Origin of the sequence: Paenibacillus farraposensis, from assembly GCF_020736845.1 — a bacterium.
GTDB classification, from domain to species: domain Bacteria; phylum Bacillota; class Bacilli; order Paenibacillales; family Paenibacillaceae; genus Paenibacillus; species Paenibacillus farraposensis.
Genome location: NZ_JAFFQR010000112.1, coordinates 230,685 through 346,027 on the forward strand (window position 1 = coordinate 230,685; position 115,343 = coordinate 346,027).

112 protein-coding genes, 3 tRNA genes, 1 other RNA gene and 3 pseudogenes (2 of these 119 cut by a window edge) are annotated in these 115,343 nt (G+C 46.7%); 24 read left to right on the top strand and 95 right to left on the bottom strand.

From position 1 onward, the window contains the following. A protein-coding gene (locus JO375_RS19565) for a DNA polymerase IV (protein WP_229526033.1) crosses the window boundary here: on the bottom strand, positions 1 to 3 show its start. The gene continues 1,278 nt to the left of window position 1, outside the view; only the first 3 of its 1,281 coding nucleotides appear in the window; it begins with the start codon at positions 1 to 3; its stop codon lies beyond the left edge, outside the window. 288 nt (positions 4 to 291) lie between these two features. On the opposite strand from JO375_RS19565, the gene cimA reads away from it, so the two are divergent. Then, on the top strand, positions 292 to 1,908 hold the full coding sequence (gene cimA / locus JO375_RS19570) for a citramalate synthase (protein ID WP_229526034.1): 1,617 nt from the start codon (positions 292 to 294) through the stop codon (positions 1,906 to 1,908). A 31-nt stretch (positions 1,909 to 1,939) separates the two neighbouring features. On the opposite strand, the gene JO375_RS19575 is transcribed toward cimA, so the two are convergent. From JO375_RS19575 to JO375_RS19590, 4 genes are all read right to left on the bottom strand, one after another. Continuing rightward, a complete protein-coding gene (locus tag JO375_RS19575) occupies positions 1,940 to 2,596 on the bottom strand; it encodes a TlpA family protein disulfide reductase (protein WP_229526035.1) in 657 nt (218 codons plus the stop codon). Between the two features lie 175 nt (positions 2,597 to 2,771). Beyond that, a complete protein-coding gene (locus tag JO375_RS19580) occupies positions 2,772 to 3,509 on the bottom strand; it encodes an exonuclease domain-containing protein (RefSeq protein WP_229526036.1) in 738 nt (245 codons plus the stop codon). Continuing rightward, complete coding sequence (locus JO375_RS19585; RefSeq protein ID WP_229526037.1) at positions 3,506 to 4,588, bottom strand: DUF294 nucleotidyltransferase-like domain-containing protein; 1,083 nt, start codon at positions 4,586 to 4,588, stop codon at positions 3,506 to 3,508. The genes JO375_RS19580 and JO375_RS19585 overlap by 4 nt, the downstream gene beginning before the upstream one ends. Before the next feature lie 47 nt (positions 4,589 to 4,635). Beyond that, positions 4,636 to 6,039 carry an ammonium transporter gene (locus JO375_RS19590; RefSeq protein WP_229526038.1) on the bottom strand — a complete coding sequence of 468 codons (1,404 nt, stop codon included), beginning with the start codon at positions 6,037 to 6,039 and terminating at the stop codon, positions 4,636 to 4,638. A gap of 259 nt (positions 6,040 to 6,298) precedes the next feature. Between JO375_RS19590 and JO375_RS19595 the strand changes: the two genes are divergently transcribed. Continuing rightward, positions 6,299 to 6,766, top strand: a complete 468-nt coding sequence (locus tag JO375_RS19595; RefSeq protein WP_229526039.1) for a MerR family transcriptional regulator — start codon at positions 6,299 to 6,301, stop codon at positions 6,764 to 6,766. A 41-nt stretch (positions 6,767 to 6,807) separates the two neighbouring features. Next, the gene (locus tag JO375_RS19600) at positions 6,808 to 7,479 is read left to right on the top strand and encodes a zinc metallopeptidase (RefSeq protein WP_229526040.1); all 672 of its coding nucleotides are present in this window, start codon (positions 6,808 to 6,810) and stop codon (positions 7,477 to 7,479) included. A 96-nt stretch (positions 7,480 to 7,575) separates the two neighbouring features. Here the strand turns inward: JO375_RS19600 and JO375_RS19605 are convergent, their stop codons facing one another. Further along, positions 7,576 to 8,505, bottom strand: a complete 930-nt coding sequence (locus JO375_RS19605) for a LysR family transcriptional regulator (protein WP_229526041.1) — start codon at positions 8,503 to 8,505, stop codon at positions 7,576 to 7,578. 95 nt (positions 8,506 to 8,600) lie between these two features. Then, positions 8,601 to 9,224, bottom strand: a complete 624-nt coding sequence (locus JO375_RS19610; protein ID WP_229526042.1) for a rhomboid family intramembrane serine protease — start codon at positions 9,222 to 9,224, stop codon at positions 8,601 to 8,603. A gap of 119 nt (positions 9,225 to 9,343) precedes the next feature. Between JO375_RS19610 and tpx the strand changes: the two genes are divergently transcribed. Further along, complete coding sequence (tpx, locus tag JO375_RS19615; protein WP_229526043.1) at positions 9,344 to 9,862, top strand: thiol peroxidase; 519 nt, start codon at positions 9,344 to 9,346, stop codon at positions 9,860 to 9,862. 91 nt (positions 9,863 to 9,953) lie between these two features. Here the strand turns inward: tpx and JO375_RS19620 are convergent, their stop codons facing one another. From JO375_RS19620 to JO375_RS19635, 4 genes are all read right to left on the bottom strand, one after another. Then, complete coding sequence (locus tag JO375_RS19620) at positions 9,954 to 10,346, bottom strand: DUF1499 domain-containing protein (RefSeq protein ID WP_229526044.1); 393 nt, start codon at positions 10,344 to 10,346, stop codon at positions 9,954 to 9,956. A 214-nt stretch (positions 10,347 to 10,560) separates the two neighbouring features. Then, positions 10,561 to 10,753, bottom strand: a non-coding RNA gene (ssrS, locus tag JO375_RS19625) — 6S RNA. 58 nt (positions 10,754 to 10,811) lie between these two features. Then, on the bottom strand, positions 10,812 to 11,573 hold the full coding sequence (locus tag JO375_RS19630) for a YesL family protein (protein ID WP_229526045.1): 762 nt from the start codon (positions 11,571 to 11,573) through the stop codon (positions 10,812 to 10,814). 423 nt (positions 11,574 to 11,996) lie between these two features. Beyond that, positions 11,997 to 13,568 (bottom strand): DEAD/DEAH box helicase, encoded by a 1,572-nt coding sequence (locus tag JO375_RS19635; RefSeq protein WP_229526046.1) that lies wholly within the window; start codon positions 13,566 to 13,568, stop codon positions 11,997 to 11,999. A gap of 330 nt (positions 13,569 to 13,898) precedes the next feature. Here JO375_RS19635 and JO375_RS19640 point away from each other — a divergent pair, with 330 nt between their 5' ends. From JO375_RS19640 to JO375_RS19650, 3 genes are all read left to right on the top strand, one after another. Then, positions 13,899 to 14,720, top strand: coding sequence for a YitT family protein (locus JO375_RS19640; protein WP_229526047.1), 822 nt, complete (start codon positions 13,899 to 13,901; stop codon positions 14,718 to 14,720). A gap of 172 nt (positions 14,721 to 14,892) precedes the next feature. Further along, positions 14,893 to 15,081: a hypothetical protein gene (locus JO375_RS19645; RefSeq protein WP_229526048.1), complete on the top strand. Its 189-nt coding sequence runs from the start codon at positions 14,893 to 14,895 to the stop codon at positions 15,079 to 15,081. Positions 15,082 to 15,325: 244 nt separating this feature from the next. After that, positions 15,326 to 16,696, top strand: coding sequence for an MATE family efflux transporter (locus JO375_RS19650; protein WP_229526049.1), 1,371 nt, complete (start codon positions 15,326 to 15,328; stop codon positions 16,694 to 16,696). Here the strand turns inward: JO375_RS19650 and JO375_RS19655 are convergent. The 5 genes and pseudogenes from JO375_RS19655 to JO375_RS19675 form a co-directional block, all read right to left on the bottom strand. Next, positions 16,693 to 16,902, bottom strand: coding sequence for a DUF3906 family protein (locus tag JO375_RS19655; protein ID WP_229526050.1), 210 nt, complete (start codon positions 16,900 to 16,902; stop codon positions 16,693 to 16,695). The two genes, JO375_RS19650 and JO375_RS19655, sit on opposite strands and share 4 nt — an antisense overlap. Before the next feature lie 116 nt (positions 16,903 to 17,018). Next, positions 17,019 to 17,990: a 6-phosphofructokinase gene (gene pfkA, locus JO375_RS19660; RefSeq protein WP_229526051.1), complete on the bottom strand. Its 972-nt coding sequence runs from the start codon at positions 17,988 to 17,990 to the stop codon at positions 17,019 to 17,021. A gap of 23 nt (positions 17,991 to 18,013) precedes the next feature. Continuing rightward, positions 18,014 to 19,093 carry a tetraprenyl-beta-curcumene synthase family protein gene (locus JO375_RS19665; protein WP_229526052.1) on the bottom strand — a complete coding sequence of 360 codons (1,080 nt, stop codon included), beginning with the start codon at positions 19,091 to 19,093 and terminating at the stop codon, positions 18,014 to 18,016. 197 nt (positions 19,094 to 19,290) lie between these two features. After that, positions 19,291 to 19,687, bottom strand: a pseudogene (locus tag JO375_RS19670) (MATE family efflux transporter); the annotation flags it as partial. A 213-nt stretch (positions 19,688 to 19,900) separates the two neighbouring features. Continuing rightward, on the bottom strand, positions 19,901 to 20,098 hold the full coding sequence (locus JO375_RS19675; protein ID WP_229526053.1) for a cold shock domain-containing protein: 198 nt from the start codon (positions 20,096 to 20,098) through the stop codon (positions 19,901 to 19,903). Between the two features lie 172 nt (positions 20,099 to 20,270). On the opposite strand from JO375_RS19675, the gene JO375_RS19680 reads away from it, so the two are divergent. The 5 genes from JO375_RS19680 (at position 20,271) to JO375_RS19700 (ending at position 24,238) form a co-directional block, all read left to right on the top strand. Further along, positions 20,271 to 20,504, top strand: coding sequence for a hypothetical protein (locus tag JO375_RS19680; RefSeq protein ID WP_229526054.1), 234 nt, complete (start codon positions 20,271 to 20,273; stop codon positions 20,502 to 20,504). Between the two features lie 7 nt (positions 20,505 to 20,511). Then, the gene (locus tag JO375_RS19685) at positions 20,512 to 20,700 is read left to right on the top strand and encodes a hypothetical protein (protein WP_229526055.1); all 189 of its coding nucleotides are present in this window, start codon (positions 20,512 to 20,514) and stop codon (positions 20,698 to 20,700) included. Positions 20,701 to 20,898: 198 nt separating this feature from the next. Beyond that, entirely contained in the window at positions 20,899 to 22,695 is a 1,797-nt protein-coding gene (gene pepF, locus JO375_RS19690; protein ID WP_229526056.1) for an oligoendopeptidase F, read from the top strand. A 114-nt stretch (positions 22,696 to 22,809) separates the two neighbouring features. After that, complete coding sequence (locus JO375_RS19695) at positions 22,810 to 23,187, top strand: LapA family protein (RefSeq protein ID WP_229526057.1); 378 nt, start codon at positions 22,810 to 22,812, stop codon at positions 23,185 to 23,187. A 13-nt stretch (positions 23,188 to 23,200) separates the two neighbouring features. Further along, complete coding sequence (locus JO375_RS19700) at positions 23,201 to 24,238, top strand: M42 family metallopeptidase (protein ID WP_229526058.1); 1,038 nt, start codon at positions 23,201 to 23,203, stop codon at positions 24,236 to 24,238. A 142-nt stretch (positions 24,239 to 24,380) separates the two neighbouring features. On the opposite strand, the gene JO375_RS19705 is transcribed toward JO375_RS19700, so the two are convergent. The 8 genes from JO375_RS19705 to hemE form a co-directional block, all read right to left on the bottom strand. Beyond that, positions 24,381 to 26,333: an ABC-F family ATP-binding cassette domain-containing protein gene (locus JO375_RS19705; RefSeq protein WP_229526059.1), complete on the bottom strand. Its 1,953-nt coding sequence runs from the start codon at positions 26,331 to 26,333 to the stop codon at positions 24,381 to 24,383. 118 nt (positions 26,334 to 26,451) lie between these two features. Then, complete coding sequence (locus tag JO375_RS19710) at positions 26,452 to 27,252, bottom strand: DUF92 domain-containing protein (protein ID WP_229526060.1); 801 nt, start codon at positions 27,250 to 27,252, stop codon at positions 26,452 to 26,454. Between the two features lie 213 nt (positions 27,253 to 27,465). After that, complete coding sequence (locus JO375_RS19715) at positions 27,466 to 28,089, bottom strand: fumarylacetoacetate hydrolase family protein (RefSeq protein ID WP_229526061.1); 624 nt, start codon at positions 28,087 to 28,089, stop codon at positions 27,466 to 27,468. A 39-nt stretch (positions 28,090 to 28,128) separates the two neighbouring features. Continuing rightward, positions 28,129 to 28,905: a glycerophosphodiester phosphodiesterase gene (locus JO375_RS19720; RefSeq protein ID WP_229526062.1), complete on the bottom strand. Its 777-nt coding sequence runs from the start codon at positions 28,903 to 28,905 to the stop codon at positions 28,129 to 28,131. Between the two features lie 80 nt (positions 28,906 to 28,985). Continuing rightward, on the bottom strand, positions 28,986 to 30,473 hold the full coding sequence (locus tag JO375_RS19725; RefSeq protein ID WP_229526063.1) for a CapA family protein: 1,488 nt from the start codon (positions 30,471 to 30,473) through the stop codon (positions 28,986 to 28,988). Between the two features lie 134 nt (positions 30,474 to 30,607). After that, positions 30,608 to 32,053, bottom strand: a complete 1,446-nt coding sequence (hemY, locus tag JO375_RS19730; RefSeq protein ID WP_229526064.1) for a protoporphyrinogen oxidase — start codon at positions 32,051 to 32,053, stop codon at positions 30,608 to 30,610. A 7-nt stretch (positions 32,054 to 32,060) separates the two neighbouring features. Further along, complete coding sequence (gene hemH, locus JO375_RS19735; RefSeq protein ID WP_229526065.1) at positions 32,061 to 33,002, bottom strand: ferrochelatase; 942 nt, start codon at positions 33,000 to 33,002, stop codon at positions 32,061 to 32,063. A gap of 33 nt (positions 33,003 to 33,035) precedes the next feature. Then, entirely contained in the window at positions 33,036 to 34,082 is a 1,047-nt protein-coding gene (gene hemE / locus JO375_RS19740; protein ID WP_229526066.1) for a uroporphyrinogen decarboxylase, read from the bottom strand. A gap of 230 nt (positions 34,083 to 34,312) precedes the next feature. Between hemE and JO375_RS19745 the strand changes: the two genes are divergently transcribed. Further along, positions 34,313 to 35,536 (top strand): MFS transporter, encoded by a 1,224-nt coding sequence (locus tag JO375_RS19745; RefSeq protein WP_229526067.1) that lies wholly within the window; start codon positions 34,313 to 34,315, stop codon positions 35,534 to 35,536. 111 nt (positions 35,537 to 35,647) lie between these two features. On the opposite strand, the gene JO375_RS19750 is transcribed toward JO375_RS19745, so the two are convergent. Continuing rightward, a complete protein-coding gene (locus JO375_RS19750; protein WP_229526068.1) occupies positions 35,648 to 36,292 on the bottom strand; it encodes an O-methyltransferase in 645 nt (214 codons plus the stop codon). A gap of 147 nt (positions 36,293 to 36,439) precedes the next feature. On the opposite strand from JO375_RS19750, the gene JO375_RS19755 reads away from it, so the two are divergent. Both JO375_RS19755 and JO375_RS19760 read left to right on the top strand, forming a co-directional pair. Beyond that, positions 36,440 to 37,600 carry a THUMP domain-containing class I SAM-dependent RNA methyltransferase gene (locus JO375_RS19755; protein WP_229526069.1) on the top strand — a complete coding sequence of 387 codons (1,161 nt, stop codon included), beginning with the start codon at positions 36,440 to 36,442 and terminating at the stop codon, positions 37,598 to 37,600. Positions 37,601 to 37,835: 235 nt separating this feature from the next. Then, positions 37,836 to 39,815, top strand: coding sequence for an LTA synthase family protein (locus tag JO375_RS19760; protein ID WP_229526070.1), 1,980 nt, complete (start codon positions 37,836 to 37,838; stop codon positions 39,813 to 39,815). A gap of 101 nt (positions 39,816 to 39,916) precedes the next feature. Here JO375_RS19760 and JO375_RS19765 read toward each other — a convergent pair whose 3' ends face one another. From JO375_RS19765 to JO375_RS19820, 12 genes are all read right to left on the bottom strand, one after another. Next, positions 39,917 to 40,186, bottom strand: a complete 270-nt coding sequence (locus JO375_RS19765; RefSeq protein ID WP_229526071.1) for a hypothetical protein — start codon at positions 40,184 to 40,186, stop codon at positions 39,917 to 39,919. 96 nt (positions 40,187 to 40,282) lie between these two features. Next, the gene (locus JO375_RS19770) at positions 40,283 to 40,504 is read right to left on the bottom strand and encodes a DUF1450 domain-containing protein (protein WP_229526072.1); all 222 of its coding nucleotides are present in this window, start codon (positions 40,502 to 40,504) and stop codon (positions 40,283 to 40,285) included. Positions 40,505 to 40,527: 23 nt separating this feature from the next. Next, the gene (locus JO375_RS19775) at positions 40,528 to 40,830 is read right to left on the bottom strand and encodes an iron-sulfur cluster assembly accessory protein (RefSeq protein WP_229526073.1); all 303 of its coding nucleotides are present in this window, start codon (positions 40,828 to 40,830) and stop codon (positions 40,528 to 40,530) included. Between the two features lie 228 nt (positions 40,831 to 41,058). Further along, a complete protein-coding gene (locus JO375_RS19780; RefSeq protein ID WP_229526074.1) occupies positions 41,059 to 41,322 on the bottom strand; it encodes a hypothetical protein in 264 nt (87 codons plus the stop codon). A gap of 134 nt (positions 41,323 to 41,456) precedes the next feature. Continuing rightward, a complete protein-coding gene (locus JO375_RS19785; RefSeq protein WP_229526075.1) occupies positions 41,457 to 42,713 on the bottom strand; it encodes a M14 family metallopeptidase in 1,257 nt (418 codons plus the stop codon). Positions 42,714 to 42,831: 118 nt separating this feature from the next. Continuing rightward, positions 42,832 to 43,641, bottom strand: a complete 810-nt coding sequence (gene racE / locus JO375_RS19790) for a glutamate racemase (protein ID WP_322098759.1) — start codon at positions 43,639 to 43,641, stop codon at positions 42,832 to 42,834. A 206-nt stretch (positions 43,642 to 43,847) separates the two neighbouring features. Beyond that, the gene (locus tag JO375_RS19795; protein WP_229526077.1) at positions 43,848 to 44,171 is read right to left on the bottom strand and encodes a YtxH domain-containing protein; all 324 of its coding nucleotides are present in this window, start codon (positions 44,169 to 44,171) and stop codon (positions 43,848 to 43,850) included. 97 nt (positions 44,172 to 44,268) lie between these two features. Further along, the gene (locus tag JO375_RS19800; RefSeq protein WP_229526078.1) at positions 44,269 to 44,916 is read right to left on the bottom strand and encodes a helix-turn-helix transcriptional regulator; all 648 of its coding nucleotides are present in this window, start codon (positions 44,914 to 44,916) and stop codon (positions 44,269 to 44,271) included. 8 nt (positions 44,917 to 44,924) lie between these two features. Then, positions 44,925 to 45,365, bottom strand: a complete 441-nt coding sequence (locus JO375_RS19805; RefSeq protein WP_229526079.1) for a DUF86 domain-containing protein — start codon at positions 45,363 to 45,365, stop codon at positions 44,925 to 44,927. 24 nt (positions 45,366 to 45,389) lie between these two features. Continuing rightward, positions 45,390 to 45,677 (bottom strand): Dabb family protein, encoded by a 288-nt coding sequence (locus tag JO375_RS19810; protein ID WP_229526080.1) that lies wholly within the window; start codon positions 45,675 to 45,677, stop codon positions 45,390 to 45,392. A gap of 81 nt (positions 45,678 to 45,758) precedes the next feature. Beyond that, entirely contained in the window at positions 45,759 to 46,184 is a 426-nt protein-coding gene (locus JO375_RS19815) for a phage holin family protein (RefSeq protein ID WP_229526081.1), read from the bottom strand. A 181-nt stretch (positions 46,185 to 46,365) separates the two neighbouring features. Then, positions 46,366 to 47,484: a polysaccharide deacetylase gene (locus JO375_RS19820; protein ID WP_229526082.1), complete on the bottom strand. Its 1,119-nt coding sequence runs from the start codon at positions 47,482 to 47,484 to the stop codon at positions 46,366 to 46,368. A gap of 1,201 nt (positions 47,485 to 48,685) precedes the next feature. Between JO375_RS19820 and JO375_RS19825 the strand changes: the two genes are divergently transcribed. Further along, positions 48,686 to 49,270 carry a helix-turn-helix domain-containing protein gene (locus tag JO375_RS19825; protein WP_229526083.1) on the top strand — a complete coding sequence of 195 codons (585 nt, stop codon included), beginning with the start codon at positions 48,686 to 48,688 and terminating at the stop codon, positions 49,268 to 49,270. A 194-nt stretch (positions 49,271 to 49,464) separates the two neighbouring features. Here the strand turns inward: JO375_RS19825 and JO375_RS19830 are convergent, their stop codons facing one another. From JO375_RS19830 to JO375_RS19845, 4 genes are all read right to left on the bottom strand, one after another. After that, positions 49,465 to 51,162 carry a ribulokinase gene (locus JO375_RS19830; RefSeq protein WP_229526084.1) on the bottom strand — a complete coding sequence of 566 codons (1,698 nt, stop codon included), beginning with the start codon at positions 51,160 to 51,162 and terminating at the stop codon, positions 49,465 to 49,467. Then, complete coding sequence (gene araD / locus JO375_RS19835) at positions 51,159 to 51,869, bottom strand: L-ribulose-5-phosphate 4-epimerase (RefSeq protein ID WP_322098760.1); 711 nt, start codon at positions 51,867 to 51,869, stop codon at positions 51,159 to 51,161. Before araD ends, JO375_RS19830 begins: the two co-directional genes overlap by 4 nt. A 357-nt stretch (positions 51,870 to 52,226) precedes the next feature. Next, complete coding sequence (locus JO375_RS19840) at positions 52,227 to 53,324, bottom strand: GntR family transcriptional regulator (protein ID WP_229526085.1); 1,098 nt, start codon at positions 53,322 to 53,324, stop codon at positions 52,227 to 52,229. A 192-nt stretch (positions 53,325 to 53,516) separates the two neighbouring features. Then, the gene (locus JO375_RS19845) at positions 53,517 to 54,668 is read right to left on the bottom strand and encodes a sn-glycerol-1-phosphate dehydrogenase (protein WP_322098775.1); all 1,152 of its coding nucleotides are present in this window, start codon (positions 54,666 to 54,668) and stop codon (positions 53,517 to 53,519) included. 169 nt (positions 54,669 to 54,837) lie between these two features. On the opposite strand from JO375_RS19845, the gene JO375_RS19850 reads away from it, so the two are divergent. Further along, complete coding sequence (locus JO375_RS19850) at positions 54,838 to 55,041, top strand: hypothetical protein (RefSeq protein WP_229526087.1); 204 nt, start codon at positions 54,838 to 54,840, stop codon at positions 55,039 to 55,041. 273 nt (positions 55,042 to 55,314) lie between these two features. Here the strand turns inward: JO375_RS19850 and JO375_RS19855 are convergent, their stop codons facing one another. From JO375_RS19855 to serC, 8 genes are all read right to left on the bottom strand, one after another. Then, on the bottom strand, positions 55,315 to 56,520 hold the full coding sequence (locus tag JO375_RS19855; RefSeq protein ID WP_229526088.1) for a Ger(x)C family spore germination protein: 1,206 nt from the start codon (positions 56,518 to 56,520) through the stop codon (positions 55,315 to 55,317). After that, complete coding sequence (locus JO375_RS19860; protein WP_229526089.1) at positions 56,517 to 57,608, bottom strand: GerAB/ArcD/ProY family transporter; 1,092 nt, start codon at positions 57,606 to 57,608, stop codon at positions 56,517 to 56,519. Before JO375_RS19860 ends, JO375_RS19855 begins: the two co-directional genes overlap by 4 nt. 23 nt (positions 57,609 to 57,631) lie before the next feature. Continuing rightward, complete coding sequence (locus tag JO375_RS19865) at positions 57,632 to 59,329, bottom strand: spore germination protein (RefSeq protein ID WP_229526090.1); 1,698 nt, start codon at positions 59,327 to 59,329, stop codon at positions 57,632 to 57,634. A 321-nt stretch (positions 59,330 to 59,650) separates the two neighbouring features. Then, positions 59,651 to 60,829 carry an enoyl-ACP reductase FabV gene (fabV, locus tag JO375_RS19870; RefSeq protein WP_229526091.1) on the bottom strand — a complete coding sequence of 393 codons (1,179 nt, stop codon included), beginning with the start codon at positions 60,827 to 60,829 and terminating at the stop codon, positions 59,651 to 59,653. A gap of 452 nt (positions 60,830 to 61,281) precedes the next feature. Next, entirely contained in the window at positions 61,282 to 61,992 is a 711-nt protein-coding gene (locus tag JO375_RS19875; protein WP_229526092.1) for a YggS family pyridoxal phosphate-dependent enzyme, read from the bottom strand. Between the two features lie 15 nt (positions 61,993 to 62,007). Next, a complete protein-coding gene (locus JO375_RS19880) occupies positions 62,008 to 62,691 on the bottom strand; it encodes an MOSC domain-containing protein (protein WP_229526093.1) in 684 nt (227 codons plus the stop codon). A 49-nt stretch (positions 62,692 to 62,740) separates the two neighbouring features. Further along, positions 62,741 to 63,622 (bottom strand): pyridoxal 5'-phosphate synthase lyase subunit PdxS, encoded by an 882-nt coding sequence (pdxS, locus tag JO375_RS19885; protein WP_229526094.1) that lies wholly within the window; start codon positions 63,620 to 63,622, stop codon positions 62,741 to 62,743. A gap of 378 nt (positions 63,623 to 64,000) precedes the next feature. Continuing rightward, positions 64,001 to 65,086, bottom strand: coding sequence for a 3-phosphoserine/phosphohydroxythreonine transaminase (serC, locus tag JO375_RS19890; RefSeq protein ID WP_229526095.1), 1,086 nt, complete (start codon positions 65,084 to 65,086; stop codon positions 64,001 to 64,003). A 95-nt stretch (positions 65,087 to 65,181) separates the two neighbouring features. On the opposite strand from serC, the gene JO375_RS19895 reads away from it, so the two are divergent. Then, entirely contained in the window at positions 65,182 to 66,078 is an 897-nt protein-coding gene (locus JO375_RS19895; protein WP_229526096.1) for a LysR family transcriptional regulator, read from the top strand. Here JO375_RS19895 and JO375_RS19900 read toward each other — a convergent pair. The 6 genes and pseudogenes from JO375_RS19900 to JO375_RS19925 form a co-directional block, all read right to left on the bottom strand. Further along, positions 66,075 to 67,207: pseudogene (locus JO375_RS19900) on the bottom strand (acetylornithine/succinylornithine family transaminase). The gene JO375_RS19895 and the pseudogene JO375_RS19900 overlap by 4 nt on opposite strands. A gap of 6 nt (positions 67,208 to 67,213) precedes the next feature. After that, positions 67,214 to 68,431 (bottom strand): cysteine desulfurase, encoded by a 1,218-nt coding sequence (locus JO375_RS19905; protein WP_229526097.1) that lies wholly within the window; start codon positions 68,429 to 68,431, stop codon positions 67,214 to 67,216. Positions 68,432 to 68,433: 2 nt separating this feature from the next. After that, entirely contained in the window at positions 68,434 to 69,741 is a 1,308-nt protein-coding gene (gene hemL / locus JO375_RS19910; protein ID WP_229526098.1) for a glutamate-1-semialdehyde 2,1-aminomutase, read from the bottom strand. A gap of 12 nt (positions 69,742 to 69,753) precedes the next feature. Then, on the bottom strand, positions 69,754 to 71,007 hold the full coding sequence (locus tag JO375_RS19915) for a serine hydroxymethyltransferase (protein WP_229526099.1): 1,254 nt from the start codon (positions 71,005 to 71,007) through the stop codon (positions 69,754 to 69,756). A 134-nt stretch (positions 71,008 to 71,141) separates the two neighbouring features. Continuing rightward, entirely contained in the window at positions 71,142 to 71,288 is a 147-nt protein-coding gene (locus tag JO375_RS19920) for a hypothetical protein (RefSeq protein ID WP_229526927.1), read from the bottom strand. An 86-nt stretch (positions 71,289 to 71,374) separates the two neighbouring features. Then, positions 71,375 to 71,578 (bottom strand): hypothetical protein, encoded by a 204-nt coding sequence (locus JO375_RS19925; protein ID WP_229526100.1) that lies wholly within the window; start codon positions 71,576 to 71,578, stop codon positions 71,375 to 71,377. 7 nt (positions 71,579 to 71,585) lie between these two features. On the opposite strand from JO375_RS19925, the gene JO375_RS19930 reads away from it, so the two are divergent. Continuing rightward, positions 71,586 to 71,774 carry a GTP cyclohydrolase, FolE2/MptA family gene (locus JO375_RS19930; RefSeq protein ID WP_229526101.1) on the top strand — a complete coding sequence of 63 codons (189 nt, stop codon included), beginning with the start codon at positions 71,586 to 71,588 and terminating at the stop codon, positions 71,772 to 71,774. Positions 71,775 to 71,940: 166 nt separating this feature from the next. On the opposite strand, the gene JO375_RS19935 is transcribed toward JO375_RS19930, so the two are convergent. Further along, positions 71,941 to 72,025, bottom strand: a tRNA-Leu gene (locus tag JO375_RS19935). Between the two features lie 379 nt (positions 72,026 to 72,404). On the opposite strand from JO375_RS19935, the gene JO375_RS19940 reads away from it, so the two are divergent. After that, positions 72,405 to 72,839, top strand: a complete 435-nt coding sequence (locus JO375_RS19940) for an N-acetyltransferase (protein WP_229526102.1) — start codon at positions 72,405 to 72,407, stop codon at positions 72,837 to 72,839. Positions 72,840 to 72,943: 104 nt separating this feature from the next. On the opposite strand, the gene JO375_RS19945 is transcribed toward JO375_RS19940, so the two are convergent. From JO375_RS19945 to JO375_RS19970, 6 genes are all read right to left on the bottom strand, one after another. Then, a complete protein-coding gene (locus tag JO375_RS19945) occupies positions 72,944 to 73,453 on the bottom strand; it encodes a GNAT family N-acetyltransferase (protein WP_229526103.1) in 510 nt (169 codons plus the stop codon). A 77-nt stretch (positions 73,454 to 73,530) separates the two neighbouring features. Then, on the bottom strand, positions 73,531 to 74,046 hold the full coding sequence (locus tag JO375_RS19950; RefSeq protein ID WP_229526104.1) for a hypothetical protein: 516 nt from the start codon (positions 74,044 to 74,046) through the stop codon (positions 73,531 to 73,533). A 220-nt stretch (positions 74,047 to 74,266) separates the two neighbouring features. Continuing rightward, positions 74,267 to 75,406: a carboxynorspermidine decarboxylase gene (gene nspC, locus JO375_RS19955; RefSeq protein ID WP_229526105.1), complete on the bottom strand. Its 1,140-nt coding sequence runs from the start codon at positions 75,404 to 75,406 to the stop codon at positions 74,267 to 74,269. Positions 75,407 to 75,416: 10 nt separating this feature from the next. Next, positions 75,417 to 76,616, bottom strand: coding sequence for a saccharopine dehydrogenase family protein (locus JO375_RS19960; protein WP_229526106.1), 1,200 nt, complete (start codon positions 76,614 to 76,616; stop codon positions 75,417 to 75,419). Between the two features lie 257 nt (positions 76,617 to 76,873). Beyond that, positions 76,874 to 78,754: a molecular chaperone HtpG gene (gene htpG, locus JO375_RS19965; protein WP_229526107.1), complete on the bottom strand. Its 1,881-nt coding sequence runs from the start codon at positions 78,752 to 78,754 to the stop codon at positions 76,874 to 76,876. A gap of 181 nt (positions 78,755 to 78,935) precedes the next feature. Further along, positions 78,936 to 79,559, bottom strand: a complete 624-nt coding sequence (locus tag JO375_RS19970) for an SMI1/KNR4 family protein (protein ID WP_229526108.1) — start codon at positions 79,557 to 79,559, stop codon at positions 78,936 to 78,938. A gap of 337 nt (positions 79,560 to 79,896) precedes the next feature. Between JO375_RS19970 and JO375_RS19975 the strand changes: the two genes are divergently transcribed. Next, positions 79,897 to 81,027, top strand: a complete 1,131-nt coding sequence (locus JO375_RS19975; RefSeq protein ID WP_229526109.1) for a phosphodiester glycosidase family protein — start codon at positions 79,897 to 79,899, stop codon at positions 81,025 to 81,027. 518 nt (positions 81,028 to 81,545) lie between these two features. Here the strand turns inward: JO375_RS19975 and JO375_RS19980 are convergent. The 6 genes from JO375_RS19980 to JO375_RS20005 all read right to left on the bottom strand — a co-directional run bounded on the left by JO375_RS19980 (position 81,546) and on the right by JO375_RS20005 (position 88,197). Further along, positions 81,546 to 83,969 carry an S-layer homology domain-containing protein gene (locus tag JO375_RS19980; protein ID WP_229526110.1) on the bottom strand — a complete coding sequence of 808 codons (2,424 nt, stop codon included), beginning with the start codon at positions 83,967 to 83,969 and terminating at the stop codon, positions 81,546 to 81,548. 198 nt (positions 83,970 to 84,167) lie between these two features. Beyond that, positions 84,168 to 84,803, bottom strand: a complete 636-nt coding sequence (bluB, locus tag JO375_RS19985; RefSeq protein ID WP_229526111.1) for a 5,6-dimethylbenzimidazole synthase — start codon at positions 84,801 to 84,803, stop codon at positions 84,168 to 84,170. A 361-nt stretch (positions 84,804 to 85,164) separates the two neighbouring features. Next, positions 85,165 to 86,301, bottom strand: a complete 1,137-nt coding sequence (locus tag JO375_RS19990; protein ID WP_229526112.1) for a 5-methyltetrahydropteroyltriglutamate--homocysteine S-methyltransferase — start codon at positions 86,299 to 86,301, stop codon at positions 85,165 to 85,167. Between the two features lie 123 nt (positions 86,302 to 86,424). Continuing rightward, complete coding sequence (locus JO375_RS19995; protein ID WP_229526113.1) at positions 86,425 to 87,327, bottom strand: LysR family transcriptional regulator; 903 nt, start codon at positions 87,325 to 87,327, stop codon at positions 86,425 to 86,427. Between the two features lie 98 nt (positions 87,328 to 87,425). Beyond that, positions 87,426 to 87,761, bottom strand: coding sequence for a carboxymuconolactone decarboxylase family protein (locus tag JO375_RS20000; protein WP_229526114.1), 336 nt, complete (start codon positions 87,759 to 87,761; stop codon positions 87,426 to 87,428). A 49-nt stretch (positions 87,762 to 87,810) separates the two neighbouring features. Then, positions 87,811 to 88,197: a tautomerase family protein gene (locus JO375_RS20005; RefSeq protein ID WP_229526115.1), complete on the bottom strand. Its 387-nt coding sequence runs from the start codon at positions 88,195 to 88,197 to the stop codon at positions 87,811 to 87,813. A 111-nt stretch (positions 88,198 to 88,308) separates the two neighbouring features. On the opposite strand from JO375_RS20005, the gene JO375_RS20010 reads away from it, so the two are divergent. Then, the gene (locus JO375_RS20010; protein ID WP_229526116.1) at positions 88,309 to 89,202 is read left to right on the top strand and encodes a LysR family transcriptional regulator; all 894 of its coding nucleotides are present in this window, start codon (positions 88,309 to 88,311) and stop codon (positions 89,200 to 89,202) included. Between the two features lie 128 nt (positions 89,203 to 89,330). Here JO375_RS20010 and JO375_RS20015 read toward each other — a convergent pair whose 3' ends face one another. The 12 genes and pseudogenes from JO375_RS20015 to nrdR form a co-directional block, all read right to left on the bottom strand. Beyond that, a complete protein-coding gene (locus tag JO375_RS20015) occupies positions 89,331 to 91,259 on the bottom strand; it encodes a PTS fructose transporter subunit IIABC (protein ID WP_229526117.1) in 1,929 nt (642 codons plus the stop codon). A gap of 70 nt (positions 91,260 to 91,329) precedes the next feature. After that, a complete protein-coding gene (gene pfkB / locus JO375_RS20020) occupies positions 91,330 to 92,241 on the bottom strand; it encodes a 1-phosphofructokinase (RefSeq protein ID WP_229526118.1) in 912 nt (303 codons plus the stop codon). A 2-nt stretch (positions 92,242 to 92,243) separates the two neighbouring features. Further along, positions 92,244 to 92,990, bottom strand: a complete 747-nt coding sequence (locus tag JO375_RS20025) for a DeoR/GlpR family DNA-binding transcription regulator (protein WP_229526119.1) — start codon at positions 92,988 to 92,990, stop codon at positions 92,244 to 92,246. 526 nt (positions 92,991 to 93,516) lie between these two features. Beyond that, complete coding sequence (locus JO375_RS20030) at positions 93,517 to 93,762, bottom strand: family 1 glycosylhydrolase (protein ID WP_229526120.1); 246 nt, start codon at positions 93,760 to 93,762, stop codon at positions 93,517 to 93,519. 344 nt (positions 93,763 to 94,106) lie between these two features. Beyond that, positions 94,107 to 94,382 (bottom strand): hypothetical protein, encoded by a 276-nt coding sequence (locus JO375_RS20035; protein WP_229526121.1) that lies wholly within the window; start codon positions 94,380 to 94,382, stop codon positions 94,107 to 94,109. A 41-nt stretch (positions 94,383 to 94,423) separates the two neighbouring features. Next, positions 94,424 to 94,615, bottom strand: a complete 192-nt coding sequence (locus JO375_RS20040; protein ID WP_229526122.1) for a hypothetical protein — start codon at positions 94,613 to 94,615, stop codon at positions 94,424 to 94,426. Further along, a complete protein-coding gene (locus JO375_RS20045; protein ID WP_322098761.1) occupies positions 94,605 to 95,885 on the bottom strand; it encodes an SGNH/GDSL hydrolase family protein in 1,281 nt (426 codons plus the stop codon). Before JO375_RS20045 ends, JO375_RS20040 begins: the two co-directional genes overlap by 11 nt. Positions 95,886 to 96,409: 524 nt before the next feature. Further along, positions 96,410 to 97,288 carry a radical SAM/SPASM domain-containing protein gene (locus JO375_RS20050; RefSeq protein ID WP_229526123.1) on the bottom strand — a complete coding sequence of 293 codons (879 nt, stop codon included), beginning with the start codon at positions 97,286 to 97,288 and terminating at the stop codon, positions 96,410 to 96,412. Between the two features lie 291 nt (positions 97,289 to 97,579). Continuing rightward, positions 97,580 to 97,823, bottom strand: a pseudogene (gene rhaM / locus JO375_RS20055) (L-rhamnose mutarotase); the annotation flags it as partial. Between the two features lie 118 nt (positions 97,824 to 97,941). Continuing rightward, a tRNA-Lys gene (locus JO375_RS20060) sits at positions 97,942 to 98,014 on the bottom strand. A gap of 12 nt (positions 98,015 to 98,026) precedes the next feature. Next, a tRNA-Ala gene (locus JO375_RS20065) sits at positions 98,027 to 98,102 on the bottom strand. Between the two features lie 118 nt (positions 98,103 to 98,220). After that, positions 98,221 to 98,688 carry a transcriptional regulator NrdR gene (gene nrdR / locus JO375_RS20070; protein WP_229526124.1) on the bottom strand — a complete coding sequence of 156 codons (468 nt, stop codon included), beginning with the start codon at positions 98,686 to 98,688 and terminating at the stop codon, positions 98,221 to 98,223. Positions 98,689 to 98,793: 105 nt separating this feature from the next. Here nrdR and JO375_RS20075 point away from each other — a divergent pair, with 105 nt between their 5' ends. Then, complete coding sequence (locus JO375_RS20075) at positions 98,794 to 99,018, top strand: alpha/beta-type small acid-soluble spore protein (RefSeq protein ID WP_229526125.1); 225 nt, start codon at positions 98,794 to 98,796, stop codon at positions 99,016 to 99,018. Between the two features lie 118 nt (positions 99,019 to 99,136). Here JO375_RS20075 and JO375_RS20080 read toward each other — a convergent pair whose 3' ends face one another. From JO375_RS20080 to JO375_RS20130, 11 genes are all read right to left on the bottom strand, one after another. Beyond that, complete coding sequence (locus tag JO375_RS20080; RefSeq protein WP_229526126.1) at positions 99,137 to 99,700, bottom strand: lytic transglycosylase domain-containing protein; 564 nt, start codon at positions 99,698 to 99,700, stop codon at positions 99,137 to 99,139. Continuing rightward, complete coding sequence (gene coaE / locus JO375_RS20085) at positions 99,697 to 100,293, bottom strand: dephospho-CoA kinase (protein ID WP_229526127.1); 597 nt, start codon at positions 100,291 to 100,293, stop codon at positions 99,697 to 99,699. Before coaE ends, JO375_RS20080 begins: the two co-directional genes overlap by 4 nt. A gap of 11 nt (positions 100,294 to 100,304) precedes the next feature. After that, on the bottom strand, positions 100,305 to 101,075 hold the full coding sequence (locus JO375_RS20090; protein ID WP_229526128.1) for an MntP/YtaF family protein: 771 nt from the start codon (positions 101,073 to 101,075) through the stop codon (positions 100,305 to 100,307). A gap of 110 nt (positions 101,076 to 101,185) precedes the next feature. Then, positions 101,186 to 102,016: a DNA-formamidopyrimidine glycosylase gene (gene mutM, locus JO375_RS20095; RefSeq protein ID WP_229526129.1), complete on the bottom strand. Its 831-nt coding sequence runs from the start codon at positions 102,014 to 102,016 to the stop codon at positions 101,186 to 101,188. A gap of 70 nt (positions 102,017 to 102,086) precedes the next feature. Beyond that, positions 102,087 to 104,741, bottom strand: coding sequence for a DNA polymerase I (gene polA, locus JO375_RS20100; RefSeq protein ID WP_229526130.1), 2,655 nt, complete (start codon positions 104,739 to 104,741; stop codon positions 102,087 to 102,089). Positions 104,742 to 104,918: 177 nt separating this feature from the next. Then, entirely contained in the window at positions 104,919 to 105,578 is a 660-nt protein-coding gene (gene phoU, locus JO375_RS20105) for a phosphate signaling complex protein PhoU (protein WP_229526131.1), read from the bottom strand. A 30-nt stretch (positions 105,579 to 105,608) separates the two neighbouring features. Further along, positions 105,609 to 106,367: a phosphate ABC transporter ATP-binding protein PstB gene (gene pstB / locus JO375_RS20110; protein WP_229526132.1), complete on the bottom strand. Its 759-nt coding sequence runs from the start codon at positions 106,365 to 106,367 to the stop codon at positions 105,609 to 105,611. Positions 106,368 to 106,581: 214 nt separating this feature from the next. After that, positions 106,582 to 106,803, bottom strand: coding sequence for a hypothetical protein (locus tag JO375_RS20115; RefSeq protein WP_229526133.1), 222 nt, complete (start codon positions 106,801 to 106,803; stop codon positions 106,582 to 106,584). A gap of 159 nt (positions 106,804 to 106,962) precedes the next feature. Continuing rightward, complete coding sequence (locus JO375_RS20120) at positions 106,963 to 107,694, bottom strand: response regulator transcription factor (protein WP_229526134.1); 732 nt, start codon at positions 107,692 to 107,694, stop codon at positions 106,963 to 106,965. 129 nt (positions 107,695 to 107,823) lie between these two features. Continuing rightward, positions 107,824 to 109,626, bottom strand: a complete 1,803-nt coding sequence (gene pnpS / locus JO375_RS20125; protein WP_229526135.1) for a two-component system histidine kinase PnpS — start codon at positions 109,624 to 109,626, stop codon at positions 107,824 to 107,826. Positions 109,627 to 109,769: 143 nt separating this feature from the next. Beyond that, positions 109,770 to 110,639, bottom strand: a complete 870-nt coding sequence (locus JO375_RS20130; protein WP_229526136.1) for an SDR family oxidoreductase — start codon at positions 110,637 to 110,639, stop codon at positions 109,770 to 109,772. Positions 110,640 to 110,877: 238 nt separating this feature from the next. On the opposite strand from JO375_RS20130, the gene JO375_RS20135 reads away from it, so the two are divergent. Then, positions 110,878 to 111,966 carry a low temperature requirement protein A gene (locus JO375_RS20135; RefSeq protein ID WP_229526137.1) on the top strand — a complete coding sequence of 363 codons (1,089 nt, stop codon included), beginning with the start codon at positions 110,878 to 110,880 and terminating at the stop codon, positions 111,964 to 111,966. 117 nt (positions 111,967 to 112,083) lie between these two features. Here JO375_RS20135 and JO375_RS20140 read toward each other — a convergent pair whose 3' ends face one another. From JO375_RS20140 to citZ, 4 genes are all read right to left on the bottom strand, one after another. Continuing rightward, positions 112,084 to 112,500 carry a hypothetical protein gene (locus tag JO375_RS20140; RefSeq protein ID WP_229526138.1) on the bottom strand — a complete coding sequence of 139 codons (417 nt, stop codon included), beginning with the start codon at positions 112,498 to 112,500 and terminating at the stop codon, positions 112,084 to 112,086. A gap of 274 nt (positions 112,501 to 112,774) precedes the next feature. Then, positions 112,775 to 113,716 (bottom strand): malate dehydrogenase, encoded by a 942-nt coding sequence (mdh, locus tag JO375_RS20145; RefSeq protein WP_229526139.1) that lies wholly within the window; start codon positions 113,714 to 113,716, stop codon positions 112,775 to 112,777. Positions 113,717 to 113,731: 15 nt separating this feature from the next. Beyond that, positions 113,732 to 115,027, bottom strand: a complete 1,296-nt coding sequence (icd, locus tag JO375_RS20150; RefSeq protein ID WP_229526140.1) for an NADP-dependent isocitrate dehydrogenase — start codon at positions 115,025 to 115,027, stop codon at positions 113,732 to 113,734. 151 nt (positions 115,028 to 115,178) lie between these two features. Beyond that, positions 115,179 to 115,343: the final stretch of a citrate synthase gene (citZ, locus tag JO375_RS20155; RefSeq protein WP_229526141.1), read on the bottom strand. Its footprint extends 948 nt past the window's final position; the window shows 165 of its 1,113 coding nt (coding positions 949-1,113); its start codon lies beyond the right edge, outside the window; its stop codon occupies positions 115,179 to 115,181.

The window sequence follows — 115,343 nt, forward strand, 5'->3', positions numbered from 1 at the left end:
CACGCTCAACCCTTCTTTTAACTGTAAAATTCGCCCGCTCTCACGGGAATATGCCCCTTGGTTTTATTTTTGATTCTAGATACTATCCCTATTTTACATGAGATTAAAGACTTTGCGGCCACAAAATGATAATTATATATTACATTTAAAGTCATAAGTTGATATAATCGAGAATCATACGAGCAAGGCAAGCTGACGCTTTTCTGTTTTTAAGCGTTAATCAATTAAATAGATCTGCTTAAAAGAGCAAAGTTTCATTAATCTGAGCAATCCGCAAAGGAGGAGTCCCTCATGTCCACCTCTATTTCGATTTTTGATACAACGCTGCGAGACGGTACTCAAGGAGAAGGAATTAGCTTGTCTGCTGACGACAAATTGAAAATCGCCAAAAAACTCGATGATCTTGGTGTTCATTATATTGAAGGCGGGATTCCCGGGAGCAACAGCAAAGATATCGAATTTTTCAAACGGGTGCAAGAGCTTGGACTTAAGGCCAAAATTGTCGCCTTCGGCAGTACGCGCCGAAAAGACAGCATCGCAGCACAGGATGTCAATCTGCAGCGGATTCTGGAATCCGGTGCCCAGGCTGCTACACTGGTAGGTAAATCATGGGATTTCCATGTACACACTGCTTTGCAGACGACATTGGAGGAAAATTTGTCCATGATTTATGATTCCATCGCCTTTTTAAAACAAGGAGGCATGGAGGTTATTTTTGATGCCGAGCACTTTTTTGACGGGTATAAAAACAACCCCGATTATGCGCTCGCCGTCTTGAAAAAAGCGGAAGAAGCGGGTGCGGACTGGCTCGTGATGTGCGATACAAACGGCGGCACCATGCCGCATGAGGTACATGAGATTGTCTCTACACTCCATAGCCAACTGACTAGATCACAGCTGGGTATTCATACGCACAATGACTGTGAATTGGCTGTAGCCAACACGCTTAGTGCAGTTCAGGCAGGCGCAAGACAGGTGCAGGGTACCATCAACGGATATGGTGAACGATGTGGCAATGCCAATCTGTGCTCTGTCATTCCGAATTTGCAGCTCAAGCTCGGCTACGACTTCCTGGGTGATATCAAGCTAAAGCAGCTCTACAATACAGCCCGCTTTGTTAGCGAAATTGCGAACGTCAATATGCCTGTGAACCAGCCTTACATCGGCAATGCCGCTTTTGCCCATAAAGGCGGTATCCATGTATCAGCTATTATGCGGGACTCGCGAACTTATGAGCATATCGCTCCTGAACTCGTAGGGAACAAGCAGCGGGTACTGGTTTCCGAGCTGGCTGGACAAAGCAACGTTGTGTCCAAGGCCCAGGAACTGGGCATCTCCCTCGATCCTTCCAGTGAAGAAGCGCGTGGCGTTATTGGCCGCATCAAGGAACTGGAGCATCAGGGTTACCAGTTTGAAGGAGCCGATGCTTCGCTGGAATTGCTCATTCGTGAAGCCGGCGGTGAAATAAAGGAAATGTTCTCCTTTGAGTCCTTCAAGGTGCTGGTGGAAAAAGCCGCAGACCGCCCGGTTGTATCCGAAGCATTCTTGAAGCTGAATGTGGCAGGGACGAGTGTTTATACCGCTGCTGAAGGAAACGGCCCTGTCAATGCGCTCGATAATGCACTTCGCAAGGCACTTTCCCAATATTTCCCTGCTTTGCAGGATATGCATCTGGCAGACTACAAGGTACGTGTACTGGATGAAAAAGATGCCACTGCCGCCAAAGTGCGGGTACTTATAGAATCCAAAAATTTTGAAGATGTCTGGAGTAACGTAGGCGTATCCGAAAATGTTATTGAAGCTAGCTGGGAAGCTCTCTTGGATAGTTTCCGTTATGCGCTGCTCGAAGTGCCGGCTCCTAAAAATGAGCAGACAGAGCCTACTCACCAGGGATTAGTTAACCATTAATCAGGTGACGGCATGATTTTAGAAGGTGTCTTTATGGGTTCTTGGACCTCAAAGACACCTTCTTTTTTTGCAGCATCTGTAATTTACGTTCCAATTCCTGCTCATTTAACATACCGATGATGATTTCGTGTACCTGTCCATGAGGATCAACCAATACATGTGTCGGAAAAGCAGCTCCCCCAAACCGTTCAAACAACGCTCCTTGCTCATCAAGCAATATTGGAAATTGCAGCCCCAAAGAGCGGGAGAACTTCCGCACATCCTCCAATCGGTCATAGCGAGTTACATTGATCCCATACACATCCACATCATGTTTGTACTTGCGATACAGCTCATTCAGCATCGGCGCTTCCACACGGCACGGATCACACCATGAAGCCCAGAAGCTGATAACAAGTGCTTTATTGCGTGTCTCCCCTACATCATAGGACTTATCATCCAAACCTTTTAGAATCATGGCTGGAAGCCGTTGACCGGGTGTTATCCTTGGGGTCGCCTTTATCTCACCTGAATCAACCTCCTCTGCGAATACCTTCGCTTCAATCCCCTCCTCATGTGTATAGTCATCCTGTAACAGTACATTTTTATCGGGCACGCTTGATGCATAGGCCATGCTGGTAGTAATTCCCCATACTACTGCTCCCGCAAGCAGCAAAGTCACTTTTATAATCAAACCCAATTTTTTCACCCTTTAATCACCTGTCTTTCCTTCCGGTCCTCTTGAACCTCCCCATAGGATACCCAGCCTGCTCCCGACTCTAACCCTCCGTATCTGCGATGTGCACAAAAAAAACAGCAAACCCGCGCATGATCGCGAACCTGCTGTTTTGAGTGCAATCTGAAGCTTGATGCCTTGTACCCTGTCAGGCATGACTTAGATGTGCATAAATATCAGCCAAATTAGTTACGTTACGTTTAAGCATTTCCTGCACATATGCCACCCACAGCTTGGCTGTCATTTTAGCGTCCTCCAGCGCATGATGCCGCCCCTCAATCAGAATGCATTGATGGGTCAGCAATTCATCGAGGCTATACGTCTGGTGCTGCTGTGGCTCCAGCCACTTGGCAAGCATCATCGTATCCAGAACACGGTGCGTCAGCTGAACTTTGGACGTTTTCCATAAAGCGGCATTCAAAAAGGCCTTATCATGCGCGCTGGCATGCGCTACAAGCACACGACCACCTACAAAGGACATAAAATCGTGCAGTCCATTCATCAGCGGCGGAGCCTTGTCGGTCATTTCCCGGGTAATCCCGGTTAGCTCTGTAATATGCTCGGGAATCACTGTACGCGGATTGACGAGCGTATAAAACTGCTCTTTTTCCATAATCGTATCCCCAACTACCCGAATCGCTCCGAATGATAAAATCTCATCTCCATGCTGTGCAGAAAATCCCGTCGTCTCCAGATCAAAAACAACCGTCTCCAAACGCTCCAGCGGGGTCCGCAATACTTCAGAGCGCCGTTGCTCCCGGGTTAAGGAGCGAATAAACGCCATCTGCTGAGCCGTAGGAGCTCCCATTACAGAAGCGATGGCAGACGGCACTCCCCCTCTGCGAAGAGCGCCCCAAAAGCCGCCCCCCTGCGCCGGTTTTTTCATGATCTTCTCCCTTCCATGAATCGAAGCTGTCTTTGCAACGCACGATGGAGCCGCCGCACCGTTGAAAGAGCCTCGCGCAGCTCATGCCAGCCCTTGCCTTGCTTCAATGGCTTGACAGCCAGATAGCTGTTGCTGACCAGCAATCCGTCCCTCTCCTGCACTGGAGTAGCCATACGCAGCCGAAGCGCAGTCCGAAAAGCCCGCTCGCAGGCATCCAGCAAAGGAAGCGGTGCAGCCTCCAATAGCGCCAGGTGCCTGAGCCTTTTCAGCGTAGAGGTTTCCTCCACTCCGTGCTGCAACGCGAGAAACCGCACTACATTTACCAGCGGAATATACAACCCGTATTTCACATCAAAATCGCCCGCATGCTCTCCGAAGCGCTCGGTAACAATCTGACCTAAAATGTTAAGTGTCGCTTTATGCCTCACTGTGTTCCTGAGTACCGCTAAAGGCAAATCGGGGTGTTTTCGGAACAACTCATAAAAGCTGCATTTCCATTCAGAGGATAATTGTGCATCACCGGCAATATGCCGCATGTCAGACGAGATGATCAGATAACGGATCGGCTCCCAGGCAAAATCATCCGACCATTTCGTCAACTGATCCCGCCAATCAGACAATGTGCGGCGCCACAACAGCTCCGAACACATCACTTTCCCCTCGCATTTGGGATATCCCAGATACTCCAGCATCGCAGACAGTCTGCAACCAAGCTCTCTAAAATACAATTCCTTATCCGCAGATGCAACATCGCTGATGATCATACCGTTATCCTGGTCACTCCACAGAGTCGATTCCAAGCGCCCCATGCTTCCGAAGGCTATAAATGCATAAGGGACGGGAGGGAGGCCGAAGCCATCCTCAACCATCCCTTTTTCGCATATTTGTACAGCTTTGGCCGCGATGCGGTCATGCATTTCATTCGCCGTTTGCAACCAGTCTGATAACGGATCGGAGGCTCGGGAAGCCAACAGCCATTTTTGAGAATCGACCCTGGCCTGCCTTAGCGATTCAGGCGTGTCTGCATGATCAATCTCTCCGGCGGAACTCGCCCACGGGGCCACATTTTGCAGTTCCATATAACCATCTCCTCCGCTCTTCATACTGGCTCTCTATAATTTACATCTTAGTTTGCAATTCCAGAACGCTTTTCAGCCTCGGCAACCAGCTTCATTTGTTCCGGATAGCCGTACGTACCGTGTTCACTGATGTCCAGTCCCATCGTTTCTTCCTCTTCTGTAACGCGAATACCCATAATCGCTTTCATTCCACCCAGAATAATGAATGAAATGACGAACACAAAGGCAAATGTACCAACCAGACCGAGCAGTTGCACTCCCAGTTGCGTAAGTCCGCCACCATAGAATAGCCCTGCTTGACCTACACCTGTTACTTTTACAAGCTCAGGAGTAGCGAACAACCCTGTCGATACTGCACCCCACATCCCTGCAATACCATGTACAGAAAAAGCATACACCGGATCATCTACTCTTGCGCGCTCAAACCATTGTGCTGTAAAGAAAGTGACGATCCCTGCTACTGCACCGATAACCAGCGCTGCCCAAGGAGCTACAAAGGCACATGAACCTGTAATAGCCACCAAAGCTGCCAGCACGCCATTCAGCATCGCAGGAATATCTGCTTTTCCATATACCATCCAGGATACGAGCAAAGCGAAAACCCCGCCCGCCGCAGCTGCAATATTTGTAGTCAACGCCACATATCCGAAAAATCCGTCATTCATAGCCGATACCGCACTGCCCGGGTTAAATCCAAACCAGCCAAACCAGAGAATAATAACACCCAGAATAGAATACACCTGATTATGACCTGGAATGCTATTTGGCTTACCTTCCTTATTAAACTTGCCCAAACGCGGTTTGAGCAGCAATGTAGCGACGAGCGCTGCCGTGGCGCCTGTCAGATGGACTACCGTTGAACCGGCATAATCCTGCATACCCAGTTTACCAAGCCATCCTCCGCCCCATACCCAGTGAGCTACAACCGGATAGATCACGATAGAGAACAAAATCCCGAAAATAATGTATACACTTAATTTTGCACGCTCTGCCATTCCTCCACATGCGATCGAAAGAGATACCGAAGCAAAAGCAAAATGAAACAAAAACATAATGGTAACCGGTACATCCAGAGCTGAAAGAGAATCAAACGATGCTCCAGCATCGGTCCCGCTCATGAAGAAACCCGTCAATCCCATAAATCCGTTGCCGCCATCGTTGCCAAAGCCGAGTCCAAATCCTAGAGCCCAGAAGGACAAAGCCGCAACACCTGTGGTAAGGATCGTTTTACCAGCAACATGCCCCGCATTCTTCATTCGTGTCGAGCCGGCCTCCAGCAATGCAAACCCCGCTTGCATGAAGAACACAAGGATAAATGCCAAGAAGGTAAATACCGTGTTTAAGCCTGCTTGAAGCTGAATATTTGTCGGACCGTCAGCAGCGAATGCACCCACCGGAAAAGCCAGTACCGTCACCATGGCCAATAATGCAACTAACCACTTTTTTCTCATGAAGTCCACTCCCTCGGATGTTATATTTCTTTACATAATATGAAAATCTTATTGTCATTATAAGCAGAACACATAAATGTTGACAAGATTTTTTTTTATTATGTTAAAAAAAGTTGGCCACGAGCCTTTCATGTCATATTTACTTACCAAAAAGGTAGTATGTTTTGGCTCTAGAAAAAGCATGACGTTTGACTGTATGGTTAAAAATCATGTAAAATATACTTATTAAACACTCGGTCTGCAGACGATATATTGAAGGTTGAATGAAGAACGCGAGGTGAGGGCAGATGGGGATACGAAGCTGTATCGAATTGGCGAACTAGCCAAGGCCGCGGGTGTCAGCGAACGAACCATTGATTACTATACAAAGCTCGGTTTGATCACACCTGAAGAACGATCATTGAAAAATTATCGGCTTTATAATGATGAAACCTTAAAAAGACTTGAACGTATTAACCAAATGAAACAAGAGAAGTATAGCCTTGAGGAAATCAGACAGACATTGATTAAATGGAACTCGGTTGCAGGCGACGATCAAGTCACCGACAAGCTGACAAGTCTGGAGATGCATATGCAGCGCCTGGCGCGTGAACTCCATGAGCTGCAGCCTCTACTGAGGCAACTCAAGCCCGTTCAAGCGCGTAAATTGCTTACTGGCATACTCCCGCAAAGCGCCGCTTGTATCGAAGCTCTAAAGTATTTGCTGGAGCATAGTTCTATGATGTGATTCCCGGGCTGTATAATGAAACAATAATGGAGGGTTGCTATATGATGGGGTTGTATATATTAATCATTCTTGCGTTCGTTTTGTCCTTATGGGCGCAATTTCGTGTAAAAGGTACTTTTAACAGGTGGTCTGATGTGCCCAATGAAAATGGTATGACAGGTTATGACGCCGCCCGGCACATGCTGGATCGCAACGGTTTGCATGACGTTCCTATTGAACCGGTACCCGGTGCATTGTCGGATCATTATGATCCGATCCATCGAGTTGTACGCCTGTCCGAGCCGGTGTATTATGAAAAATCCATTTCCGCGGTCGCTGTAGCTTGTCACGAGGTCGGCCATGCGATTCAGCATAAAGAGCATTATCCTATGCTGACTTTGCGTCATCGCATTTTCCCGCTCGTCAACTTTGCATCAGGTATTGCACCGTTTCTGCTGATTATCGGTTTGTTGTTCAGCTTCACGAACCTGATCGGTCTAGGCATCATCTTTTTCTCGGCTACCGTTGCTTTTCAATTAATTACATTGCCGGTCGAATTTAATGCATCCAACCGTGCCCGTGATATTATGGTTTCCGAAGGCTTTATCCACAGGGATGAGGAACGAGGTGTTGCCAAAGTATTGAACGCCGCTGCATTGACCTATGTGGCCGCCGCTCTCGTTTCCTTGCTCGAACTGATCCGGTTGATTGGAATTTTTAACAGCCGCGACTAATCCATTTATTACAAAAAAAGGCTGTTCCCTCATCATTGTGGTGGTAGAGGAACAGCCTTTTTTCTATCTATGCCAATGCCATATATTAGCTCCCGTTCATTCTATCTTCATACTTCCTTTTGCAGCAACTGCACTGCTCTGAAGACCAAAATATTGCAGCAAAAAAGTACGAAACGATTTGGCTACCAACGGAAGCTTGTCATCTCTGCGGTGAATTAGGCCAATCGTTCTCGTTACCTCCGGATCAACGATTGACACCCTTGCCGGCTGAAGCGGATTGGTCTGAAATAAAGCCATTTCAGGCAAAAGACTGACCCCCATACCGGCTGCAACCAATCCGCGAATCGTATCCGTCTCTTCGCCTTCAAAGGCGATATCCGGTGTAAATCCGGCCTCTAGACAAGCCTGCCAAACAATCGGACGAAGTGAATATCCGTCTCTGAACAGGATAAACTTTTCCCCTTTAAGCTGATCCAACCTGATATGTTCAGCTGTAGCCAGAGAATGATTAGGCGGCAGGACCGCGAACAGCTCCTCGGTCAGTACCACATCCCCCTCAACATGATCATGACGCTCTGGAAAAGGAGATACAAAAGCCAAATCCACCTCACCCGCTGATACGTCACGAATCAAGCTTGGATACATCCCCTGTTTAAATCGGAATTTAACATTGGGATACTTCTTTCGAAACTCAGCTACCACCGTAGGAATAAGATGAATCCCCAAGCTGTGTGGAAAGCCAATACGAATTTCGCCTCTTTCCGGGTCCAAAAACTCATGCACTTCCAAAACAGCCTGTTCCAAATCCTTCATAATCGATTCAACCCGTTTGCAAAATAGCTGTCCCACCGGTGTAAGCTGCAAATTGCGGCCTTTTTGCATAAAAAGGTTAACCCCCAGCTCCTCTTCCAGCTGATGAATTTGCCGACTAACCGCTGATTGCGCCACATGCAGCTCCTCAGCTGCCTGAGTGACATGTTCTTTTTGCGCTACTTTCATAAAGTATTGCAACTGTCGTAATTCCACTCCGATATTCGCTCCAATCTGTTTTTCAACATCCGGAAGAAGATGTTCTTGGGCACCTTCTTCTTATTCCCCTGCTGACTTAGGTAAAGCTTTCTTTAGTGACGTTTGCGTTGACTTGTTAATCTAATCATCAATCCATACAGGAAAAATCCACTGAGCAAGCCGCCAAAGTGAGCGGTCCAGTTAATGTTCGCTACAGCGAAAGAAAACAGGATACCAAACCCGAGCAGTGTATACAGCGTTTTGCGCGAGGCGTCATCCATGAGTGCTCGTTGAAACAGGGCAACGTACAAAAACGCACCATAAATACCATATATCGCCCCTGAGGCTCCTACAGAGATGGTCGTTTCGGCTAGCATATTGTAATGTGCGATGGACATTACGTTTCCTACGACACCTGTGACCAGATACAGCAGCACATAGCGAAGAGATCCCAGCAAGCGCTCCAACGGTGGAGCAAAAACGAGAATCGCAAAGGAGTTAAACAAAAGATGATCGAAACCCGCGTGTAAAAAGATGGCTGACACATAACGCCATAACTGATCCGAGAAAGGCGTCTCATTGATCAGAGCACCGTACCGGATCAGCGTTAAGCTATTCTGCGATCCCCCCTGTACCGTGAGCACAATAAACATCGCAATATTGATGAGCAAAATCAGACAGGTTACCGGGTAAAAACGCAAATAACTTTTCCAGTTCTCATAACGTAAAAAAATCAAGGCAATCCTTCCTTCATTGGTGTCTCCACCTTATTCAAATTGGACAATGTCTTTTATAAAAGATTATAATAGATTTCGGCAACGATAACCAATGCTAAAAACCAAGGAGGCTATTACATATGGCACAAGAACGAACCGGAGCTGCTACTTTTAAAGGCAATTCTTTGACGCTCATCGGTCCTGAGCTGAAAATTGGAGATCAGGCGCCTGATTTCAAATTGCAGAAAAACTTGCTGGAATCAGCCACACTTCAAGACTTTGCAGGCAAAGTCAAACTAATCAGTGTAGTTCCTTCTTTGGATACAGGCGTGTGCGACGCGCAAACTCGCCGTTTCAACCAGGAGGCGGGTTCCTTTGGCGACCAAGTCGTAGTGCTGACGGTCAGCGTGGACCTTCCGTTCGCTCAAGCACGCTGGTGCGGAGCTGCGGGTATTGACCGCGTATTGACACTGTCCGACTACAAGGATCATTCCTTCGGCGAAGCTTATGGGGTATTTATCAAGGAATTCCACTTGGACCATCGGGCTATTTTTGTTATTGACCAAAATGACAAAATCACTTACGTAGAATACTTGAGCGAAATGTCCGAGCATCCTGACTATGATCAAGCGATTGCAGCAGTGAAAAAACTCGTCTAAATGAAGGACGAATAGTAAAAAAGCGAGTGAAGGGCGGCCTTCCTCGCTTTTTTTGAACATGACATGCTTCAACACTCTCACACTTCTACAATCACTGTATGACCTTATAAGCGGATAACTTTTTATCAATCATAGCGAACAGCTGCAAAATGATGCGATAGTTCGCACCCAGGTCCCCCAGCGATCCGCGTGACGCGGAATAAATATCCACAGCACTCCGAACTGGTGAAACAGACAGTACAGAAACTGTAATGTCCATAGTTCTGCCGAACGCCGTTCGCTTCTCTAACGTAATCTCACCTACGGATGCTACCTCATGAAGTACCTTGTAGCCAGGAATCTTTTTTAAGATGGATAAAACCTCTTCCCAAGCCTTGTCTTTCGATAAGTTATAATAGCGTGTCTTCATTTGGGGGTCCTTGGCCCGGTCGCTTGTACCTTCTTGGCTGCGGACAATCCCTACCAGAGTCCTTTTCAACGACAAGACATTTCCTCCTTCACGATCATCGTTGCCATCATATGGCACATCGGTTTGGCTTTTGCTGCAAGCGCTTTATAAAATACGATAAGCAACCAAAAGTGAGCCGATCATACCTGTGGTATGCGATTGAGTACCTTATGTCTTAGTTTAACATTGTTGTATGCAAAAACACCCTGTTTCTACATAAGGCAGAACCAGAGTGTGTTCATTCCATTATGGAATACCCGCCATGCCGTCCGACCATAGCGTCTTCTGAACCTGCTTTAGCAGGTGGGTGACCGCAGAACAAACTTTTGAAGTCCCCTTGTCAGGAATTGACAGGGCTTTTCAGCTATTTATCGTATAAGTCTCCCTAGACATTGTCATTGGTTCAAAACAACAAATGACCGTAACGCACATCGCAGGATGTGACTTTATTATAACGCCTCTCCCTCAAAAAGTAAATGCTAAGGGAAATCTGTTTTATTTTTAGGAGTTATCACTTTTTTTGTCTTCAGAGCCTTCCTTCTCCTCATTTTTCCGTTTCATCTTTTCCATCTGATCCTGCATTTTGAGGAATGTTCCGTAAAAATTAAAGAAAGCAAACCAGGCAATTACGCTGCCGATAAAAAATAGAAACAGCACGGGATATTTGACCCCAATAAATATAACAACCGCGCTGCCAAGCATGGTGGAAAATACACGGAATGGTCTGATTAGCGTCAGTAAAACCGCATTTTTAATCATTTGACCGATAGACATATGGTAATGAGCGATCATTGAAAAGAAGTTAAACATCGACACAAGCAAAATAATGATGAGAATAAGCATGATAACGCCTACGATCTGCAGATTGCTAAACTGTGCCATATATACGGTATAGTCCACATACATGATAACAAGCAGTAACGTATAAAAAATGCCCCCGATCAGGCTCTGCTTATAATTCTCCTTGTATCCTTTAAAAAAAGTCCGAAACACACCGGTATCCGTATCACCCATTACCCATTTGCGAACAACCGTGAACATAGCCGATGTGGCTGGAAACAGAGTAAGCGGTGTCAAAAAAGCCAATGCCCAGTTCATTTGCAAGGATTCATTAGCCAAATTCTGATTCATGACAAATAGCTTGAGTATGAGACAAAATATAAAAGGCGACGAACATAACACCCATAATAAATTGGTAGCCGCCAGTCGGGTAATCCATTCCGTCAGGCGATAAATACCACCCATAGCTCCTTTAAACTCCAATGCTAGTCTCTCCCTCCGTAACCCTTAGCCATTCCAAGACTCATGATGTTGCTATGCCTATAATACCGACTGTTGACTATATCATACCGTATATCCTCCCTGGTACGCCAGTGAAATCCCAGGCTGCTCGTCACAACAGGTTCTTTTGCCAAGAAGGGAGTTATTAAGCTAACTTCGTTCCGATTCCTTTGTTTCTCCACTTTTTTGATCTCTAATATCTTCAACAAGAGCATATTCATTCCAAACAATGAAACCCTCGCTCGGCTTGTTAAAATCATTTAGATTAGAGTGCGTCATTTTTTTAATCATCTCGATCTCCCTTTATTCCTGCAGATTAAGTAAGAAGAAACGCTGCTTGGCGAAGATAAAGCCAAATGAAAAGCCGAAGTGAGTACTCGCTTCGGCTTTTCATTATATAATTTTTTACTCGGAAGAGGAATCTTCACGTCTTGCAGGACGACGAATTTCTCCATTGTTGCTTGAACGTGGTTTGCGATCTCCATTGTAGCGGCTTCCGGAATCGCGGTTGTAGCCGCCTTCTTTGCCACGGTTATAACCGCCATATCCACCTTTACCGCCACTGCCGCCGGAACGATTGGAATTATATCCGTTGCTGCGACCATAGTTGGACGGCTTGCGGCCACCGGAACGAACGTCTGGCTTGCGGCGTTTTGCGCGGATTGGATCTTCCGGAGTCAGCTCAATGGAAGCTTCTCTCTTCTCGCCAGTCATCAACTTCAGAGCTGCGGACAGAAGTTGTACGGAATCATATTGCTCCAGCATTTGAATAGCCAGACCTTTATACTCGTTCAACTCGCCTTTTTCCACAACCTCCAGGAGACGTTCTGCAATGATACGTTGTTTGCCTTCAAGCGCTTCAGCCAATGTTGGAAGCGGCTTGCGTGGAATGCGGTGACGGGTTACACGTTCGATGAAATGCAAATGATCAATTTCACGAGGCGTTACGAAAGACCAAGCTTCCCCTTCTTTACCAGCACGTCCAGTACGTCCGATCCGGTGAACATAGCTTTCCGGGTCTTGCGGCAGGTCAAAGTTCACAACGTGAGTAACGCCGGAAACGTCCAAACCACGAGCAGCTACGTCCGTTGCTACCAGCACATCAATGCTTCCATCGCGGAATTTACGCATAACAGCATCACGTTGATTTTGAGACAAGTCACCATGCAGACCATCGGCAGAATATCCGCGTTTTTGCAGGGCTTCAGCCAGCTCATCTACCCGACGCTTGGTACGGCCGAATACGATGGCGAGTTCTGGGGATTCCATGTCGATCAGACGGCTCAATGCTTCGAATTTTTGCCGCTCAGGAACTTCGATATAGGCCTGTTCAATCAGTGGAGCGCTAACTTGCTTAGGAATAACCGAAACATGCTCAGGATCTTTGAGGAATTGTTCAGCCAATCTTTTAATATTAGGAGGCATTGTAGCTGAGAAAAGCATCGTTTGACGCTCGTCCGGAACTTGCTTCAGAATGGATTGGATATCCTCCATGAAGCCCATATCCAGCATTTCATCCGCTTCATCCAAAACAACCGTGTTTACATCTTCCAGCTTAATCGTTTTGCGGTTAATATGGTCGAGCAAGCGACCTGGTGTACCAATGATGATTTGAGGTTTCTTTTTCAAAGCGCGAATCTGGCGCACGATATCTTGACCGCCATAGATCGGCAAAGTGCGAAGGCCCTTAAAGCGGGACAGTTTTTCGATTTCTTCAGCCACCTGAATCGCAAGCTCACGGGTCGGAGCCATAATCAGCGCTCTAATTTTTTCGTCGTTTCTGGCAATTTTACTGATCAGCGGAATGCCAAAAGCGGCGGTTTTACCAGTACCTGTCTGGGCTTGACCAATCATGTCTTTACCTTGCAACGCGATTGGAATGGATTTGGCTTGTATTGGGGTAGCTTCTTCAAAACCAAGCTCCGTAATCGCCTGAATTACTTTAGGTTCAAGATCAAATTCTGCAAATGTCGTCAAATTTATTCATACTCCTTCATAATGGTGGATGTGGTGGACAATCCACAATGTTGTCTGTATTCTTAAGTAGCGATATTATTGTATAAGTTTTCCCCATACAGTGGCAGTTTATTTGGGCTTATAACTGCGACAGACTGTAATAAACCCGGGGAACCCTATCTGATACATCTTAAACGCATTTACCATTTTCATTTTAAAACAGTTTAAATTTTAAATGTTTCTCTAGACACAGGTCCCTACTCAAGAATATCCACATCGCATTATAGCATAGAACATTTCATGAATACCAGCAAGTTGCTTCCCCCAAAATTTAAATGAGGTGAAAAAAAGTTGTTAAAAATAGTGTTAAACTGCTTTACTGTCATTCTTGGAGCCGCTGCCATAGCTTGCGGTTTTAATCTGTTTCTCGTGCCGCATCACATGTTGAGCGGCGGGGTAGCCGGACTTTCCATGTTAATCGGCTATTTCACAACATTCAATATCAGCACCATGTATCTTGTCATCAATATCCCGATGCTTATTGCAGGCTGGTTTATCTTGGGCAAGCGTTTTATTAGCCTGAGCATTTTATCCGTTGTCGCTACAACATGGATTTTGACCTTGATTCCAGTGCAATCTGTCGTATCGGACACACTGCTGGCGTCCGTCTTTGGCGGGGTGCTGATCGGTGTTGGAGCTGGAATTTCCTTTCGGGTGGGAGGGTCTACCGGGGGTTTTGACATTATCGGCTCCATCGTTACCCGTTATCGTGATTTCCCTGTAGGAACTGTACTCGTCGGCTTGAATGGGCTGGTCATTCTCGCGGCAGGATATTTGAACAAGGATTGGAATATTGCGCTGGCATCGATGTTAACCATTTTCGTGACTGGCAAAGTACTGGATCAAATTTACGTAAGTCATACGAAAATTACGGTTTACATCGTTACAGAACACACCGATAAGCTGTTAAAACGGATGTTGGCTACACCACGTGGTGTCAGTAAAATCAAAATTGAAGGTGCATTCTCACATATGGAAAAGGATATGCTAATGACTGTGACGACACGCTACGAGCTAGTGGAGTTAAAACGAATCATTAAGCAAGTGGACCCGTCTGCTTTCGTTAACATTGTAGAAACAGTTGGAGTCATGGGCTCCTTCCGCCGAAGATAAGCGTGCATCCAAGTGTCAAAATACAGTTTCTGTGGTACACTATAGATGGCTGTTCCTTCAGTCTGTTTAAGACCAGCTTTACCTGCTATTTCACAGGCACTTTGCTTTTCCGATTCGTAATGAATGATTCTTTTGGAATGATTCCGAGCAGGAAAGGGTGATTTTTGTGGAAATGGAAACGGTAAAACTGTCCGATATTGTCTTAAGATGGTATCCGGAAATGCTCCCTTCTCTCAAACAGAATGAGCTGAACTCAATGATTGTCCTTCGGGATGGTATGTCCATACTTAAGCAGGCGGATGCGCTAGAAATTATTCAGTACAGTATTTGTGAGCATCAGAATAATCATTTTCTCCAATAAATTTCTTTACCCCGTGCCGCTTTTTCCGGTTGCCTTCACAGCCGCGAAGAAGCGGCATTATTTATGTGCAGAAACAGATTCATCGCGCGAACCTTGGGTTAATCATATAAGAGTTAGAATGACGGATACAGTCTTTTTTGTTGCTGTTCAAATACTACGGTATCCCTTACAATAATACTTGACATGTTATGATATATCCTGTGATATATCTTCATGATCATTTTTTAGTAAATGAGGAAACAAAATGCAATTAACACTTTCAATAGGCCAGAAGTGGAGACAGTTTTTTTACATTTTACTGCCCATTCTGATTACACAGCTCGCGTTATCCGCCATGACTTTCTTTGATACCAATATGTCCGGGCACTTTTCCCCTGCCGATCTGGCCGGTGTAGCCATCGGTGTAAGTCTGTGGATTCCCGTGCAAACAGGTCTCAATGGCATATTGATGGCAATCACGCCGATTGTGTCCCAGTTGGTCGGGGCACAGCACAAAGATAAAGTTTCCTACTATGTCATTCAAGCGCTTTGGCTCTCTCTCGTACTGTCCATCCTTGTTCTTATTGCAGGCATTTTTCTCATCAATCCAATTCTGAACAGCATGAAATTGGAGCCGAGAGTTCATAATGTGGCTTTTTACTATCTCTTTTCGATGGCATTTGGCATTATTCCATTATTCGCCTACACTGTACTGCGAAGCTTTATGGATGCCTTGGGACAAACCCGCTTTACCATGATGATCACGCTCATATCCCTCCCCATCAATATCCTGTTGAACTACTTGCTTATTTACGGGAATTGGGGTTTTCCCCGTCTGGGGGGTGTGGGTTCCGGGGCGGCAACCGCCACCACCTATTGGATCATTATGCTAATTGCTGGCATCACTGCGCATCGGGGAAAGAAATTTGCCGAATACCGAATTTTCAGCAAAATTTACGGAATCGCGGCCAGTGCCTGGAAAGAGCTTATCCATATTGGCGTGCCGATTGGATTTGCTATATTTTTCGAGACTGCCATTTTCTCTGCCGTCACTCTCTTGATGAGCAGTTATAATACGGTTACCATCGCCGCTCATCAGGCGGCCATGAACTTTGCGAGCACGCTGTATATGCTCCCGCTCAGCATTTGTATGGCACTAACGATTCTGGTCGGCTATGAAACAGGGGCCAAGCGTTCGCGTGATGCCAAAACCTATAGCGTCATGGGGATCGGCAGCGCAGTGGGGCTGTCATTGATTACAGCTATTGGCCTGCTCATCTGGGGAGAACAGGTGGCTCGCCTTTATTCCAACGATCCGCAAGTGATTCAGTTGACTCAGCATTTTCTAATCTATGCGATTTTCTTTCAAATCTCTGACGCCATTGCCACGCCTACTCAAGGAGCGCTACGCGGGTACAAAGATGTCAATCCGGCCTTTCTGCTCACATTCCTGTCCTATTGGGTCATCGGCCTTCCCGTAGGGTATGTGCTTGCACGTTGGACGTCCTGGGGACCCTACGGCTATTGGATCGGTTTGATTACAGGTTTGGCAGTAGGCGCTATTTTGTTTCTCTGGCGTCTGATGCTGGTACAACGCCATTTTACTGTAAAAAAACAACACACAGAGGCTGTCTAGCCTTTGCGTGTTTCAATTACATATGCTGTGCCTGCACTTATTCTTTTTTTCTCTACAATCGCTACCTCATTCAGCTTGGGGGGATACAGAAAATGCCTCTCCACATGCTGATCGATCTCTTTAAATGCCTGTTCTTCATTTTCAGCGGCAAGAATGACCGTCAAAGCTCCTTCCGAGCTGTCCACTTCGATTTTGAACAAATACATGTACCATTGCCTCCTCATAGCTTCAATGCTAAAAAAATAGCGGATGACTCGGGTCATCCGCATAATATTACGATGTTCCAATATTAGAACCGATCTTCGATACGTAAAGGCTACTATTATTGGGACAAACGCAATGCCAGCTCGTAGAGTTCCATATTGAATTCTTTTTTTGTACTTACAACTTTACCAATGTCTGTAGCTACCAATTTACCATCAATGATTCCGCAAGCTTTGTCAGTTACGCCCTCGATCAACTGGCGAACAGCAAAGTCACCCAAACGGCTCGCCAGGTTGCGGTCAAACGCGGTTGGTGTACCGCCACGCTGGATATGTCCAAGTACCGTAACTCGCGGCTCATAATCCGGGCATTTTTCCTGGATCACCCGTGCTACATTTTCACCTTTGCCTACGCCTTCTGCAACGATAACGATACTATGGCGTTTGCCATGCTTAAAGTTTTGTTTCATCCGTTCCGCTACTTCTTCCAGGTCAAATTCTACCTCAGGCAGCAAAATAGTTTCCGCACCGGAAGCCAGCCCTGCATGCAAAGCAATATCACCGCAATGGCGCCCCATAACTTCCACAATGGATGAACGTTCGTGGGATGACATGGTGTCACGCAGCTTGTTGACCGCGTCCACTACGATACTAACCGCTGTATCAAAACCGATGGTGTAGTCTGTAAAGGAAATGTCATTGTCAATCGTACCCGGAAGGCACATGGTTTTAATGCCTTGCTTGGTCAGCTTGTTAGCCCCTTGGTAGGAACCGTCCCCACCGATAACGACTACGCCGTCAATTCCACGTTTGCGCAAAATTTCCGCGCCTTTCTTTTGGCCTTCCTCGGTCGTAAACTCCAGGCAGCGGGCAGATTGTAGCACCGTTCCCCCACGTTGGATAATATCTCCGACGCTTCTCAGATCCATCGGAAAAATGTCATCGTTCAAAAGGCCTTGGTAGCCGCGTTGAATCCCGAATACTTCCAGTCCGAAATACAAACCGCTACGCACGACCGCACGAACTGCTGCATTCATCCCTTGTGAATCTCCACCACTTGTTAATATTGCAATTTTCTTAACTGATGTCATGAATGATGACCTCCTCAAAAATGTCATATAAGCCTTCTTATCCATCGACTGTTCAACAAGAAAAACAAACGCATGAGTGGACTGTTTTTCATTAAACGTCTCGAAACAGCGCGGACATCCTGCTGCTCGCTAACTTTGGGGTCGGATAAATATAAAGCCAGCAATCCCTCGATAATCATCCGGTGAAAAGAACTGGCAGGGACATCTGCAATATCAGCCCTCGCCTGATTCACAACGTAAGCGATCCGGTCCAGCATCATGTCGGCATCTTTATAATAATTGCAAAAGTTAAGATCTCCGCCCTTCCGGTCTTCGTCTTGATCGATTAGATAATCCAGCAAAATATGAAGACTGCACACATGTGGAAAATATGATGCATGTATTGAGGCAGCTCCCGCATCTGTGAGACGCCGGTCGCTTGCAGCAAGAAACAGCATAAAGACCCCCAGGGTTGAACCGGTAGCCGCAGCAAATTCGTTCCAGCGTAGCTCCGGCGTACGGTCTTTATGCAGCGACCACCAGTCCAAAAGCGCTTGTTCCCGCAGCTCGGGTTTAATATGCTTGTATACTTGCAAATCCGTGTATAATCCCGCTAAATCCTGAACGTAAGGCATTGCCGCCTCATAGCCGGGAAGCCTGCTTACACAAGACTGACAGGTTGTCACCAGCTTGGTTAAATAACCACCATCCTCCTGTTCACGACGCAACTGATAATAGTTCACCGGCTTAGCCGCAGGATTAACCGCATCCAGCATAGACTGATGCAGCAGCCTGAAATCATCCGGGTCCATGGACGTACTGCGATCACACAGGTTGTCCAGATAATCGCTAATGGTCTGGTACGCCACGATCAGCGGAATCAGCGTCTGCCGGGCAGACATATTGGCTGCGGCATAGACCGCGCCGCCTACGCAGTGAAACGTCTTTTCCGCTATACTCGCAAGTGCCTGCCCTCTTAATTCAGGGTCCGGGATCAGCTTCGCCTTGCTCTTCCAGTTGCTCAATTCTTGTTTCGTTTCAGGGAGAATATGCTTGTACATTCGGCTCATTAGACCTATGGGGCCTCTCGGTACTTGATAACGTCCTTGCTCAACATAACTCAAATGACGGTGCCTCCACATTGTTGTCTACGTAATTATACCTATCCAAACCATATTCATTATAATATGATCGTCCTTTTAGCACAAATGAACAACCTCACTTTTTTCATTAATATCCAAGAAAACTGGGCTATTTTCACAAAAGACTTTTCTCCTAATATGTTTAACTCGCCAAAATAGCATAAATGTCCTACTGATGCCTCATCCTTTGCTGGCATCATACTTTTGAGGCCATCTCCCATACTCATCAACTTCCATTTCAAGGAATAGTAGTAAAAGAACGACTGTCACCACAGAAATAACAAAACCAACCGGAAAGCTCCACCATAATGGCATCCAGACCATACTGATCAACAAACGCATAGGCCAGTGGGATTCGAATCCATCCCCCCGGTTAAACATATAAATAATTACTTCAGCTCCGCCAGTCAGTACAAAATTATACGCAATTCCAATCCAGGTTGTTCTGCGAACACGCTCCCAATGCCCGGCCCCGATATTTTGTGCAGCAAAGGAAGATACAGCCGCTCCTAGCACCATTGCCGGCACCTGCACATAGCTGGACAAATTATTAGCTGCCGTATAAGCCGCTGCTGCACTCATTTTATCAACTCTCCAATTTAAAATGATACCCGCTTGGTTTATTACGTAGGATACCCTGATCCAAATCAACCTTTCTCATAACATAAACGTTTTTTACGCAAAAAAGCGCAGTTCCTTAAATTTAAGGAACTGCGCTTTCAATTCATCGTTTAACCGTAATATATAAGACATCCGTAAAACGGAACAATTCTTACAATTCAGTTACACTTACAGTTTGATTACGTTAGCTGCTTGTGGTCCACGGTTACCTTCGGTAATTTCGAACTCAACCGCTTGACCTTCTTCCAAAGTTTTGAAGCCTTCGCCTTGGATTGCGGAGAAGTGTACAAATACGTCTTCGCCACCATCCACTTGGATGAAGCCATAACCTTTTTCTGCGTTAAACCATTTAACTGTACCTTTCAAGTGAACAACCTCCTAAAAATACCGCCATCTATGGCGAATATCCATATTATACTTCATGCTTTTTCACAATGCAATTGATGTTTTTAACGAATTTTTAAGCTGGAATGATTTGCTTTTGCGGCGGAAACTGCGGTATCATGAACCAAAACATCTATATATCGGAGATATGCATATGATGAAAAAACACGAAATATATAAAAAAGACAAATGGAACATGATGACTGTCGAGGTGCAGGGCCGTTACATTGTTTTAAGGGAAATATCCGACGATTGGGGCGAGGAAGCTCACACCTTTTTGAGCCGTCCGGCGCTGATGAAGTGGGCCCAAAACCGGTTTCCCAAGCAGTCCTTTCAAGATAATGAGGAAGAGTGGGAGCGGATCATAAACGCTTTCAAACAGGTATAACCGATTCATGGTATCCAACAGCTACCTGATCTTCATTATCTTGGCCTTCACGCTGGGCGGAGTGCTAATTATGAAACGTGGCACGATACCGGCTCCTCTCAAAAAGTGGATGGCCCTCACTGCTGTGATCATGGTTTGCCTTGCCTTTTATCTTATTGTATACAGCTTGCTAAATATAGGTTCCAACCCACAGTAGGAAATTTATACTTTCGGGGATGAGAGGTCATACTAAGGCATAACAAGCCATGGTATAAGGAGGACATGCTGTTCTATGCATTCCGTAAAACCTTTTGTCCTGCTGCTTGCAGTAAGCGTGACGGTTTCTTCGTTGTGGCATCCGTCTCTTACCGCCGCAGCTCTACCCCACATTATGTTCGATCAGAGGAGGTCCCCTATGAGTAAAATTGTAAAACGCGCTGATGTACCAGCGGAAAATACATGGAAACTGGAAGACCTGTTTCCCGACCTCAAGGCTTGGGATCAAGAATATGAGGAAGTCAGACAGTTAGCCAAAAAGGCTGCCCAATTTCAAGGGAAGCTTCATTCAGCCGAAGCTATAGGCAACTGCTTCAAACTGGAGGATGAACTGTCGCTCAAGGCTGAGCGGGTCTATGTATACGCCCATCTGCATCATGATGAGGATACGGCTGAACCTACATACCAAGGGCTTTCACAAAAAGCCAAAAAATTAGGCGTTGAGGTTAGCGAGTCGCTTTCTTTTGTGACCCCGGAAATTTTGGCGCTGCCGGACCAGCAGCTGGATGCCTTCATTGATGATCCCAAGCTGGCGGATTACCGGTTTACTCTTCAAGAAATGAAGCGGGAAAAAGCGCATGTTTTGGGCAAAACAGAAGAAGCCATCCTCGCTCAGGTCGGCAATCTAGCTCAGGCACCGCAAACGATTTTTGGTATGCTGAACAACGCTGATTTGAAATTCCCTAAAATCAAGGATGAAAACGGCAAAGAGGTTGAGCTGACCCATGGCAGCTATATTCAATTTCTCGAAAGTCCGTATCGTGAAGTCCGTGAGCGTGCTTTTAAAGCGGTCTATGACACGTATGCCAAAAATAAAAACACGATTGCCTCTACACTGAGCGCCAATGTGAATAAAAATATTTTTTATTCTCGTGTTCGCAAGTATCCTTCCGTATTGGAAATGTCACTATATGGCGACAATATTCCGAAGGAAGTGTATACGAATCTCATTGATACCATTCATGAAAGCTTGCCCCTGCTGCATCGCTATATCAAGCTGCGCAAAAAGCTGTTAGGTGTGGATGAGCTTCATATGTATGATTTGTTCGCTCCGCTTGTGGACGAATACAAAATGGACATTGCGTATGAAGATGCCAAAAAGCAAACGAAGGAAGGCCTTAAGCCGCTGGGCAAGGATTATCTGGCTTCACTGCAAAAAGGCTATGATGAGCGCTGGATTGACGTTTATGAAAATGAAAATAAACGCACAGGCGCTTATAGCTGGGGGGCCTATGGCACTCACCCTTATGTGCTCCTGAACCATAAAAACAACCTGAACAGCATGTTTACACTTGCTCACGAAATGGGGCATGCGCTGCATTCATACTATTCAGACAACGCTCTGAAATACCGGGATGCACAGTACACCATTTTCCTGGCTGAAGTGGCATCCACGACCAACGAAGCGCTACTGATGGATTATCTGCTGAACAAGTCTACCGATCCAAAAGAGAAAATGTACCTCCTCACCTACTATGCGGACCAATTCCGTACAACGGTATTCCGTCAGACCATGTTTGCGGAATTTGAGAAGATTGTACATGAACGCGCAGAACAGGGCGAATCCCTTACACCGCAGCTTTTATCAGAGATTTACTATGATCTGAATGTGAAATATCACGGGCCAGGCATGAAGGTAGACAAAGACATTGAAATGGAGTGGGCGCGTATTCCCCATTTTTATAACAGCTTTTATGTCTACAAATATGCTACCGGCTTCTCGGCAGCAACCAGCTTTTCAAAACAAATTCTCGAAGAAGGCCAGCCAGCTGTTGACCGGTACCTGGGCTTCTTGAAGAGCGGCGGCAGCGATTATTCCATTAATATTTTGAAGAAAGCTGGCGTTGATATGTCCTCTCCGCAGCCAATTCGTGAAGCGATGAGCGTATTCGAAGAGGTCATTACGGAAATGGAAAAGCTGACGAAAGGAAAATAGAACCGTATACGTCTACAAACCGGCATTGAAGCGATGCACGGATATATCCCTTGTCCATCACGGGCAAGGGATTTTATAATGTACCGTATGAAAGGAACGGGAGGAGGTGGCAATTTGAAAACACAATGGTCTTTGATCGCTGCTCTTGTTATCGCTTTGTTAACGGCTGTATTTGCTGTCATAAACGTGAATTCGGTCCAAGTAAACCTGCTGTTTAGCACGGTGAGTATCCCTTTGATTTTACTTATTCTCGGCTGCACTCTTTTAGGTGGGCTGATCGTCGGTTCAATCGGTATCTTTCGCCAATATAAGCTGCAGAGGGAGATTAAACGTCTGACTACCCAGCTTCAAAACCTTCAGGAAGAGCATACCTCCACGATGGAAGCCTATGGGCATATGACCTATGATACACCTGATTCATCAGGTACATTAACTACAGTCGACAACGTTACAGAGCAACCGTCCTCTTACCCTGATCGGTTGTCCAAATGAGGAGGAGCAACAAATGACGATTCAATTGAATGAAAATTACATGATGGACTTTCTGTATCAGCTGCTGAATACACCCAGCCCCAGCGGGTATACTCATCATGTCATGGAACTGATCCGCAAGGAAGCCGAAAGCCTCGGCGTTCCAATCGAATGGAATGCCAAGGGAGGCGCCATCTTAACTCTAGAAGGCCAGGAAAACGGCCATACGCTTGCACTGAGCGCGCATGTAGATACATTGGGTGCCATGGTACGCTCCATTACCAATCAGGGCACCTTGCGTCTGACATCCGTCGGCGGCTTCATGATGAACAGTATTGAGAACGAATACTGTCTTATTCATACCAGAAGCGGACAGACGTTTACTGGCACCATCCTGTCCAGCCATCCATCCGTGCATGTCTATGACGATGCACGAAGTTTTGAGCGCAAAGAAAGCCATATGGAAATACGGATTGACGAGCTTGTTGAATCAAAGGAAGAAGTGCTTCAGCTTGGCATTGCGGCAGGCGATTTTATTTCGTTTGATGCCCGTCCGGTCGTAACACCGAGCGGTTTCATCAAATCACGGCACCTGGATGATAAAGCCAGTGTGGCTGCGCTCATGGGTTTGCTGGAATCCGCCGTACATGAAGACTGGAAGCCGCGGCATACCGTTAAACTGCTCATTTCCAACTATGAGGAAGTAGGACATGGAGCGGCATACATACCTGAAGGAATCACCGAGATGATCGCTGTTGATATGGGCTGCATAGGTGAAGATTTGAACTGCAAGGAGACGGACGTGTCGATCTGCGCCAAGGATTCCTCCGGGCCCTATGATTATCATATAACGACCTGTCTGATTGAGCTGGCCAAAGAACTTCAGATTCCGTATGCGGTCGATATTTATCCGCACTATGGCTCGGACGCCTCGGCTGCGCTAAAAGCAGGCAACAACATCCGCGCTGCACTGATCGGCCCCGGTATACATGCCTCCCATGCCATGGAGCGTACACATAAGCAGGCTGTGGTGAACACCGCCCGTCTGCTTGCCGCTTATGTGACAGTTTAGATACAAGCCTGTTACGAACAGGGAACAGGGCTGTTCACGAAAAAGCAAGTCTCCCGGGTTTGACGGTGACTTGCTTTTATTAGTCTGAGCCGACCAGAAAAACAGATTTCTGCACAATGTGTACTGCATCCTTTATGAATGCTCAGGATTTGCTTTGTTCAATTTTTTCGGCCAGCTCGTTCAGATAGGTCCAGCGTTCCATTTGATACTCCAGGTGCTCTTCGGCCTTCGCCTGCTCCATCATGAGCTCCTGCAGACGAGCCGAATCACTGAAAGCCTCCTCCATCTGTCGCTGGATGTCGGCCAACCGTTCTTCGGCTTGTTCAATCAGATCATCAATCTGCTCAAATTCCCGCTGTTCCTTAAAAGAAAATTTAAGCTTGGTTTTGCCTGTTTCCTTGACCGGATTTGAAGCACCCGCTGATTTAGATGTGACAGAACGAACCGAAGAAGCTGTAGCTTGCGAAGCAGATGAACCCGCAGCGGTGGTCGGAGCATTTTTGCCGATCCATTCTGCATACTCACTGTAGTTGCCCACATGCACACGTACCTGACCTTCGCCTTCGAATGCGAGTATCTTATCCACCGTCCGGTCCAGAAAGTACCGGTCATGAGATACGATGAAAGATACACCTGGAAATTCATCCAGATAGTCTTCCAGTACGGAAAGGGTCTGGATATCCAGATCATTTGTAGGCTCATCCAGCAACAGCACGTTGGGTGCGGACATCAGGACACGCAGCAGATACAAGCGTCGTTTTTCCCCGCCGGACAATCGGGAAATTACCGTCCATTGCGCGTTTGGCGGAAACAGAAAACGCTCCAGCATTTGCGCAGCCGTAATCGTGCTTCCATCTGCTGTACGAATCACTTCAGCCTCTTCCTTGATGTACTCAATGACACGCAGGGATTCGTTCATTTCCTGATGCTCCTGAGTAAAATAACCGAGTTTTACGGTCGGTCCCAGCACAATACTGCCGGAATCCGGCTCTACACGCTGGGCAATCATTTGGAGCAGGGTAGATTTTCCGCTGCCGTTGGGGCCCAGTATACCGACACGATCCCCAGGAACCGCGATGTAGCTCAAATCCTGTATCAGCTTGCGGGAACCGATGGATTTGGACAGATGTTCCAGCTCCAAAATCTTTTTGCCGAGTCGGGCAGAGGCTACAGACATATCCACTGTTCCCGAGCGAGCTTCCGGCTGCTGATCCCTGAGCTGCTCATAACGCTCAATACGCGCTTTCTGCTTGGTCGAGCGAGCCTTTGCCCCCCGACGAATCCAGGCCAGCTCATTTCGCAGCAGGTTCTTTCTTTTTTGTTCTGATGACGCTTCCCGTTCCTCGCGTTCTGCCTTCAACTCCAAAAAACGGGTATAATTAGCCTCATACCGGAAAAGTCGGCCATGATCCAGCTCCAGCATCACATTCGCTACGCGATCCAGAAAATAACGGTCATGCGTGATCATTAATAACGCGCCACGTCTTTTTTGTAAATATTGCTCCAGCCATTCCACGGATTCATTATCAATATGGTTGGTAGGCTCATCGAGAATAAGCAGCTCGCAGGGTTGAATCAATGCCGCCGCCAAAGCCACCCGTTTGCGCTGACCGCCGGACAAAACGCCCATACGTTCCTCAAACTGGGTGATTCCCAGCCGGGTAAGTATATTTTTGGCTTCACTCTCCAACTGCCATGCCTGAAACGTATCCATTTGCTGGCTGGCCTTTAACAGACGGCTTTGAAGCTCCCCGCTGCCCGGGTTCATCTCCAACAGCTCCATGATTTCCATGTATTCGCGCACGGCCTTCATTTCCGGCTGATTGCCGTTAAAAATATGCTGAAGCACCTTCATCTCAGGATCAAACTCCGGATTTTGCGCCAAATACTGAATACGTACATCATTGTTCACAGCAATATTGCCGTCATCTGGTGGCTCCAGACCGGAAATTACTCGTAAAAACGTTGATTTACCGGTACCGTTTACCCCGACAACTCCGATTTTTTCACGTTCATCCATACCAAAGGAGGCATCTTTAAACAATATTTTTTCGCCATAGCTTTTCGTTATATGTTCAACGGTCATAATATTCATATGGATTCCCTACTCTTCCCCAATTTTGTGTTGTGTCCTGTACATTTTAACACAGACACAGCCAATGCTTAAAAAACCGTTACCGAACGAAATCAATACGGTTTTTGGCTGCAAGCTATTAAAAGAACAAACCTGCCAGGGCAACCAGTCCTCCGAGAATGGAACTAATGCTATTCACCCGATCATTACTCATCCAATGCCAGCCACGCACATAGACCGTCGCTTGTCCACAATGCGAGTCTACTTCAACTTCCCGTCCACAAACCGTACAGGAACGCATCCACTGTATCGTCGCACCCAGATAGGAATCAGCAAAAGCCCCTGCGCTGCCAGAAACCCCTCCAATGAATGCCCATAGCCATAGCGGCAAGCCTGGCGTTCCGATGGCATACCCAAATGCCCATGCGCCGATTCCGATCAATGCACCTCCAGCTAAGGCGGCTATTGTTCCCATTACAGATACGCCACCAGAGGTTCCGGGTGCCAGCACCTTCCCATTAAGCACTGAGCGTGGCGGCTTACGGCTCAGGCTGCCTAATTCTGTCGCCCACGTATCAGAGGTGACTGTTGCCATGACTCCAACAAATGCCAGCTGCCAGGAGACATGGGGCCATAGCGCATACCCTAAGCATAGCAGCATCCCTATTCCTCCATTGGCCCAGACCTGGCCTGCATCCCGATTGCCTGTTTTGGCATACGATTTTTCCAGCTCTGCCTTGCTCTCCTTTTTGAACCTCGACAGAAGAGTTGATGTGATAAAGAATAGAAGCAAGGTGCCAAACCAGAACAGATTCCCCGCCCCATAATACACGGTTCCCATCACTACAGCTGCAACAAAGCCGGATAAGGTTAAGGATTTTTTATAAAAAGCAGCCCCCGCCACCACAGCAGCGCAAAGCAACCCGATGATCCAATCCATGAAATCCCCCCGTTCGCGAATCAAATCCCCATATTTCAATTCTTTATATTATTGTACAACGCTCCACGCTGATATAAAAACCGCGCCCCATGCTTGACACAGGACACGGCTCTTGTGGCCTTACAATTCATACCTACAGGAATCGCCTTTTACTGCCCGGTTACAAAAAAAATCCGGTTTTAATCAATCTTCATTGATGTCATCACAGACGGTTTAGGCGATGGTACAGCTTCCCTGGCAATCATTTCCCCAAAACAGCTCGAAGCGATCCCCGCTCGTTATAGGACCGACACCTGCCGGAGTGCCTGTAAAAATGATATCTCCCTCACCTAGCCCATAATGGGCCGCTATGAATTCCACGATGTGCTGGATCGAAAAAATCATATCCCTGATATGACCGCGTTGCACTTCGTGTCCGTTTTTGAGCAAGGTAAAATCCTGCTGCTCCAGCATGTCCAAGCTCGTCAAGGGAAGAAAAGGCGTCACAGGAGCAGACGATTTGAAGCCCTTGGCTGCAGTCCAGGGATGGCCTTTTTTCTTAAGGGCACTTTGTACATCACGCAGGGTAAAATCAATGCCGAGTGCAAAAGCATTCAAACACGTATCCGCAGACATCCCCGGCTCGTAATTACGTCCAACAGATACAACCAGTTCAGTCTCAAAATGAATATCACCTTTGCCCTGAGGAAGCTCCAGCGTAGCACCATCGAGCGGCACCACCGCATGAGAAGGCTTCATAAAAATCATCGGTTCCGCAGGAACATCATTTCCCAATTCCTCTGCATGCAGCTTATAATTGCGTCCGACACAGTAAACATTACGAATTTCTACGCTCATTATCACCGCCATCCTCTCGGCATATGTAGTCCATATGATTTAACGAAAACGAATAAGTTTACGTATATAGTGCCACATGCGGCGCTTGGAAAGCAAAAAAGCCTGCTCCCAGCGATCCGGCCAGTTCGTACAAATCATTAAGTCAGGGTGCAGCGCAGACAATCTCCGCATAATACGACAATCGTCCACCGTCCATGCCATGACCGTAATTCCGCGTCCAGTCAGGTCCCTCAATAGGTAACGATCCAAATGAGGATAGCCGATGGATAAAAAAGAGCATTGCAGCTTCTCCAGTTGCTTTGCCAGATCATCCGGGCGCGCATCGATAATCAGGCCGGTGCGAATCTCAGGGTTCAGCTCTTTGGTACGGCGTAATGCGGAACGATCAAAGGAGGTCAATACCACCTCATTCTGCATCTCCCGCATCATAATTTCACGTAGTACGGCTTTCTCCAGACCTGGATACATATCGCCCGTTGTTTTCAGCTCAATGTTGAGTGATACACGACCGTGGCACAGATCAAGCACCTGTGCGAGAGTTGGAATTTTCTCTCCGAGGCATTCTGCGTTTTTCCAGCTGCCTGCATCAAGCTGTTGCAGCTCTTTCCAGTCCGAATCCTTTATCCGTCCCGTCCCATTCGTCGTTCGCTCCAGCGTAAAATCATGAATGACTACCGGAACACCATCCTTTGACACCTGTACATCCAGCTCAATCCAGTGGACAAACGATTGCTCCAGTGCAAGCCTAAAAGCTGCCAGTGTGTTTTCGGGAGCAATTCCTGAAAAACCACGGTGAGCCACACACAAATGTTTCATACCCGTGATGACCTCCATCCATTAAGGGGTTCGTCATACGACCGTTGCCGTCATTTCCCGTACCGAAAACTTTTGAGCTTTTAATGAGCGCTTACTGTCCCATTCACGCCTATCGAAACATGTTTCGGGGACAGGGCTGCTACTCTCTGCAAAATGTTACTGGCCTCCGCACCCTGCAATGGGATCGGCTGACCCAGCTCCGCCCGGCACGGAATCAGCTTCATATCACAGGCTCCGTGCCGGGTACAAGTAGCCTGGAATATTGCTGTATCCCAAGTGGCTGGGACCGTTGATTTAGAAAAAATAAAATTGCCTGTGCTGTATGCGATCCATTTGCCTTTATATTGCTCCATGCCTTGAAGCACATGCGGATGCCCCCCTATTACAAGATCAGCCCCCGCATCAATAAAAGCGTGCGACAGCTCGGTTTGATGCGGCTCCAGGACAGCGGCGCGTTCCTTCCCCCAATGGGCAATAACAACCACCAGATCTGCTTGCATTCGTGCCTGGCGGATGGACTTCACGATAGCGGCCGAATCATACGCCCCTGCAACACCTGGCTGCTTGGCGCCTGCATTCCAGTTGGCCTCAGGGATGACACGTGTAGCGCCTAGCAGCGCAATTTTAATGCCTTTACGTTCAAAATAATGCGGTGCATATGCTTCTTGTGCATTACGTCCCGCTCCAGCGTGCGCTATCCCCTGTCCATCCAGATATTTCAGTGTATCCATCAATCCGCCTATACCCTGATCCAAAATATGATTGTTGGCCAAATTGACAGCATCTATCCCTGCCACTGCTAAAGCAGTTAACGCTTTGGGAGAAGATTTGTACACGTACGTTTTATTTAACGCACCGACACCACCCGTTGTCACCGGTGTTTCCAGATTGGCAATCGTCAAATCGTCTTTACGAAACAGGTTCCCGAGATATTGATATGGAAAATCGAATCCGTTTTTTTCCAACCGCTGCTCGACTTTACCGGAAAACTGCACATCCCCTGCAAAGTGGAGCGTAACTGTAGGTGACGTTTCACCGTTCGCCTTAGTTTTATCCATTTCTTCCGTTGTGCTTGGATCGGTAGACGGTTCGCTTCCCGAGGTATTCTTGCTTGCAGTGTCCCGCCAAGACTGCCCGCCTTTTCCATTGGATGAATCCGATGCTGGAGAATCACCTTCAGGGGCTTGGTTATCAAGTGATGCCTTGAAACGATGATCTGGCTCTGTAACAGGATCAGCAGGTTGCCTTGTTCCAGCATCAGCAGCACGCTCATCCGGCTTGGTGCCTTCGTTCAGCTGATTATTTGCCAAGGCTGTGACATTCTTGCTCACCGAGGCCGAAGACCGCTCTTTTCCGGGAGATTCCGGTTGAACGTTTTGCTCTGATTGCAGAAGCTCCGCATTATCGGCAAGAGTGCTGCTATTGCTGCGTTCAAATATGTAATAATAACCGAAAAGACCTATGATCATAAGCAGCAGGACAAGATTCATCAGGATCCAAGCCTTGCCTATTTTAGCTTTTCCCGCTTTCTTCCGACCTGCATTTTTCTGTGGTTTGGGAGGATGCATTTTTCACTCCTTCTATGCTATACCATCTGCATGACTTCCTTTTGCTGGTGATTGTTCACCTTCTTCATTATATATCAAATTTCAATATACATAGAACCCCTCGTCTAAAATACGAAGGGTTCATCATCAAACATTTACACTTGTACACTGACCGCTTCCTGCTCTGCCGCTTGCACGGCTTTCGCAGCCCATTCCTTGGCCTGACGAATGCAATCCGGTAAGCCAATCGCATCATAACCAGCACCCAGAACATACACTCCCGGCATGCCGGTACGCAGCTCTTCCCGCAAACTGGCTATAGCCTGCGGATGCCCTACCGGGTATTGCGGCATAGAATTGCGAAGACGTGTAATTTCCGTGAACAGCGGAGTTGCGGCAATTCCCATCATCTCTTTCAAATCCTGACGCACCAGCGCAATCAGATCATCATCCGCCAGCTCTACGATTTCTTCGGCCCCTGCGCGTCCCACATAGCAGCGCAGCAGCACCTTATCATCCGGACTCGTATGCAGCCACTTGGCAGAAGTCCACGTGCATGCTGTCACGCTGCGTCCCTCTTTGCGAGGAACCAGAAATCCGGAACCGTCAAACACGGTCTCAATATCCTTTTTGTCGAAAGCCATGACCACATTGGCCACGGATACATATTTTACAGCTTCCAATGCAGCCACATTCACATGCTCTCGCAAGAGTGGTGCAGCAGCAAAATTCGGAGTCGTTACAAATAGATCATTCGCCTCCAGCGCCTCTCCGTTATCGAGCATAACACGGTATGCGCTCTCGTCACTTTCCGGGTTCTTTGTGAATCCGGTAACCGCGATTCCTGTCCGCAAATCACAGTCATGCAAATCATTCAGCAGTGCATGCACCAAACTTTGCAGACCTTGACGGAAGGTTAAAAATACGCTTTTTTTCGTGCCCGTATGTGTTTCCGCCGGTTTTCGTCCAGTCATCATCCCATGAATGAGGCTTCCATATTGCTGCTCAATTTCAGCAAATTGCGGGAAGGTCGCCTGCAAACTTAGCGTCTTCATGTTGGCGGCGTAGATGCCAGCCAACAGCGGCTCGGTCATATTCTCCAGCACTTCCTTGCCTAGCCGGCGCTCAATAAAATCACCCAACGACTCGTCACCTTGTTCGCGACGGGGAGGAATTACAAAATCCATCATAGCCCGTAATTTCCCGCCCAAAGAGATCAATCCGCTTCGCAAAAATGGTGCCAGCTCCGTCGGAATGCCCAATACCAGACCGGGAGGCATCGGATGAAGCTGTCCTTCATGCAAAATGTACGTCTTTTTGGCGTCAGGGTTCGTGCTGACCAGCTCATGATCCAGCTCCAGCTCTTTTGCCAAATCGATCATAGCCGTTTTACGAGCCAGAAAGGAATCTGGCCCCTTTTCAATCACAAACCCGTCTTTATGCAGTGTTTCAATTTTGCCACCCAGCACAGGAGCTTTCTCCACCAGCGTAATTTGTGGTGTGTAGCCAGCTTCCTTGTACATTTTCCGTGTGTAAAAAGCTGCACTCAGGCCAGTCAAACCGCCGCCTACAATCACAATCCTGCGTAATTTTTGCTTCATTATTTCCTCATCCCTTTTTCCACTGGTCTATGATGACATCACTAAGCGTCTCCATATACAGTGGATCACTGTTAAGCGAGTCGATGCGCTGAAAACGCATATCCAGTTCCTTCGCTAAAGCCTGTGCTTCAATATCAAGATCATACAGTACCTCTAAGTGATCGGATACAAAGCCAACTGGCGCAGCAAGCACATACTCTACCTGCTCTTCCTTGAGACTGTGCATGGTATCCAAAATGTCAGGTCCCAGCCATGGCTCTGCTGTACGACCGGCACTTTGCCACGTGAACTGCCAGTTGGTAATTCCCGCTTTGTCCGCAACAGCCTGCGAAGTAGCCATTAATTGGTCCACATAGGGATCGCCCATGGCCAAAATCCGTTCAGGCAAGCTGTGTGCGCTAAACAGTACACGAACCTCGTCCCGCTTGGCCCCGACTTCTTCAAAAAGCGCAAGCTTTGCGTTCACACGCTCGGTGAGCGTCTTGATCAGCTTTGGATGAAGATGATAGCTCTCTACAAACGAGATGCTCAAACCCAGTTCCTGCGCCTTGGCCTGTGCACGCTTAATGTAAGTGCCTACGCTCATAACGGAATAATGCGGAGCCAGTATAACCCCCACCGCTGTACGAATGCCATCTTGCACCATCGCTTCCACACCGTCCTCAATAAACGGCTTGGCATGTTTGAGTCCCTGATAACAGACAAATTCAATGTCCGGGTTGCGATTTTCCCGATTTAATGTTGCTTGCAGGCTTTGAACCTGACGATCCGTATTCTGTCGCAGTGGAAAAACACCGCCCGCAATCGCTTCATAACGGTCCCTTAATTCCTTTAGCTGCTCCGGCGAAGGGGCATGACCGCGACGAATATGCGTATAATAGGCTTCCACTTGATCCAGACTCTCCGGCGTCCCGTAGGACATGACCAGTACACCCACTTTGGTTTTCATTAGCAGATTCACCTCTTGATTCATTCTAATGTATTAGCTCTTGGTCAAAACAGAACGGGAATATTCATGTACATATTCGGTAAGCTCTCTTAACTTATCTAGTGATGCTTCAGGAAATAGACCATGCCCCAGATTAAAAATATATCCCGGCTTCAGCATTCCTTCATCTATAATGTTTTTGGCATACTGCTTGATGACATCTATTGGAGCGGTGAGCACATACGGGTCCAGGTTTCCCTGTACACCAAAACCATCCCCGAGACGGCGACGTCCTTCAGATATACTTACCCGCCAGTCCAGTCCAATAACATCCGCTTGTAGCCCGTTCAAGTACGGGAGCAGTTCACCGGAGCTTACACCCGGAAAATAAATTTTAGGGACATTCAGGTCGGACAACGCTTGGAAAATACGCTTGATGACTGGCAACACAAAAGTTTGGAAATCATAAGGTGAAAGTGCACCTACCCAGCTGTCAAACAATTGAAATGCTTTGCCGCCGTTGGCAATATGGGCACGCACGTATGTAATCACCATCTCTCCCAGCTTATCCATCAGACGGTGCCAAAGTTCAGGCTCCCCATACATCATCGCCTTGGTGCGAATATATCCTTTGGAGGGTCTCCCTTCTATTAAATAGCTCGCAATTGTAAAAGGTGCTCCAGCGAATGTAATTAACGGTACGTTCAGCTCACGGTCCAGGATACGAATCGTTTCCAAAATATGTCCGAGATCACGTTCCACATCAATCGGGTGCAGCCTGTCTACATCTGCAGCTGACCGGATCGGATGATCAATCACCGGACCAATATTTTTGACAATATCAAAGTCAACCCCGAGCGAAGCTACCGGGTTCATAATATCAGAATATAAAATAGCAGCGTCTACCCCGAGCTTGCGCACAGGCATCAAAGTCACTTCTGCGGCCAACTCGGGCTGACGGCAAATTTCAAGCAATGTGTATTTTTCTTTAATTTTGCGATACTCAGGGTCATACCTTCCGGCCTGCCGCATGTACCATACGGGAATATGATCCACGGCCTGCTGGCGGCAAGCGCGGATAAAGGTATCATTGTAGGTCATGACTTCAGCCTCCAGTTCGAATCATAAATACTATGTTTTATTATGCCCTTTTTCAAGGGCCGTAACAACCGCCGCTCTCGAACAAAACATGACAAACCGATGACATTTGGATAAAGTTTCAATGAAGTGTGCTATACTAAAGGAATGGCTTTTTAAGGCTCCGGGAAAATCTATACCAAACAAGCATTTTTACAACAGAATAAGAATGGCAGAAAGGAAGTGAGCTCACATTGAAATCGTGGGAGACATGGAAAATCAATCTCATTGTGCTTTGGTTCGGCCAGTTTCTTGTCAACGCGGGTATTACAATGATCACTCCATTCCTCGCCCTGTATCTGGCTCATGACCTTCAAGTAAAGGGAGAGCACGATATCGGTCTATGGGCCGGAGTTATTTTTGGCGCCAATTTTTTGACCTCATTTATATTCCAGCCTTTGTGGGGCAAGCTGGCTGATCGATATGGCCGCAAAGTCATGCTGCTCCGCTCGGGCTTTGGCATGGCGCTGGTCATCGGATGTATGGGTCTGGTCACCCATCCATGGCAGCTGCTTGCACTTCGTCTGTTGAACGGTGTTATTTCGGGCTTTAATCCGGCCTCCATCTCCCTGGTATCGGGTACCACACCCAAGGAGCGAACAGGATTCGCTATGGGCATTATACAATCCGGTCAGATGGCCGGCACGATTCTCGGCCCGCTACTGGGTGGATTTTTGGCTGACCTGGTCGGGTTCAGACCGATTTTTTACATTACAGGCGCTCTTGTTTTCCTTGCCTCTTTAATGGCAATGTTTCTGGTTAAGGAAAATTTCAGCAAGGAAGAAGCCGCACGAACTCCGCAAATTTCAGTGCTTGCCGGACTTAAAGAGCTAAGTCAAACGCCACAGCTTCCGGCTTTGTTCACCGTAACGTTCCTGCTTCAGTTTGCCATGATCAGCACGGTATCTCTGCTGCCCCTGTATGTGCAAAAACTGTATGGCACGGCTGAAGGAATTGCTCTGATTGCCGGTTTCGTGACAGCCATTACCGGCGTATCCAATATGGTAGCTGCACCGTTGCTGGGAAGATTGAGCGACAAGATCGGAGCACACAAAATTTTGACCATCTCACTGCTCGGAACGGCAGTCATGCTCATTCCGCAGGCTTTTGTCAATCAAGTTTGGCAACTTGTTAGTATCCGCTTTTTTATGGGTGTATTTATGGGCGGTTTGCTTCCAAGTGTAAATGCACTGATTCGCACGTATACACCGGAAGGTATGGAAAGCCGCGCATTCGGCTTTAACACCAGCTCACTGGCGCTCGGCAATATGCTGGGTGCTGTCGTTGGCGGAGTCCTGTCCGGATTTATCGGCATCGAAGGGCTGTTCATCATGTCAGGTGTTCTGCTGATTGTCAACATATTCTGGGTACGTATGAAACTTTCTAATCATAAGACATCGCATGGTTTTTTCAGATAAATCACCTTCTGGTAGGGCTGGCATTCGGTAATAGACAAGAACCTCCGCTCCACTATTTATTCAGTGGACAAGGAGGTTCTTTTTATAGGGCTATGAAGCTTAGGCTGCGTGCTATTTTACTCTCGCCAGAGCTAGACCATCGTAAGCCGGCAAAAGCGTGCTGACCAGCCGCGGGTCTGTCGCTATCATTTCGTTAAAGCGTCTCATCGCCTGCACGGCAGGTCCGTTCTTGTCGGTATTCAGCGTCCGTCCGCGAAGAAAGCAATTGTCCCCGGCAATAATGGCACCCGGCTTCGCTAGAGCAATCGCATATTCCAAATATACCGGGTAATTTTCCTTATCCGCATCGATGAAAAAAAAGTCAAAGGCGCGTCCTTCTTCCTGAAGCGCCTTCAGGCTGTCCACGGCAGGTCCAACGCGATATTCGACACGGTCACCGTAACCGTTGTCCTCCATATGCTTATGCGCAAGCAGCGCATATGTTTTTTTTAGCTCCAATGACACAATTCGTCCCTCTGCTCCGAGTCCACGGGCCATACATAATCCGCTGTATCCGCCCAGTGCACCAATTTCCAATACCTGCTCGGCCCCGGATACCTCAATTAAAAAAGTAAGCAGTTTGCCATATGGATGGGCAACCGACACCTCCGGCATGCCTTCTGCAACAATGGCCGCCCTGATGTTTCGCAACGCTTCATCTTCCTGTACCAGCTGGTCTACATAGTGTTCAGGTGTCATATTCGGTGTAATTTCCACGTTTCATCTCTCCTTCTTTGATTTCATCATAACGCAGGTTGGACGCTGGTGTCCTTCTTAAATGATTTGTCTCTTCGTGTACAATGGCCTATACTATAGGGATTGAACCAAGCTTACATGATTATGGGGACGGAGTGAATACGTTTAATGACTCAACTGCAACTAATTGCTACTGCGCCGATGGGACTTGAAGCCGTCGTGGCTCGGGAACTCAGAGTACTCGGTTACGAGAATTTGACTGTTGAAAATGGCCGCGTCGTTTTTTCCGGAGATTATATCGATATATGCCGATGCAACCTCTGGCTTCGCTCATCGGATCGCGTTCTTATTAAAATGGGTGAATTTGCTGCGACTACCTTCGATGAGTTGTTCGAAGGCACCAAAGCTTTGCCATGGCAGGACTGGATTCCTGCAGATGGCGAGTTTCCCGTAGAAGGCCGTTCACACAAATCACAGCTTAGTAGCGTACCAGCTTGCCAGGGAATCGTCAAGAAGGCGATTGTCGAAAAGCTCAAGGAAACCTACAACACCCATTGGTTTGCCGAAGACGGACCTCGTTACGTCATTGAGGTCATTCTGTTAAATGACCGTGCATTGCTGACGCTTGATACGACCGGGCCAGGGCTGCACAAACGCGGCTACCGCAAGCTAGTTACAGAGGCCCCTCTCAAAGAGACGCTGGCTTCCGCGCTTATTCAGCTTAGCCGCTGGAGCCCGGATCGCCCTTTCTACGATCCGTGCTGTGGTTCCGGTACTTTTTTGGTCGAAGCCGCCATGCAGGCCTGGAATATTGCGCCAGGTCTGAGACGCACCTTTCATTCGGAAAGCTGGCCTGTCCTCGGCAAACCATTATGGAATCAAGCCCGCGATGAGGCAATGGATATGACTCGCGATGATATTCCTTTTGAGATCGCGGGCAGCGATATTGACCCAAGTGCCATCCAAGTGGCCGAAGCGGCTGTGAAGGCAGCAGGCTTCGCTAAAGACATCTCACTGAAGGTGATGCCTGCAAGCAAGATCAGACTCGAAGGCCAGTATGGTGTGATGATTACCAATCCGCCTTATGGCGAAAGACTGAGCGAGCAATCCGAGGTGGAAAAGCTGATCCGTTCACTCGCACGCACAGCAGCGGAAATGAAGACATGGTCCTTCTTTGCCATCAGCTCTACCAAGCAATTCGAGCATTATTGGGGGCGCAAGGCCGATAAGCGCCGCAAGCTGTTTAACGGCCGGATCGAATGCCAATACTATCAGTATCTGGGCCCTCTGCCTCCGCGCCGGAAAGACACTTCTTCGTCGCAGTCCTGATAGAGGAAGTACAGGCCAGGAAACGAACTCCCTGTTCGTCTCCTGGCCTGCTTTGTGCTGCTCAGCATCATAAAGATATGACGATGTATGTACTTCCGAAAGGAAGATACTGTATTTTCTTGACTTAAACATTGAAATGCGCCGGATGAGCGCTATAATAGTTAAAGGCATTTCGGTTTTAGCATGACGTTATCTATAGTTTATACTAGCCGAACATTCTGCCGGAGGAGGTAAAGTGTTGGTTATTCGCACGACCGGTGCACGTCGCACTGGGAACATGTTCAGCAGATTACTGCTGTCCCGATATTTCGGGTTAATTCTGTTTTTAGCACTGATGATTGGCAAGCTCGCACTGATTCACTATAACCTGCATGCCCAAAATATTGACATGAATTCGCTGGATTATGTCATCGCTCTTGGTTCGCTCCTGCTTGTGAGTTTCTGGACCTTGTGGTTGCCGCGCCGGGGACGTCTGGTTGCACTTGTGGTGCTTGATATTTTGCTCACGGCACTCATTTATGCCGATATGGTTTATTATCGGTATTTTCAGGATTTCATCACCATTCCTGTCTTGCTTCAAGCCGGACAAGTTGACTCCTTGGGCAGTAGTATCGCATCCCTGATGTATTGGTGGGATATTTTATTTTTTGCAGACTGGATTTTATTCATTCCATATGTATTATTCGTGGCTTCACTGCGGCGTCGGCATACAGCAACGGATACTTACATGGAAGCGTCCCGAAACTCGTTCACCAAGAGATTCCTGCTTCGCTTCTCCAAAGGCGCGTTAGCCTTCCTGATCGGATATATCTTTACCTTTGGACCGATTAGATATTACACCTCCACATGGGCAACCGGCATATTTGTCGGCAATTGGTGGTCGATGGCCTTGTACAACGTAACCGGACTGATCGGGTTTCATGGATATGACATCTACCGCTATAGTCAGGACCATTTTGGCTCTCAGTCTACGTTGGCTCAAGCCGAATCCGAAAAGGACAAGGAATGGTTTATCCAGCATCAGCAGCTGCTTCAGGTGAAAAATGACCTATCCGGCAAATATAAAGGCAAAAATGTGATGGTCATTCAAGCTGAAGCGTTTATGAACTTTTTTATCGGCAAACAGATCAATGGTCAAGCGATTACGCCCAATTTTGACAAGCTGATGAAAGAGAGCATGTATTTTAGCAACTATTTTCATCAGACTGCACAGGGCCGTACTTCGGACGCAGACTTCTCTACACATGCTTCACTGCATCCGCTTCCTACGGGCTCGGTATTTATCCGTTATGCGGACCATAAATTCGATACGCTGCCTTCCATATTAAAGGATAGCGGTTATAGTCCAAATGCCTTTCACGTGTACGACAGCAGCTTCTGGAACCGCTACACGATGTATAAGGCGATGAACTATGACAAGTTCTACAGTAAAAAAGATTTTGAAATCGATGAGCCGCTCGGCTGGTCATTGGGAGACAAATCCTTTTTCCGTCAAACGCTCAATGATCTTACCACAGAAATCAAGCAGCCGTTCTATGCCTATATGGTTGGCATTTCAAGCCATCATCCATACAACCTGTCTCCTGACGCAGTAGATCTGCATGTTGGCGAGTTTGAGGGTACAATGTTCGGAGACTATTTGAAATCCGTCCATTACGTAGATGAAGCTCTGGGCGAGCTGGTAAATCAGATGAAGAAGGACGGTTTGTGGGACAATACAATCCTGATGTTCTACGGGGACCATGATAATTCCATTAAAGACAAGGCCCTGTATGAAAAGTTCTTGGGCAAGTCTCTCACAGATCTCGACATGCAGAAGATCATGAACCAGGTACCGTTGCTGGTGCATCTTCCTGACGGTAGTCATGCGGGAACGTACACAGAGCCGGCAGGTCAGCTGGATTTGACGCCTTCTGTCATGCATCTGCTCGGGATTTCCACCAAACCGTATCATTTTATGGGTAACGATCTCTTTAGCGGAAAGCCTCGTATGGTCGTGCTGCGCAGCGGTGCTTTCACAGATGGCCAAGTGTACTACATTCCCTCTGAGGACGGCACGTTCTCCAAGGGAACCTGTTACAACCTGTCCACAGGCCAGCCAACAGATGTGAACGCTTGCGGACCAGGGTATACCGAAGCTCTCAAACGGTTAAACATTTCCGATCAAGTTATCACGTACGATCTCATTCGCCAATGGGAATCGCAATCCAAATAAAAAACAAAAGAAAGCCCGATTCATCAGCCAGTAAGTGCTGTTGAATCGGGCTTTTTGATTACGCAGCTTACAGAACTGCGCTCGTTGGTATTGACAAATGCCTAGGGACGCAACGCCTTTTTCGCTTGGTCAAGTCGCTCTAACTCTTCACCAAGCATTTCCTCGGCAACTTCTACTGCATCCTCACCAAGGCTATCCTTTGCCTGCTCTATAGCATTCTCTGCATGAGTGCGCGATTGCTCAGCCTGCTCAATTAGCTGCTCAGCCGGATGTGACAATGCCTGAGACACGGCATTGTGAAGTTTGTCCACCGAGTTTTGCGTCTGCGCCTCGACACTAGGATTGTCGAGCTTGGAATCATACTGGGCCATGAGTCACTCCTCCTTCTGGGCAGTGTTCTACATCCATTAGCATGGATCAGAAGGAGGGAAACTATGCACAAAGTTATGAATACACCGCACCGGAAGCTATTTTATAAAACGCGCAGCCTTCTCCAAGACCTCGTCCTCTGTAGGTGCACTCACATAACGTCCGTTCACATACACAAATGCCCGTTTGCCACATGGACCGCAATACGATTTGCAGCCGATTTTAATCTCGGCATCCGGTGCCATCTTTTGCAGTTTGGGCAAGATCGTTTTTAGACGAATATGATTGCACTCATCACATACGCGAATATCATTGGCCATCTGTTATCCCTCCGTGCTTCGGCTTAGTGGTCGCCGTGATTGCCTTTGGAAGGGTTAGTAATGACAAATCCTTCTTCGGGAAAGTACAAATAATCAATTTTCACACCATCCAGCAACGGCTGGCCGGTTTCCAAAATAACATCAATGCCTTTATCTGTGGAAACTACAGTATCGGTTTCTTTGGGCGTGTCCAAATCCAGCCCGTAATGAGCATGATCTCCATGTGCATGAGTAATGACAACGCGCAGACTCTTGCCTTGGTTCTCTGCCTTGTCCAGTTCAAGCTTTAATACTTTAGCCGCGTTACGAGTAATTTTGCAGTTCATCAAGCTTCTCTCCTTCATATTATAATAATAAAATGTGGTTCATTGAAATACATATGACACCACATATCTTGGCAGGCAAAATCAACAACTACAAATAAACAGCTTCTTCCTCGAAGAGAAGAGTTAGAATGGATAACAAATCCACTTTCAGCGTAGCAAAAGGCAATATTCCTATTGTAAAGAAAATCGTAAAAAATCGCAATCACGAAAATCATAGCTTGATAGCTTTTACACACGTTCGTGCTGTTTTTCAAGCAGTTCCGGATACTTTCGTTCAGCACGGGTTACAAACCAATTCATGAGCAGCAGCGTCACCCCGATGTCATCAATCGGCATAAAGGGCATGACATCAGGCAGCACCCAATAGAGCAGTACAGGAACAGCAAAAAGTAGTTTTTCACTCCAAGGAATCCTCGAAGAGGTAATCAATCGGGGCATACGCCGAAATACGTACGACCATTGACGGAGAGACAGTAGTCTTTTCCACTTCACAGTTGTTCACTCCATTTCGATTTCTCCTATGCATATATCCCCTGTTACAAGGATAGATAAAGAGGAACACTTGTAAAAAACGTGTTCCTCCTTGATACGTACACATGAATCATTTCGTTTCAACAGGCCTAGACTTACCATGATAACACTGCTGCCATCAACATGCCTACTTCTGCTGTAATGTCATCAAAATCACGCATGGGCAGCGGGTTTACGCCCAGACCGACTTCAACGGTAAAACCCGGTTTGCCAAACCGCTGGATGAACCAATCCTTGAAGCCTGCATCGCTCCCTCTGAGCTTTACCGCCCGGTATCCTGTAGCGGAAGCTAGCCGTAAGGCCAAATCCCTGCTCTCCTTGGGCTCCAGATCCCGATAATTCCAATAGATTTCCTGTCCTTGACTGTGTATGGATAACACCATATCAAACTGCTCACGCTCCGTGAGATCGGCAAGTGCCTTGGACTCTGGCTCAGATAAAGGTGCAGGCCCTGAATAGTCACGCCGTGAAGGACCTATTTTACCGCGTCTGCGCACTTCCTCTTCCCAATATGCCGGAAACTGATCGTTGAGATCGACGCCGCGAATATTCGCCTTCCAGCCACGATAATCAGCACGTCCTTCATTCCACGCTCTGAGATCATGATACAGTGGATGGGTCGGGAGCACTCCCTGCTGCACCAGCTCTACCCCATCCGGGTTGACCATCGGAACCACCCATAACGAGGTACGCTCCAGCAAATCCTGGGGCGAACCGCCATACACCCATGATGAAATCCCGGCTTGTTCCGATCGCTCACTCCGGAATTCCCGTCTCCCTTGTTTCGCGGTAGCGCTGATTCCTTGTGCATATTGCTCTATAAAACGCAGCAAACAAGGCGTTGTCAGCCATTCATTCGCATGCACAGAGGCATTGGCGTGAATTTTCCTCTTTCCACTTCCAATCCGTACATAAGGGATATCCTTCCCCATGACACTCGTGCCGATGCTCCCAATCTCAATAAACGGATATTTGTAGGCCAAAGCGAGAAGATCTTCCTTCAAATCCTCATACCCGTATTCTCCACGCAAATGTACAATCTGATCCCGATGGCCATCAGGAATAACAATTGTTTTTCCGCGCACAAAATCATGCTCATCAAGTCCGGGATTGGCCAGCTGCAGTTCATCAAGCCCCACACTAAACTGCTTGGCAATCTGCCTTGCATACTCACCGGGCTGTATAACGTATTGTCGAACCGTTGACGGCCGAATATGTAGCACTTGACCACAAATCAGATAGGGCTGAGCCGCGGCCCATGGATTATCTGCGATCAAAGTATCCGCCGTTAATTGAAAATCCGAGGCGACCCGGTGTAATGTATCCCCTTTTTGAACGATATATTTTCTCATCCTCTACGCCCCTTCCATCTGCCTTAATGCATGTTATGCAGAGGCGGCGTGTCTTGATGAAGCCAAAAGCAAAACAACCGGCTTCTTTTGCCCAATGGCAAAAAAGACGGCTGTCTCGTCAATCCAGATTGGTGACCTGCCAGACGACAGGCGTTTGTCGAATTTGCTCCCCGAGCCACTGGCTGGCAATGCGCTGAAACATTTGCGGATCACCGGAGCAAAAAAGCTGATGTACCGGCGTTTCATCCCCTGTCGCCAGCCTGCCTTTGTTATACAAAATGGTGCTCGTCTCACGAGCCGTTTCATCTGCCGAGCTTATTAGCTTTACTGCAGGGCCCATCACTTCCTGAATGGTTTCCTTTAAAAAAGGATAATGCGTACAACCCAGAATCAGGCAATCCATCGAATACGCCTGAATGGGCTGCAGTGCCTCTTTCACAACCCTGGTTGTCGTCTCTGAATGGAACAGTCCTTGTTCCACCAAGGGAACAAGCGCAGGACAAGCGTGACTCACCACATCTACATAGGGAGACAACTGCTTGAGCGCGGTCGTATAGGCTCCGCTTCGTATGGTACCGATCGTCCCAATCACCCCGACATGTCCGGTGGCGGTGGCGCTGATTGCAGCACGAGCACCGGGATGGATAACTCCGATTACCGGAATGGACACCTTTTGGCTAATAAAGTCCAATGCCGCAGCTGTTGCCGTATTACAAGCAATAATAATGACCTTCGGGTCAAACTGGATCAGAAAATCAACCATCTGCTCTGTGAATTTCTTAACCTCTTCCGATGGTCGGGGACCATACGGGGTGCGCGCAGTATCTCCAAAATAAATGATTTTTTCCCGCGGAAGCTGACGCATGATTTCTTTGACAACCGTCAGACCTCCTACACCGGAATCCAATATTGCAATTGCTTGCCGCACGTACACACCGCTTCCTTTTTTGTTTAAATATAAATTGTTCCCTCATGGAAAGTTATCGCTGCTACATACCTTATGTGGAATTCATGAAAAAGGTACCCCAAAAGATTACCTTAAAACGATAAAGCGATCAATAAAAAAGACTTCACCCCAAAGGGAGAAGCCACGAATTCAAAGGATATTCATCAACTGAAACAGCCTATGGACCATTACAGATGATCTTCTTTTGGATCTTCTTGCACAGGAGCGGATGAGACGCTCGCATCAGGAATAATTTCGTCCTTTTTACGCAACTTGCCAATTTCATGAATGACAGCAGTGGCTGCCTCCTTAATCTTGTCAGTATACTCAGTTGAGGTGTCTGTAATCTTACCCACAAGCTCCTGCCCCTTATCGCTCACGTGACGCGCCTGATCTGTAATATCCTGACGCAGCTCGCGGCCTGACTTGGGGGCAAATAACAACGCAACCAGCGAACCAGCAAGACTGCCTGCCAATGCGCCACGGATAAAGCTTTTGTAGTTTTCCTTCATCATCATCTCTCCCTTGTGCCCGGGCGAATGCCCATCTGTTAGTGCATTATAAGCAGAGAGAGCTTGTCATGATACTGAGAACAAGCCAGAAAAGCTTTTACTTTTTTCGTGAGCGGATTCGGTACAAGCAAGAGCGGCCTCCATCTGCCAGGCAATCCTCACGGACTACCTCGGCATCAAGCAATTCCTCGAACATTTGCTGCTCACATTCACAAGCCTTGCGGTAGTGGCCTGCAATTTGAGAAATCGGACAATTGTATTCCACAAGAGAATAACTTCCATCCTCTTCCTCGCGCCAATCTGCCATATAACCGGAAGCATTCTGGATGCCTGAAAGCTTTTCCACGCGTGAAGCCAGTGTAGTTTCATTTTCCATATGGGGGGCGTACCGCTTCATCATTTTGCGTTTTCTGCCATCAAATAGAGAGTGAACGGCTTCTATTCCCTGCTCCTCATCCAGTTCCTCTAACAATTCCAGCAGCAGATGATCATAATTACGGGGAAACTGCTCGCTTCCCTGCTCACTCAAGCTGTACAAAAACGTCGGACGTCCCATCGCCTGTCTGACAATCGTAGCAACAATCAGTCCATCTTGCTCCATTAATTTGAGATGCCTGCGCACCCCCATTTCGGTAATGCCCAATTGAGCTGCCAAGCTTCCGACGCCCACAGGCCCCTGGGTTTTCAATAGTGTCAAGATCATGCGCCTGGTGGGCATTTCGGGTACAATATACTTATCCGTCACTTTTGCCTTTACACTCCCTCGGGCTGCGGACCCAATTCCTTATTTAAATAATCATGCACGCTGGATACGAAATGTTCCAGCAGCTCAGGCAGCTTCAATGTGAGCGGATGAAGGCTTGTACGATCCCAATGGAAATACTCCTGTACTAAAGGTTTGCGCAAGGATACCAGCTCTAATAGCGAACGGGATACGTCATCATCCAGTACGCCTTCTTCGTGAATGATACCGATAATATCCTCATAGCTGCTGGCGTCGCGCATAATAAATCCGTCAATGATATAGCTTCCTACGTCCGTTACCGTCTCAATCGCCAGATGAAGGCAGCGCTCCTGCACCAGCCCCTGCAACAAATCGCCGTTCCAGGCACCAGATATACGGCGGAGTGCTGCGGCAATGTCGGGAACGGCTTCTAGGCGAAGCTCAATTTGTTCCCGGTTAACATAATACAAGTTACTGCACCTCCAGTCATTGATCTAGACTTCATAATCAACTGCGATAGATACATCCTTCACTTCATTCATATGTGCAATGATTTCCTGATGCACAGGGTGTACCTGATACGTTTGCAAGTCCTCCAGCGTCTCGACAACAGCCGTAAGGGAAATATCAAAGGATCGTTCCGAACGAATCACATCCGTACCTATTTCGAGTGACAGCAGCTCGCCTATTTTGCCATTCATGCTGCGCAAAATGGATGCCGTATGCTCAATACTTTCAGGGGAGCGGTCTTTCAATTTGAATAATACGATATGTTTAATCATGCGTATAGGCTCCTTATCTTAAAAATGTCCTCTTGAAAATTTTATCATAACGCCCCACATACGGAAAGAAACTTTGCAATTCTAACGGTCTTTTCCGCCATCTTTCCCATCGGACCCCTTGTCCTTCAGCAGGGCAAAAAAATTCTTGAGCTTCGGCGGAAGCGGCAGCCCCAATCGCGAGCAGTTTTCCGTAATAGAGATCAGCTCATTGGATAAATAAAAATACGTTGCTGCTCCTTTCATGATTTCCGTCCCCATCAGGAGATCCATGTGATGTGCCAAAGAAATCACCATCAGCATCAAAGCTTTTCTCATCAAACCCCAAAAACCGACTTTGCTGCTCAGACCTTGTCCGGTCTTTATTGCTGCGGCCACTCCTGTCACATAATCAACAGCCATAGCAAACGTGAACAGCACCATCAGCTGATTCCAGCCGCCAAAAGCAAACGTAATGATAGCTCCTGTGGTAGCACAAAATATACTAAACATACTTGGGTTAATATTCATGCCTGCTCCTCCTCTCAGGGCGGTTACTGTAATATATGCAGCGGCGCTGCAACCCGTAAAGTCGTATGACCTGAACATGGATGCCAATTCATAGATTCATATAACCAAGTCGGGAGTAGTCTGTAAGCACAGCAAAAAACCGTGGAATTTATCCACGGTTCTCCCCATTCATTCTATTCAATTAACGATGATCGTTCCAAAAATTAAGCGGGGTCATATTATTATTCAACGGCTCGAAGGAGTAGCCTTCTTTTCGCAAAGCCGCCATGATTTGCGGAAGCACCTTGATCGTAGATGGTTTATCGTGCATCAGAACAACCGGTGTTCTGCCTTGCTTTTTCAATCTTTGAATGTCGCTTAGAACCGTCTTTACAAAATGCTCGGGATTTTTGGTATACCGCCAATCGTTGGAATCTATGTTCCAGTCCCAAATATGGTAGCCTGCACCCGTCAGTTGATCGCGGTAGGCTTTCTTCAAATACGGTTTACTGCCATAAGGCGTACGAATTAAAGAAGTGCGTTTGCCAGTTGCCTGGAATAAAATCTCGTTATCCTGATTCATTTCTGCAAGTGCTGCTGCAGGGGATGCATAGATTTTCTTCACCTCATGACTCATTCCATGCAAGCCCAAGCCGTGCCCCTCTTCTACCATTCTCTTCATCACTGCGCTATGTTGGCGAATTTCCGGTCCCAGCATAAAAAAAGTAGCCTTGGCATTATATTTGTCCAGAATATCCAGCAGCTGCGAAGTATGCGCAGTAGGACCATCATCGAAGCTTAAATAAATCGTACGGCTGGATGATCCTGTATTGCCTGGGTTACTTGGTTTGACAGTTGCGTGCTGCTTGATATTCGCCGCGAATTTATTCACGAATTGTGCATCAGACAGGCTTGCATTTGCGTTTTGAATGCGATACAGATTGCTTGACGGAGTGGTAATGGCAAATCCGAACGCGTCTGTCAAAGTGTGGACAGGGACCATCGTGCGTCCTCCACGTTCAAAAACATCCCCCTCGGTCAAATTCAGTGAAAAGCTGCGGTTATGTCCTGTCAATGTCAGTATGCTTCCGCTAGTTGAAGCAGAAATACCCATCTTTTGCCCTAATATAACGACAGGTACATACAACTTGTCATTTTTCATCACTGACTGAACTGTGTTCGAATCTAGCAGCACATCATTGACCCCCAGCAAAGGAGCCTTCGCTTGCGCACCCGCCGTATTCGTATGTATACCCAGCAAGCCCAAACAACAGATTGCCATCAAGCATACTGCCATCCATTTTACTTTAAAGAGTTTCATTCATTACACCATCCTGTGCTGTATTTTATAATTGTGGGAGCTATTTCTAGCTTGTCTATGAAGTTATACAGACATGGCGATATAGACATGACAATATAAACATTCACTCAACATTAGAACATAAGCGCATCTCGACCAACTGAACTCCAACGTCTTTTTGTCCCCCATATATATTAATAGATTACCAGACTATAGTAAGTAAACATAGAAAAACAATTTGACAACAATCTCGCAATTCCTTTTGCCCAAGAGGTTACAAAGTTGTAAATAAATATCTAGTGGATGGAAGCCGAACTGATAAGAGGTAAGCTCATTCGGGGATAGCTGCCCGTTTTCATTCGGCACTGAGTGGGTAAGACATATAAACACCAGTTATTCTTTTATTAATAAACCTTGTTACATCAATCGGATATATTCCTCATTTAATCGATATATTTTCACCACATTTTCTAGACCTTGTATAAGAAGTTTTTTATTCCTCATTTCGACTATTTCCGAGTTAGTGTACTCCTAGATCAACATAATTGGTTACATATCTCGAACAAAACCTAAATACGAATTGTATAATCAACGTTAATGCCTTTAAAGGCATCAGTAACCGTGCAATAGGAAATCTGATTCAGTAGAACAGAAATATGATTCAATAGAACAGAAATATGATTCAATAGAACAGGCAGAAAAAATCCTTGAAGAATATTGAGATGAAAATACTGAGGATAAAGATGCAGGGTATAGATTAGTCATAAGGGAAGGTATTTAGGTGGTATGGATGAGGTTCTGGTAAGTAAGCTGCATGAACCCCATTCCTTGCACCTCGTTCCTCTGCCCCTGCTGCAACAGGCATGCACAGCAAAGCGTTAAATGCCAAAATGGTTGTAAAAAACCATACCATTACCTTTTTACAAAGCATCTAACTATTAACCCTCTTTTTTCTCGTTGCAAAAATAACATGTTGAGCTGAAAAACCATTTTTCTCTCTAAAAATCTTACAATCACGGCAGAAGAACATATTACCTCCATTTCCATAAAAAACGTCACATTTTAATATATATGTACCTTAAACTTCCATTTTTATAGGCCAAATGGACCTTGTTTTCCATAAACCGGTTAAGCCCATAGGATTAAAAGAAAATCGGGAGAAGAGTCACTTGCAAAGCCCTTTCGGGTATAGTAGTATGTGTTTAAAAAAATCGGAGGGTATATGCCTACACAACAAGACAAACATTCCATTCAGGCGTGGTCTCTGATCAATCGCAAATATTTGGGAAAAGGCGTGCGTGTCAAACGTTTTCGCAAACCAACACGCTGTCAGGTGCGTAATCGCGTTTTGCTTGCCGTTCTGATGGCTAATGACATTAAACTGTCCCAACTTGCCGAGGAACTGTCCATTTCCTCCCGCAGCGTCAGCGCGTGGGTATATGAGGGCCGCATTCCTGGCAACACCAATCTGGAGAAGACGTGTAATACTCTTGGTTATCCGCACCATATCCTGTTTAATGAAGAGGTTATTCGCCGCTCACCGCTCATCTGTCAACCAGCACCGTCCCGTTTTATGAAACGGACTGTAACTCGTTCTCCGGTCAAAAATCGGATTTTGGCGGGTCTATGCATGGTTCATGATATTTCGGTGACCGATGTCAGTCATTGGATTGGCGTTCATCCCGGCACATTCCGGAAATGGTTGCACCAAGGTACCGTTCCTTCCCAAACCTTCCAGGATCAGGCGGAACAGTTTTTCCGCATTCCAAAGTCCATTTTGTTTGCTGATGCCATGCTGAAAAAGTAAGAATGTCCGTTACAACGAACGACGGTAATTTGCTTGAAAGTCTTTGAAAGGAACGCATTACCATATTTCATGCAACTTTCACATCATGCAATCTACAGAATATAAAAAGCACAGCCTGCCGGTTTTCCCGGCTGCTGTGCTTTTTTAGATGCGTTAGACCCTTAAAAGCTTCCTGCTTATATTTTTTCGCTTCCTTAAGAATGAGTGCTTGCCGCTTCAGTGGAACGTCCGGCTTCTTCCTTAATGGCCTTCAACTTTTTCATGACCGGGTTGCCTCCACGCCCAAAGTAGTCGTGAAGACGGCTGTATTCCTCGTACAGCTTATCATATACAGCCGCGTTCTCAGGGATCGGCTTGAAGCTTTCATCCCGTACGCGTGCCATATGACGCGCTGCTTCGACGATATCGTCATATCCCCCGGCTTCGGCTCCCGCAGCCACTGCTGCGAACATTGCAGCGCCCAGCGCAGGCGTTTGGGTAGAGGCGGCCACCTTAATCTCACGTCCGGTTACATCGGCATAAATTTGCATCAACAAACGGTTTTTCTGCGGCAATCCACCACACGCGTACAATACGTCTACCGGCACGCCGTTTTGATGGAATGCATCGACAATTTTACGTGTTCCGAAGGCTGTCGCTTCCAGCAATGTACGATACACTTCCTCTGGCTTCGTCAACAGCGTATACCCGACAATCAGGCCCGTCAGGTTGGTGTCAACCAGCACAGAGCGATTGCCGTTCCACCAGTCCAAGGCTAGCAATCCGGTTTCACCCGGTTTATATTCAGCCGCTTTACGCTCTAGCCATGCGTGGACATCTACACCTTCCGCAGCAGCTTGCTCCTTCACCTCAGCCGGCACAGCGTTCTCCACGAACCAGGCGAAAATATCTCCTACCGCTGATTGTCCAGCCTCATATCCGTAGTAGCCCGGGATAATTCCGTTTTCTACAACACCGCACATACCTTCTACTTCTTTTTCTTCCTCACCAAGCAACATATGGCAGATCGAAGTTCCCATTGCCATAACCAGCTTGCCTGGTGTAACGACGCCTACCGCCGGAACAGCCGCATGGGCATCCACATTGCCTACCGCTACCGCTGTTCCCGGATTCAGGCCAAGCTTGGCAGCCATTTCTTCTGTCAATCCACCCGCCCGGCTGCCCAGGTCATAAATCTCTCCGCGCAGCTTCGTATCTGTCAGATTTTCCAGACGCGGATCAAGCGCCTTAAAAAATTCACGGTCCGGATAGCCATCACGGTGATGGTAAATGGACTTGTAGCCGGCTGTACACTGATTGCGTTTCAGTTCTCCACAGAGCTGAGAAATAACCCAGTCGGTTGCTTCTACGAAACGATCAGTTAGGTCATAAATGTCCGGTGCCTCATTCAGAATTTGCCAGATTTTTGCGATCATCCATTCGGAAGAAATTTTCCCTCCATAACGGGGCTGAAATGCCTCTCCGCGCTGCGAAGCAATTTCATTCAATCGATCCGCTTCATCCTGTGCTGCATGATGCTTCCACAGCTTTACCCAACTGTGCGGGTTATCCTTCAGTTTCTCGTCAAAGCACAGCGGTTGACCTTGTGCGTCGATCGGCAGCATCGTACAAGCCGTAAAATCAATTCCGATCCCGATGATATCGTCTGGAGAAATCCCCGTTTCCTTCATAACAGCAGGCACCGAAGTCGTCAGCACTTCAATATAATCAGCCGGATGCTCCAGCGCCCAGTCCATTTCCAGCTTGCGTCCGCTGCCCGGCAGCACTTCATCAATAACCCCGTGGCGATAAGGTGTTACATGTGTAGCAATTTCGGCTCCGTTAGACAGATCAACGATGACCGCACGCCCGGACTCCGTGCCATAATCGACACCAATGGTATACTTGCTCATTTGTGGGCCTCCTCCTTTTTCGTTTGACCATAATAAGCATTTGCCCCATGCTTGCGCAGAAAATGCTTATCCAGCAGCGCCTGATCCATTGAGGTTAATTCCGGATTCAGGATGAAGGAACGGTACGCCATTTTGGCGACTTCCTCCAGCACAACCGCATTATGGACGGCATCATTGGCATTTTTACCCCAAGTGAACGGCGCGTGTTGATTCACGAGCACACCTGGAATGTCGGTCGGGCTAATATCCTTAAAGGTCTCAATAATTACATATCCAGTCTCCAGTTCATATTCCCCGGCAATTTCCTCCGCAGTCATCGCACGCGTACATGGAACGGTTCCATAAAAATAGTCACCCTGAGTTGTACCCAAGGCCGGAATCGCCCGTCCTGCTTGCGCCCAGCTTGTAGCCCAGGAGGAGTGGGTATGCACAATTCCTCCAATTTGCGGGAAAGCACGGTACAATGCCAAATGTGTAGGCGTATCTGACGAAGGGCGAAGGTCGCCCTCAACAATGTCACCCTGAAGATTAAGCACAACAAGCTGCTCTGCTTTCAGTTCTTCATAGGCCACACCGCTTGGCTTGATAACAACTAATCCCAGCTCACGGTCGATACCGCTTACATTACCCCAAGTAAAAGTAACCAGACCATGCTTGGGAAGCGCCAGATTGGCCTTCCATACTTCTTTTTTCAATTGTTCCAACATGTATAAGACACTCCTTTTACTCTTATTTCTGAAATCTGCAGTGGAAGTGACTGAACCCGGCTTCAAATAGAAAATGACAGGAGGGCTATAACGACCCTTTATTTTTGGTTCCGCTTTCATTATACACTTGTACGTACAACTTAACCAGTCTTTTTTTATCTCTTGTTTCGATCAATTTCCACCCTTATTTTCAGAAAAACATAGCAAAAACAGCCTATTTTCTGCAATCCAGAAAACAGGCTGTTCAGTGTGGAGAGAAGCATGCTGAGTCATAATAGCCGCTTTGAAGCGGTAAGCTTACTAACTTGTCTTTACATGTTTATAAACCAAGTTAACGGATATTCTATTTTTCGTTCCCTAGGCATTTTCCGGAGCTGGCCCCGTGGATTCGCGAACAATAAGCTCAGGCGGTATGATCCACTGGCGATCCTCTTCGCGATAGCCCTTCTCTTCAATCATCGACAGTATGGTATCGGCAGCACGCAGCCCGAGTTCTTCCTTGGGATGCCGAAGGGTCGTTAGCTTGGTTTCCGTTGCTGTCGCCAAAAATGAATCATCAAACCCAACCAGCGACAGATCATTGGGAATGCTCAGTCCGGCTGAACGTACAATATCCAGTAGTCGAACGGCCAGCTCATCATTATACGTCACCCATCCGGTCGGACGTTCATCTCCCTCCATCGCCAGCAGCTCTGATGCCCGTTGCAACGGAAGTTCATTTTTTTCTTCCGTCCGGTAAGTCGTTACTGCATTCGGGTGCAAGGTCACCCCATATTTGCGGTGAGCCGCCACAAATCCTTTCATACGCAAAATTCCCTGCATATCGTCGGTCTTGAAATAACCGGCCAACCGTCGGTGACCCAGCTTGATCAAATGCTCAGCCGCCAAAAAACCACCCTGTTCATCATCTACACGCAGACAAGGCGCATCCATTTCCTCATAACGTGCATTGATCATCAAATAAGGAATTTGGCGGTTTTCCAAAGTCAAGTAATAGTTCAGATTGGGATTGCGCTCCCCGCTTTTGGTCGGTTCAATAATAATACCGCTCAATGGCTGGCTCAGCAGCATTTCCAGACACTGACGTTCCTGCTCTGGATCATTACCGGTGCTTGACAATAGCAGCTTGTAGCCTTGACGGCTTAGTTTGGATTCAATCCCTTGTACAATAGAGGGGAAAATATAATCCGATATATAAGTCGTAACAATCCCGATCGTCCGTGGATCTTCGGTCTCTTTGCTGTCCCGTGTCGCGACAAAGGTCCCCTTGCCCTGCATTCGATACAGCCAGCCTTCCTGTACCAGTTCTCCCAATGCTTGACGCACCGTCTGCCGGCTAACCGCAAATTGCTCAGACATTTCATGTTCAGATGGAAGCTGGCTCTGGGGTTCCAGCTTGGATGAATGAATCCATGATAAAATTTCCTGTTTTACTTGTATATATTTGGGCGTCATAAGTTCCTCCGTACTTGCAATATCGTGTACCCGTTCGTATTCCACGATTATAGCATATCGTTGATTTGTACATACAAATGTTACAGGAACAGGATATCGTTGTAGCGCCGGAGGCATAAACTCATTGCCAATCCCTTCCTTTGTTGCACATGCTTAGCCAAATATCCAAACGACATCCATGAAGACTGCGCATTACGAACGAAGCAATTGATGTTCATTCATATATTTGAGTCCTGTATAGCGGTCACGCAAAGTATGAGCCGTACGCAAAGCACGGGCAAGCTGGTCCTCCGTAACTCCAAGCTCGGCAATGGTTGACGGGCCTCCGACCTGAGCCAGCCACGCCCGCATCTGTTCCGATGCAGGTAAAGTCCGATATACGTTAAAAGCTTCCACATCCTGACTGGCAGCCAATTCCCTGTACAAGTCAGACAGCAAAGCGGAAGCTACGCCCACTTTAGCGCCATGCAATACTTGCTTGCGTCCCTCTGCAATAAAATCCATTTCAATGCGGTGAGAAATATGGTGCTCTCCCCCTGACGCCGGACGCGAATGATCGATCATCAGCATCGAAATGCCGGATGCAATCAGCGCGTTCATCAGCACCTCGACGCCTGCCTTGCTGCCTGCCGCGATCTCATCGACATGCTCTACACAAGCATGCAAAGCCTCTTCAGTGATTCGGTTAGCTACAGGTGAAAACGGCTCATTTCCCAAATCCCTGGATACATGCCAGTCTGCTAATGAGGTGAATTTACCGAGCATATCGCCAAAGCCTGCGGCAGTCATCGTCTGTGGCGCACTCGCCAGCACGGACAAATCCGCAAAGATCGCCTCTGGTGGAACCGCCTGAAATGTCTGCTTGCTGCCGTCTACAATCAGGGGTGCACCTGCCGAGGTAAAACCATCCACGGAAGCGGCCGTCGGTATGGACAAGAACGGGCGATTCATTTTATAGCATACAAAGCGAACCAGATCATGAATCGTGCCAGAGCCCACAGCCAGTACAGCCTGACTCTTGTCCGTCACACCCAGCAGTACCTTCATAATGTAGGTTTCATCAGCAATAACATCTCCCACAGCATTGGGAGGCAGCCGAACGATATCAACCGTCAACCCTGCCTCACGGATCAGCTTAGCCACCTTTTGGCCTGCCGCTGCCGAAGTATGTTTATCCTCTACCAAGGTTACATGATGATACCCCTGCTGGTTCAGATAAGGAGCGACGGCTTCAAGCGCTCCATCTCGCACTTCGATAAACAATTCTACCTTTCGATGGGGGTGATCTGCGTTGCTTGCCTGTGCCTCTTCGCTCCACTGCTTGATCTGCTCATTCATATTGATTTCATCAGCCTCCTGAAAAGGAATAATTTACACAAGAATGACCCATAATAAAATCTAAAGATTCAGTTTGAAAACGATTACTACTCCAATTGTACGCACAAGTTCATGTTCAAGTCCAGAAAAAAGTACAAGTTGCGATTGAATTCATGGGCTGGAAAGGAAAATAATAATGAAATTCAGCACGGACATCGCCTGCGCGCTCGGATTGCTGGCAGGTACGACCTTTGGCAGCGGTGTTGCTTTTGGGTTTGGCTGGCAAGCATATCGAGCTCTGACATCTGTCACCGTCTTTGGGATTGCCGGAATTATCATCACCATCGTCGTTTTCCGTTTGCTTCACCGTAAGCCGCCTTCTACGTCCAATTCCCGATAAAATCAAGTGGAGGGGGAGGAGTAGCTCGCAAAATTGCATCTGTCTGCATACATAAAAAACGGATCTCACATCGTTACCAAAATAGATTCCTGTTGTTCGTCCTCATGTGGACTACTCCCTGACCGAGCGTATTTTTCCTCTAGCATGAAATTCAGAAAAGACGTCCGGGCAGTGCTAGCTTCCTCACCGGCCGCACATCCGGCCGGATTACAAGGAAACAGGAAGCAGCCCAAATAGGGTCTGCTTCCTGTTTCCTTCTCACCCAAACCGCTTTTAATCTGCCGTCTTGCTGGAAGCTCCGTAATCCTCAATATGAATATCCGTACTAACGCGGATCGGAATTGTACTGAAGGTCGTGTCCCAGTCCTTTTTGACCTTGGCCCATACCTTGGGGTGCTGGATTCGCAGAGCTTCTCCAAACCCTCCAACATCTGTCTTAAGCTTGTGCAGCTTGGCAATCGTTTGTTCGGCTAAAGAGTTGGCTTTTTCCTGAAAGATGCTTTCTTCATAGCCAAGGAGACGATTGTTTTCCAAATCTTCATTGGGATTGGCATTTTCCGAAATGTGTCCTTCCGAGGTCATTCTTACGTTAAAGAAGATATCGTTCCCCCGTACAATCGCCTTGATGTCGCTTTTCACCGATTTAATTTCATACACCATACGTTTATGAAATTTGGGATCTATAGCTTTCAGGACACCTCCATTCAGCTCACCCTTAATCCACAAGAGTCCCTCCAACTCGGACTCATCTAAAAAACCGGCGTATTTCTGCGTCTTCCCCTTAATAATTCCCGCACCCGCAAGCTTGATTTCCTTTTCTGCCGTGATGACATTAGGCAATAAAAAGCTGCTTTTACCTTGCAGCGGTCCGATCACCTTCACCAGTGATACCGGTTTTGGCAGACGCGCATTCCGTTTACGGTTGACAAAGATTTCCCTCAATACAAAGGCCGGTGTCTGACCGGGAAAGGTCTCCTTCAGCGCATCGCTCGCTTGTCCCGTACTGATCAGCAGTTGAACACTGGGACGAATGTCATTATCCCCCATAAAAAAATCCAACAGCTCACCCAACGGAACCTTACTCAGTAGACTGGAACTGATAATAACGGTCTTCAAATGGTGGCCAATGGGTGGACGACTGGTACTCAATGAGACTTCTCTCAGTAGCTCAAAAACGGAATCACCGGTTTCCGTGATATTAAAAAATTTTTTGCCTTGCGTAGGGCCTCCCCCGCCACCGGAGCCCTTGCCTTCTTCAGGCACTATAAATTGAAAGGTCACATTGATCAGATCTTTTTTCGGATAGTCCCCTCCTTCCGCATCTATTTTTTCTTCTTGAGGCGTTTTTTGCGCCACATCCAAGGCAATCCCGGCCTCCAGGTTCAAATCCTCCACCGGAAAGCTGCTCCAGCAGCCTGAAAGCGTACAACACAGCAGGAGAGCCGCCATTCCGCGGCATCCGAAATGAAGTCTGCTCATTGGTTTCCCCCTCTCCATCGGGAAATAAGCAGCAGCGGCAGCGGCAGTATTCCAAATAAAACAATAGCTCCATTCCCGACCATCCCTCCGAATGAGAATACTTCATTAAGGTTTGTAGGAATCTGGGATAGCACATATATGAGTGGAATCAGAATAAACAGAGTTTTGGAATAGGACACATTCAAAATTTGCGAGATGCCCACGGAAGCGATGTATAAGGCAATGCTGAACGTGGCGAAAATTTGCATAATCCAGATTGACAGTAGGAGGGATTCGAAGCGTTCCAATACCAAAAAATCCACTTCAAAGCAGCGGGCCAAATCAATAAACGGCCAGGTCCGGGTTACCACGCCTTCCACTGTAAAAACGCCGATACACAAAAAAACGGTGGTTACATAAAACAAAGTCGCGATCCCGGTGCCCCAGGCAACCACCTTTGTCGCTTTTTCCGGCTTCTCCATGAAACAAGTAATGATGAGCAGACACTCGCTCCCTGTAAAGGTAGGCGTGGTGCTTTTCAAAGCCTTGAACACCGGCATCACGCCCTCAGCCAAGACGGGACGCAGATGATTCAGCTCAAAAACATTCAAGCTTAGCAGGCAGATCAATACAAAAATAAACGCCGAAATCGGAAGAATAATTTGGCACATTCTTCCTATAGCCATAATTCCTCCCATACAAAGATACAGGGATACCCAAATAAAAGGGGCTGAAATCGCCCAGGCCGGTGTGCCTTCCAACAGAAAGAACGAAGTGATTTCCTCCACGGAGCGGGTTTCATACCCGGCCAAGGCTATAAAATAGACGACGATCAGTAAACCGATCACCTTGCCGACCGCTTTTCCCGTGATCTTCTGCACATATTGATAGAAAGTCATGTTTGGATACTTTTGGCTCATTTTAGCCATAATCCAACCGGCCACAAAGGCTATCGCGCCTCCGATCAGAACAGATATCCAGGCATCAGCCGTTCGGGATTCCTCCACTGCTGTACGGGGAAGCGAGAGCAGGCCCGAAGCCAGAATAGCACAAGTGAGAACGCCTACGGTTTGCAGCGTTGTCAGCTTTTCAGCTTTTACCTTTTTCATAATGGTCCCTCCTTTGCTGGATTTCAGCCTTTTCGCCTAGGCTGTTTGGGCTTTGTCAGAAAAGGCCGGTGTTTCATAAACTGTAACGGCGCCCGAATGAAGTAATCCTTCCAGTCCCTCATCGATTGGGGAGTCGTCAAACTAAGGTATGACACGCCAAAGCTCTTCAATTTAATCATGTGAATAGTCAGCATCTGGAAGAACATGATCACTCCATACAGACCAAAGGTGGCTGCGGAAAACATCGCTGCAAAACGAAGCATACGGATAGGAATCCCAGCACTGTATACAGGTGAGGCAAAGGAGGAAATGGCCGTAACTGCCACGATAATGACGAGAATGGGGCTGACAATCCCGGCATTTACAGCTGCCTGTCCAATAATAAGGCCGCCGACAATGCCCATTGCAGGGCCGAAAGGTTTAGGCAGCCGTAAACCCGATTCCCGTAGAATTTCAATGGAAATTTCCATAATTAGAGCCTCAATGAGCGTAGAGAAAGGGACCCCCTGTCTGGAGCTGATAATGGAAATGACCAGCTTGGTCGGAATCAGGCCGGGATGAAACGAAATAAAGGAAATATACAGCGCTGGCCCGAATAAAGCAATTGCAGTCGCCATAAAACGAAGAAAACGAATAAGGGAGCCGGGAACCCAGCGTTCATAGTAATCCTCCGGAGATTGAAGCATCATCTCATAAGTTACGGGCATAATGAGCGCAAATGGAGTGCCGTCCAGCAAAATCGCAACCCGTCCCTCCAGTAAAGCTGCCATCACCCGATCCGGTCTCTCCGTATTTTGAATTTGCAGAAATGGACTGAGAAAATTATCTTCAATGAGCTGCTCTACATAGCCCGATTCCAGCACCTCATCCACGTCGATGGTTTTTACTCTCCGTTTTACCTCATCCACAAGCTCAGAATCGGCAATGTCCCTGAAATATACCACCATAAGCTTCTTCTCCACTCTCTTCCCAACCATGAAGGACTGCATGACCAATTCCGTACTTTCTCCATGTCTGCGCAGCATCGCAGTATTATCGCTGAGTGTCTCTGTGAAGCCGATTCGCGGCCCCCGCAATACCGATTCTGACACCGGCTCTTCCACGCCCCGGGTGTTTCCCCTGGGTGTACCGAGGACGAGTACGCCAGGCATGCCCTGAATCAAGAGAATGATAGAACCGAACAACAGCTTTTTCAATGAGTATCGAACATCCATCGTATTCTCCGTCTCCGATACCAGCATAATCTGATGAAGAATCATATCCCGGAGCGCTTCCCCTCTCGGAATATCATCGTCCTTCTGCCTGGAGCCTCCCCAATCCATCAGCGGCTTTAAAATGTTCTGGTCCATCGCCACCTTATCTGTTAACCCGTCCACAAAAAAAAGGGTACCCGCAGCATTCAGGTTTTCCAGAAAAATCGGCCGTTCATCCACATCAGCCATATCCGCTGCCGCTTGACTAAGCTTTGCTACGTTCGCCTTATAATCATCCTCGGTATAGGTTTCACTCTCATTCTTCTGCACAGGCGGGTCATCAACCGCCTTCCCCAGGCGGTCACGTTCCTCAAGAAGCTTGATCTGTTCCTTGCGTCTTGTCTCCCTGCCGTCCATCGCCTTGATTTGCCGAACAGCCAGTGAAATGAGTACAGGTACAATCATCAAAAAAAAGGCTTCTATAAGTACTGGCCATCGGGGGATATGGCTCACGATTCCATGCCACATAATCGTTTCTCCTTTGTTCAATCCATTTAAATATATATTTACCGGGATTAGAAAAATAATGCATGCGCTGTTTGGAGCAGAAAGTGCGGTGTAGAGGAGCAGGGACTAGATTTGAAGGATTTTATTATAGGGGTACTCACATGGGGCACAATATTTAAGGGCTCCCCGGAAACCTGGGAGCCCTTAATATTGATATCCACGAAATGGCTAGCATCTCTTTTCTTTTTCAACTGCGTCCGCAAATAATTTCTTTTTGGGTGTTCGTGCTGCTATCGCCAAGTGTTTCAGCAATACCGTTTTTATTTGACTCCTGTTTGTTTGTTAATTGGTATGCACCTCTGGATCGACATCCAATTCATAATCAATCTCATCAAACCCGAATCCAAATAATTGAAGGAAATCGAGACGGTATTGTTCGAGATCGCCCCGTTCAGACACGTTTTCTGTAGTGATCTCGGACCAGGCTGCTTTGACAGCCTCCTGTACATCCTCTCTCATTTCCCAGTTATCCAGACGAATGCGTCCTTCCTCGTCCGTTTCCACAGTTGACCCGCTATACAGCTTCTCGAAGAGACGCTGCGCCTGCTCAATGCATCCCTCATGCAATCCCTTTTCTTTCATGACCTTAAACAGTAAGGAAATATACAGAGGCACAACAGGAATAGCCGAACTCGATTGTGTAACTAAAGCTTTATTCACAGAAACGTAGGCTTTACCCTGATAACGCTCCAGTTGTTTGGTTAACGTATGCGCTGTAGCTTCCAAATCGTTTTTGGCTTGACCAATCGTCCCTTTGCGATAAATGGCCTCCGTGATCTCCGGACCAATATACGAGTAGGCCAGTGTGGTTACTCCATCAGCCAGCAGGTCAGCTTCTTCCAGCGCCTTGAGCCATAAGGACCAATCTTCCCCCCCCATGACCGTAACGGTGTTGTCAATTTCCTCCTGTGTAGCCGGTTCCAGCGTAATTTCCGATACGACACCCGTATTCGTATTCACCGTTTTATTAGTAAACGGCTGTCCGATGGGCTTGAGAACAGAATTGAAGGTTTCACCCGTATCCGGATGCGTCCGCCGCGGTGAGGCGACACTATACACAATCAGGTCTACCTTGCCCAGCTTTTCCTTTACCAGCTTCAACGTCTCCTGCTTAATTTCATGGGAAAAAGCATCTCCATTAATGCTTTCTGCTATGTAGCCAGCTGCTCTGGCCGCTCTTTCAAAGGCCACAGTGTTATACCAGCCTGCTGAAGCCGTACGCCCATCTGCAGCGGGACGTTCATAGGATACACCTATTGTATCAGCTCCCATACCGAAGCTCGCAGCAATACGGGAAGCCAGCCCATAGCCTGTGGATGCACCGATGACGAGTACCTTTTTAGCTCCTTGTATTGCCGTGCTATCTTTGATGTAGTCGATTTGACGATTGACATGAGCTGCACATCCTGCAGGATGCGCAGTCGTACATATGAAACCACGGATTTTCGGTTTAATAATCATTGCAAGGGTCCCCCTGTTTAAGCATTCATTTAATATCAATGGAATGGTTGTCCAGACATAACTATATAGTAAAATAGCTTGCGGCTCAACACAAAACATAGAGCTTGAAGACAACTGATGGGTATGCTGCTATAACAGAATCCCGGAACTGCCAACTCTGCATCTTCATTATGAAAACTCTTGTGATTTTAGCACATCCGAATATTGAAGATTCAAGAGTCAACAGAAGATAAAAACAGGTTCCCGGTGGCATTCTGCCAATCCAAGAACCTGTAATTGTTAAGGTATAATGCGGTCGATTTTGGACGTTTGAGAGAACTCGGAGAGAACGACGACAAAACCAGCCCACTCCGTTGAATTCCCATCTCGAAGCGAGACAGTAACCGGCAAAGACGCAAAACAGGTTACTGTGCCAGGAGCCTGATTTTGATGGACAGAAATTCAGTCCTTAATTATGTCAAAGCTTCCTTTTCCTGAATCGGTCCCCTTCCGACCAAGATCGATCCAAGTCTCAACCAAGTTGCCCCTTCTTCGATCGCGACTTCGAAATCGTTGGACATCCCCATGGAAAGATGCGGCACGGGATAAGCAAAGATTTCTCTTGTATTAAGTTCATCGCGTAATCGTTTTAATTCTCTAAAGACCGGCCTGGTCGCTTCAGCGTCGGATTCGTGTGGAGCCATCGTCATCAGCCCCACCACCCGGATCTGCTTCATCCGCGAAACTTCCTGCGCAAATGAAAATAAAGTTTCCGGGGCAAGTCCTTGTTTGCTTTTCTCCCCCGAAACGTTGACTTGAATAAAACAATTCACGACGACATTGAGACCGGCAGCCTGCTTTTCTATTTCTTTCATCAAGGATAAGCGGTCAAGCGAATGGATATACTCGAATTTGCCGATAACCTCTTTTACTTTATTGGTTTGCAAATGGCCGATAAAGTGCCATGTTCCTCGTGGTTGAAGGACCTCCCATTTGGACTTCGCTTCCTGCGCGCGACTCTCACCGACATGGGTTAAGCCGGACAGCAACACTTGCTCCGTTGCTTTCGCAGTTGTATATTTCGTCACGGCTATGATCTGGATTTCCTCTTCGCTTCTGCCGCATCGCCCGCAGGCTTCGCGGATGCGGTGTTCGACTGTGGACAGACGATCTTGCAGACTCATTGAATCACTCCCACTTTACGAATTGCCTGTTAGTCTTTCCCGAGAATCCGTCTCGGTTCCCGCCAAACGTTTTAGAAACGTATTTCTCCAGTTTTCGGACAATTCTTCCACTTCGAGGATTTGTTTAATGCCCTCGACATGGTCCTTCTCTCGATGCATCATACGATTGGCGAATGAAACCGTAATTGCTTTCGGATGACGATGAAGGAGGGACAGTCCGTCGGCTTTAGAGACAACACCCTCTTCCAGAACGCGGAGGTAGAATCCCGTGTAGCCTGTTTGCTGTACCTTCAAGGGCATGTCCGGTACGCCGTACTTGATGGACAACTTGTAACAAGGCTGTCTCGGCTGGCTAACTTGAACGATTGCTTTGCCAAGCTTAAAGACGTCTCCAATGCAAACGTCGGATTCCAGTAAACCTTTTATCGTTAAATTTTCCCCGAACGCGCCGTAATCGAGCGGTCTCCGCAATTCATTTTCCCAGAACGGATAGTGCTCGTAGGAATAGACGCATACAGCCTTCTCTTTGCCTCCGTGATGAACTAGATCGCCCTGCCCATCCCCTTCAAAGTTTAGATAAGATAAATACAGAGTTTCGTATGTAGCCGACTTGAATATCCCCGTAGAAACGTCCTTCTGATTAAATCGGACCTCCTTGGGCATGCCGACATTAAGTGAAATGATTTCGATAGATGCCATTCGGATCCCCCCTACTCCAAATTTTGATCAACGAGTTCGCCAGATGCGTCTATATACCGCGTTCCTGCATTCGTTCGCCTGCCTGAAGCGAGGAGATTTCAATCCCTTTCATCGGAGTCCCCAGGTTTTTGGAGATATTTGCAATATACCCGAAGTCCGTATAATGGGTCGTCGCTTCAACGATGGCCCGGGCAAACTTTTCCGGCTGATCGGATTTGAATATGCCCGACCCGACAAAAACGCCATCCGCCCCCAAGTGCATCATCAACGCGGCATCGGCCGGTGTAGCAACGCCCCCCGCGGCAAAGTTGACTACAGGCAAGCTGCCGGTTTCTTTGACCTGGAGCAATAAATCGTAAGGCGCGCCGAGTTGCTTAGCCTCGACCATTAATTCGTCTTTGCTCAATCCTTGCACTTTGCGGATTTGGCCCAGCAACATGCGCATATGGCGCACGGCCTCGATGATATTGCCTGTTCCCGGCTCCCCTTTGGTGCGAATCATGGATGCGCCTTCCCCGATCCGACGCAATGCTTCTCCCAAATCCCTTGCCCCGCAAACGAATGGGATCGTAAACACTTGTTTGTCGATATGGAAAATGTCGTCGGCTGGCGTTAATACTTCGCTTTCGTCGATATAGTCTACCCCGAGTGCTTCAAGGACTCTAGCTTCAACATAATGACCGATGCGCGCTTTCGCCATCACGGGTATGGTAACGGCTTTCATCACCTGCTCTACAATAACCGGATCGGCCATCCGGGCGACTCCGCCCGCCGCGCGGATATCCGCCGGCACTTTCTCCAGCGCCATGACCGCGGTGGCTCCAGCGGCTTCCGCGACTTTTGCCTGCTCCGCATTCATCACGTCCATGATGACGCCGCCTTTTTGCATTTCGGCCATTCCTCTTTTGACTCTGTTCGTTCCCATTTCCATTTTACATTCCTCCATGCCTATTTGCGAATTTTCGATTGGTCTCCGATATAATGTGATAGGCTCCTCTTTGTTCACCAGGCAACTCATCGTTCCGGGAGCGATGTTCCGTTCAAATACAACAACACTGTTCCCCTGATCGCTCGTCGACCAATTGCCTAGACAGACCCCGAGCACCAGCTTCCCTTGCTGGACGGATAAGCCCCCATCAGACCGCCAAGTATAACGAGAGCCTATCTCATCTTTTCTTTCCCCTGTTCGTATATGACTGAGTGTAATATCGACTTCAACCTAATAACAATTATATTATTTGTATAGAAACCAACAGAAGAGTTCCTTATTTGTAAAAAAATTACAATTTGATATATACTGACTCCTCTTTTATCCGAATCGTTTCTGAAAGTCGATCATAAATTCCTTTAGCGCTTTGCATTGTTCATAAGTAACACCATTATAGATCGAAGCTCGCAGATGACCAGCATCCCGGTGACCTTTCAATCCTACAAAACCGTTACGCTCCGATTCCAGAAGAAAGTGTTTTTCCAACTCCTCGTTAGAAGTTCGAAAAGTAACGTTCATCAAGGATCGACTATCCCGATCAGCCAATCCGCTGTAAAAGCCGTCGCTGTCGTCGATTGCGTAATAGATCAAATCGGCTTTCGCACGATTCCGATTTTCTACCCCGCGCACCCCGCCGTTTGCTTGAATCCATTTCAGCACCAGATTGACGATGTACACCGCGAATACGGGCGGTGTGTGATAGAGAGAGCGGCTATCTGCATGAATCCGATAATTCATAATATCTGGAATAGGCGCAGAGATTCTTTGCAGAAGCTCGCGTCGGGCAATTACAACCGTTACGCCCGAAGGCCCCAGATTTTTTTGTGCGCCAGCATAAATCAGCGCAAAGTCGGAAACATCGATCGATCGGGATAAAATATCGCTGGACATATCCGCGATGAGCGGTATACTGCCCGTGTCCACGAAATTTTTGTATTGAGTGCCTGCAATCGTTTCATTGGAAGTGAGATGAATGTAGGCCGTTCCCGGAGGAACCTTCATGTTATCGAGGGCGGGAAGCTTTCTAAAATTAGAGGATTCAGAGCTTGCCACAATGGCAACTTGTCCAATCTTTTGCGCTTCTGCAATCGCTTTGCCTGCCCATGTGCCGCTATAAACATAACTGGCCACGCTTCCGGCTAGCAAGAAATTCATTGGAACCATGGCAAATTGTGTACTTGCACCGCCTTGCATGAACAAGACCTCGTAATCGAGAGGAATATTCAACAGCTCCTTCAGCAACTGCTGCGTCTCGCCGTTGATCTTCTCGTATTCTTTACTCCTATGCGAGATTTCCAGGATGGATAAGCCGGTCCCCTGTAAGTCAAGGAGTTCCTCCTGTATTTGCAGCAGAACTTCCGAAGGTAAGACTGCCGGGCCTGCATTGAAGTTATAGATTGGTCTCATCTCCATCCTCCCCCCCAGATCAGTTAGATTTTTATAATGATTTTGTATAAAATGATAGGAGATTTCTATCATTTTAACGGAAAGGAATGATCACGATGGAACTGAAGCAATTGGAGTATTTTATGGCCGTATGCCGGGAACTGCACTTTACCCGTGCCGCCGAAAAACTCGGTATCGCTCAACCTTCCCTGAGCCAGCAAATTCGATTACTCGAGCACGAAATAGGAACCCCTCTCTTTGATCGCGTCGGCAAAAAAACATTGATAACCGAAGCGGGAAAAATCTTGTTGGACCATAGCTATAACGTGTTCCATGAACTCTCGCAAGCCAAGGCAGCGATCAGCGAACTTCAAGGTTTAAAACGCGGCACGTTAAAGATAGGCGCGCTTCTAACCGTCGTCAATTACTTACTGCCTCCGACGGTAATTGGGTTCCATCATAGCTATCCCAATGTAGAGCTGTCGGTACTCGGATTGCGGACAGGCGATATTTATGAGGGACTTCTACAAAACAAACTAGATTTAGGAATCGTCTATTTGCCGATGGAGCATGAAGATCTGGCGACGATTCCGCTCTACAAACAGAATCTTGCCCTTGCGGCACCAATAGGTCACCCCATTGCCAAGGAAAGGTTTGTGCACCTCGACGTGTTGAAAGACGTCCCCTCCGTTTTATTGCCAAGCACTTATTATATGCGGCAATTGATTAACGACGCGTGCCGGTCCCTTGATTTCACGCCACACCCGGCATTGGAATTGTCGACGATGGAATCGATCATCAATATGGTTAATAAAGGCGTTGGCGTAACTATTCTGCCTAAAGCATACCTTGACTATATCGCAAATAAGGGAATTCGGACGATCCCGATCCAAAACCCGACGCTGACAACGCAAATTGGCATTGTGTATCGGAAGAACAAATATTTATGCGCGGCAAGCCGCGTGTTTATGGAACAATTAATCGCGACGATCAAAAACGAATATTTTGATTAATACCGTTCAAGCACCGTAGTAAGGATGTCGACTGCTTGGTCGATTTCTTCTTCGGTGATATAAAGATTCGGGATAAATCGGATGACGTTGACGCCAGCAGCCAGTACCACTAAACCCTGCTGAAGCAGTTCTTGAATGATGGGGGTAACAGATACGCGGCATTCAATTCTCAGCAATAAGCCGATCCGACAGCCTTCGTAAGGCATATTCCCCCATCTCTTCGGCACGCGAGCACAAACGCTCCTCCAGGATCGTCTCCAGCGTGGCTAATCCAGCAGCGGCCGCAAGGGGGGGCACCCCCGAACGTCGAGGCGTGTGTACCGGCGGAAAAAGCGTTACGGAGCTTCTTCTTCCCCATCATCGCACCGATCGGGAATCCGCTGGCAAGCCCTTTCGCAAGTGGAACGATATCCGGTTCGATGCCATAGTGCTGGTAGGCAAACAAATTCCCCGTTCGCCCCATTCCCGTCTGGACTTCGTCGATTATAAGGAGCAGACCGTGCTCCCGGCATAAAGCGGAAAGCTCGGCCACGAACCCGGGGTTTGCAGGATAAACTCCCCCCTCTCCTTGCACGAGCTATACCAGGACAGCCGCGGTTCGATCGGTGATTTTGTCTTTTACACCCTCGATTTCGTTATAAGGGGCATACGTAAAACCGACCGGTAGAGGGAAAATCCATCCTTGACTTTATCCTGCCCCGTCGCAGTTAATGTGGCCATCGTTCGCCCATGAAATGACTTTTCGAAAGTGATGATCTCGTATCGATCGTTCCCAAGCACTCGCTGTTGGTATCTTCTGGCGCATTTGATCGCGGCTTCATTTGCCTCCGCCCCGCTGTTGCAAAAGAAAACATGATCCATGCAGGTATGATCAGTAAGCATTTGCGCCAGTTTTTGCTGATTGGGGATATGAAAGAGATTGGAGACATGCCACAATTGCTCAAGTTGTTCTTGAATTCGCTGTTTAACTTTCACAGAGACGTGTCTAAATTGCACACCACGATACCTGACATGCAATCAAGATACTCTTGCCTTGATCGTCCCATACGCGGCTCCCCTCACCTTTCAGCAGCGTTATGGGATATTTCGTGTACGTCGGAAATAAAGGATGGCTCTCCGATACATCCATACTGGATCACTCCCTAAAGTACTCTTTGGTTTTTTGCAAAGCGAACAGCAGCCGATCAACATCCTCTCTGGTATTGTACAAATAAAAGCTGGCCCTAGCCGTAGAACTGACATTGAAATGATTCATTAACGGCTGACAGCAGTGGTGACCCGCGCGGATGGCCACGCCGTAAGTATCAAGTACCGTAGCGACGTCATGGGAATGAATTTGGCCCATATTAAAGGTAACGAGTCCCACTCGTCCTTCCGTCGGGCCATAGATCGTCAAATGCTCCATACGCTTCATTTGTTCTTCCGCATAGCGGGTCAGTTGCCTGTCGTGCTCCGCGATCGCATCTAATCCGATTTGCTCCAGAAAACGGATGGCAGCACTCAGCCCAATTGCACCCGCAATGATCGGGGTTCCCCCTTCAAATTTCCAAGGCGCCTCTTTCCATGACGCATCCTGCAGCCCAACACGATCGATCATTTCTCCTCCGAATTCAATCGGCTCCATTTGCTCAAGGAGGGCTTTTCTCCCATACAGGACGCCGATTCCGGTCGGCGCGCACATCTTATGACCCGAGAAGGCATAGAAGTCGCAATCCATCTCTCGGACGTTGACCTTGAGATGAGGCGCGCTCTGCGCTCCATCGACAACCAGGACGGCTCCTTTCTTGTGGGCGATGTCAGCCATTTGCTTCACCGGATTAGCGATGCCCAGTACATTCGAGACATGCGAGACCGTCACCACTTTCGTACGATTCGTGACTGTCTGCTCTACATCTTCTATTGAAAACGTCCCGTCCGATTTAAGCGGGATATATTTTAATACGGCTCCCGAAGCTTTTGCCGCTTGTTGCCAGGGAATCAGGTTGCTGTGATGCTCCATCTCCGAAAGGACAATCTCATCCCCCTCTGAGCATACCATTCGTGCAAAGCTGCTCGCGACAAGATTTAGGGACGACGTCGCTCCGCGGGTAAAAACGATTTCCCGTTCCGAACTCGCGCCAATAAACCGAGCCACTGCGACTCTCGCGGCCTCATAAGCATCCGTAGCGCGCATGCCTAGTGTGTGAACGCCGCGGTGAACGTTCGCATTGTCCCATTCGTAATATCGCTTCACCGCCTCGATCACCTGAATCGGCTTTTGCGCCGAGGCGGCACTATCCAAATAAACGAGAGGACAATCGTGTATTTTCTGGTCTAAAATCGGAAATAATTCACGGATTTCGGTGGCATTCATGGTCAATCCCCGCTTTCTTTCTTTATCGTATTTAAGGCTTGATAATGGGCCTCTATCGTGTTTTCGATATCTTCGTCTGAGTGCGCGGTCGATACGAACATAACTTCGTAGGGTGTGGGCGCAGTTAAGATTCCGAGGTCCAACATCGCGGCATGGTATTTCTTAAACCGATGCATATTTGATCGTTGCGCGGTTTCATAATTCACAACGTCTTGCTCCGTAAAATAAGGAGAAAGCATGGAGCCTACGCGATTCACTTTTAAGGGCACGCCGATCCTCCTTGCATTTTGCATAAAACCTTCCGCCAGTTTCGCCGTTTTTCGATCCAACTCTTCATAGATTCCGGGCTCTTCGAGCAGGCGCAATGTTCGATACCCGGCCGACATGGCGAGCGGATTGCCCGATAACGTGCCCGCTTGATAGATGGGACCGACGGGAGCGATTTGCTCCATGATTTCGCGTTTGCCGCCGTAAGCGCCGACAGGGAGCCCTCCTCCGATCACTTTGCCGAGACAAGTGAGATCCGGTTCGATTCCGTACAATCCTTGCGCCCCCTGATAGCTTACACGAAATCCCGTCATCACCTCGTCGAAGATCAGGAGGCTTCCGTATTTCGCGGTAATTTCCCTCAGTTCCTGAAGAAACCCCGGCAATGGCGGAACAACGCCCATGTTCCCGGCGACCGGCTCGACCATAACGGCAGCGATTTGTTCGCCATACCGTTCGAATGCAAGCTGGATGCTTTCCAGACTGTTGTAAGGAATCGTGATCGTATTCATGGTAACGTTATCAGGCACTCCCGGGCTGTCCGGCAAACCCAACGTGGCCACGCCTGATCCTGATTTGATCAATAAAGCATCCGCATGTCCGTGGTAGTTCCCTTGGAATTTCACGATTTTTTGCCGCTTGGTGTACCCCCTGGCCAAGCGAATTGCGGTCATGGCGGCTTCCGTACCTGAGTTGACCATGCGGACCATTTCGACGGATGGAAGACTATTGCAAATCTGTACTGCCATCTTCGTTTCGATTTGCGTGGACAAACCGAAACTCGTCCCTCGAATCGCCTCCATTTGAATAGACTCGACCACCTTCGGATGAGCGTGACCCAAAATTAACGGCCCCCATGAGCCGATGTAATCGATATATTCGTTCCCATCGATGTCCCAAACACGAGCCCCCTGACCTCGGCTCACAAATACAGGCGTCGTACCAACGCTAGTAAACGCGCGAACCGGGCTGTTCACCCCACCCGGAATCACCCGATTTGCTTCCAAAAATGCTTCTTGGGCACAAGTCGTGTTACGCTTCATAGCAGCCCCCCCCTAATTCCTGATCATTTCGTTCATGTATAAAGGGAAGCGAGACGTAATGTCTTTCACCTTGGCTCTCATTTGTTCCTTTATGTCTGAACGTTGAGGTTGTTTTAAGGTCTGTGCAATAATGACGGCAATTTCTTTCATTTCCTCAGCTCCCATCCCCCTGGTGGTCGCCGCGGGCGTTCCTAGCCGAATCCCGCTCGTGACGTGAGGACTTGTCGGATCGAAAGGAATCGCGTTCTTATTGACTGTGATTCCGATATCGTCCAGCAATTGCTGGGCCACTTGTCCGGTCAGTCCGATATTGCGCAAATCCAGAAGGATTAGATGATTGTCCGTGCCGCCCGAGACGACTTGTAAACCCTCTTCCATTAACTTTTCCGCGAGCAGCCTGGCGTTCTGAATAACGCGTTGCATATATAGCTTGTACTCAGGCTGGGCGTTCTCGCCGAATGCGACGGCCTTAGCTGCGATGATATGCATAAACGGACCGCCTTGGGTAGTTGGAAATACCGCTTTATCGATCGCTTGCGCCCAGGATTTACGACATAAAATAACTCCTCCTCTTGGCCCACGCAAGGTTTTGTGAGTCGTTGTCGTGACAAAGTGAGCGTGTGGGACAGGATTCGGGTGTAGGCCAGCGGCTACGATTCCTGCAATATGGGCCATATCCACGAGAAATAATGCGCCTACCTCCTCGGCAATTTGGGCAAAGGGCCCAAACTCGATCGTGCGCGGATAAGCGCTTGCCCCTACGACAATCATTCTGGGCTTATGCCGATGAGCAAGCTTTCGAACTTCATCAAAATCAATGCGGAAGGTTTGAGCATTAACCCCATAAGGGACAAAGTTATACATCATTCCGGAAGCGTTCACGGGGCTTCCATGCGTCAAGTGGCCGCCGTGTGCCAGGTTCATACCGAGAATCGTATCTCCGGATTTTACCGAAGCGAAATAAACGGCCATGTTGGCCTGGGCTCCTGAATGAGGCTGAACATTGGCATGCTCTGCGCCGAACAGCTCCTTGACCCTATTCCTGGCCAGATCCTCAACGAGATCTACGTATTCACAACCCCCGTAATACCTTTTTCCGGGATAGCCTTCCGCATATTTGTTGGTCAGAACCGTGCTCATTGTCTCCATGACCGCTCGGCTTACAAAATTCTCAGAAGCGATCATTTCGATTTTATCGTGTTGCCTTTCCAGTTCCTGCCGGATCGCTCCGGCTATTGCAGGATCTTGTTGATCTAAATGATTCATTCCGACGCCCCCTTTAGCTTATCGCTGTTGTCTCAACTATGACTTTAACGTTCCGAGCAGTTAAATCTTTCATGCCTATAATGGGAGGGCCTACTTCCATGTGCGCCGAAAGCATCGGCGACCAAGCGTTGCGCTTATTCAATAACTCCGACCAGTTGGTGCAGAGCATCCAGGGGCGAAATATTGTTCAATTCGATGGACAAGGCATTCTCGCCCAAAAAAGCGCTAAACCCTTTAATTCTATTTCTATTTAGAATAATCTGATCAATGGTATCGTTCAATCTAATAATTATTATCATTTCAATAGGATTAACCTATGGTTTGAAGAATGTAAAGCTACCCAACCCGGATTTTATAGTAAGCTTTATTAGTAGATATTACGAATAAATCCATGTGCATGATCGGTCTCAGGCAAATCATCAATCACGGCAAAAAAGCCATCAATCCGCTTGAACCGCACCGCACAATCATGAGGTGTATACGATGCAACCAAGCAAGAACCAAAAGATTCTCCCCGCAAAACCGGAACGGCAGCGACGTTTCGGGTTCCCGAAAATAAACCGGCGGACAAGGAACAAATGACCGATTTACAAAATCGCCAGGAAGACTATCTTTTTCCCATTGACCATGTCGGTATTTGCAAGGTTCAACACCCGATCCTGGTTTGTTCCAAAATGGAGCCCAAAACCCAAACCAGTGTTGCGACGATTACGCTGACTACGAGTTTGCCTCGGGAGACTTTTTCCACTCGTCCTGAAAAATCATAACTTGCAGCGGATTCGGTTTCACGATCTTCGACACAGTTGTGCCAGCTTGCTGCTTGCTAACGGTGTTAGTTCAAGTGATGAGCAATACCTCACAAATTCCGAGTATGCAAAAAGCTCCTGAACCTCCACCAAAGGAAATTCAAGAGCTCGTTCATTGTTAAGTGGATGCGGTCGAGAGGACTCGAACCTCCACGGGGGGTTAGCCCACACGGACCTGAACCGTGCGCGTCTGCCAATTCCGCCACGACCGCATGCTATTATAAACACCGATGTTTTCGATCACCGTAATTAAGATTATATCTCTCATAGACTATAAAATCAAGAAGTTTTTATATTATATTTTTTATAAATGACCTCTGAAAATATACAAAAAACCTGGATATCAAACACCATATATGGTAAGATGAGCGCATCAGGAAAGGAGGTGCGTCAACATTAGTAATCATATGTTGAACGTATCCCTTACCCGGTCCGCTATTCTCTAATTTTCAGAGTTAACGGAGGCGCGGGATACGGATTAAGGCTTTAGCCAAGCGCCACGGGTAGAAAGACCGTCCACAAGACGGCCTTTTTTTATTTCAGCATATTAGCTATCGAATAAAGTTACATACTGTGAAAAGAGGCGATACCGTGTCTATTAGACCAGCGAGTGTAGAAGAATTCAAGGAGTTGGCAGCCATCTGGCTGGAAGCCTCCATAGAAGCCCATCATTTTATTGCTCCTTCATATTGGACATCACAAGTTACCGCAATGGAGAACAAGTACCTTCCCCTCGCTCAAACCTACGTTATTATGCAGGATGAACATACTATTGGCGGCTTCGTTTCCATGATCGATGGATACTTGGCGGCTCTGTTTATACGTGCTGGCGCTCAGGGGAAGGGATATGGCAAGCTGCTGTTGGATTGGGTCAAACAGCAACATGCTGAGATTCAATTGAAGGTATATCAGTCGAACACGAAAGCATTTAACTTTTATACTAAAAACGGCTTTATCATTCAAGAGGAAGCTATGGATTCCGAAACTGGCGAAAAAGAGTTTATCATGGTTTGGACAAGACAGTAACATAATGAAGCACCTTCAGCCCAATAAAGTAAAAGACTGTGCTTCCGTAGGAATACGGTATAAGCAGAGTCCTTTCTTATATAACTGATGATATATTCTCTCATTTAAGCTCTAAGCCCGTATACCTCAGTATATAAAAGCTGTTTGTACGGAGCAAATTCCTGTTCTGACAGCTCAACTGGGTAACTCATGATTTGCAGCCTCAAGTCAGCCTGTCCTTGTCTTAAAGGAGGCTGTACATATTCAAACTGATTCAGATGAAACCCCAAACGCTCATAAAACCGGATTCTTCGCCGAGTCCATTCATCCACTGGCGGCTCAACCTCCAGTACGACCGGGGTATCAGACTCTGAGATGAACCTGCTCATGAGCTTTTTACCCCGTCCGCCACCACGTATACTCGAGTCCACCGCAATATGCTCTACAAACCGAAAATGCATAAAATCCCAGCCTGCCAAAAATGCGACTATATGGCCTTGTTCATTCTTTTCAGTAATGAGGCGATAGCTGGGACGTTTCAATAAAGCTTTTTGTGAATCAAACGTCCTGCATTCTGATGCTGGAAAAGAAGCTTCCATGATCGCATATATTTTAGAGAAATCGTGTTCATTCATTTTATGATCTCCAGGACTCCTTTCGCCTAATTCCTCCAATAGTACAGGCTATGTCCTGTTGCGGGGAATCTAACTTTTTAGACTTTGTTCAATTCCACAAGCGTCAGCAAAATATGTTCCAGCAGTTCTGGAATATCCTCCATCTGATCTTCGTTAATTTGCCTGGAAAACCGGAGTTCAACCCTGTTATGATATGTAGATGCCTTCCCTCCATAAATTAGACTAAGTGTTTGTACTGGCCGAAGATCAGGCTTCCAAATTTGGATCAGTATATCTTCAATCCGGCTGCATTGCGTCTCAATCTCATGAATCTCCATTTCAAAACGCAGCAGCAATCTACATCCCGGAATCTGATCTTCCAATTCCAAAATCTCTGCTGCCAAATTGCTTAAATCTGCTTTTAAGCGAACTTCTGCCGTCACACCCGGGTGTCCTTTTAGTCTGAACTGTACGCCAAATTCACGCGACATCACCGACATTTCTAATCTATCAATCCGCTGCGTAATTTCAATGCGGGAATCCAGATTATCTAGGTCGTAAACCTCATTTTCCATCGCCACTTTTAAATTATCAAACACCGTCGGATCGAACATGGTTCATTCACCTCTTCCTATCGCCCTGTTTCATTTATCCAATCTGCATTAATCGTTTTCCAATTAAATAAGTATATCATACGTTATATGTATCCAAAAAAATTCAGGCAATTTCCCGATAGAAGGGGTGTACAAAAACCGCGCCCATCTCCAGGGCGCGGCTTTTGGTAGTTCAGTTATTTCATTCATTTGGCTCAGTTTGTTTCACAACGTCTAGATTCTACGACAAACGTGAGCTAAAGTCCTCGTAAGAGAACTGACGGATCACCTTAATGCCTTCTTCGTCGTTATAGCTGGCGATGGCTGGCAGGTTGACACCGTTAAACATGTGGTTTTTGACCATGGTGTAATGGGCCATGTCACAGAATACAAGCTTGTCTCCCGGCTTCAATGGCTCTTTAAAAGAATAGTCCCCAATGATATCTCCGGCCAGGCAAGTAAGCCCGCCGAGTCTGTAAGTGTGTGCATATTCACCTGGCTTACCTGCATCAATGATATTCGGGCGGTAAGGCATAGCCAGCACATCAGGCATATGACATTCAGCCGAAGTATCCAGAATGGCAATATCCATTCCATTTTTCATCGTATCCAGGACAGTAGCAACCAGATATCCGGTATTCAGAGCGATAGCTTCACCTGGCTCCAGATAAACTTGCACACCATATTTATCCTGAAAATATTGAATACAGCGAACCAGGGTGTCCAGATCATAGTCTTCTCTGGTAATATGATGACCACCGCCGAAATTGAGCCATTTCATTTGCTTAATGTATGGCCCGAATTTCTCATCCACGACTTTAATGGTGCGCTCCAGCGTATCTGAATTCTGCTCACACATCGTGTGAAAATGAATACCGTCTACTCCGTCCAGCTCCTCAGGCTTAAAGTTAGCCAGGGTTACACCCATTCTGGAGTTGTTGAAGCAAGGATCATACAACGAAGTTTCGATTTCCGAATATTCCGGATTAACCCGAATTCCGATGTCGATTTTTTTGGAAGTTACGCCTTGCACTCTGCCTTTGAAGCGTCTCAGTTGATCAAAGGAATTGAAGACGATATGGTCCACATACTCCAGCAGCTCATCAAATTCACTGTCCACATAAGCAGGTGCGTATACGTGCACCTCCTTGTTCATTTTTTCGCGACCGAGTCTTGCCTCGAACAATGAACTGGAGGTTACGCCTTTTAAGTATTTTCCAACCAGAGGAAAGGTCGAAAACATCGAAAATCCCTTAAGAGCGAGCAGTATATTGCAGCCTGTTCGCTCTTGAACGGAATTTAGAATCTCAAGGTTTTTGACAAGAAGTCTTTCGTCAACAAGGTAGCAAGGTGATGGAAGTCCGGTTATATCAATATTCATCGCAGACCCCTCAATCAAGCAGCGTTGGCGTAAAGTTCTCTTGCCATGGCAATCCGTGTTTATTCAGTGCTTCCATGAATGGATCTGGATCAAATTCCTCAACATTGTAAACGCCTGGTTTTTTCCAAATGCCTTTAATAATAAGCATAGCGCCGATCATGGCAGGAACACCTGTCGTGTAGGAAATGGCTTGGGAGCCAACCTCTGCAAAACATTCCTCGTGATCACAAACATTGTAAACATAATATGTTTTTGGCTTTCCATCTTTGATGCCCTGGATGATGCAACCAATGTTTGTTTTGCCTTTCGTTCTTGGTCCCAGCGAAGCCGGGTCCGGCAAAATAGCTTTCAGGAATTGCAGTGGAATAATTTGTTGTCCTTCATACTCAATAGGCTCAATGGAAGTCATGCCTACGTTTTGAAGTACGTTCAAATGATTCAGATAATTGTCCGAGAACGTCATCCAGAAGCGGATTTTTTTCACGCCTTTAATGTTCACTGCAAGAGATTCCAGTTCTTCATGGTACAAAAGATATATGTTTTTCGGTCCAATTTCAGGAAGGTCATATACCTTTTTCTCAGAAAGCGGCTCAGTTTCAATCCACTCTCCATTTTCAAAGTAACGGCCCTTCGCCGTAATTTCGCGAATATTGATTTCCGGATTAAAATTAGTTGCAAAAGGATATCCGTGGTCCCCTGCATTCGCATCCACAATATCAATCGTATGAATTTCATCAAAATAGTGCTTTTGGGCATAAGCCGTAAATACTCCAGTTACGCCTGGATCAAAACCGCTGCCCAGCAGAGCTGTAATTCCCGCTTTTTCGAATCTTTCTTTGTAGGCCCATTGCCAGCTGTATTCGAACTTCGGCGTATCCGGCGGTTCATAGTTCGCCGTATCAACGTAATGAACACCTGTCTCAAGGCAAGCATCCATTATCGTCAAATCCTGATAAGGGAGAGCCACATTGATAACTACATCCGGTTGAAAGCTTCGAATCAAGTCAATGACCATGTCGGTGTTGTCAGCATCTAGCTGAGCCGTTTGTATCTTCGTACGGCCTCCACCCAGCTTCTCTTTAAGCGCATCGCATTTCTCAACAGTTCTGCTTGCGATACAAATTTCTTCAAATACATCTGGGTTTTGGCAACATTTATGCACCACAACGCTGGCCACGCCACCGGCGCCAATAATCAATGCTTTTCCCAAAATAAATAACCTCCTTATTCCATACGCTAATCGCTAATCAATCTTGCAAACAAAATGATTATAAAGACATCCTACCAAATAATCAAGAAAAACGATAATTTGCTGTGTCAAAATTCACAGCAGCATGTCACAAAAATTTTACAAATCCCAAAATCAGGTTAACATTGTACTGAATGCAGCAAGTAGTGTCCCCAGTGTTTTCATCATGAGTAAAGCCGCTCCCGATATGGGAACGGCTTTATTCATGGGAAAATGGGCTAAACCATGATTTTGCAAATATCGTTCGTGAATTCAACCGGATCTTGCAGCGGCAAGCCCTCGATCAGCAAAGCCTGATTATACAGCAAAGCCGTATAGAGATTGGCCTTCTCCTTGTCATTGGCAAAAGCCTCTTTCAAAGAGTTAAACACCGCATGGTTTACGTTGATTTCCAGCACTTTATTTGCTTTGACATCAGCGTTATTCGGCATGGCGTTCAAGATTTTTTCCATCTCAATCGTCAATTCACCGTCTGCGGACAGACATACAGGATGCGTCTTCAAGCGCTTGGAGGCTTTGACACTGGTTACCTTGCCTTCCAGCAAGCCCTTCATGTATTCGAACAGCTCTTTATGGTCGTTTTGCTCCGCTTCGGTTTCTTTCTCATTTTCGTCAGCTTCAATTCCCAAATCACCGCTCGATACGGACTTGAATTCCTTCTCTTTGTAGTTTAAGAGCATTTTAATAGCGAACTCATCAATGTCATCGGTGAAGTACAAAATTTCGTAGCCTTTGTCAGCCACCAGCTCGGTCTGCGGCAGCTTTTCAATACGCTCGTTGGACTCTCCGGAAGCATAATAAATATACTTCTGCTCCTCAGGCATACGAGCTACATATTCGTCCAGCGTAACCTGTTTTTTCTCTGTGGAAGAGTAGAACATAAGCAGGTCTTGAAGCGTTTCCTTATGGCGGCCATAATCATTATAGATACCAAATTTCAATTGTCTGCCAAAGGATTTATAAAATTGATCATACTTTTCCCGGTCATTTTTGAGCAGGGTCAACAGCTGGCCTTTAATTTTGCTTTCGATATTTTTGGCAATCAGCTTCAGCTGTCGATCATGCTGCAACATTTCTCTGGAAATGTTGAGCGACAGGCTTTCGGAGTCTACCATACCTTTAACAAAGCTAAAATAATCCGGCAACAGATCAGGACATTTTTCCATAATCAGCACGCCGTTGGCATATAGCTCCAGACCTTTTTCATACTCCTTGGAGTAGTAGTCAAAAGGGATATTTTCAGGAATAAACAAAATAGCCTGGTACACTACCGCGCCGTCCGCACTAACATGGATATGCTGGAGCGGCTTGTCATAGCCATAGCGTTTTTCCGCGTAGAAGTTGTGATAGTCCTCGTCGGTCAGCTCGCTTTTGTTCTTTCTCCAGATGGGAACCATGCTGTTAATACGCTGTTCCTCTTCGTAATCCTCGTACTCGTTATCACTGCCTTCTTTCAAACGTTTGCCTGTAATATCCATTTTGATCGGATAGCGGATAAAATCAGAGTATTTTTTAATCAGTGCCTTCAAACGATACTCGTCCAAATATTCGTCATAGGACTCATCTTCCGTGTTGGCCTTGACTTTCAGAACAATCTCGGTACCGACCTCGTCCTTCTCAGCCGGCTCAATCGTATATCCGTCTGCACCTGTGGATTCCCATTTATAAGCCGCATCGCTGCCCAAGGCTTTGGTAGTCACTGTAACAACATCCGCCACCATGAAAGCCGAATAGAAGCCGACACCGAATTGGCCGATGATATCATGACCATCCTTGGATTCATTTTCATTTTTGAATGCCAGTGAGCCGCTTTTAGCAATGACGCCCAGGTTGTTTTCCAGCTCTTCCTGGGTCATCCCAATCCCGGTATCACGCAGCGTTAGCGTTCTGTTTTCCTTATCAGCAGTGACTTTGATATAGTAATTTTCTTTGTCAAAGACCAGTTGATCATCTGTCAGTGCTTTGTAATAAATTTTGTCAATCGCATCGCTTGCATTGGAGATCAGCTCTCTTAAGAAAATTTCCTTTTGCGTATAAATCGAGTTAATCATCATTTCGAGCAGACGCTTGGACTCAGCCTGAAACTGTTTTTTCTCCATTCTGGTATCTCCTTTCAGATTCGAACCTATGTAAGGCCAGCGGGTATGAGTCATGCAAACGATTCAGTTTTGTTAGCACTCCCATCATTCGAGTGCCAGCCTACCTTTTTTTATAACATTCCTCATTTTTTATGTCAATATCATAGTTATACGTGCAGTAGAATTCCATTTAGTAGAGATACTAGTGCTTAATTTGCTTAAACATGACGTTAAACATTTCAACTGAGGATGGAAACAATCCTTGCACATGGGGAATCAGTTTTTTTCTATCCCGCAGCTCGTTTTCATCCAAATGCCGCAAATCCTCATGAAAGAACCAAACAATAGGATAATCGCCGTCCTTATGTCTGCTGCCAGCATTCAAGCAAACGGGGCCCTGATCGTCCTCTGCAATCGCAAATGGAATATAGCCTGCTGACAGCAAGGGCGACCATTGATGGATCAAATCATAAAACGCCTTTAAGCCTTGACCTACAGGCAGGCGTGGAAATTCTACAAAAGTACAGTCACTCCAGTATACTCCCGGAATAGATTCGTTATCGAATTGTAAAGCTACATAATGATAGGACATGATAAAGCTTTTCAGCAAAGAAGGCAGTTCAATATGGAAGGTTTCCTCCAGTTCCCGGACCTCCTGCTCTGTAATCTGCGAAGGGAGAGGCTTCCACTTGATCCAGCCTTCCTTATCAACAACCCCGTCTCGCATTTCGAAGGGGACATTTTCCACCACATCCATAAACAAAGCTTCATCCATCTGTGCAAATAACTCCTTCATGGATGAGCGCATATCCGCTTTCCTGTCCATGTGCCTGCACCTCTTTCCTCTTTATTAGCACGATGACGATGTGCTGTTATGCTGCATGTGTTTTTAAATTCAGCTTATCAGAATTTGCTTTTATCATCATTTGCGGAATATAAGTATTATATCTGCGGCATATCCTTTTCCTTTCTGTTGCCACTTTGGCGGCCGCTTTCTGTTTCAACCCATTCATTCTGCTCATTTTACTTTCCCCATCCAGCTTATGTATCTAGCTTAACCTCTTCATAATCCAGGTAAGTATACATTTGCAACTCATCAAACCCGATATAAGTACAAGCACCTCGTAAAGTATCAAGAACTACATAAGGAGATTGATTCATTCATGAAGAGAGTTACCACGCTTGTTATGCTGTCCTTGCTGTTACTTGTAACCCCGATCTACGCTGCTGCACCATCGCCTATGCTGGTCTATGTGGATCAGAGCAACCACTCCTTTATCCCGCTTCGGCTCCTAAGCAGCTATGGAGGAATTACGCTCAGCATGACGGCAGCGGACAAAAAGATAGAAATTACGCAGGGCAATACCCGGCTTACATTATTTGTGGGACAAACAACCGCCAAGGTCAATGACCAGCCGGTTCGCATGCCAGATGCTCCTTTTACCAACAACGGCTCTACCTATGTCCCCTTGCAGTTCATCAGCCAGCATTTAAACCTGCAGGTCTCATGGCAAAAGGAGATTTCAGCCGTCCGCATTCAACAAGGCGCAACGTCCGTTACGCTGCCCGTACTCACTGGCAAGCTCCCCGGCAGCACCTCTCCGATCACGACGGCTCATCATACCTTTAAAGTGGGGTCACGCACCTTTTCCGCCAAGGTAGTTACCATCTCTATGCTCCATCCCAAGGTGAGTCTGAATGTAGCCCTGGCAGGCAATACGATTGGCAAGGTGGAAGACTTAAGCAGGATCGCCAAACGCAATCAAGCGATTGTAGCCATCAATGGCACATTTTTTGATGCCTATACCAAAAGTTCCTACAAAATCCCTTACGGCTACCTGGTCAGCCACGGTAAAATGTTAAAGAAAAGCTCTGGCGACCAGCGAACCGTATTCTCCTATGATGCTAATCATTTGGCTGAGCTGATTTCGGGTCCTGCCTTTGAGCAGCGGTTAAGCCAAGGGAACGTTGATGGCGCCCTGCAAGCCGGACCTCGTCTAGTAACGAATGGCCAGGTCACCCTGAATGTCAAAGCTGAAGGCTTTAAGGACCCCAAAATACGAACAGGCGGCGCAGCCAGAAGCGCACTCGGAATTACCCGGGATCATAAGCTGATCCTCCTGACCACAGGCGGAGCCACCATTCCGCAGCTCGCCCAAATAATGAAGCAAGCAGGTGCTTACCAGGCCATGAATCTGGACGGCGGTGCTTCCAGTGGACTGTATTATAATGGTTCTTACCTCACCACACCTGGGCGCCAAATCAGTAATGCCCTTATTGTAAAATATCAGTAGACGGATTAAGGGCTGTCTCTACAAATGCGTAATCTGTGGAGATAGCCTTTTCCATTTTTCCACGTATGTCGCCATCCCTATATACCAAATCACTAAGGAAAATTCCCCCTGTATGTAAAGTATAGCAAGGCTTGCTAGACCAGACAACATGCCAAGGCTACCATCTATCCTGCACCAAAAAGGCCTTCCCTCACATATCTAAATCCCTCCTTACTTAAAGCATTCTCTATGGTATGAAGAAAATCAGGCTTCGTCGCTATACCTCGTGGCTGCAAGTCTAAATGTGCACCTTTTTAATCGTGGGCTTACGCCGAGGATCGCATTGCTAATGTTGGTCGTGTTCATCTTCGTAGTAATTAGTCATAAAAAATCGAGTAGGAGGGAGCGGCTAGCCCCCATTCGGGACATTCATCCTAAAGATGACGCCCATGCCGGGCGTCACAAAAAAGTGGTCAGGAAAAGTTTCCTGACCACTTATAATATCGTAATGCTTGTTCACTTACCTACGGCATTCAGTTTTATTCTATAATTTCCAACTCCAAGATTTGTCCGTCCCAAACATAAAGTGTATAGTTTCCAGGCGGCAACTCGCCTGTAGAAATAGTAACTGGTTTATTTACTTCATCATCCGTAACAATTCTCTTTTTACCCCGGTTTTCTGCTACCAAATCGTTGAAGTCGCTTTCCCAAACGATACTTTGGCTTTCCCAATCAAATGTATTTATCAGATACACTTTTGCAACGTCTGAAAGAGAGAATGTAATATCGCCTCCTTTTTTAACGTTGAATGCCTCACCGCTAGGCTGAATCATTGTGATTCTTACTGTTTTTCTAAATTCTGTGGTATAGTATTCTTTATTTGCCTCGCCATTCCGTGTTACTACAGCATCTGCAACTATTTGGAATTTATATTTCACTCGATCTTCTAAACTTTTTGTGGATACTATAATTTTATTATCCTTTACTTCCACCTCACCATCCTTTTCTGTAAATGGGAGAAACGGACCGTCACCAATTGCCCATTGAACTATATTATTTGTGGTTTTCCCTTTATTAACGGTAATCAAGCGATTATAATTAAAAGAGAATTTATCAAGTTCATTTTCCCATGCCGGATAATGTAAAAATATAGGGTTCTCAACAATTGTCTTATTCTCATCGAATACAGTAATACCTTCATTAACATAGTTATTATTCTTGTCATAAACAGTCAGATTGAATTCGAAATTTCTTGGATATTCATAATTATTAATAGCATATGTTGAAAAACTAACCGTTTTATTAGCCTCAACTTCAATCTTTTGGACCTTTCCACTTTCAACACCTAATTCAAGAGAGGTTATACTTCCAATATCAATATTATTTGAAAAATATGCTACCCCATCACGAGAGCTCGTAAAATAAACGGCCTCTCCAACAGCTACAACTTTTTTAGGAACAGAAATTTCAAAGTCCCCGCTGTTGTTTTCTCGAGTTTGAGGAGTATTATCTTTCTTATCTTTATTTTTGGATTTATCAGATTCATTAGAGTTACTGGAAGAACCCCCGCCGCCACCTGATGATGTTGTCCCCTGTGATCCCAAAGTATTTGTCGAGTTGCCTATTGTGACCTTAACATTACTACTTACCTTGCCGCCATTTGTTACAGTTTTTGGTTTTGTTTGAAAAGAAACATTTTCAGCATTAACTATGGCCTTATCAACAGAACCTAATCCTATTACTTTGGCAGCAGCATGAAGTACCAGCGAGAGAATAGAAGACTCTTTTGCTATATCTATAGTTGTACCCTTAGCGTTGTCAGCTACATTTAACATATCAATCTGCCCATTTGGAATATTTACATTCGTAGCGAATGCTTCAACATTCACAGTGTGGAAATAACCTGTAAGGCTGACATTGGATTTTGTAGGGAGTTCATTTGTTAGAGTAACTCGATTAACACTTGCCCCTTGTGAGACATCTAGGGCTGCGCCCGTCTTGATTTTTATTTCGCTGATAGACGTTGCACCTTCTGCAACCAAACGAACAGTTCCATCCACGTTGTTTACAATGATGCTAACCAGCACAGAATTGTTCAGATGAAGACCATTTTCTCCACCCCCGTAAACGTATGTCTGACCGTGGACTTTAACATTTTTCAGAAACACATCGCCTTTCCCAACAGCTTTACCAATAATTAAGTCACCTGCGATTTCCGTATTTTGAAGCGTTATCCCCGTTGTGTTGATGACAACATTGCCTGCCTGCTTGGCGAGTCCAGTCGAAGGTCCATACGTTCCTGATTCTCCATACCAAGCACCAAAATGATCCACAGCACGATCCAGAATCGTAACCGCCTCAGCACGAGTCAACGATTTTTTGGGTTGAAATGTACCGTTCTGATAACCTTCAATAATACCCGCTGCCACTACAGCATTAACGGCCTTTTGGGACCAATTGTGCAGAGAGGCGCTATCTTTAAAGGTTTTATTGGTATCGGAAGAAGGAATTTGAAGTAATTGGTTTACGGTCACTGCCGCTTCTTCTCTACTTAATCCTTGCGTAGGGCGAAAGCTGCCATCTTCGAATCCTTTCATATACCCAGCATAAACTGCATCCGTAACAGTTGGAGCAAACCAATCGTCTTTATTTACATCGGTAAAAGATACAGCTTGTCCAGGCTGTATTTGAAATGCACGATTTAGCAAAGCAGCCCATTCGCTTCTCGTAATCGGACGATTTGGCTCAAAACGAGCGTTTTCCACACCCGAAACCACTCCACGATGGCTCCATTTTGTAACGTTATCCGTTGCCCAGTGGTTCGCCATATCCCCATAAGGTTGAGAGGTAGTAGAACTGTCCTCCTTTGTTGCATGGTGTGAACTGTCGGCCGCTAATATGGGGCTAGCCCATATGGAAGTCGCCAGCATTCCTGCCGTAAAAATATTAACCCACTTCTTCATCTCTTTTGTCCTCTCATGTATGTTGTGTTAAGCCAAGACTATCTACCCAATATTTTAGGCGTATAGACTCACTTACCTATTATTACAAGATTAATTGAGGATGTCACTACTTTAGAATCCATCAAAGGATATTTATCCCAATTATTTACGAAGATACTACCTTTAATAAGATAGTTCCTTGCTGAATTAACGTTTCCGTTATTCCCAAACATTATGGTGTATTAGATTATTCAGATTTCGACGTCTCTCCCACTCTTCTTGTTCTAAAAGTGGTTTTCTAGGATAAACATCCGTGTATCCTAATGAAATCAAAGCAACAGGGTCAATATGTGGCGGAATATTTAGTATTTCTCGCACGTCTGATTTCTTGTAAAAACTAACCCAACCCATAGCTATTCCTTCGGCATAAGACGCCAGCCACATATTTTGGATACAACAGGCGACGGATAGAATATCTGTTTCAGGAATTGAATTTCGCCCAAGTACATGTCCACCACCTCTTGTGGGGTCACATGTAATACAGATCGTTATAGGCGCTTCTCTGATCCCCTCTAATTTTAGCGAGAGAAATCTTGTCTTTTTTTCATCTTCATAGTGTATGGATAACGCTTGTATTTCTTTATGACATGCATGTGCCAATCGTTCTTTAACCCCTTGAGAGTCAATGACAATAAAATCCCAAGGTTGCATAAAACCAACGGAAGGTGCATGATGACCAGCCATTAATATATTGTTTAACTTATCTTTGGATATGGGTTTTCCATTAAATGATCGAATATCTCTCCTTCCAAAAATGGCCTTAAATATACCTTCTCTTTCAGAATCGTTTAGCAATTTAATTCCTCCCTTAAAACAAAAATCCCAGTATTCAACCTTTAATAAAAACGATTAGCAAAAGGCCCTTTCTGAGTGTGTCAAAAGAAGGACCAAGCTTACAAATTCTAAGCCATTATTCCATTGCTGCTTGAAGAAATGCCTTAATCAAAGGATGTATTATTTTATGAGACACCCTATAAAAAACATAAAAAGCAATTTTTAATCCTGTAAATGAATTATTGTCAATCTAATTTTATCCGCATCTGGAACGATGACATTTCATAATTCCTGTAGGCAGGCAGATTCTCAAACCAAAAAACACGCTCACAAGTGGCGTGCTTTTTATCCTGAAACTCTTCGACCCCGTTCCCCTAAAATCTTACTTCCAAATCTCGTCCGCAATCTCTTTAATGAAAGCAAGCTTTTTCCACTGCTGCTCTTCCGTCAGAATATTGCCCTCTTCTGTTGAAGCGAAGCCGCATTGTGGGCTCAGGCAGATTTGGTTGATATCGACGAATTGACTCGCTTCCTTAATGCGGTTAATGATGGTCTGCTTGTCTTCCAGCTCACCCGTTTTGGAGGAAACGAGACCCAATACCACCTGCTGGTCCTTCAGATGCTTGAGCGGTGTGAAATCGCCAGCACGGTCGGTATCAAATTCGAGATAGTAGCCGTCGATGTTGTCGATACCGAACAGGGTTTCAGCAACAGGCTCATAGCCGCCAGAGGACGCCCAGGTGGAATGGTAGTTGCCTCGACATACGTGAGTTGTAACGACCAAGTCTGCCGGGAGATCGTTCACGGTCTCTTGATTCACGCGGGCGAACAGCTTTTTGGTTTCTTCTATATTTTCATCTGCATGCTGTCTGGCTTCCCAATAGTTTTTATCGCAGAGCATGCCCCATGTGCAATCATCCAGTTGCAGGCTGCGGCAGCCTTCATCGTATAACGCCTGGATGACGGACTTGTAAGCTTGAGCGATATCCGTTACCAGCTTATCCAGATTGCTGTAGTAGGTATCTGTCGTTTCTTTATTTTCTCCGCGTAACAGCTCGGCCAGAAATTGTGCCGGTGCAGGGATCGCTTGGCGGGCAATGGCATCATCACCTGCTGCTTGCTTCAGGAATTTGAAATCTTCAATGAAAGGGTGACGGGAATGGCCGATTTTACCGGACAAGCGTGCGGTTTCAGCCCTGGTCTCTGCGCCTTGGAATTGGTAGCCTTTGGCCAGCTCTGTCTTTTCCACACCATCCAGGCCCCACATAAAATCAAGGTGCCACCAGGAGCGTCTGAATTCGCCATCTGTCACAGCTTTAAGCCCTACGGATTTTTGCTTTTCTACCAGCTTAATAATTTCGTTGTCTTCAATCTTTCTCAGCTCGTCCGCAGAAATTTCGTGATTTTGAAATTGAGCTCTGGCGTCTTTAATGGCTTGCGGACGCAAAAAGCTGCCGACGATATCATGTCTGAACGGAGTCACTTTACGTTGGGATGCATGGTCAAGGATGCTGCTCATTAGGGTTATCTCCTTTTTGCTTCGGTATTGGAGTTCTTGAAAGAAAGATAACATACATTTTCAGTTATAAGGTAACTCCAATAAACTATAGCTAGTTATAGCCTAAAGCTATACCCCCATCTTTTATTCCCCTATCGCCTCATGCAGCGCTTCTATATAAACGGTAGCCAGCTTCGAGAGCGCAACATTTTTATGACAAATCCATCCCACATTAATAGATTCATCACATTCCAAAGGCACGGAAATAATCTCATTCCCATTCAAATCAGCACTGATGACCCCCGTAGAAATGGTATAGCCGTTCAAGCCAATCAGCAGATTAAAAAGGGTCGCCCGGTCATTGACACGAATGTTTTTGGGATGCGACAACGTGCTGAGAATTTCCTCGGAAAAGTGAAAGGAATTATACTCCCCCTGCTCAAAGGACAGGTACGGATAAGGGTGAAGCTGATCAATCGTTACAATGGACTGCCGGGACAACGGATTGTTGGCGCTGATAAAAATATGAGGCTTTGCGATAAACAGGCTGTTAAATTGCAGATTCGCATCCTTTAGCAGCTTGTTTATGACCTTGGTGTTAAATTCGTTGAAGTACAGGATTCCGATCTCACTACGCAAGCTTTTTACATCCTGTATGATTTCATGGGTCTTCGTCTCCCGCAAAGCCAGCTCATATTCATCCTGTCCATATTGATTCACCAAATTGACGAATGCATTTACGGCAAATGCATAGTGCTGTGTTGATACGGCAAAATGCTGTGGCGAAGGCTTGGCATCCAGGTAGCGGCTTTCCAGCAGTTCTGCCTGTTCAACAACCTGACGGGCATAACCAAGAAATTCCACGCCTTCCTTGGACAAAGAGATTCCCTTATTGGTTCGGTCAAAAATGGTGATATGGATTTCTTCCTCCAGATCCCGAATCGCGTTCGACAGACTGGGCTGGGATATAAATAACCGCTTTGCCGCCTCATTCATAGAGCCACGATTGGCAACCTCGATGACATATTTTAATTGCTGTAAGGTCAATTGCTTGATGTCCTCTCGATTTGAGTTTTCTCTATTATATAACACTTGAGCACATGTCTAAAAATAAAAGAAACCACTTTCGAAAAAGTGGCTTATACTCAACCCTCTTTTTCTTTGGAAAATACGTCTTTGGCAACCTGAATAGCTGAAGCTGCCCGGGGCCATCCTACATAAAAGGCAAGTTGTGTCATGACCTCAACCAGTTCTTCCTCGGAAATACCGTTCTGCTTGGCCAAAATCAGATGATAGGGGAGCTGATTCACATGCTCGCCCGCTACCAGAGCGGCAACTGTAATGAGGCTCCGTTCTCTGAGAGACAATGCTTCTCTCCTCCAAACATCCCCAAAAAGGACGTCCTCCGTATAGCTCACAAAAGCGGGTGCAAAATCGCCTAGCATTTCCCGGGCGCTCGATATGATTAGTTTGTGCTTCATTTGTTCAACGCTTCCTTTCCTTCCTAATAGTGCAGTGTGCAGTTTCTAGCTACAAAATCATCTGAGCAAGTCCGTTGCCAAAGGACCAATTTTCAAATTCAGTCTCCACCAGTGTTACAAATACATCATTCGACCTAATCTTACACTCAGTAGATAGGAGCTCGGCTAGCCTGTGGTAAAAACTCTTTTTTTGTTCCGTAGTTCTACCTGATCCCATTGTAATTTGGATATACAACAGCTTGTCTGTTCTGGGTACATTCAAATAATCCGGGCTATAATAAAACTCGCTTTGCTTATGAGCATGAAAAACCTGAAAGTAATCCTTTTCCGGTACCTGAAAATGCTCAATTAGGGCCTTCAAAATACAGTAGCTAATGCAGGGTAGCTCTTGCTCTGTATATTGCTGCTCCATATAACCTATGCGTACAAATGGCATGTTCATCTCTCCAATCCATTGGAATAATATGATTGTACTCTGCCTATCTTCATCTGTATAATTGAAAATAATCATAATTAAATTCATTTTTGTCGATGGAGATGAGTGCGCATGGATCTAAAAGAGCTAACTACATTTCGTACCATTATCGAAGAAGGAACTTTCTCAAAAGCTGCAGCCAAATTAAACTACGCACAGTCTACAGTCACAAACCAAATCCAAAGGCTGGAGAAAGAGCTGGGATTTCAGCTTTTTAAAAGAGGTTGGGATGCGGAATTAACGGCCTCAGGCAAAGTGTATGCAGAAGAGGTGGATGGGCTTATTCAGCATTGGAATTTTGTGCTGGACCAGGCCAAATCTCTGAAAAAGCAGGAAGTCGGCACGCTCCATATCGGTGTGATTGAAACGGTAGCGGCTACCATACTCCCCTTTGTTCTGCAGCGGTTTCGGGAGCATAAGCCGAATATTACGTGCCATTTTACAGTTGGAAACACGGATACACTCTCGAACGCGCTGATGGACCGTACGCTGGATTTTGCAATCTGCGGGGAACCTCACTCGGTTCCCTCCTTACACTTTGAACCGATATATCACGAACAAATTGCTTTTATCGTGTCCCGTAAACATCCCTTGGTGGAAAAAAGTGAGCTTCAGCTGGAGGATTTGTATGAATACCCGCTTATAGCCGGAGGTAAAAGCTGCCTGTACTCTATCCGGCTGGAAAAAGAATTTTCCCGCTTCCCGTCGATGCCTTTTTTGTATACTGTCAGCCAAATTTCGTCTATACCCTCATTCGTAAAAACAATCTCTTCAGTTGGAGTGGTTCTATCGTCATTATCTTTGCCAGACGAACTGGTCGTCATTCCCCTCCAGCTAAAAGACCCTAATATCGCTATTGGACTATTACAGGACATCCAGCATCAGCAGTATATGTCTTCAGCCCAAAAGCTGTTTATGCAGCTGATTAAGGAGCAATGGTTAGCGCAACTGCCCAAGTCTATTTAAACCGGATTTATAGGAGGCTACAAGTCAGCTCCCGAACCCAAATCAACATCAAAAAAAACCGCTAAACATCTCGGTTAACGAGTGTTTAGCGGTTTTGCGTTTAGGAAGACGATGAAGATTTTATGCAGTTATTTTGCTTCGAGCGTTTTTTTCCACAATCCCAGAATGAGCGCGGAAACCACGGAGCCAATTGCCACTGCAAGCAAGAACAGCAAGGCATGATTGGCAAGAGCTGCTACAAAGATACCGCCATGCGGAGCTGGAAGATTGATTTTCCAGAGCTGCGTTAGACCACCAGCAATTGCTGAACCTACGATACAAGAGGTTAGTACGCGCAGCGGGTCAGCAGCTGCGAACGGAATGGCACCTTCTGTAATAAAGGATAAGCCAAGTACATAGTTCGTCAAACCAGACTTGCGCTCTTGCTCGGTAAATTTATTTTTGAAGAACGTCGAAGCGAGTGCGATTGCCAGCGGAGGTACCATACCGCCCGCCATAACAGCTGCCATCATAGCTCCGTTTGTGTTGCCACTGGAAGTAAAGACACCGATAGAAAATGCGTAAGCCGCCTTGTTGAAAGGTCCGCCCATGTCAATCGCCATCATTCCACCCAGAATGAGACCCAGAATGACTGCATTACCCGTACCCAAATTGTTCAGAACATTAACAAGCCATGTATTAATACCGCCGAAAATCGGATCAAACAGATAGAACATAATCGCGCCTGCAATGAGGAGGCCAAATACCGGGTATAACAAGATCGGTTTTAAGCCATCCAGCGCTTTTGGCAGACCTGCCAATGCTTTGCGCAGGAAGATAACCACATAACCAGCAAGGAAACCTGCTGCCAGACCGCCAAGGAAGCCTGCATTTGAGTTTACGGCCATCAGACCACCAACCATACCCGGCATCAATGCCGGACGATCCCCAATACTCATCGCGATAAACCCGGCCAGTATCGGAATCAGGAAGTGGAACGCACCTGTTCCGCCGCCAATCGTTTGCAGCAGCTTGACGATCGGATTCTCTGCTCCCCATACCTGTTCGAACAGGAAGGAAATGGCCAGCAAAATCCCGCCGCCTACAACAAACGGCAACATATGAGAGATACCGTTCATGAGATCCTTGTAAATTTTACTACCGACGCTGGTCTTTTCTGCTCTCGTCTCTTCTGCGTTCCCCTTACCTTCACTACGGTAGATTGGAGCATCGCCGTTGAGCGCTTTGCGAATCAGTTCTTCAGATTTACGAATACCGTCACTTACCGGTCTTTGCAATACAGGCTTACCGTCAAATCTGGCCATTTCAACCTTTTTATCAGCTGCGACGATTACACCCTTGGCACGACGAATTTCATCCGCTGTCAGTACGTTTTGCGCACCCTCCGAGCCATTCGTTTCTACCCGGATATTTACACCCATTTCTGTCGCTTTCTTAATGAGAGCGTCTTCAGCCATAAACGTATGCGCAATACCTGTAGGACAGGCAGTTACCGCAACCACAAACTCGTCTGAATTCGGGTTACCAACGATAACATCCGGCGTTTTCTGTGTTTTGGCAGCCTCTTTCTTCGCCTCTTTTGCTTCTTTAGCTGCCTCTTCTTCCGCTTGCTTGGCATCAAACAGCTCCGACACTTCGTCCGGTGTTTGCGTTTTCATCAGCTTATCGATGAAATTGGTATCAATTAGCAGCCGGGAAAGAGCTGCGAGCGTACGAAGATGCGTGTTAGCTGCTCCTTCTGGAGCTGCAATCATGAAAAACACTTTTGCAGGCTCCCCATCCAGCGATTCGAATTCTACGCCTTTGCTGCTTTTGGCGAAAACCACGGTCGCTTCATTCACAGCTTTGGTCTTGGCATGCGGCATCGCAATGCCGCCACCAATTCCTGTGCTGGATTCTGCTTCGCGTTTGTAAATCATTTCCTTGAACAATGCCCGGTCATTAATGCGGCCACTTGCTTCAAGACTCGCGATGAGTTCTTCAATCGCCCCGTCCTTTGTCGTAGCCTGCAAATCCATGATCATCGTTTCTTTAATCATCAGGTCTGTTATTCTCATTATTCACACTCTCCTAAGTTAGGTCAGCGTGTAGACAAAACACGCATAATAAGCTCATGATGTAGCGGGATTACCAATTTGAAATCGTGACTTGCGGCCGTAATTGTTCAATTTTCTCTCTAGTAGCCAGATCATCGGAGAATGCGGTTGCGCTTCCGGATGCCACTCCTGTACGGAATGCTTCGATCGGATCGCCAAGCAGAGCGAGTGTACCCACGAATCCAGCAATCATAGAATCACCTGCGCCTACTGAGTTTTTAACCGTTCCTGCTGGTACATTTGCGTGATACACTTCCTCTGCCGTAATGAACAATGCACCTTCTCCTGCCATGGAAATCAGTACATTTTTTGCACCTGCTTCCAGCAGTTTACGGCCGTAATTGACGATCTCCTCCTTTGAATTAATGGTTACGCCAAATAGCTCAGCCAGCTCATGGTGATTCGGCTTGACGAGCAGCGGCTTATGGACCAGTGCCTTCATCAGCGCTTCACCTGTGGTGTCGATGACGAATTCAGCCCCGGTTTGCTGGCATACGCGAATCAGCCGATCATAGAAGTCTCCTCCAAGAGACGGCGGGATACTTCCCGACAAGACGACAATGTCATTTTTCTGAAGACCTGATAGTTTCTGTACCAACGCATCCGCCTCATGCTCACGAATCGAAGGTCCCAAGCCGTTAATTTCCGTCTCATCGCCATGCTTAAGCTTAATGTTGATCCGTGTATCGTCTTCGATGATTACAAAATCAGTTCTAATGGATTCTTCCCGCAAAGTATCGTTGATAAACCTGCCTGTGAATCCGCCGAGAAAGCCAATGGCTGTGCTGTCTGCTCCCAATTGGTTAAGTATCCGGGATACATTAATCCCCTTGCCACCCGGCAATTTTAAATCTCGTTTCATCCGGTTCAAATCACCAAGCTTCAAATCGTCAACTTCCACGATGTAATCAATAGAAGGGTTCAGCGTTACTGTATATATCATCGTTATCCCTCGATTATCTTAGTTTTCTGAGCAATGGATCGGCGTGAGCTTTCAGGTACCGATTCGGTAATAAGGATAGCTTCCTTGAGTTCGAACAGTTTGGCGAAGGTAACTTCTCCAATTTTACTGGAATCCGCCAACACATAAGTTTTGCCAGACAGCTGGTGAGCTCGCCGCTTAATCAGCGCCTCTTCAGGATCAGGGGTGGTATACCCCATTTCCACATCTACCCCATTCGTTCCCAGAAAGCACTTGTCGAATCGAAAATTGTCCAAATTCTGTAGGGCAATACTCCCGATTACCGCTTTGGTATGAGTTTTCATCATCCCTCCCAGCAGATAGCTTCTGATTCGCTTGCTTACCAGTGCTTCTACGTGGGATAGACCATTTGTCACGACCGTCACGTCTTTAGCTTCAATGTAAGGAATCATCGCCATCGTTGTTGTTCCCGCATCCAGATAAATACATTCGCCATCCAAAATTTCTTTGGCAGCCATACGGGCGACTACATTTTTTTGTTGAACGTTTTTGAATGTTTTTTCTTCCATGCCAGGTTCCTGACTTTTCTGATTCAGCAAGGTTGCCCCGCCATGAATCCGCTTTAGTAACTGACGGCCTTCAAGATCTATCAAATCACGCCGAATCGTTGACTCAGAGGCTCCCAACAGATCAACTAATTCCTGCAATTTTACAACACCACGTTCTTGTAAGCGCTGTATTATTAACTTGTATCTTTCTTCCGTCAGCATCTTCATTCCTCCAACTGTTCATATCGTACCACAAACTTGATAAAAAACAATCATTTTTCTTCAAAAAGATTCAAAAAAATTCATCCCGACTTCATTTTTTACCAAACGGTGGATTCCTGCTCCAATCATAATGGTTACGTTTACATTGTAAGGAAAGGGCATCCATTTTTTATGTAAATTCTTTCTTCTTGCATAGGAATTCTGCAATAAACATTCATAAACTTTCTGACGTTTAACCAGCAGCACCATTTTATCATTATTGAAAAAATATTGCGCACAATTCATAAACGGCTTCTGCACGTAACAAAAAGGAGAACAAATGAATAGCATCAATTGCGTAAAAACCATATACCTCCCTTTTTCACCCTTCTCAATGTGCCATTTCCATCGTTGTCTTTATCCACGTAGATCAGTTCATATCTCTTCTTATCTCTCCTGTTTCTGCACTGGACAAGGTGAATACTTCCCAAAAGGCGTATAACCCAGTACTTTCACACCGTCTTCAGGATAGCTTTTTTCATCTCTTCTACATACCGCTGAGATAATCAATTCGATATGGATCATGAACAAGACTTTCTTCTTCAAGCGTATCCACTGCACCTAGCCCGTTCTCCACAATAAAAAGCGGAATTTGGTACTTGTGATACAACCAATTCAGCGTAATTCGAAGACCGACCGGGTGCCATCCCCATTCACTGGCTGGCAAAAGCGGATTTTTGTAGCCGCTAATCTCATTTCCTTCACTCCTGTCTTCGTTTGTTGGATCAGCCATAACAACAGTGCCCTCTTTGAGAATCTGCTCATCTTCAGGCGAAGTCTGAATGTCCAGTTCAAGTTGCAGCGTAGGACGTCGGATGAAGAAACATACCTCCTATAACAAACTCAGGATATTATTTCTTTTCCGATTTTGACCGCCTTGGCACTAGGCACCAGTATGTAATGGGTAGCCTGATAACGGTTTCTTTTTGTATTACAGTTTTGAGAAAAGGGTTGTCCCGTCATTTTCATGACTTATGGACAGCCCCTTTTTTCCACACAGTCCAATCATGACCCCATCGTTCCTCATACCAAACATGAGGTACACCGTGTTGAGCTAAATAAGCGTGTGTTCGGTCGCTAATCTGCTTGAGATAGTCCTGGTCGCCGTAGGAGAGCCAGAGCAAGCGTAGAAGTGATGACGCTTCTGATTTCCCGACGTCCATACAGGGTAGCTTGATTCAATAAAGGAATCAAATCTTGAAGCAAATCGAATAGAAATGTCTCGAAAGCTTTTATTTTTTCAGCAGCATGCAGGTCTCCCTCTGCCCTGTCATTCGGCATAGCGCGACCATTAGGAAAAACGACAATCATGGGTTCGAACTTGCCATCATCGTACAAATTATCAAGAATCACCTGTGGAACGGCATAATTATGCCATTCGGTTTCGTCTCCGCCTATCCCGTGCAAAAGATAAGCACGTTATACTTATGTCCCTGGGAATATCCGGGTGGAGTATACACCATCGCTTTACGTGGATTCCCAACCGTTGTCGAGAAATACTGTATCATTTGGATGCTGCCGCGGAGTATATTTTCCCTGTACTTGTCATACCCGTTTTTCGAAATGACGTCCCGCTTACTGGACATAACCAAATCCAAGGATAGTAAACCGTTTGCCCGCATGACCTTCCGCCATTTCGATTTCTATTGTATGCTCCCTAGAATCCTGCTCATTGTATAAAATCACGGCATTGCAGTGAGTCCAATTCACCTTACGCGGATCGGCCACTTTCACCAGCTTTCCATTGACCCGTATATTCGCGCTTCCAAAATCATTGCTTTCAGAATCCTTGAAGACCATAATAAGGCGTTTACTCCGCAGAATCATCTTAAAGCGGTGGTTTCCTGTTTTACTGGTATGCATCCAGTTGTTAGGGAATTGTGGTGTGCCGTATGAATGATCATCCATCTCTACCAGTTGCAGCTCGTTGTCCGTTTCCTTAAAACCACCTGCTTCGATCCAGGCGACCTTCTCGCCATTCAGACGATCCAGCAGTTTTGTACCTACAAAGTCGTTCCCGATCAGCGGTGGCTTTGCATTCGGGTAATACTCCCCGTCAGGGGCGGATTGATCAGTTATATGGAAAAGCTGGCCCAGACAGTCGGCCATGAAGTGATGACCATCATTAGTGGGATGATAGATATCGTAGAAAAATTGCTTTTTGGAGATAACATTCCCCTGAGCCTTGGTCCATTTAAATTGCTCCACTAAGGCATCCTTCACACTGACCATCGGCAGATCATAATGCCATCCGACAGGAGCGAGACGATCTTGAAGATTCCAGTCGTTCTGAAACACGCTAAAGAGCAGGATTACCGCCGGCTTGTTTTCTGCCCCAAGCGCCTGTATTACCAAGCTCTCGTAACAATTTCCTTTGGTCTCATCGTCTGCATCGTTGACAGCAAACTCCACAATCACAATATCCGGCTGGACCTTCCCATCCCGCAGGACATCTCGCTCATAACGAACGATGCCGAGCTCTGAAGGCGTGCCACCTACTCCTGCTTTGATCAAACGAATCGAGTTGTTATTCGTTGGTCCGAACATGCGCTTAAACAGATCATACGAGCGATAAGCGTAACTATTCAGATGAAGAGGTATCGCTCCTGCCCCGTGAGTAATGGAACCACCAATATATGCGATGGTGACCGGCTTGCCGCTTTTGGCTTTTTCAATTGCAGCCTTTAATCTGGTATTATTTCCTTTGTTCAAAAGAGACTTAGCGATTATATTGCGATAGGCTTGTGACTCGAAATCAACCGGGGGTTCATTCGTGGCTTCAGGAACACCGTGCGGATCACGTGGGGCGTTTGGACCTTCTGTTTCATTTGTTGCACCCGATGCAGAATTAGGCATGGATATCATCGTCCTTTCCTCTCCCAAGTTATTAAGAGAGCTTTGAAGATAAAACCACAGCTCGGCTATTTGATTGTGCAATCTGCTCCCTTATGATTAAAGTTTAGCGCTTACATTAGAATCCAGCAACCTGTGAATAAATGTTTTTTAGCCGAATAAAGTAATTATTTTCCTATCATCGGATTTAACTATAGTTTCCCGGGAAAACGCTTCAATTTGTGCAGGAGCTGGCATTACACTCGGTAATATAGAAATCTGTTTCTTGAACTGGGTTATTCAGAACAGGAGATTAGCAGAAAGCTTGAAGAAATCTTCGCCTCCAATCGGTGGGGAGCGGTTCCGAGCCCTATGATTATGTAGAACAAGCAAGAAGAATCCTTCACGCCTTTAATAGCCCTGTTTTATGTAGAGCAATTGAATTTATGCTTTTTTGGAGCTCCAACGAATAAGGGGCAGCCATCCTTCCTGTTATTGTCGCCCAATAGGCAAAAAAAGCCCTGTAAAAGGGCTTAGTCTGCACATGATCAAGTTCCAAAACGTTTACGGTACCCGCACTTCCGGCACAGCTCCTCCACCGCTTCTCTCCTGGAAAACCCGTAATACAAGCGATTGGCACGCTCTCCTTCCACAATATCGGTAAAGGATTGCTCGTGCACGTTCCCCAGATTAATAACACCTTCGCCATCAAGGCAGCATGGGACAACCGTTCCATCCACCAATACTGCCGCCTGGCTGCGAAGCGCATGGCAAAAGCCTTTGCCGTCATCTTCAGGGGCGCTTAGGCTGGGCCATTCGAATTCGTGGTCCTGATTTAAATAAATATTAGGGGCAAGCCTTACCCCGCTCCCCGGAATAACCTTTTCTTCAATTCGGTAGTCCAATCCAAACTCCTGTTCCAGCTGCTCAAGTGTTGCTCGGTTGCGCTGACGCTCCGCATTGGTCAAATTATCTGGCGTCAGGTTCCAGAGACGAAACGAAATAATGATATTATGTTTCACAGCTTCGTGAACAAACGTGAAAATATTACGCAAATATCCTTCCCGGTCCACGGAGCCTTCATGACCGTCAAAACTGTGGAGGGAAAAGTTCATCTGACGCAGCGCTGGCTGTCCGAGCAGCTTATGTCCGATCTTCGGCAGCAAGGTGCCATTAGTCGTTATATTGACCTTTAAGCCTTTCTCATGAGCACTTTCCAGCAACAGATCAATTTTGGGATGGAGCAGCGGCTCTCCTTTGACATGCAGATAAATGTAATCCGTATGCGGCTTGACCTGCTCAAGCACATTCCGAAAGACCTCCGGGTCGATAAATTTTTTGACACGCTGTGTCTGAGGGCAAAAGCTGCAGGCAAGATTGCAGATGCTTGTGATCTCAATGTATACCTTTTTAAAATTTTTCAACATGATTTCCCCATTCTAACCTTCGTCCTGAACATCTTGTTATGCTCTCTAATCTCATGATTATAACGAGTTATCACCGACAGGTAAACTCTTCGGTCTCCCACCTGGTGTGGGCTACAGCTGTTGTCCGTCATCCATTTGCCTGAGGCCGACCATTCCATGATGAATAAACGAATTGAAACCGGGTTGTAAGGCACCCCATTCATCTCGGTCCAGCAGATGAACACAGTTCGTCTGTACGGCAGGAAGCCTGCGGAGACTCGCGCAAGTTTGCCGTAGGCAAGCTGATCTCCCATCAGGATTTGTCTCTATTAGAGGCTCCATATAAGCCCACCATTTTGGGCAAAAATCAGTTTGAGCCATTTGCTCCCATTTTTCTTTATCTTCGATTTCCAAGAAAGCAAATAAGCCCCCGTTTCTTCATCAAGAAATATTGAATAGTTGTGTGCACCGTGCCTTTTTAGCACTTCAGCCTTTCCGGCCAAAGTTTGTCGTGGCGGCGCTTATACTCTTCATAATAGTCAGGAAAGACATGCATAATACTCGCTTTAGGATGAATTTGTTTATCTATTTATCCTATAATGTTACCAGCAAATATTAATATCGGAGTCTTAGAACAACAAAAAAACGGCATTCCTGCCGTTTTTTCTAAAGGATGGACTCTCAGGGACTCGAACCCTGGACCAATTGATTAAGAGTCAACTGCTCTACCAACTGAGCTAAGAGTCCATAATCAAATATTGGTGGAGCCTAGGGGGATCGAACCCCTGACCTCATCGCTGCCAGCGATGCGCTCTCCCAGCTGAGCTAAGGCCCCATTTTAAATATTTCGTTTCAAGCGACTTCTATATCATATAAAATATTTCATCCTTTGTCAATACTTTTATAAAAAAATAATAAACATTCCCCACCATTACCCCGGACACAGTCAGCGATCAATCGCTGGCTGTATCTTTGGATAACAGTGTTTTCAGTTCCTTCATAAACATATTAATGTCCTTGAACTGTCGATAGACGGATGCAAAACGCACGTAAGCGACTTCATCCACAGGGTAGAGCTGTTCCATAACCAGCTCACCGATCTGCTGGCTGTCCACCTCGGTGACAGCCGTGTTGCGGATCATATTTTCCACCTGGGACACGATCAAATCCAGCTGCTCGACCGATACAGGACGCTTCTCGCAGGCACGAATAAGACCGCGCAGCATTTTATCACGGCTAAACTCTTCGCGGCTTCCATCCTTTTTGATCACCATAAGTGGGGTTTCCTCCACCATTTCAAAGGTGGTAAAACGCCTGGCACACTGTTCACATTCACGGCGGCGGCGAATGGACTTGTTATCATTCGCAGGTCGCGAATCCAATACTTTCGTTCCATTATAGGCACAATACGGACATTTCATATCTTATCACTTCCTTTTTCCAATAAATTCACGTTACTTTACAGTAATAATTTTGTCGGAACAGATCATAATAGGTTTACCACGTCGCGAGGAGGTGAACAACAAATGGCACAAGGAAACAATGGCAACTCCAACAACCTGGTAGTCAGCAAAGCCTCCGGCGCTCTGGAGCAAATGAAATATGAAATCGCTCAAGAGCTGGGTATCAGCATTCCTCAAGATGGATACCAAGGTAATATGACTTCCTATGAAAATGGTTCGCTCGGGGGTTATATCACAAAACGCCTCGTAACAATTGCCGAACAACAATTGGCAGGTCAATACCAATAATCTCGGTATCAATGTAGATGTTACAAAAAAAAGTGTAAGGATAGGCTGCACAAATACAGCCTGTCCTACGCTTTTTCATTTTAATGCCAACAGGCTTATATTGTCATTCGTTTGCCACTCAAAATTCATTATAAATTCTTGTATATTGTCTATAGTAGTAAATGACCCGCTGTACATAATGTCGTGTCTCACCAAAAGGAATTTGCTTTATATTCTCTTCCTTTCCGTCCCACACCCCCTTGTTAAGCCACTCTCGAACTTTACCGGGTCCTGCATTGTAAGCCGCTACGATCGCTACCGGATTATCTTGAAATTTGACGGACAGGTTATGCAAATACCAGGTTCCCAGTTCAATGTTGGTCCCAGGCTCATGCTTTACATTGTCGAGCGGTACCTTCGGAACCTGAGCGCTGTCCATAATCCAGTTGGCGGTATCAGGCATAATCTGCATCAGTCCCAATGCGCCTTTATGTGACTGCTTGCTGGTTTTGAAATTCGTTTCTACACGGATAATAGACGCCACTAAAAAAGGGTCCACTTGATACGTCTTCGAATACTGGCGAATTTCATCCTTATACTGAATCGGATAAAACCACGACATCCAGTTGGAGCTAAAAAACAGAACTAAAACAAAACCGACAAACAAAGTGAGCAGGACTCTTTTTTTACGCAGTATCTTCATGCAAGTCCCTTTCGTTGCCAAAACAGATCAATTTGTTGTTTTGTTTCAGCTTGTGTACCACTATTGTCAATGACGATATCGGCCATCCTTCTTTTTTGTTCGATATCCATTTGTGCAGACAATCGAAGCTCTGCCTGCTCCACTGTTAATCCATCTCTAATCATCAAACGTCGAAGCTGAACATTACGCGGTACATACACAACCATAATTTCCTCGTATAAGCTCTCAAGCCCGGACTCGTACAATAACGGGATATCCGCCAAAACAAGCTTGTCCGGCTGCTCCCGTTCGAAAGCTTCCATGCGCAGACGCATTTCCTCACGTATGGCCGGATGGGTAATATCATTAAGCGTCTGACGCTGGACAGGGTCTGCAAATACAATCTCGCCCAGCTTTTTACGATGCAGGGTTCCGTCGCTGTTCACTACAGCTTGTCCAAAATGCTGTATGACCGCCGCCAGCACCGGATGCCCCGGAAGCATAACTTCCCGGGCAATGGCATCTGCGTCGATCAGCAGCGCACCTTTGGCGACCAAAAGAGCCGACACGGTGCTTTTTCCGGACGCAATCCCCCCGGTTAATCCGATATTCATGCTCTTTCACCTCATAACAGCTTCAATATGCCCATCATAATCAGTAGTAATGCAGGTAACACACCCAGCGCCTTCATAAATCGGAATGCCGACAGGAAGAAACCTGCCTTCATCCCTGCGATCAAAAACATCCCGCTGAATAATGTAATAGCCAGCGCGGTAGATAAGGGCTGAAAGCCGAGCATGGCTGCGCCTAAACCTGCTCCAAATGCATCGATGGATAAGGCGATGCCCAGCCAAACGGCTTCCATGGCGGATATACTACCGGAACGGTCCACATCCGCAGCGGACGGGCTTCGCAAAATACGAATAACCAGGCCCCATTTGCGGAGCTCCAGAGAAAATACCGTTCGTTCCTGCGGTACCCCGGAAGAATCCGGATAAGCCGCGACTGTGTCTGCCTCTACTACATCCGTCTTCTCCGCCAGAACAGATCTGCTCACAGAATCAGACTTTTTCTTCAACAGTAAATTCCCAGGAACTCCCGCTGGATCATCCGTCAAATCCTCCTTGCGATGCAGATTTTGAATCAAGGAATAACAGCCGATACCGATCAGGATAACGGCGCCAAAGACAGTCGTATATACAGGAGACAAGACATGAGATAGCAATGCACCCAATTGCATGGATATGCCGATCACCAGACCTGAACAAACTGAAATGATCGCGATTGACAACAATGGAATTTTTAACTTGCGCAGACCATATGTAGCACCGACTCCAAAACTGTCCAAACTTAGCGCAAATGCCAGTAACAGCAGGGCTCCCCAATGATTAGCCACTTCAATTCCCTCCATTGCGAAGGAAAGGGCCTTTAACAGCCCAAGCCCTTCCCTGTATTGGTACTTAGGATAGTATATGAGAGGGATAGGCTTTGGGTGACTGTAACTATTTAACGCAAAGGCTGGCAGACGGGGCAATGATGCGTGCCGCGTCCAGCCACGACAGACTTTTCGATCAATGTGCCACAGTTTGCACAAGGCTTGGCATTACGTCCATAAATTTGCAGTTGATGCTGGAAGCCGCCCGTTTTACCTTGTCCGTTGACGAACGATTTGACGGACGAGCCTCCAACCTGAATCGACGCGCTCAGCGTCGAAACAATAGCTTCATGGAGAACTTTAAATTGACTGTCGGTCAGGGTTTTTGCCGGCTGTGCCGGATGAATACCTGCCTTGAACAATGATTCATCCACATAAATATTCCCGATACCTACAACATATGACTGGTTTAATAGCGCAGCCTTGATCGAAGTCGAACGAGTTCCGACAGCGGCGTGAAGCTTTTCCGGTGTAAAGGACTCGTCCATCGGCTCAATACCGAGCTTGTTCAGCGGCTTTTCCAACAAATCCTGTCCTGCCGGAAATAAGTGCATCGTTCCAAACTGACGCACGTCCTGATAACGCAACTCCGTACCATCATTAAAATGAAAGATGACATGGGTGTGCTTTTCCACAGGATCATCCTGTGAATACAACCCATAGCGCCCTTCCATTCTAAGATGGGAGACCAGCACTAGCCCGTCCAGCAAAATCCGCAGAAATTTCCCGCGTCTCTCTACCCCCGTAATCCGGTGGCCGGCCAGTTCCAGCGCAAAAGCGTGAATATCATCGGGCCGTTGAATGATTCGCGGCAAATTTACGGTCACATGATCTATATGTTTATCAACGATCAGCTCATCAAGTGTTCGCTTAATCGTTTCTACTTCCGGTAATTCCGGCATGATGTCTCACCTCATCCTATATTATAGCGGAAGCAGCGTCAAAATGGGACTATCTACTCATTGTAAAAACTTACTTTGCTTCGTACCAGTTAGAACCATAGCTTACCTCAGCTTTAAGTGGCACAGCCAGCTTTAACGCGGCCTCCATCGTAGCCGGGACAAGCTCCTTCATCGTTTCTATTTCCTCAGGCGGGACCTCGAACACAAGCTCATCATGCACTTGAAGCAGCATACGGCTGCGGAGGTTGCGTTCTCGAAGCGCCGTGTCCATCTGTACCATCGCGAGCTTGATAATATCGGCTGCAGTCCCCTGAATCGGAGTATTCATTGCTGTACGCTCGGCGAACGAACGCAGGTTGAAATTGCTGGCGTTAATTTCTGGCAAATAGCGTCTGCGTTCCAGCAGCGTTTTTACGTAACCGTCCCGCTTCGCATCCTTGACAATATCGTCCATATAACGGCGAACGCCTTGAAATACGTCAAAATACTGGTCAATAAATCGGGCCGCTTCCTTGCGCGTAATATTCAGATTTTGTGACAGGCCATAGTCGCTGATCCCGTATACAATTCCAAAGTTGACCGCCTTGGCAGAACGCCGCATATTGGAGTCCACCTCTTCTGCCGGAACACCGAACACATCGGATGCGGTTTTGGTATGGATATCCATATTGTGGACAAAGGCTTCTTTCAAACGGTCATCATCCGAAATATCAGCCAGCACCCGCAGCTCGATCTGGGAGTAGTCAGCCGCCAGAATAGACCAGCCCGGCTCCGATGGCACAAATACTTTCCGAATTTTTCGCCCTTCCTCAAGCCGTATCGGAATATTTTGTAAATTCGGAAATTGGCTGCTCAAGCGCCCTGTTGCAGCGACCGTTTGCCGGAAATACGTATGCACTTTACCCGTTTTCTCCGAAATTTCCTTAAGCAATCCTTCCACATACGTCGATTGGAGTTTGGCAATTGTGCGGTACTGCAAAATGTTCTGCACAATATCGTGGTATGGCGCCAGCTTTTCCAGCACCTCTGCATCGGTCGAGTAACCGGTTTTCGTCTTCTTAATAACGGGCAGTCCCAGCTTATCAAACAAGATTTCACCAAGCTGCTTGGGTGAATTCAAATTGAACTCTACGCCAGCAATGCTGTAAATCTCACTCACCAGCTTTTCAATCTGGGCTTCAAATTCTTTACCCAAAGCACGCAGGTCCTCTACGTTCACCATAACTCCCTGCTTCTCCATATCGGCCAAAATGCGAGACAACGGCATTTCCAGCTCATGGAACAGCTTGTTCATTTCCGTTCTTTCCAGCTCCGCCTGCTGTACAGGTACCAGCGCTTCGATCACCGCAGCCTTGCGCGCTACATGGTCCGACAGTACATCCACTTCAGGCACTTTATATTTAGCGCCTTTGCCGAATACTTCGTCATCAGGCCGAATGGACGACAGACCATATTTGGCCGCCAGCCCGCTTAACGTCTGATTGGCATCAGTCGGGTCCAGCAGGTATCCGGCTAGCTGCACATCAAATCCGGCTCCGGCAAACTCAATTCCGTGCCAGTGCAGGGCCAAATCCGTACGATGCAGATCATGGCCGCGTTTTTTGCGTTCAGCGTCAGCCAGCCAGTTGCGAACAGGCGCTGCCGCGTCGCTGTGCAGCGCATCCAGCGTCATAAAATACTGCCGCCCCGTTGCGGCAAATATCAATCCTACAATTTCAGCATGATGCGGATTGTCGCCATGAGTCTCCACATGCAGCACATCGACATGATCCAGCATCTCTATCAATTCGCCCATCCGCTGCTCATCCAGTACGGTCACATCAGCCAGGGCTTCCTTTACATCTTTCCCTGTACTGCCAACCTCGCCCGAAAGGGATAAACGTTCCAGCAAGGATTTGAACTCCAGCTTCGCCAACGCAGGTCCGGCCGTTTCTGCCTTCAATCCACCGAAGACGACATCCTCTAACTGTTTATCCAGCGTTACATCGCGATAAATGGTTGCCAATTCCTTGCTCATTCGCGCATCATCAGCATGCGTTTCAACGCGTTCTTTCATTTTGCCTTTCAGCTCGTCCGTATGCGCCAGAACCTCTTCGACTGACCCATATTGGTGCAGCAGTTTTAGCGCTGTTTTTTCCCCTACACCCGGAATTCCAGGAATATTGTCCGACGTATCGCCCATCAGTCCCTTCAGGTCGATAATTTGCAGCGGCTTCAAGCCGTAGCGCTCCTGAATTTGTTCAGGTCCGTACGTCTCTACCTCGGTTACCCCCTTGCGAGTCAAGCCGACAGTGACATGATCGGAAGCCAATTGAAGCATATCCTTATCCCCGGTTACGACCAATACATTGAAGCCCGCTTCGTCTGCTGTTTTGGACAAGGTTCCTATAATATCGTCCGCTTCATAGCCATCCAGTTCGAACTGGGCAATGCCGAAGGCGGCCAACAGCTCTTTCAGCAGCGGAAATTGCTGGGACAGCTCTGGCGGTGTTTTCTCCCGTCCTCCCTTGTAATCCTCATACCCCTTATGACGAAATGTAATTTTTCCGGCATCAAAGGCAACCAGAATATGTGTCGGCTTGTGCTCCTCCAGCAGCCGCAATAGCATGGTTGTAAATCCGTACACCGCGTTCGTTTGCTGTCCGCTTGAATTCGTTAACGGTGGCATTGCAAAAAACGCCCGATAAATAATACTGTTGCCATCTATGAGCATAAGTTTATCCATTTTGCACCTCACAAGTTCATCAATGCATTTGTAACGTTCTTACGTTTTACGCATTTCTCTTTCTATCTTAACACACAAGCCGCCTTTTTCAGAAAAAAACGGCTGCTTCCTACCCCCAATTGCCTCTTGCTTAAAGACAAGTCTGGGTCAGAAACAACCGTTATATTCCCGAACGCTTTACTGATTTAAATCTGGCCGCTCCCCGGTCACGAGATATACGGTGCTTTCACCGATATTCGTAGCATGGTCGCCAATCCGCTCAATATATCGTCCTACGAGCAGCTGCAGCATGGCTTGTGAAGCCTCGGCCGGTTTTTCGACCATAAAGGCATACAAATCACTGATCATACTGCTGTACATAGAATCGACCCGGTCATCCTCCTGGGCCATTTTATAGGCCAAATCGGTATTTTCATCCAAATATGATCGAATGGCATCGTCAATCATTTCTTTCACAACGGCGGCCATGCGAGGAATATCCACCAGCGGCTTTATCATCTGCTGCCCTTCCAGACGCAGCGTGACCTTAGCAATATCGAGTGCCAGATCGCCCATCCGTTCCAAATCACTGGAAATTTTAAATGCAACAATAATCCGGCGTAAATCCTTGGCTACCGGCTGCTGGGTAACGATGAGCTTGGAGCCCATGTCCAGGATATTCTCTTCCAGCGCGTTAAGGGATGCATCATTTTTGACTACTTGCTGAGCCAACTCGGTATTTTGGGTCTGCAAACATTCAATCGCCTGATCGAGCGCCTTCGAAACATGTGCACCCATTTCGCGCAGTACGGCTCTCAGCTCATCCAATCCTTCATCAAAACCTTTTCTACGTATCATTTCGAAGTCACCCCTTCTGGCTGGTTGGCTTTAGCCAAATCGCCCGGAAATATAATCTTCTGTGCGTGAATCCTGAGGTGTGGAGAACATGGTCTCTGTATCTGCCGCCTCTACCACGACGCCATTCAAAAAGAACGCAGTCCGACCGGATACACGTGCCGCTTGATGCATGTTATGCGTCACCATAACGATGGTATACCTGTTACGCAGTTCTTGAACCAGCTCTTCAATCTTGACCGTGGAGATTGGGTCAAGTGCAGATGTGGCCTCATCCATAAGCAAAATATCCGGCTGTACTGCAAGCGCTCTGGCTATGCACAGCCGCTGCTGTTGTCCACCGGACAAGCTGAGGGCTGAACGCTTGAGAAAATCCTTGACCTCTTCCCAAAGTGCCGCCTGTCGCAAGCTTTGCTCGACCAGTTCGTCCAGCTTTTCCTTTTGCCGGATGCCATGCAGACGTGGTCCGTAGGCCACGTTATCGTAAATGGATTTGGGAAACGGGTTAGGCTGCTGAAAAACCATCCCAACCTGCTTGCGCAACGTCTCCACTTCCATCGTATCACCATATATATCCTGACCTGCGATACTCACGATACCTTCAATGCGCGTTCCCGGTATCATATCATTCATCCGGTTCAGCGTACGAAGCAGAGTTGATTTGCCGCAGCCCGATGGACCGATGAAGGCTGTTACCGTTTTTTCAGGAATATCGAGGTTAATATCTTTCAGCGCATGAAATTTCTCATAATATAAATTCAGCTTATCAATCCGGATTACCGAATCATTCATCGATTTATGATCTCCTTCGTGTTGCAGTTATGGTCCTCAAGCATTGCACCTGATTTGCACAATACGAAGATTATATAAGCTGTGTGTAAAATCAGTGTGATGGATTTGTTAACCGTATGTAAAATGCTCATGAATTCAGCATAAGCTCAAGCTCTTTGGCAATTCCGGCTGCGTTCAGGGCTGCTTCCTCTGCAGAACGGAACATTTGGCTGTTTTATCCCTCATAATAATCCCCAAGGGAAAGCTCATTTTTATCAACGACGATGACACAAGGAATATCTTCCTGCATCTTCATCAGGGCTAACAGTTCTTCACAAGACATATCCGTACCAATAATCGGAACTTGCCAGCATGGCACGTAAGCAGTAATCCGTTTGTATGTATCACGTTCAATCACAGCAGTGGAACTCATCTGGGTCTTTGGTTCCGTCATCATCGTTCTGAAGTCCCCTTTTTTTAACTACTTGGAGTGACGGGAACATCATATCGGTCAATTATTGATTGTAACGACCATGTTTGTTAACGGAATGTAAAATCACAAATTGGCCACAAAGTCGCCTTACATTATATTGAAACAAAAAAAAGCGCCCCTCATTTATAACAAATGAGAAGCGCTTCTTTTTTTATTTACAACCAGTTTGTAGCCTACACCGCGAATCGAGTCAATATGAACCGAGTCAGGGTCAAGCTCCAGCTTTTTGCGTAATGAGCTGACATGTACATCCACCGTCCGCTGACCGCCAATGTAGTCAAAGCCCCAAACCGCGTTCATCAGATCATCCCGGGTGAGCACCACGCCCGGCTTGCGGGACAAATAGAGAAGTACCTCGAATTCCTTGGGCCTTAAGCTGATGGACTGGCCTCCAAGAATGACTTCATATTTTTCAGGGTAAATCTCCAGCTCGCCCAGTTGAATTATGGAGCCATCCTTCTGGTCAGGCAGGACGCCTTCATCCCCGCCAGATGTTCTTCGCAGCACAGCTGTCACGCGGGCCAGCAGTTCAGAAACGCCAAACGGCTTCGTAATGTAATCATCCGCACCTGATTTCAGCCCTTGCACAACCTCGGCTTCACCGTTTTTAGCCGTTAAAATAATGATTGGCGTCGTCAGTCCCTGATGTCGCAGTTTGCTCAGAATATCCAGTCCGTTCATACCGGGCAGCATCAAATCCAGCAGGATCAAATCATAAGATTCTCTGGAGGCTTTTTCAAACCCTGCACTGCCATGATCCTCCGTGTCTACTTCGAAACCCTCTTGTATCAAATTGTAGGATAGCAATCTGGCAAGTGTCGGTTCATCCTCAATAACCAGCAAGCGTTGTCCCATAAATATTCTTCATCTCCTGTTTACCTGTTAAAGGTGCATTGGTCAAAATTCCGAAATCTGTGCCATACTCTTGCGATACCCGTACATTTTATCACGACATTGTTAACAGAATGTAAAAATAGTAATAGTTCATTCTTCCTGTTGCAGTAATGGCAATTCAATCGTAAATGTGGTGCCAATACCAAGCTCGCTTTCGACCGAAAGTGTTCCATGATGCAGATCAACCAAGTGCTTGACGATGGACAATCCCAGACCCGTTCCGCCCGAGTTGCGCGAGCGTCCTTTATCTACCCGGTAAAAGCGCTCAAAAATACGCGGCAAATCCTTTTTCGGAATCCCGATGCCTGTATCGCTGACCGTAAATACCACACGCTCCGTATCATGATCGCGTTGCACTGTCACAACCTTGATCTTCACCTTGCCGCCGTCCAGTGTGTAGTTGATGCCATTAGACAACAGGTTCAGAAAAATCTGCTGGAGCTTATCTTCATCTGCTTCCATATATAGTTCATCAGGAATTTCCATATGCAGTGTAATCCGTTTTTTGGCAGCGACATTATTCAGTTTTTCCAGCAATGATTCGATAAACGATGAAACATGAATTGGCGAGCAATCAAGCGAAGACCGCTTGGACTCAATTTGGGATAGCTCCAGAATGTCGCCGATCAGCCGGTTCAGCCGTTCACTTTCATCATAAATAATTTGTAAAAAGGAACGGGATGTTTCCTCATCCTTAACTCCGCCGCCAAGCAGCGTTTCGGCAAATCCCTTGACCGCAGCAATCGGTGTTTTGAGCTCATGAGAAACATTCGCTACAAATTCGCTCCGCATGCTTTCCAAACGGCGAATTGCCGTAATATCCTGCAAAAGAAACAACATACCGCGGTAACCGCCGTCATCCTCGTACATAGGCACACCATCCAGCAAAACCAGCCGTTCCTCGGGATTGTACAAATGCACCTCACCGTGCAGTTTTTCACGGCTTTGTATACTGCCCTCAATCAGCTTCGTCAGCTCATAATGTTTCTTCAACTCGTGGTAGGGTTTATCTGTCACGCGTTTACCCGCCACACCAAGCATCCGCTCAGACTCACGGTTTACAAGCGCAATACGCTCCTCGGCATCAATCATCAGAATTCCACCGGTCATATTACTCATGACGCTCTGGAGCAAATCCTCATTATCACGTATCGTTTTCATTTGGTTTTGGAGACTGTCTGCCATACGGTTAATCGCTTCACCCAACTGCCCTACCTCGTCCCTGCGCTGTACACCCACTCTGGCGTCATAATCCAGTCCGGAAATGCGATTAGCTACACCCGTAATGTGTTCAATGGGTGAAGTGAGGCCGCGGGCGATGCGATAGCTGACCAGCCCGGCAGCGAGAAACAGCAGCACAAGGCCTATTCCAATGGCCATCCAGCCGCGCTGTATGCCCTCCTCTACCGTTTTCAGATTCATGGACAAGCGAATATATCCGTCAAAGCCCTTGTCCGACACCACAGGCTCTGCGACGTACAGCATGTTGCGCTTCAGAGTTTCGCTATAGCGAATCGTACGTCCAATGCCTTCTGTCGAAGCTTGCTGAATTTCTTCACGGGATGCATGGTTTTCCATCTTGCGCGGATCGCTGAGCGAATCGCCGACCACTGTCCCATCCTTGCGAATGAAGGTCACGCGCGATTGGGTCAGACGGGCAATTTCCTTGGCCTTTTCGGAATAATAAGAGATGTAATCTGTGCTGGAAAGAGGGTCTGTATTGACAAAAGGAAATGTAGCGCGAAGCAGGTCGATCTCTCGTCCCATGTTCTCCTCAAGCACCTTCATATTCGAATTTTTAAAAATTTGCCCCATCGTAATTCCAGCAGCCAGAACAGATACACCAATCACAATCAGCATAATGACCGTCAGCCTGAAACGAAACGATTTCATACAATACGCCCATCCTTTGGTAAGTAGAAATTTTTATAATGATGATACGATGTAGTTCAAGTAACATTCTACAGGCTGGCTGTACTTTGTACCACTGCTATAAAAAGAAAAGGTCAGGACATACACTGTCCTAACCTTTAAACTTACCCGTTAACGACTTCACCGCCGTTAATATGAATGACCTGCCCGCTGACATAAGAAGAGTCATCTGAAGCAAGATATACATAGGCTGGCGCCAGTTCTTCCGGTTGGCCCGGACGCTTCATGGGCTGTGTCCCGCCAAACTCGCTGACCGTTTTGGCATCAAACGTGGACGGGATCAGCGGTGTCCAGATTGGACCCGGTGCTACAGCATTGACTCGAATGCCCTGTTCCACCAGATTGAGTGAAAGCGAGCGAGTGAATGATGTAATCGCCCCTTTCGTGGAGGAATAATCGATGAGTGTCTTGTTGCCGACATATGCGGTAATCGACGTTGTATTGACGATGGCGCTCCCTTTCTTCAAATGCGGCAATGCGGCCTGTGTCAGGAAGAACATACCGAAAATATTGGTACGGAAAGTGCGCTCCAACTGTTCTTTGGTGATAGCCTCCAGCTTTTGCTGAGGGTGCTGCTCGGCCGCATTGTTGACGACAATATCGAGCTTACCCAGCTCATGAACCGTCTGCTGGACCGCCTTTTTGGCAAATTGGTCATCTCCGATATCACCCGGGAGCAGCACGCATTTGCGTCCCTCCTGTTCCACCTGGCGCTTCGTTTCTTCCGCATCCTGATGCTCATTCAGATAGATAATGGCTACATCAGCACCTTCTTTGGCATACGTCACGGCTACAGCTCGACCGATTCCGCTGTCTCCGCCAGTAATAATGGCAACTTTACCTGTCAGTTTGCCGGCTGCTTTGTAAGTCGGCTTTTCAAACTGGGGAGCAGGCGACATTTTGGACTCCATCCCCGGTTGCTGTTCTTGATGCTGGGGAGGCATCGTTTGCTGGGCTTGGTTGCTTGTTGTCATACAAATTCTCCTTTCAAAATCAGATATCTTGTTTAGGATGCAACTTTTATGTCCACTCTACTCTTGATTTACCTATCCGCTTTCGGATTAAACGACATGAGTGATGATTATACTGAGATCATTAAAAAATAAGGTATCCCAACAACTTTTGGTCTGCTAGACTATGAATAGCGCCGTGTATACGGATAGCAAAAAAAGAGATTCAGTGAAAATTGCATGAGGGGGTTCATTCAACAAAATGCTGGAAAAAAAAGTGACCTGGCTGGAGCTTTTTTATGACTTGCTCTTTGTGGCCGCTGTTTCCAAAGCCACTTATGTTCTATTGCACGTGGAGCATGGTAGTATTGCAATAGAGCATTTGGTCAAGTTTCTTCTTATTTTTATTCCTATTTGGTGGGCTTGGGTAGGACAAAGCGTATACAACAACCGTTATGGCCAAGATACGACAACACATCGGATCTTCATCATTCTGGAATTATTTTTTGTTCTGATTATGACAGCCAGTCTGGATGCTGATTTTGACGCTAATTATGCACCATTTCTTATCGGATATATCGGGTTAAGGGCTTTAACGGCAATCCAGTATCTCGTATCAGCCCAAAGAGAAAAGGATCATAAGCAGGAGACTGCCCACTTCTTTGGAACCTATTTCTGGCTTGGAATGATCATTTCATGCTGCTCTATCTTTTTCGATTCACCACTTCGCTATGTCATTTTATACGCAGGGATTGTGATTGACATCCTTGTTCCATTAATAGGCCGTAAAAACCTGGTAAAAACGCCTATCCATACAGCCCATTTATTAGAGCGTTTTGCCCTGTTCACCTTGATTTTGCTGGGTGAATCGGTTATCAGCATGCTGTCTGTATTAAAATCCGATAAATTCACACCTTCGTCTATTGGATTCGCGGCCTTAGCCTTTATACTCGTTATTGCGATTTGGTGGCAATACTTTGAAAATGTAGAAAAACGAGTAGATAAGACAAAACAAACAGCCGGACAAACGATTATTTACGGCCATTTGTTCATTTATTTTTCACTCAGCATGATTGCGGCTTCCATACAGCTCTTATTCCTGGAGCAGCTGGCATACCTGTTCATCCTTTGTTTTACTTTTGCCTCTGTCTTCATTTACTTCTTATCCGTCATGCTTGTATTTCATCAGTATCGGTTTCATCATTTGAAGCCAAGTTTCAAAGTAATGCTTTTATTATTAGGTCTGTTATGTATTTTGTTCATCTTCAATCTTGTTATTGTGGCCCCCCCTCACCTTATCGTAGGTGAACTTATGTTGTTTTTTATTGTTTTTGCAAAAGCAACCGCATGATCAGACCAGGGATTCGTGAAATTCCGCTATTGCAGCTCGATATAGCCAAATGGCCTGCGCTTAAGAAGCGCAGGCCATTTTATGGAAACTCAGGATTTCGTAAAATCCCTTAACGCATTAAATAATGTGGCTATACACCATTAAAAATGTAATCAAAATCAGGAAGACAGCAAGCAGGGTACTGAACATCCGCATTTTGCCTGCATATTGAGTCATAGGCTGCTGGTTACGAATGGCTTCCAGCGACAACCGCAACGGTTTGCCCATGGCACCTGCGATCCCGGAAATCGCCAGAAACAACAGCACGACAACAACGATCCAGGCCACGGAATAGGAGTTCCAGGCAACAATCATATACACACCGCTAACAAGCATGAGGATCAGTGCAAATTGAGCCAGACGATTCAATAGCTGAACCGCCGATAGCGTCCCTTCCTGCACGGCAGGGGTCATTCTATCAATTTTGCCCAAGACAAAGGGGAGCAATAAATAGAAGCCCATCGCCAGCGATCCGATCACATGAATAAAAAACATCGTTAACAACCTCCATTCCCTGTATTTCTAACTTATTCATTTTCCATAGAACGGCCATATCCCCATGATAAGACTGTCATTCATTCGTTTGGGCCATTCTTTTCTATGTATCTATCATATCATACGAAATCTATTATACCGGGGAAGTACAGCAAAGCAAAGAAATACGGAGAGGAAAATTTCAGCCATGATGGGGCAAAGACAAAAGAGGGGCCTGCAGCCAATGATATGGCTTTTGGGCCCCCTAACAGGAATTAAAATTTTAAATACGTGCTTAAACGTTGACTACTTTAATTATACTGCGAACCGATTCGGCAGATTGATCCAGTGCAGCTTTTTCTTCGGCTGTCAATTCCAGTTCGAACACCTTTTCGATCCCATTGCCGCCAAGAAGTGTCGGCACACCGAGGAACAAGTCCTGATAGCCATACTCTCCCTCCAGATAGGCAATGACCGGAATGATCCGCTTCTTGTCTTTGACAATCGCTTCAGTCATCTGCGTTAGCGAGGCTGCCGGTGCATAGTATGCACTGCCATTTCCCAGCAGGTTCACAATCTCACCGCCCCCCACACGCGTCCGCTCCACAATCGCGTTGATACGTTCCTGCGAAATCAGGGTTTCGATAGGGATGCCACCGACGCTCGAATAGCGCACCATCGGCACCATATCATCACCGTGGCCGCCCAAAACGAAGCCGCGCACGTCTTCAACGGATACGTTCAGCTCCTGTGCGATAAAGGTACAATACCGCGCTGTATCGAGCACACCCGATTGACCGATGACCCGATTCTTCGGGAAACCAAGCGTATGGTATGCAGTATAGGTCATTGCATCGACCGGATTGCTCAAAATGATGACGATAGAATCCGGTGCATACTTCTTTATGTTATCGCACACGGATTTTACGATCCCTGCGTTGGTATTGACCAAATCGTCACGGCTCATACCGGGCTTGCGCGCAATTCCGGCTGTAATGATAACGATGTCTGAATTGGCTGCATCTTCATAATTGGAAGTACCTGTGACCAGGCTGTCAAAACCCTGTACTGGACCGACCTCTAAAATATCAAGCGCCTTGCCCTTGGTCGGATTCTCAAATTGCGGAATATCGATCAGCACGATATCGCCCAACTCCTTTTGAGCGAGCATCAATGCGGTAGTGGCACCCGTAAAACCGGCGCCAACAATAGATATTTTTTTACGTTGAATGGTCACGTGACATTCCCCTTCCTACAGATTACTAATAATGGTATCTGCAAATTCAGAACATTTCACTTGTGTAGCGCCATCCATCAGACGGGCAAAGTCATAAGTGACGATCTTATTATTAATGGACGTTTCCAGCCCTTTATAAATCAGGTCGGCGGCTTCTTTCCAGCCCAAATGCTCAAGCATCATAACACCGGACAAAATCACAGAACCAGGGTTTACTACGTCTTTGTCCGCATATTTTGGCGCTGTGCCATGTGTCGCTTCAAAAATGGCATGCCCAGTAACATAGTTAATATTGGCGCCTGGAGCGATACCAATTCCGCCCACTTGAGCAGCCAAGGCATCGGACAAATAGTCCCCGTTCAGGTTCAAGGTAGCAATAACGTCAAATTCGGACGGACGTGTCAGTACTTGCTGCAGCGCAATGTCAGCAATCGCGTCCTTGATGATGATTTTGCCCGCTTCCTCTGCCGCTTTTTGAGCTGCATTTGCCGCATCCTCACCGTCTTTTTCCTTAATTTGATCATATTGTGCCCAAGTAAATACTTTATCAGCAAACTCTTGCTCAGCTACTTCATAGCCCCAGTTTTTGAACGCACCTTCGGTAAATTTCATGATATTGCCTTTGTGTACGAGCGTTACGCTCTTGCGTCCGTGATCAACAGCATATTGAATCGCTGCACCCACCAGACGTTTTGAACCTTCGGAGGAAACCGGCTTTATCCCGATCCCCGAGGTTTCAGGGAAACGGATTTTATTCACACCCAGCTCTTGCTGGAGGAACTTTATAACCTTTTTCACATCTTCAGAGCCTTCGGCATACTCGATACCTGCATAGATATCTTCTGTATTCTCACGGAAAATAACCATATCTACCAAATCAGGCCGTTTTACCGGAGAAGGCACGCCGTTGAAGTAACGAACAGGCCGCAGGCATACGTACAGATCCAACTCTTGTCGCAATGCCACGTTCAAGGAACGAATGCCACCGCCAATAGGTGTCGTAAGTGGACCTTTAATGGCTACAATATACTCACGGATGGCTTCCAGAGTATCGTTAGGCAGCCACTCACCGTACGAATTGAAAGCTTTCTCACCAGCAAATACTTCATACCATGCAATTTTTTTGGTGCCGTTATATGCTTTATCTACAGCGGCATCCAGTACGCGCTTGGATGCTTTCCAAATATCGCGTCCGGTGCCATCACCTTCGATAAACGGAATAATCGGATGGTTCGGAACCTGTAGTTGACCGTTATCAATCGTAATCTTTTCACCTTCAGTTGGGAGCTCAAACTTTTCAAATTTCACCATAAGTTCCTTTTCCTCCTCAGATATAATTGAGTACAGAGCCAAAAACATGATCGTTATCACAGACAAAAAATGTCTGTCTCTCGCCGCATCTTTATTGTACCTTATTTTTTAAATTCAGGGTATCCATCCTCAATATTCCTCTGACATACGATTAGCGCAGCTCTGGCGACACATATTTTTGATCTATTGGTCCTGTATACTCGGCACGCGGACGGATCAGACGGTTATTTTCGTACTGCTCCAAAATGTGCGCAGTCCACCCGGACACACGGCTCACCGCGAAAATCGGCGTAAACAAGTCTCTCTTGATCCCCAG

What these genes read in the sequence shown, in the direction of transcription:
- JO375_RS19580 (WP_229526036.1), bottom strand. Translation starts at nt 3,509, where the DNA reads ATGAAAAAACCGGCGCAGGGGGGCGGCTTTTGGGGCGCTCTTCGCAGA.
- hemL (WP_229526098.1), bottom strand. Translation starts at nt 69,741, where the DNA reads ATGAAGCGTAACACGACTTGTGCCCAAGAAGCATTTTTGGAAGCAAAT.
- JO375_RS20000 (WP_229526114.1), bottom strand. Translation starts at nt 87,761, where the DNA reads ATGAAGCACAAACTAATCATATCGAGCGCCCGGGAAATGCTAGGCGAT.
- hemH (WP_229526065.1), bottom strand. Translation starts at nt 33,002, where the DNA reads ATGAAAACCAAAGTGGGTGTACTGGTCATGTCCTACGGGACGCCGGAG.
- JO375_RS19700 (WP_229526058.1), top strand. Translation starts at nt 23,201, where the DNA reads ATGACGATTCAATTGAATGAAAATTACATGATGGACTTTCTGTATCAG.
- hemY (WP_229526064.1), bottom strand. Translation starts at nt 32,053, where the DNA reads ATGAAGCAAAAATTACGCAGGATTGTGATTGTAGGCGGCGGTTTGACT.
- pstB (WP_229526132.1), bottom strand. Translation starts at nt 106,367, where the DNA reads ATGAATGATTCGGTAATCCGGATTGATAAGCTGAATTTATATTATGAG.
- tpx (WP_229526043.1), top strand. Translation starts at nt 9,344, where the DNA reads ATGGCACAAGAACGAACCGGAGCTGCTACTTTTAAAGGCAATTCTTTG.
- phoU (WP_229526131.1), bottom strand. Translation starts at nt 105,578, where the DNA reads ATGATACGTAGAAAAGGTTTTGATGAAGGATTGGATGAGCTGAGAGCC.
- pnpS (WP_229526135.1), bottom strand. Translation starts at nt 109,626, where the DNA reads ATGAAATCGTTTCGTTTCAGGCTGACGGTCATTATGCTGATTGTGATT.
- JO375_RS19715 (WP_229526061.1), bottom strand. Translation starts at nt 28,089, where the DNA reads ATGAGCGTAGAAATTCGTAATGTTTACTGTGTCGGACGCAATTATAAG.
- icd (WP_229526140.1), bottom strand. Translation starts at nt 115,027, where the DNA reads ATGGTGAAATTTGAAAAGTTTGAGCTCCCAACTGAAGGTGAAAAGATT.
- hemE (WP_229526066.1), bottom strand. Translation starts at nt 34,082, where the DNA reads ATGACCTACAATGATACCTTTATCCGCGCTTGCCGCCAGCAGGCCGTG.
- JO375_RS19765 (WP_229526071.1), bottom strand. Translation starts at nt 40,186, where the DNA reads ATGGCCCAGTATGATTCCAAGCTCGACAATCCTAGTGTCGAGGCGCAG.
- JO375_RS19930 (WP_229526101.1), top strand. Translation starts at nt 71,586, where the DNA reads ATGACCGATTTACAAAATCGCCAGGAAGACTATCTTTTTCCCATTGAC.
- JO375_RS19840 (WP_229526085.1), bottom strand. Translation starts at nt 53,324, where the DNA reads ATGACGCCCAAATATATACAAGTAAAACAGGAAATTTTATCATGGATT.
- JO375_RS19770 (WP_229526072.1), bottom strand. Translation starts at nt 40,504, where the DNA reads ATGGCCAATGATATTCGCGTATGTGATGAGTGCAATCATATTCGTCTA.
- pdxS (WP_229526094.1), bottom strand. Translation starts at nt 63,622, where the DNA reads ATGGAAATGGGAACGAACAGAGTCAAAAGAGGAATGGCCGAAATGCAA.
- JO375_RS20040 (WP_229526122.1), bottom strand. Translation starts at nt 94,615, where the DNA reads ATGTCCAGTAAGCGGGACGTCATTTCGAAAAACGGGTATGACAAGTAC.
- JO375_RS19825 (WP_229526083.1), top strand. Translation starts at nt 48,686, where the DNA reads ATGCCTACACAACAAGACAAACATTCCATTCAGGCGTGGTCTCTGATC.
- JO375_RS20010 (WP_229526116.1), top strand. Translation starts at nt 88,309, where the DNA reads ATGGATCTAAAAGAGCTAACTACATTTCGTACCATTATCGAAGAAGGA.
- JO375_RS19810 (WP_229526080.1), bottom strand. Translation starts at nt 45,677, where the DNA reads ATGATTAAACATATCGTATTATTCAAATTGAAAGACCGCTCCCCTGAA.
- JO375_RS20030 (WP_229526120.1), bottom strand. Translation starts at nt 93,762, where the DNA reads ATGGCTGATCCAACAAACGAAGACAGGAGTGAAGGAAATGAGATTAGC.
- JO375_RS20080 (WP_229526126.1), bottom strand. Translation starts at nt 99,700, where the DNA reads ATGAAGATACTGCGTAAAAAAAGAGTCCTGCTCACTTTGTTTGTCGGT.
- nspC (WP_229526105.1), bottom strand. Translation starts at nt 75,406, where the DNA reads ATGAATATTGATATAACCGGACTTCCATCACCTTGCTACCTTGTTGAC.
- JO375_RS19850 (WP_229526087.1), top strand. Translation starts at nt 54,838, where the DNA reads ATGAAATTCAGCACGGACATCGCCTGCGCGCTCGGATTGCTGGCAGGT.
- serC (WP_229526095.1), bottom strand. Translation starts at nt 65,086, where the DNA reads ATGAGACCAATCTATAACTTCAATGCAGGCCCGGCAGTCTTACCTTCG.
- JO375_RS19970 (WP_229526108.1), bottom strand. Translation starts at nt 79,559, where the DNA reads ATGGACAGGAAAGCGGATATGCGCTCATCCATGAAGGAGTTATTTGCA.
- JO375_RS19650 (WP_229526049.1), top strand. Translation starts at nt 15,326, where the DNA reads ATGCAATTAACACTTTCAATAGGCCAGAAGTGGAGACAGTTTTTTTAC.
- JO375_RS19710 (WP_229526060.1), bottom strand. Translation starts at nt 27,252, where the DNA reads ATGGATTGGATCATCGGGTTGCTTTGCGCTGCTGTGGTGGCGGGGGCT.
- JO375_RS20025 (WP_229526119.1), bottom strand. Translation starts at nt 92,990, where the DNA reads ATGCTGACGGAAGAAAGATACAAGTTAATAATACAGCGCTTACAAGAA.
- JO375_RS19600 (WP_229526040.1), top strand. Translation starts at nt 6,808, where the DNA reads ATGATGGGGTTGTATATATTAATCATTCTTGCGTTCGTTTTGTCCTTA.
- pfkB (WP_229526118.1), bottom strand. Translation starts at nt 92,241, where the DNA reads ATGATATATACAGTAACGCTGAACCCTTCTATTGATTACATCGTGGAA.
- JO375_RS20115 (WP_229526133.1), bottom strand. Translation starts at nt 106,803, where the DNA reads ATGATGACGGAACCAAAGACCCAGATGAGTTCCACTGCTGTGATTGAA.
- JO375_RS19655 (WP_229526050.1), bottom strand. Translation starts at nt 16,902, where the DNA reads ATGTATTTGTTCAAAATCGAAGTGGACAGCTCGGAAGGAGCTTTGACG.
- htpG (WP_229526107.1), bottom strand. Translation starts at nt 78,754, where the DNA reads ATGGAGAAAAAACAGTTTCAGGCTGAGTCCAAGCGTCTGCTCGAAATG.
- JO375_RS20005 (WP_229526115.1), bottom strand. Translation starts at nt 88,197, where the DNA reads ATGCCATTTGTACGCATAGGTTATATGGAGCAGCAATATACAGAGCAA.
- JO375_RS19950 (WP_229526104.1), bottom strand. Translation starts at nt 74,046, where the DNA reads ATGTTCGATCCGACGGTGTTTGATAATTTAAAAGTGGCGATGGAAAAT.
- JO375_RS19775 (WP_229526073.1), bottom strand. Translation starts at nt 40,830, where the DNA reads ATGAACTGCAAAATTACTCGTAACGCGGCTAAAGTATTAAAGCTTGAA.
- JO375_RS19915 (WP_229526099.1), bottom strand. Translation starts at nt 71,007, where the DNA reads ATGAATCATTTAGATCAACAAGATCCTGCAATAGCCGGAGCGATCCGG.
- JO375_RS20130 (WP_229526136.1), bottom strand. Translation starts at nt 110,639, where the DNA reads ATGACAACAAGCAACCAAGCCCAGCAAACGATGCCTCCCCAGCATCAA.
- mutM (WP_229526129.1), bottom strand. Translation starts at nt 102,016, where the DNA reads ATGCCGGAATTACCGGAAGTAGAAACGATTAAGCGAACACTTGATGAG.
- JO375_RS19990 (WP_229526112.1), bottom strand. Translation starts at nt 86,301, where the DNA reads ATGAGCAGCATCCTTGACCATGCATCCCAACGTAAAGTGACTCCGTTC.
- JO375_RS19815 (WP_229526081.1), bottom strand. Translation starts at nt 46,184, where the DNA reads ATGAATATTAACCCAAGTATGTTTAGTATATTTTGTGCTACCACAGGA.
- JO375_RS19945 (WP_229526103.1), bottom strand. Translation starts at nt 73,453, where the DNA reads ATGAATGAACACGATTTCTCTAAAATATATGCGATCATGGAAGCTTCT.
- JO375_RS19585 (WP_229526037.1), bottom strand. Translation starts at nt 4,588, where the DNA reads ATGGAACTGCAAAATGTGGCCCCGTGGGCGAGTTCCGCCGGAGAGATT.
- araD (WP_322098760.1), bottom strand. Translation starts at nt 51,869, where the DNA reads ATGTTGGAACAATTGAAAAAAGAAGTATGGAAGGCCAATCTGGCGCTT.
- JO375_RS19975 (WP_229526109.1), top strand. Translation starts at nt 79,897, where the DNA reads ATGAAGAGAGTTACCACGCTTGTTATGCTGTCCTTGCTGTTACTTGTA.
- pfkA (WP_229526051.1), bottom strand. Translation starts at nt 17,990, where the DNA reads ATGACATCAGTTAAGAAAATTGCAATATTAACAAGTGGTGGAGATTCA.
- JO375_RS19645 (WP_229526048.1), top strand. Translation starts at nt 14,893, where the DNA reads ATGGAAACGGTAAAACTGTCCGATATTGTCTTAAGATGGTATCCGGAA.
- JO375_RS19725 (WP_229526063.1), bottom strand. Translation starts at nt 30,473, where the DNA reads ATGCATCCTCCCAAACCACAGAAAAATGCAGGTCGGAAGAAAGCGGGA.
- JO375_RS20015 (WP_229526117.1), bottom strand. Translation starts at nt 91,259, where the DNA reads ATGAGAATAACAGACCTGATGATTAAAGAAACGATGATCATGGATTTG.
- coaE (WP_229526127.1), bottom strand. Translation starts at nt 100,293, where the DNA reads ATGAATATCGGATTAACCGGGGGGATTGCGTCCGGAAAAAGCACCGTG.
- JO375_RS19860 (WP_229526089.1), bottom strand. Translation starts at nt 57,608, where the DNA reads ATGAAAAAGGTAAAAGCTGAAAAGCTGACAACGCTGCAAACCGTAGGC.
- JO375_RS19865 (WP_229526090.1), bottom strand. Translation starts at nt 59,329, where the DNA reads ATGTGGCATGGAATCGTGAGCCATATCCCCCGATGGCCAGTACTTATA.
- JO375_RS19720 (WP_229526062.1), bottom strand. Translation starts at nt 28,905, where the DNA reads ATGAAACATTTGTGTGTGGCTCACCGTGGTTTTTCAGGAATTGCTCCC.
- JO375_RS19855 (WP_229526088.1), bottom strand. Translation starts at nt 56,520, where the DNA reads ATGAGCAGACTTCATTTCGGATGCCGCGGAATGGCGGCTCTCCTGCTG.
- polA (WP_229526130.1), bottom strand. Translation starts at nt 104,741, where the DNA reads ATGGATAAACTTATGCTCATAGATGGCAACAGTATTATTTATCGGGCG.
- JO375_RS20140 (WP_229526138.1), bottom strand. Translation starts at nt 112,500, where the DNA reads ATGTTTTTTATTCATGTGATCGGATCGCTGGCGATGGGCTTCTATTTA.
- JO375_RS19705 (WP_229526059.1), bottom strand. Translation starts at nt 26,333, where the DNA reads ATGAATATTATGACCGTTGAACATATAACGAAAAGCTATGGCGAAAAA.
- JO375_RS19905 (WP_229526097.1), bottom strand. Translation starts at nt 68,431, where the DNA reads ATGAATGCCACCGAAATCCGTGAATTATTTCCGATTTTAGACCAGAAA.
- JO375_RS19980 (WP_229526110.1), bottom strand. Translation starts at nt 83,969, where the DNA reads ATGAAGAAGTGGGTTAATATTTTTACGGCAGGAATGCTGGCGACTTCC.
- JO375_RS19820 (WP_229526082.1), bottom strand. Translation starts at nt 47,484, where the DNA reads ATGAAACTCTTTAAAGTAAAATGGATGGCAGTATGCTTGATGGCAATC.
- fabV (WP_229526091.1), bottom strand. Translation starts at nt 60,829, where the DNA reads ATGATTATTAAACCGAAAATCCGTGGTTTCATATGTACGACTGCGCAT.
- JO375_RS19875 (WP_229526092.1), bottom strand. Translation starts at nt 61,992, where the DNA reads ATGAGTCTGCAAGATCGTCTGTCCACAGTCGAACACCGCATCCGCGAA.
- JO375_RS20120 (WP_229526134.1), bottom strand. Translation starts at nt 107,694, where the DNA reads ATGGGACAACGCTTGCTGGTTATTGAGGATGAACCGACACTTGCCAGA.
- JO375_RS20045 (WP_322098761.1), bottom strand. Translation starts at nt 95,885, where the DNA reads ATGCCTAATTCTGCATCGGGTGCAACAAATGAAACAGAAGGTCCAAAC.
- JO375_RS20050 (WP_229526123.1), bottom strand. Translation starts at nt 97,288, where the DNA reads ATGTTGAAAAATTTTAAAAAGGTATACATTGAGATCACAAGCATCTGC.
- JO375_RS19880 (WP_229526093.1), bottom strand. Translation starts at nt 62,691, where the DNA reads ATGGCATCTATCGAAATCATTTCACTTAATGTCGGCATGCCCAAGGAG.
- JO375_RS19590 (WP_229526038.1), bottom strand. Translation starts at nt 6,039, where the DNA reads ATGAGAAAAAAGTGGTTAGTTGCATTATTGGCCATGGTGACGGTACTG.
- JO375_RS19680 (WP_229526054.1), top strand. Translation starts at nt 20,271, where the DNA reads ATGATGAAAAAACACGAAATATATAAAAAAGACAAATGGAACATGATG.
- JO375_RS19830 (WP_229526084.1), bottom strand. Translation starts at nt 51,162, where the DNA reads ATGAGCAAGTATACCATTGGTGTCGATTATGGCACGGAGTCCGGGCGT.
- JO375_RS19785 (WP_229526075.1), bottom strand. Translation starts at nt 42,713, where the DNA reads ATGAGAAAATATATCGTTCAAAAAGGGGATACATTACACCGGGTCGCC.
- JO375_RS19795 (WP_229526077.1), bottom strand. Translation starts at nt 44,171, where the DNA reads ATGAAGGAAAACTACAAAAGCTTTATCCGTGGCGCATTGGCAGGCAGT.
- nrdR (WP_229526124.1), bottom strand. Translation starts at nt 98,688, where the DNA reads ATGAAATGTCCGTATTGTGCCTATAATGGAACGAAAGTATTGGATTCG.
- JO375_RS19685 (WP_229526055.1), top strand. Translation starts at nt 20,512, where the DNA reads ATGGTATCCAACAGCTACCTGATCTTCATTATCTTGGCCTTCACGCTG.
- JO375_RS19895 (WP_229526096.1), top strand. Translation starts at nt 65,182, where the DNA reads ATGGAACTGAAGCAATTGGAGTATTTTATGGCCGTATGCCGGGAACTG.
- JO375_RS19755 (WP_229526069.1), top strand. Translation starts at nt 36,440, where the DNA reads ATGACTCAACTGCAACTAATTGCTACTGCGCCGATGGGACTTGAAGCC.
- JO375_RS20135 (WP_229526137.1), top strand. Translation starts at nt 110,878, where the DNA reads ATGCTGGAAAAAAAAGTGACCTGGCTGGAGCTTTTTTATGACTTGCTC.
- JO375_RS20075 (WP_229526125.1), top strand. Translation starts at nt 98,794, where the DNA reads ATGGCACAAGGAAACAATGGCAACTCCAACAACCTGGTAGTCAGCAAA.
- pepF (WP_229526056.1), top strand. Translation starts at nt 20,899, where the DNA reads ATGAGTAAAATTGTAAAACGCGCTGATGTACCAGCGGAAAATACATGG.
- cimA (WP_229526034.1), top strand. Translation starts at nt 292, where the DNA reads ATGTCCACCTCTATTTCGATTTTTGATACAACGCTGCGAGACGGTACT.